A 108,714-nucleotide genomic window follows, 5' to 3' on the forward strand; every position below is an offset into this window, starting at 1 on the left:
GCCCGCGGCCCGGCGCCGCGCAGCGAGCGGCCGCCTGCGACCGTGCGCCGCCAGACCCGCGGTCGCGCGGTGCTGAAGGAACTGACCGACGAGGAGAAGGCGCAGCGCATCAAGGCGCTGGACAATTCCCGCAAGCGCGCCGTCGAGGCGCGTGCCCGCGCCGAGGAGGAGGCCAAGCGCCGCGCGGAGGCCGACGCCCGCGCCGCCAAGGAGCGCGAGGCGGCGGAGGCGCGTGCCCGCGAGGAAGAGGAGCGCAAGCGCGCCGACGCGGAGATGCGCAAGCGCGCCGAGGAGGAGGCCGAGCGCCGCCTGCGCGAGCAGGAGAAGGCGCGCCAGCCTGAAGGCGAGGCCGCGCAGCCGGCGGCCGAGGGTGCCGAGGAGTCCCGGGCGCGTCCCGCGGCGGGCGCACCGAAGGAGCGGACCCCCACCGCCGAGGAGGAAGAGGAACGCGGGCGGCGCAGCCGCGGCAAGACGCCCGCGCCGGCACGCCCCGGACCGACCCGCAGCCGGGGCGGCGAACGCCGCCGCGGCGGCAAGCTGACCATCAACCAGGCACTCGACGACAACGAGCGGCAGCGTTCGCTCGCGGCGATGCGCCGCCAGCGCGAGCGTGATCGCCGCGCGCATCAGGGCGGTGGCCAGCGCGATGCCTCGCAGCGGATCGTGCGCGACGTCATCGTGCCGGAAACGATCACAGTGCAGGAACTCGCCAACCGCATGGCGGCCCGCGGCGTGGATGTGGTCAAGAGCTTGATGAAGATGGGCGTAATGGCCACCATCAACCAGGTGATCGACGCGGACACCGCCGAACTGGTGGTGTCGGAGTTCGGCCACAACGTGCGGCGGGTGGCGGAATCGGACGTCGAGATCGGCCTTGCCGGCGCGGACGACGAGGATACGGACCTGACGTCCCGGCCGCCGGTGGTCACGATCATGGGCCATGTCGACCACGGCAAGACATCGCTGCTGGATGCCCTGCGCAAGACCGACGTCGTGTCGGGCGAGGCCGGCGGCATCACGCAGCATATCGGCGCCTACCAGGTGACCACGAAGTCGCACAACCGGATCACCTTCATCGATACGCCGGGCCATGCGGCGTTCACCCAGATGCGGGCCCGCGGCGCGCAGGTGACCGATATCGTCATCCTGGTGGTGGCGGCCGACGACAGCATCATGCCGCAGACGATCGAGGCGATCCGCCATGCCAAGGCGGCCGAGGTGCCGATGATCGTCGCGATCAACAAGTGCGACCTGCCCAACGCCAATCCGGAGAAGGTGCGGCAGGAGCTGCTGCAGCACGAGATCGTCGTGGAATCGATGGGCGGCGACGTGCAGGCGGTGGAGGTCTCCGCCAAGTCCGGCGCCGGCCTCGACGAGCTGGAAGAGGCGATCTCGCTGCAGGCGGAAGTGCTGGAGCTGAAGGCCAATCCGGCCCGCCCGGCCGAGGGCGTGGTGGTGGAAGCGAAGCTGGAGCGCGGCCGCGGTCCGGTCGCCACCGTCCTTGTGCAGCGCGGCACCCTGCGGGTCGGCGACATCTTCGTCGTCGGCAGCCAGTGGGGCCGTGTCCGGGCCCTGGTGGACGATCGCGCCGAGAACGTGACCGAGGCGGAGCCCGCCTTCCCGGTGGAGGTGCTGGGCCTGCAGGGCACGCCCGAGGCCGGCGACACCTTCCACGTGGTGGAGAACGAGGCCCGCGCCCGCGAGATCTCGGACTATCGCCAGAAGAAGGACCGCGACGCGCGGGCGGCCGAAGGCAGCCGCGGGACGCTGGAGCAGATGTTCGCCTCCATCAAGGCGGGCGAGGCGAAGGACCTGCCGGTCGTGGTCAAGGCCGACGTGCAGGGCTCGGTCGAGGCGATCGTCGGCGCCGCGCAGCAACTCTCCAACGAGGAAGTGCAGGTCCGCCTGCTTCACGCGGCGGTCGGCGGCATCAACGAGTCCGACATCACCCTGGCGGCGGCGTCCAAGGGCATCGTGCTGGGCTTCAACGTCCGCGCCAACAAGCAGGCGCGCGACCTGTCGGCCCGCGACGGCGTCGATATCCGCTACTACAGCGTGATCTACGACATCATCGACGACCTGCGCTCGCTGCTGACCGGCCTGCTGGCACCGAAGATGCGCGAGGATTTCCTCGGCAATGCGGAGATCCTGCAGGTCTTCAACATCACAAAGGTCGGCAAGGTGGCCGGCTGCCGGGTCACGGAAGGCATGGTCCGCCGCGGCTCGCATGTCCGCCTGCTGCGCGACGACGTGGTGATCCACGAGGGCAAGCTGTCGACCCTGAAGCGCTTCAAGGACGAGGTGCGCGAGGTGCGCCAGGGCATGGAATGCGGCATGGCGTTCGAGAACTACCAGGACCTCCAGCCTGGCGACGTCATCGAATGCTTCGATCTGGTCGAGGAGCAGCGGCAGCTTTCTGCCGCCAGCTGACCGGGCAGGAAGGCGGCATCCCGGGGTCGGTCCGCCGAGGGTCGGCCCCGCGTATTGCACCCCGCGAATCCCGCCTGGAGGCCCGATGCCGACCCCGACGGGGCGGGCGACGCGCCCTTATGGCCGGGCTGCGCCGTGGCGGGCTGTCCATATGACGGGACGGCCCCGGGCCGGCGACGAACGAACGGACAGGAAAGATGTCACGAGGCCGAACGCGCTCCGCGCGCGGGCAGGCCGCCGCCCCGTCGCAGCGGCAGCTGCGGGTGGGCGAGGCCCTGCGTCACGAACTGGCGGGTCTGCTGAACCGCGGCGACCTGCACGATCCGGAACTTGCCGGGCGGTCGATCACGGTGACCGAGGTCCGGACCAGTCCGGACCTGCGCAATGCGACCGCCTTCGTCATGCCGCTTGGCGGCAGCGACGCCGGCGCCATCGTGGCCGCGCTGAACCGGGCGGCACCGCATCTGCAGGGCCAGCTCGGCCGCCAGCTGCGGCTGAAATTCTCCCCTCAGCTGCGGTTCGCCATGGACGACACGTTCGAGCATGTCGCCCGGATGGAGCGGCTTCTCTCCGCCCTGCCGGAACATGAAAAGGCGGATGGGGCGGATGACGACGACGATGGCGGGAAGAGCCGCTGATGGCACGCCGGCGCAAGGGCGAGCCCGTGCATGGCTGGCTCGCGGTCGACAAGCCGCAGGGCATGACCTCCGCGGCGGTGGTCGGCCGGCTGAAGCGCTGGACCCGGGCCGCCAAGGTCGGTCATGCCGGCACCCTCGACCCGCTGGCCACCGGGGTGCTGCCGCTGGCCTTCGGCGAGGCGACGAAGACCGTGTCCCACGCGCAGGAGGGTCGCAAGCGCTACCGCTTCGAGGTGCGCTTCGGCGAGGGCCGGGAGACCGATGACAGCGAAGGGGCGGTCACCGCGCGCAGCGACGCACGGCCGGCACGTCCTGCGCTGGAGGACGCCCTTGCCGGCTTCCGCGGCCTGATCTGGCAGCGGCCGCCGGCCTATTCGGCGATCAAGAGCGGCGGCCAGCGTGCCTACGACCTGGCCCGTGCCGGCAGCCCGCCGGACCTTCCGCCGCGACAGGTGCGGATCGACGCGCTGGCGCTGCTGGACGTCGAGATGCCCGCGGGGCCGGCGGAGCTTGTCGACGTGGCGGTTCTTGAGGCGGAGGTGGGCAAGGGCTTCTATGTGCGGGCATTGGCACGGGACCTGGGCGAGGCGCTTGGTGTGCCGGCCCATGTCGGGGCCCTGCGGCGGCTTCAGGTCGGCGCCTTCACCGAGGACCTGGCATTGCCCCTGGATAAACTTGAAGAGATGTGCGAGAAGGGCGCCCTTGTTCCGAACCTGCTCCCGGTAGAGACCGCGCTGGACGACATCCCGGCCCTGGCCCTGACCGGAGAACAGGCGAACCGGCTGCGTGCCGGTCAGTCGGTACGGGTGCTTCGTACGCCCGGCCTGCCCGAAGGAGAGGGCGACTGCTACGCGGTCGCCGACGGCAAGCCGGTCGCGCTGGCCCAGGTCCGGGCCGGGGAGATGCACCCCTTGCGCGTTTTCAATCTTTGAGCCGGCCGGTACGGCTGGGCTGACAGCGAAGGAATATCCACGATGTCGATCACGTCGGAGCGCAAGTTGGCGCTCGTCAAGGAATTTGCCCGTGCGGATGTGGACACGGGTTCCCCTGAGGTCCAGGTCGCGATCCTCACCGAGCGGATCAACAACCTCACCGAGCATTTCCGGACCCACAAGAAGGACGTCCATTCCCGTCGCGGCCTGCTGAAGATGGTGAGCCGTCGCCGCCGTCTGCTGGACTATGTCCGTGGCAAGGACCAGGCGCGCTATCTGGAACTGATCCAGCGGCTCGGGCTCAGGAAATAGCGGCCCGGAAGGGTCCGAAGGAACGGAGCGGCGGGATGGGCGCGTGCCGGACAGGCCAGCGCGCCCCGTGCCGCATGCGGTCTGCGCCAGGCGCGCGGCCGGCGCAGGCCGCCGGTCGCGGCCGCAGCGGCATGCGTATCGCCGCCCAGCAGCAGGAAGAAAGATAAAGGCATGTTCAACGTCCAGAAGATCGAACTCGACTGGGGCGGAAAGCCGCTGTCCATCGAGACCGGGCGGGTCGCCCGCCAGGCCGATGGCGCCGTGATCGTCCGCTACGGCGAGACCGTGGTGCTCTGCACGGCGGTGGCCGAGAAGACACCGCGACCGGGCATCGATTTCCTGCCCATGACGGTCAACTACCAGGAGAAGACCTTTGCGGCGGGCAAGATCCCCGGCGGCTTCTTCAAGCGCGAAGGTCGTCCGTCGGAGAAGGAGACCCTGACCTCCCGCCTGATCGACCGGCCGATCCGGCCGCTCTTTGCCGACGGCTATCACAACGATACCCAGATCATCGCCACCGTGCTGAGCCACGATCTGGAAAACGATCCCGACATCGTCGCGATGATCGGTGCTTCTGCGGCGCTGACCCTCTCCGGGGCGCCCTTCATGGGGCCGATCGGTGCCGCGCGGGTCGGCTATATCGATGGCGAGTATGTGCTGAACCCGACCATGGCGCAGATGGCGGAGAGCCAGCTGGACCTGGTGGTCGCCGGCACGGTCGATGCGGTGCTGATGGTGGAATCGGAGGCCGAGGAGCTCTCCGAGGAGGTGATGCTCGGCGCCGTGATGTTCGGCCACAAGGGCTATCAGGCCGTGATCGACGGCATCATCGACCTGGCGGAGCGCGCGGCGAAGGAGCCGATGGCGCTGGAGGAGCGGCCGCAGCGGGCCGAGCTGCGGCAGAAGTTCGAGGCCGCCGGCGTACCGGCCAAGCTGGTGGAGGCCTATGCCGAGCCGGTGAAGCAGGAGCGCCAGGCAAAGGTCTCCGCGGTGAAGGACGCGGCCAAGGCCGCCCTGGGCGAGGACCATGGCTATGACCCGGTCGATGTCGGCACCGTCCTGAAATCGCTGGAGAAGGACGTCGTCCGCGGCCAGATCCTGGACACCGGCAAGCGCATCGACGGTCGCACCACCACCGACATCCGCCCGATCGTGGCGGAGGTCGGCGTGCTGCCGCGCAGCCATGGCTCGGCCCTGTTCACCCGCGGCGAGACCCAGGCCCTGGTGGTGACCACCCTGGGCACCGGTTCGGACGAGCAGATCATCGACGCGCTGGCGGGCGAGTACCGCGAGCATTTCATGCTGCACTACAATTTCCCGCCCTATTCGGTCGGCGAGACCGGCCGCGTCGGCGCACCGGGCCGGCGCGAGATCGGCCATGGCAAGCTCGCCTGGCGGGCGATCCGGCCGCTGCTGCCGACGAAGGAGCAGTTCCCCTACACGATCCGCGTCGTCTCGGAGATCACGGAGTCCAACGGCTCCTCCTCGATGGCCACGGTCTGCGGCACCTCGCTGGCGCTGATGGATGCCGGCGTGCCGGTGGCACGGCCGATCGCCGGCATCGCCATGGGCCTGATCCTGGAGGATCGCGGCTATGCAGTGCTGTCCGACATCCTCGGCGACGAGGACCATCTGGGCGACATGGACTTCAAGGTGGCCGGCACCGAGGGCGGCGTGACCTCGCTGCAGATGGACATCAAGATCGCCGGCATCACCGAGGAGATCATGCACACCGCCCTGGGCCAGGCCCGGGACGGACGCCTGCATATCCTGAAGGCGATGGGCGCGGCGCTGACCGGCAGCCGCGGCGAGGTGCGGGAGACCGCGCCGCGCATCACCGTGATCGAGATCCCGAAGGACAAGATCCGGGAGGTGATCGGCACCGGCGGCAAGGTGATCCGCGAGATCACCGAGCAGACCGGCACCAAGATCGACATTGAGGATGACGGCACGATCAAGGTGGCCGCCACCGACGGCGAGGCGGCGCAGCGCGCCATCGACTGGATCAAGTCGATCGCCTCGGAGCCGGAGATCGGCGTCACCTATACCGGCAAGGTCGTGAAGATCGTCGATTTCGGCGCCTTCGTGAACTTCTTCGGCAACCGCGACGGTCTGGTCCATATCTCGGAACTGGCCCCGAAGCGGGTCGCCAAGGTGACCGACGTGATCAAGGAAGGTGAAGAAGTCCGCGTGAAGGTCCTCGACATCGACGATCGCGGCAAGGTCCGCCTCTCGATCAAGGCCGTGCTGGCCGACGAGGGCAAGGACGGCGACGAGGCCGCGGCCGACGCCGAGCAGCCGGCCGAGTAACGATCCGCGTCGCGGCCGGTCGTTCCTGCGACCGGCCGCGGCCGGATCCCCCGGAAAGCGAAAACGGAAAACCCCGCCCGGGACTCTCCCGCGGCGGGGTTTTTCGTCTCTATGCGCGACGTCGGTCGGGTGGCCCGCGCGGCTATTCCTGCGGCAGGTCGCCGCCGTTTCGCGCCGGCACCGCTGCCGGGTCGCTTTCCGGCATGCCGACGATATTGAAGCCGGAATCGACGTGATGGACCTCGCCCGTCACCCCGCCGGAAAGATCGCTGAGGAAATAGAGGCCCGCGCCGCCGACATCGGCAAGCTGCACGTTGCGGCGCAGCGGGGCATGGTCCCGGCTGTAGCGGTAGACGTAGCGGGCGGCGCCGACCGCGGACCCCGCCAGGGTCCGCATCGGCCCGGCGGAGATCGCATTCACCCGGATCGCACGCGGACCCAGATCGGCGGCCAGATAGCGGACGCTGGCCTCAAGCGCCGCCTTGGCCACCCCCATCACGTTGTAGCGCGGCATCACACGATAGGAGCCCGCATAGGTCAGGGTCAGCATCGAGCCGCCCTGGTCCATCAGCCCGGCGGCATGCCGTGCCGCATCGGTGAAGGAATAGCAGGAGATGTCGAGGGTGCGCAGGAAGTTGGCCCGGCTGGTCTCGATATAGGGGCCCTTCAGCTCGCCCTTGTCGGAGAAGGCGATGGCATGGACCAGGAAGTCCAGCCGCCCCCATTTCCGGCCGATCTCGGCGAAGGCCTCGGCCATGCTGTCCGGCTCGGCCACGTCGCAGGGCAGGATCAGGTTGCTGCCCAGGGCTTCCGCCAGCGGCCGCACGCGGCGTTCGAAGGCGGTGCCCTGGTAGGTCACGGCCAGTTCGGCGCCATGGGCGCGCAGTGCCGCGGCAATGCCGTAGGCGATCGAATGGTCGTTGGCGATTCCCATCACGACGCCGCGCTTGCCGGCCATGAGGCCGAACCGCGGGTCCGGCAGGCCGCCGGCCGCCTGCTCCGGCGCTGTCTGGTCTTCAGTCATGAACCCTGTCGTTCCCCCCGTGCCGGGCGCTGCATCGGCTCGGCCCGTCCCCGTTCTCGTGCTGTCGAACAGCGTTCTGTCGTCCTGCAGCCGCCCGGTTCAGGCGTGGGCGGTCAGGCATGATGGCGCTGGAAGACCAGGCAGGCGTTGGTTCCTCCGAACCCGAAGGAGTTGGACATGACGGTGTTCAGGCCGGCATTGTCGATCCGCTTGCGCACGATCGGCACGTCGGCGAAGGCCTCGTCCAGGTTCTCGATGTTGATCGACTCGCCGACGAAGTCGTTCTGCAGCATCAGCAGGCAGTAGATCGCCTCCTGTGCGCCGGCGGCGCCCAGCGAATGGCCGGTCTGCGACTTCGTCGAGGCGATATGCGGCAGCCGGCCGCCGAACACCTGGCGGATGGCGTCGATCTCCACCGTGTCGCCGATCGGCGTGGATGTCCCGTGGGTGTTCAGATAGTCGACCGGCCCCTCGATCCCTTCGAGGGCCATCTGCATGCAGCGCACGCCGCCCTCGCCGGAGGGCTGCACCATGTCGTGGCCGTCCGAGGTCGCGCCATAGCCGACCAGTTCGGCATAGATGTGGGCGCCGCGGGCGAGCGCGCGCTCGCGTTCTTCCAGCACCAGCACGCCGCCGCCGCCGGCGATCACGAAGCCGTCGCGGTCGCGGTCATAGGCGCGCGAGGCCTTTTCCGGCGCCTCGTTGAAGCCGGTGGACATGGCCGGCATGGCATCGAACAGGACCGACAGGGTCCAGTCCAGCTCTTCGCCGCCGCCGGCGAACATGATGTCCTGCTTGCCCCACTGGATCAGCTCCGCCGCGTTGCCGATGCAATGCGCCGAGGTCGCGCAGGCGGACGAGATCGAATAGCTGAGGCCCTTGATCTTGAAGGCGGTCGACAGGGTCGCCGAATTGGTCGAGGACATGGCGCGGGGCACCATGAACGGCCCCACCTTGCGGGGACCCTTGTCCCGCGTGATGTCGGCGGCCAGCAGCAGGTTGCGCGTGGACGGACCGCCCGAGCCCATGATCAGCCCGGTCCGGGGATGCGAGATCTCGTCCTCCTCGAGCCCCGAATCGGTAATGGCCTGCTTCATCGCCAGATAGTTGTAGGCCGCACCATCGCCCATGAAGCGGCGCTGCCGCCGCTCGACCGTGCTTTCCAGGTCGATCTTGACGTCGCCATAGACCTGGCTGCGGAAGCCCAGGTCCTTGTACTCCTGCGCGAAGGAGATTCCGGACCTGCCCTCGCGCAGGGCGGCGATCACCTCCTGCGCATTGTTTCCGATGCTGGAGACGACGCCGAGACCGGTTACCACCACTCGACGCATGGCGTATCTGTCCCTTGCTTCAGCTCTCGCCGGCGCCGAAGACGCCGACACGCATATCCTTGACCTGATAGACGGGTTCGCCGTCGGCCTTCATCACGCCGTCGGCAATGCCCAGCTTCAGCTTGCGCAGGATGACGCGCTTGATATCGACCTGGTAGGTGACTTTCTTCACCGACGGCACCACGGTGCCGGAGAACTTCGCCTCGCCCACGCCCAGCGCGCGGCCGCGTCCCGGCGCCTTGATCCAGCCCAGGAAGAAGCCGCAGAGCTGCCACATCGCATCCAGACCGAGGCAGCCGGGCATGACCGGGTCCCCCTCGAAATGACAGCCGAAGAACCAGAGGTCGGGTTTGATGTCCAGTTCCGCAACCACCTCGCCCTTGTCGTAGGCGCCGCCGGTGTCGGAGATCTTCGTGATACGGTCGAACATCAGCATCGGCGGCAGCGGCAGCTGGGCATTGCCCTCGCCAAACAGCTTGCCATGAGCGCAGGCGATCAGGTCGTCATAGCTGAAACTGGTCTGTTGCGCGACGTTCGACATGCAGCTTCCCGACTTGCTCTTCCCACATCCAGGGCGTTGTTTGTGCATCCGGCCGGGGCCGGCTGCCGCGCCGCCCGGGCGCATGATCTGCCGGGCGGAAAACCTGTTCGGGCAGCGTTCCGTAAGCCCGATCCGCGCGACTGCGGCGGTCCGGGTCTCGGCAACGGGCCCGAGAATGATAGTGTTGTCGACACCGGCCGGCGCCGCAACCTGGGTGCGGCACCGCAGATGCAGAATCGCGACTGGCACGGCCGATCTGACCAGCGGTGTTGCAATGCCGCTGCAATCCGATCCGCCGCACTATAGGCGGTGCGTCGGCGGCACTGTCAAGCGACGCGGCGGTGCCGGGAAGGTCCGGCAGGGTCGCGGCCGGGGCCCGTCGACGGCGGCATGCGGCCATGCCGGGCGCGGCACATTGGCGGTACCGGGTGCCGCCGTAGCCGCATTGCCCCGGGCGCGGCGCCGGCACCTCTTCAAGCCAAGGCTTTCCGCCCTATATTGTCGGAAATGGAGACGCATTTGCAGGATCATGTACTGACGACGAGGCTGCGGCGTGTCGGCCTGCGACCGACCCGCCAGCGGGTCGCACTTGCACGCCTGCTGCTGGACCAGGGCCCGCGCCACGTCACGGCGGAGGCGCTGCATGCGGAAGCCGATGCGATCGGCATCCCCGTCTCGCTCGCGACCGTCTACAACACCCTCCATCAGTTCACGGAGGCAGGGCTGCTGCGCCAGGTCGTGGTGTCTCAGGGGCGGAGCTATTTCGACACCAACACGGCCGACCATCACCATTTCTATTTCGAGGATAGCGGTCGCCTGCAGGACATCGACGCCGGTCATGTCGCCTTCGACCGCCTGCCACAGGCGCCGGACGGCACCGAACTGCACAGGATCGATGTCGTCATCCGGGTGCGCGAGCCGTCCGCGAAATAGCCGGGCCTCCGCACCCGAGGGTGTGCCGCGCTTTTTTTGATTAGAACCTTTCCAGACTATTGACCCCCTAAGCGGCTGTCGCCATATGCTGGGGCAGAAGGGCGGGACATTGCCATCCGTACCTCCTGTCCAACCCGCCTTCCCGGCCGCCATCCTGGTCCGCCGGGAGATGGGCTGGCCAGCCGGTGCCGCTGGCACCCATCGGTCGCGGACGGCATGCCGCGGCCGCGCCCCTTCGCCGCCGACGGGCGACGGCCCGCCGGTCAATGCGTCGGTGGGGCATAGACCTCCTGCCGACGCGTTCGGATCAATGGAGGAGAATCATGGCACTTGCGGGCACCAAGACCCACGACAACCTGAAGGAAGCCTTTGCGGGCGAAAGCCAGGCCAATCGCCGCTATCTCTATTTCGCCCAGAAGGCGGATGTGGAGGGCTTCAACGACGTCGCCGCGGTGTTCCGCTCGACCGCCGAGGGCGAGACCGGCCATGCGCACGGCCATCTGGAGTTTCTGGCCGAGGTCGGCGACCCCGCAACCGGTGAGCCGATCGGCGACACCTCCGCCAACCTGAAGGCGGCGATCGCGGGCGAGACCCACGAATATACCGACATGTATCCCGGCATGGCCCGGACCGCGCGCGAGGAAGGCTTCGACGAGATCGCCGACTGGTTCGAGACCCTGGCCAAGGCCGAGAAGAGCCATGCCGGTCGCTTCCAGAAGGCGCTCGACACGATGGGCTGACCTTCGGGTCCGGTCCTGAAAGGCCCGGGACCCCGCTACCCATCGGGATTCGTCCTGAAGGCACCGCTGCGCCGGCTCCGGCCGGCGCGGCGGAAGCGGGTCCGGGCCTTCCCTTTCCGGCAGTCGCACGGACGGCGCGTCGGCCCGGCCAAAGCCGGCGGGTCGAAGGCAGGATCGTCATCCCGCGCCCTGGCCGCGTCGGCGGTGCAAGGTGCGGCGGGAGCGGCTAGTCTGTCCGGAAAGGAAGAAGAACATCGGATCAGCTGAGGAGATCGCGTCATGACCGAGGGCAGCCTGGACGCGCCGGTCCGCCATCCGCTTGCCTGGGACGACCCCGACTTCACCGATCCGGACAAGATCGATGCCGAACTGCGGCGGGTCTTCGACATCTGTCACGGCTGCCGGCGCTGTTTCAACCTCTGCGACAGCTTCCCGCGCCTGTTCGACCTGATCGACGAATCCGAGAGCGGCGAGCTCGACAGCGTCGAGTCCAAGGACTTCAAGCCGGTGGTCGACGCCTGCACGCTGTGCGACCTCTGCTTCATGACCAAGTGCCCCTACGTGCCGCCGCACGAGTTCGACCTGGATTTCCCGCACCTGATGCTTCGCTACCGCTATGCGGAGTTCAAGAAGCAGGGCGCCGCCTTCGCCGACAGGCAGCTGACCGAGACCGACCGCAACGGCCGGCTCGCCGGCATGATGCCGGGCCTGGCCAACTGGGCGAACAGGGAGGGCAACAGCCTGACCCGCCCGCTGCTGGAAAAGACCCTCGACGTCCACCACGAGGCCGCGCTGCCGAAATTCCACGGCCGGACCTTCAAGGCCCGCGCCGCCGCCGCGCCGCCGCAGGTGAACCGCGAGGCGCCGGCCTTCGGGCGCAAGGCGGTGCTCTATGCCACCTGTTTCGCGAACTACAACAACCCGTCGATCGGCACCGCCACCCAGGCGGTGCTGGCCCGCAACGGGGTCGAGACCCGGGTCGAATATCCGCGCTGCTGCGGCATGCCGCATCTGGAGCAGGGCGATATCGAGCGGGTCGCCGAACATGCCCGCGAGGTCAGCCGGGCGTTGGTCCCGCTGGTCGACGAGGGCTATCACATCGTCGCGCTGGTGCCGTCCTGCGCCCTGATGCTGAAGTTTGAATGGCCGTTGATCCTGCCCGAGGACGAGAACATCAAGAAGCTGTCGGCGGCGACCCGGGACGTCACCGAATATGTCGTCGAGATTGCCAAGAACGAGGGGCTGGCCGACGGGCTGAAGCCGCTCGACGGCAAGGTCGCCCTTCACCTGGCCTGCCATGCCCGCGCCCAGAACATGGGCGCCAAGGCGGCAGAGATGCTTCGGCTGATCCCCGACGCCAAGCTCGACGTGATCGAGCGCTGCTCCGGCCATGGCGGCTCCTGGGGGGTGAAGAAGGAGTTCTTCGACATCGCCCTGAAGGTCGGCAAGCCGGTCGCCCGGCAGGCGAAGAAGGCGGAACCCACCTACCTCTCCTCGGAATGCCCGCTGGCGGGCATGCATATCGTGCAGGGCATGGAGCGGCTGGGCGACGGGCCGGCGCCGGTGCAGGAGTCCCGCCATCCGATCGAGCTGTTCGCGATGGCCTACGGCCTGGCCTGAGCTGGGCCCCTGAGCAGGAGCCCCCTGAACCGGAACCCGGTACCGAGAGCGCCGGCGGACGGGCCCGTCCCGGGCCCTGCGGCGCTGGCGCGGAAAGGAACGGAGGATGAAACACGAGATCACCCGCGCGGACATCCTGTCCCTCGATGAATTCGAGACGGTGCGGAAGGAGCGCCGCTCAGGCCTGATCGCGCAGAAGCGGCTGCGGCGGCTGGAAGTCGGCCCCTATGCCACCTTCTATTTCGAGAATTACGACACGATGTGGTGGCAGATCCACGAGATGCTGCGGATCGAGAAGGGCGGCGAGGCGCAGATCGAGGACGAACTGCGGGCCTATTCGCCGCTGGTACCGCAGGGCCGCGAACTGGTCGCGACGATGATGCTGGAGGTCGACGACCCGGTGCGGCGCGACCGCCTGCTGCGCCAGCTCGGCGGCATCGAGGAGAAGATCGCGATCCGCATCGGCGATGACGAGGCCCGCGCGGTGGCGGAGGACGATGTCGAACGCACCACGGCCGACGGCAAGACCTCCTCGGTGCACTTCCTGCGCTTTCCCTTCACTGAGGCGCAGGTGGCCGCGTTCCGCGACGGGCAGGTTCCGGCCATGCTTGCGATCGACCATCCGAACTACGGCCATATGGCGATCATCTCGCCCGAGGTCCGGCAGGCCCTGGCGGGCGATTTCGACGCCTGACGCGGCCCGACCTGCCTATTCGTCCGGCGCGACGCCCCAGACCTGCCCGCGCGGCAGGTAGCCGCGGCGATCGGCCAGGACGACGCGGCACCAGCTGTCGTCGCAGCCCTCCAGTTCCCCCATCACGCCTGGCTCCGCCCGCAGCAGGGCGGCCGCGCTGCGATGCGGTTCCTCCAGCAGGGTCGCGATGCGGCCGGCGACGAGGAAGGTCCGCCGGCCGGACAGCAGGGCATGATGGACCCAGGCCTCGTCGCCCTCCTGGTCGCGGATCTTCCGCCAGTTCTGCGACTCCGCGACGATCAGGACCGGCAGGTGCTGGCGGTGATATTCCCAGCGGATCGGATATTCGACGCCGGGACCGGCGCGCGCATTGACCCGTGCCGAGGCCAGGCTGGCGAAGCGGGGCAGCGGCCGGCCGGTGACCGGTCCGACCGACTGGTCCTGCGCCGCCGCGGCCGGCACGCCGTCCGGCGCCGCAAGCAGGGACAGCAGCAGCACCAGCAGCAGCGCCGCCAGCAGGCTGCCCGCGGGCCGGCGCCATGCGCGGTCATCACGGACAGGCCATGCCATCCGACGATGCCGCCAATACGCTGCCCCGGTCATTCCCGCATCGATCCTTTCCGCCTGGCTCCCGCTGGCTGGTATCCTGCGCCCCGGATGTGGTCAAGCGCCGCATCGCCCCGGCGGCCGGGATGGCCTGCGCGGATCAATTGTCCGTCCCGCATTGATCTGCTAGGAGAACGATACCCCTTCCGGGACGGTCGCCGCGGCATGTTGCGGCCGGCCGGACCAGCGGATCCGGGCAGCTCATCCAGGCGCATGGCTTCATGTTTCGGACGGCTGCGGCGCCGGTCCGCCGCCAACGCGGCGGCTTCCCGGCGACACGCGCCGTGACAGGAGGCGGCGCCGGATCCGTCCGGCGAACGGACGGTCCAGCCGGTGGGCGGGTGGGAACGACAAGACGCGGCCGAAGGATTTCAAGAGCATGGCATCTTCCAAGAAGCCCCTGGTGATCGTCACCCGGAAGCTGCCCGACTCCATCGAGACCCGGATGATGGAGCTGTTCGACACCCGGCTGAACGTGGAAGACCGCCCGTTAACCCAGGCGGAGCTGGCGGAAGCCGTGAAGGCAGCCGATGTCCTGGTGCCGACCGTCACCGACCGCATCGATACCGGCGTCCTGGCCCAGGCCAATCCGAACCTGCGGCTGATCGCCAGCTTCGGCACCGGTGTCGACCATATCGATCTGGCGGCGGCCCGCGCGCGGGGCATCACGGTCACCAACACCCCCGGCGTGCTGACCGAGGACACCGCCGACATGACCATGGCGCTGATCCTGGCGGTGCCGCGGCGCCTGCTGGAAGGCGCCAATGCCCTGCGCGAGAACGAATGGGCCGGCTGGTCGCCGACCTGGATGCTGGGCAAGCGGATCTGGGGCAAGCGGCTCGGCATCATCGGCATGGGACGGATCGGCCAGGCGGTCGCGCGCCGGGCGAAGGCGTTCGGCCTGTCGATCCACTACCACAACCGCAACCGGGTGGCGCCGCAGGTGGAAGAGGAACTGGAGGCGACCTACTGGGAAAGCCTGGACCAGATGCTCGCGCGGATGGACATCATCTCCATCAACTGCCCGCACACCCCGGCAACCTATCACCTGCTGTCGGCGCGGCGCCTCGACCTGATCAATCCCGGCGCCTACATCGTGAACACCTCGCGCGGCGAGGTGATCGACGAGAATGCGCTGACCCGGAAGCTCCGCAAGAAGGAGCTTGCCGGGGCCGGCCTGGACGTGTTCGAGCATGAGCCGGCGGTCAACCCGAAGCTGCTGGAACTGCAGAACGTGGTGCTGCTGCCGCATATGGGCTCAGCGACCCTGGAGGGCCGCATCGACATGGGCGAGAAGGTGCTGATCAACATCAAGACCTTCGTCGACGGCCATGCCCCGCCCGACCGGGTGATCGCCAACCTGCTCTGACGGCGTCCTCCAGCGGCGGCCGCTCTCCCGTCAGCTGGCCGCGCAGAGCGGACAGGCCGGGTTCCGTCGCAGGCGGATGGTGCGGAATTCCGCGTTCATCGCGTCGTAGAGCATCAGCCGGCCGGCCAGGCCGGTGCCGATCTCCAGGATCTCCTTCAGCACCTCGGTGGCCTGCAGGCTGCCCATCACCCCGGCCAGGGCGCCCAGGACCCCCGCTTCCACGCAGGCGGCGTCCAGCTCTTCCGGCGGCGCTTCCGGGTGCAGGCAGCGATAGCAGGGCTGGTCGGGCCCGGCATGTGGCTTGAACGTGGCGAGCTGCCCGTCGAACTGCTGGATGGCCGCACTGACCAGGGTCCGCCGGGCCCGGAAACAGGCATCGTTCAGCAGGAAACGGGTGGCGAAATTGTCCGATCCGTCCGCGACGATGTCGTAACCGCCGACCAGTTCGTCGACATTGTCCGGGCCCAGCCGCAGGGCATGCGCGACAACCTTCGTGTCGGGGTTCAGGGCCGCCAGCCGGGCGACGGCACTGTCGGTCTTCGGCCGGCCGACGCCTTCCGTGTCGTGCAGGATCTGGCGCTGCAGGTTCGACAGCGACACCGCATCGTCGTCGACAATGCCAATCGTGCCGATTCCGGCGGCGGCGAGGTAGAGCGCCAGCGGCGAACCCAGGCCGCCGGCGCCCACCACCAGGACCCTTGCCGCGAGCAGTCGCGCCTGGCCCTGCCCGCCGACTTCCTTCAGCAGGATATGGCGGGCATAGCGCTCCAGCTGCTCGCGGCCGAGCACCGCCTACAGGCCTTCGAACAGGGCGGTCGAGAGATAGCGCTCGGCAAAGGACGGGATCACGGTGACCACCACCTTGCCCTTCATCTCCGGCCGGGTGCCGACCTCCAGCGCGGCGGCGATGGCGGCGCCGGACGAGATGCCGACCGGCAGCCCCTCCATGCGGGCCGCCTTCCGCGCGGTCTCGAAGGCGGTCTCGTTGCCGATCGTCAGAACCTCATCGATCAGGCTGCGATCCAGGATCCCCGGCACGAAGCCGGCGCCGATACCCTGGATCTTGTGCGGTCCGGGATTGCCGCCGGACAGGATCGGGCTGTCCTCCGGCTCGATGGCGATCATCTTCAGGCCCGGCTTGCGCGCCTTCAGCACCTGGCCGACCCCGGTCAGGGTGCCGCCGGTGCCGACGCCGCTGATCACCACGTCCACCCGGCCATCGGTATCGGCCCAGATCTCCTCCGCCGTGGTCACCTTGTGGATCGCCGGGTTGGCCGGATTCTCGAACTGCTGCGGCATCACCGCGCCCGGCGTCTGCTCGATCATCTCCTGGGCGCGGGCGACCGCCCCCTTCATGCCCTTCGCCGGGTCCGTCAGCTCCAGCTCCGCGCCGAGCAGCTTCAGCATCTTGCGGCGCTCGATCGACATGCTTTCCGGCATCACCAGGATCAGCCGGTAGCCCTTCGCGGCCGCGACGAAGGCGAGCGCAATGCCGGTATTGCCCGAGGTCGGCTCGATCAGCACCGTGCCCTCTTTGATCCTGCCGTCGCGCTCCAGCGCCTCGATCATCGACACGCCGATGCGGTCCTTGACGGACGCCAGCGGATTGAAGAACTCCAGCTTGGCCAGGATCTCCGCGCCGGCGCCGGCATCCTCTGCCAGGCGCCGCAGGCGCACCAGTGGGGTGCCCCCGATGGTATCGATGATGGAATCGAAAATCCGCCCGCGCGGGGCGGTGAAGCGATTGTCCATGGCCGCTCTCCTCCGTTCCGATGCTTCGGGCCGGCCCTTCGGCGGCCGGCTGTCACGACAGGTCTGGCGGTGGGCGGCCGCTGCGGGCCGCCCGGGCCGTCAGATCGAGAAATCGCCCGGCTCGTCGCCCTGCGCCCGGATACCGATGTCGCGGGCGCGGGCGCAAAGTTCCTCCAGGCTGATGCCGGCAAGCCGGTCGACAAGTTCGGCCTCCACCTCGTCCCAGAGCGGGCGCACCACCTTCTGGCCCAGGGCGGAACGGCTCTCGCCGATATCGTCGCCGCCGTCGCGCTCCAGTGCCTGGATCGCCGTGACGATGTCGGCCACCGAGATCCGGCGTCGTTCCCGCGCCAGCACATAGCCGCCGCGCGGCCCCCGTACCCCTTTCAGGACGCCGGCATGAACCAGCTGCTGCATTACCTGCTCGAGGTAGCGCGGCGGGATCCCCTGCCGACGGGTGATCTCCTTGGCCTGGACGGGATCGGGCCGTGCGTTGAAGGCGATGTCCACCACCGCCTCGAGGGCATATAGCGCTTTTCTGGGAAGTCGCAGCATGGCGGTCAGTCCGGCCCGGCGCCGCGCAGGCCGGTGGAGCCGAAGCCGCCGCCGCCGCGCGCCGTGTCCGGCAATGCGTCCTGCTCCGACCAGGTGGCGCGGGTCACCGGCGCGACGACAAGCTGGGCGATCCGGTCGCCGGGCTGCAGCTCCACCGCCGCCTCGCCCAGATTGACCAGCAGCACCTTGATCTCGCCGCGATAATCCGCATCGATCGTGCCCGGGGCATTCAGGACGGTCACGCCATGCCGGGCGGCCAGGCCGGATCGCGGCCGGACCTGCGCCTCGAAACCGTCCGGCAGCGCGATCGCCAGGCCGGTCGGCACCATTGCCCTGCCCCCGGCGGGCAGGGACAGCGGGCCGTCGATGGCCGCCATCAGGTCCATCCCGGCCGCACCGGCGGTGGCATAGGCCGGCAGCGGCAGGTCGGCGCCATGTGGCAGCCGGGTAACCGGCACGACAATGGTTGGCGCCACACCGCTCATGGTGCCACCTGCGGTGCCGCCGGCGGTTGCAGGGCCGCGGCGATCCGCGCCGCAAGTCGCGCGGCGATCGCCGCCTTGTCGGCCTTCGGCCAATGCTCGTCGCCCGCGTCGCTGATCAGGTGTACCTCGTTCTGGCCGCCGCCGAAGGTTCCAGTCGCCGGGCTCACGTCGTTTGCCACGATCCAGTCGCACCCTTTCCGCTGTCGTTTCGCCCGCGCGGCCTCCACGACATTCTCGGTTTCCGCCGCGAAACCCACGACCAGTCGCGGCCGCTGCGCGTGGTGGCTGATGGTGGCCAGGATGTCGGGATTTTCCGCCAGGGCCAGGACCGGCGGTGCGCCGGACTTCTTGATCTTCTGCCCGGCCGCGCTCTCCACCCGCCAGTCGGCGACCGCGGCGGTGAACACCGCGGCATCCACCGGCAGGGCGGCTTCGCAGGCGGCCAGCATGTCGCGGGCGCTCTCCACCGGGATCACGCGCACGCCGGGCGGATCGGCCTCCTGCACGGGGCCGGAGACCAGCACCACCTCCGCCCCGCGGGCGGCGAGCGCTGCCGCCACGGCATGGCCCTGCTTGCCGGAGGACCGGTTGGCGATATAGCGCACCGGGTCGATCGGCTCGTGCGTCGGGCCGGAGGTGACCAGGATCCGCCGGCCGGCAAGGTCGCGCGGGACCGGGGCGGCCAGGGCCTGCAGCCGCGCCTCGACCGCGGCGACGATCTCCAGCGGTTCCGCCATGCGGCCGGCGCCGAACTCGCCGCAGGCCATCGCGCCCTCGTTCGGCCCGACGAAGGCGACGCCGTCCCCGGCAAGGGTCGCCATGTTCCGCCGGGTTGCCGGATGCTCGTACATCCGCACGTTCATCGCCGGCGCCGCCAGCACCGGCGTGTCGGTGGCCAGCAGCACGGTGCTCGCCAGGTCGTCGGCCAGGCCGGCGGCCATCTTCGCCATCAGGTCCGCGGTCGCCGGCGCGACCACCAGCAGGTCGGCGTCGCGGGACAGCTGGATATGCCCCATCTCGGACTCGTCGGTCAGGTCGAACAGGTCGCGATAGACCCTGTCCTCGCTCAGCGCCGACAGCGACAACGGGGTGACGAATTCGGCGCCGGCGCCGGTCAGCACGCAGCGCACCCGGGCACCCCGCTCGCGCAGGCGCCGGACCAGGTCCAGGCTCTTGTAGGCGGCGATCCCGCCGCCGACGATGAGCAAAATGCGCCTGCCTGTGAGCATCCCCCCTCCTGCACCGGTCGCGGCCCGCCGTTATAGACCCGCTGTCCCCCAGCAACAATCGAATGGGGGCAACAATCGAAGGGGCAACAATCGAAGGGGGCGGCAATGGAAGGCGGCTTCCTGTCGGACAGCCGTCGTCAGGCGAAGATGACCAGCAGCAGCAGGGCGAGCGCGGCGGTCCAGCCGGCATAGGCCGCCATCATCCAGCCCGGGCCGGGCCCCGGCGTGCCCTCCACCAGCCGCCGCAGGGTGTCGGGATGCAGCCGCAGGCCCTGCGCGCCGGCCTGTTCGGCCAGCCCCTCCAGGGCCTGCAGGGTCTGCGGCAGCCTGGGCAGGGCTTCCGCCAGTCGTGCCGCGGTCTCCCGCATCCGGGCCTCCGGCCCCAGATGGCTGCGCAGCCAGGCCTCGACCACCGGCTGCGCGGTGGCCCACATGTTCATCTCCGGGTCCAGCGACCGCGCGATGCCCTCGGCGCTGACCATGGTCTTCTGCAGCAGGAGCAGCTGCGGCTGCGTCTGCATGCCGAACAGCTCCGTGATCTGGAACATCTGCTCCAGCAGCCGGCCCATGGAAATGCCGGCTGCGGTGCGGTCGCGGATCGGCTCGCCGATCGAGCGCAGGGCCATCGCGAACTCGTCCAGGGACTGACCGGCGGGCACATATCCCGCTTCCAGATGGGCGCGGGCGGCGCGCCGGTAGTCGCGGCTGATGAAGCCGACCAGGATCTCCGCCAGGGTCCGGCGGGTCGGCCAGTCCAGGCGCCCGACAATGCCGAAATCCACCGCCGTCAGGGTGCCGTCGGGTGCCACGAACAGGTTGCCCTGGTGCAGGTCGCCGTGGAAGAAGCCGATCTCCAGCGCCTGGTGGAGGAAGCCCTGGATCACCTCCTGCGCCAGCCGCCGGCGGTCATGGCCCGCCGCGTCGATCGCCTCCAGGTCGTCGACCGGGATCCCTTCCACCCAGCCCAGGGTGAGGACGCGGTCGGAGCAATGGCTCCAGACCACCTCCGGCACGCGGAAGCTGACCGGGCTGCGGTCCAGCGCCCCGAACTCGGAGGCGGCGGCCGCCTCGAAGCGGAAGTCGGTCTCCATCCGCACGGTGCGGGCGAAGGTCTCCACCACCGCCACGGGACGCAGCCGGCGCAGCACCGGCCGGGTCCGCTCCGCCAGCACCGCCAGCCAGTGCAGCAGCGCGATGTCGCGCGCGAAGGCGCGCTCCAGGCCCGGCCGCAGGATCTTGACCGCCACCTGCCGCGGCGGTCCGCTGGCCGGATCGGCGATCTGCGCCCGATGCACCTGGGCGATCGAGGCCGCGGCGACCGGCGTCTCGCCGAATTCGAGGAACAGCGCCTCCAGGCTGCCGTCCAGCGCCGCCTCGACGGTGGCGCGGGCCTCCGCCGTGGCGAAGGGCGGCAGCTTGTCCCGCAGCCGGCCGAGGTCGCGCGCCAGTTCGTCGCCGATCAGGTCGGGGCGGACCGACAGGGCCTGGCCCAGCTTGATGAAGCAGGGGCCCAGGGCGGTGAAGGCCTCCGCCAGCCGTTCCCCCGGCTGGGTGCCGCGCCATTTCCGGCGTTCGCGCGGGCGCGCCAGAAGCCTGGCAGCGAGGCGCAGGCCATGCCGCAGCAGCCGCGGCAGGGGCGCCAGGTCGAAGACGAACATGGCGTCGTGCCGCGCCAGGGTGCGCATGATCACGAACAACCGGCCGAGATGCAGGGCGCTGGCGGCGGCGATCCCGCCGCCGGGCGGCAGGAAGCGGGCCGCGCGCACGGTGCCGGCGAAGGGGGATGGCCCGAACGGCTGCGGGTCGAATGGCTGGCCCGACACGGCGCGCCCCGCTCCTAGATCGCCCAGCCGGAATGCAGCGCGACGATGCCGCCGCTCATGTTGCGATAGCGCACCTGCCCGAAGCCTGCCTCCCGCATCATCGCGGCCAGGCGCTCCTGCGGCGGGAAGCGGGCGATGCTCTCCGCCAGGTAGCGGTAGGACTCGGCATCGCGGGTGACGACCGCGCCCATCGCGGGCAGCAGATGGGTCGAATAGCGCGCATAGAGCCGGTCGAGCACCGGCAGCACGACGCGGGAGAATTCCAGGCAGACGAAGCGCCCGCCCGGCTTCAGGACGCGCCGCGCTTCGCGCAGGGCGCCGGGAATGTCTGTGGCATTGCGGATGCCGAAGGCCAGGGTGACCGCATCCATTCCGGCGATGGGCAGGGGCAGGGCCTCCATCATGGCGCAGACCCATTGCAGCTGCCCGGCATAGCCGCGGTCGATCGCGCGGTCGCGGCCCACGGCCATCATCTGGGCATTGGCATCGGCCACCACGATCTGCGGCGCCGGCCCGGCACGTCCCGGGCGGGCGGCATCCGCAACGGCATCGAACCGGTCCAGGATGGTGAAGGCGATGTCGCCCGTGCCGCCGGCCAGGTCGGCGATCCGCCAGCCGGGCCGCGGCGCCAGCCAGTCGATCATCCGGGCCTTCCACAGGCGATGCACGCCGAACGACATCAGGTCGTTCATGAGGTCGTAGCGGGCGGCCACGGAATCGAACACCTCCCGGACGAGCTGCGGCTTCTCCGCCGCCGCCACGTCTCGAAAGCCGAAGGGCACCGTGGCGGGACGCGTGCCGGGGCCGGGGATATCCTTGGGATCGCTCATTGTGCCGCTTTCGGGGCGAAGGCCAGGGAGGCCAGCAGCGGGAAATGGTCGGAGCCGATGCTCGGCAGCACCTCCACTGCGGCCGTCCGGAAGCCGGGATTGGCCAGCACATGGTCGATCGGCAGGCCCAGGAACGGGAAGCGGCTGAACCAGGTGGGGTGAATGCCGCGGCCTTCCGACACGTCGGTCAGGCTGCCCGACCGCAACATCCGGCCGAAAGCGCTCGACCAGGGCGTCACGTTGAGGTCGCCGGCAACCAGCACCGGTCGCTGCCGGTCGCGCGCGGCGATACCGGCCGCGGCGGCGATCTGGCGGTTGCGCAGGCCCAGATTGCCTTCTCCCAGCGGCCGCGCGGCATGCAGCGCGACGACGCTGTAGCAGGGCGGCCCGTCGGTCTCCGTGGTGACCACGGCCTGGGTGGCGCAGAGCCGCGCATCGAGCACCGGCAGGTATCCGGTGGTCGGGTAGACGAACTGATAGGCCAGGATGCGGTGCCGGCTCAGCAGCAGGACATTGTAGGGACTGTTGCGCAGTTCCGCCGCCCGGAACGGATAGAGCGCGTCGAGTTCGCGGAGCGCCGCCTCGGCCGTGCCGGAGATCTCGGTCAGCACGATCAGGTCGGGCATCCGCGTGCGCGCGATCTCCACCAGCGCCGCGGCGGCGGTCGGCCGGCCCTCCAGGTTGACCACCAGGACCGAGACGTCGCCGCCGGCGGCGACCGGCTCCGCCGGCGGATAGTAGTAGGGAAGCAAGGGCCAGCCGTTGGCGAGGCAGGCCAGGACCGCCAGGATCAATGTCCAGCGGCTCCAGCACAGCAGGCCGATCGCCACAAGCAGCACGGCCGCCACCAGCAGCTGCGGGCGGAAATTGGCCATCAGCTCGGCCACGTCGATCGCCTGGCCCAGGAAGCTGAAAGCGGTGACCGCCAGCAGCACCACGGCGACGATCGTGAAGAAGAACCTGAGCCAGCGCATTGTCGTCCAGTCGCCTCGCAAATGCCGCGCAGGGCCGGTGGCCGACGCGGTCCCGCCGGCGCCTGTAGGATGCCCGCCCGGGTTCGTTCCGGAAGGTCCTCCAGGCAGCGAGGCCCGGGCCCTCCGGGCAGGCAATCCCGGCGCGTCCGGCCGGGGCATGATCCCCGGGCAGGGCGCGTTGACAGCCCCATGCGGCGCGCGCACCATGCCGTTGTTTTGCGCACCGCCGCAAGTGGGCCGCGTGGTCGCGGCCGCGGAAGCGGGCGCCGCTCCCGCCATCCCGCATGCCGCCGCCGCCTCGCCCGACCGGGTCGGCCCCTCGGGTCGCCTGATCGGTGCGGTTGCGCGGCCCTGCCAGAGCGACCGAATGCCCGAACTGCCCGAGGTTGAGACCGTGCGCCGCGGCCTGGAAAGGCGTGTCCTGGGCCGCCGCCTCGCGCGGGTCGAGACCCGTCGCGGCGACCTGCGCTGGCCGCTGCCCGCCGGCTTTGCCACCGCCCTGCAGGGCCGGCGGATCCTGACCCTGCGGCGCCGGGGCAAGTACATCCTCGTCGACCTGGATGCCGGGCCGCATGACGATGCCGGCCGGGTCATGCTGCTGCATCTGGGCATGTCCGGGCGCATCGTGATCGGCGGCGAGGAGACGGAGCTGCCGCAGCACGAGCATGTCGTGTTCACGATGGACGACGGGCTGCGCGTGCGTTTCCGCGATCATCGCCGCTTCGGCGCCATGGACCTGTTCGGGGTTGCGGAGGAGGCGCGGCACTGGCTGCTGGCCGGCCTCGGCCCGGAGCCGCTGGAGCCCGGTTTCACCGCGTCCGTCCTGCATGCCCGCCTGGCGGGCCGCCGCACGCCGCTGAAGGCCGCGCTGCTTGACCAGAAGGTCGTTGCCGGACTGGGCAATATCTATGTCTCCGAGGCGCTGTTCCGCGCCGGCCTGTCACCGCGACGCCTGGCGCGTTCGGTCGGGCCGCATCGGGCGGAACGGCTGGTGGCGGCGATCCGGGCGGTACTGGAGGAGGCGATCGCCGCCGGCGGCTCCAGCCTGCGCGACTATGTCGATGCCAGCGGCGAGCTGGGCTATTTCCAGACGCGCTTCCGGGTCTACGATCGGGCCGGCCGGCCCTGCTCCAGCTGCGCCGCGCCGGTGCGGCGGATCGTCCAGTCCGCCCGCTCGACCTTCTATTGTCCGGCCTGCCAGCGCTGAGCCGCCGGACCGCGGGAGCGGAGCCGGCGTTGGGGACCGGGCTTGACGCGGCGGCCGGATTGGCGTTTCTCGCGGCGCATTCCGCGGACATGCCAATCGGCAGGCGACAGCCCAATCGGCAGGCGAAAGCAAGGAGAGGAACCCATGGCGTACGAGAACATCCTGGTCGACCAGAAAGGCGCGGTCGGGATCATCACGCTGAACCGGCCGAATGCGCTGAACGCCCTGAACGGCGCCCTGATCGAGGAGCTGAACGACGCCCTTGACCGCTTCGAGGCGGATCCGGAGGTCGGTGCCATGGTGCTGACCGGCTCGCAGAAGGCCTTTGCCGCCGGTGCCGACATCAAGGAGATGCAGCCCAAGCACTACATGGACGTCTATTTCGAGGACTTCATCTCCCGCTGGGAGCGCATCTCGCGCTGCCGCAAGCCGGTGGTGGCGGCGGTTGCCGGCTATGCGCTGGGCGGCGGCTGCGAGCTGGCGATGATGTGCGACATCATCCTGGCCGCCGATACGGCGAAATTCGGCCAGCCGGAGATCAATCTCGGCACCTTTCCCGGATCCGGTGGCACGCAGCGCCTGACCCGCGCGGTCGGCAAGGCCAAGGCGATGGACATGATCCTGACCGCCCGCATGATGGATGCCGCCGAGGCGGAGCGGGTGGGCCTGGTCAGCCGGGTGTTCCCCGCCGACGAGCTGCTGGACGAGGCGGTGAAGACGGCGGAGAAGATCGCCGAGAAGTCTCTGCCGGCCGTCATGATGGCGAAGGAGTCGGTGAACCGCGCGTTCGAGACCACCCTCGCCGAAGGCGTCCGCTTCGAGCGGCGGCTGTTCCATTCAACCTTTGCCCTGGAAGACCAGAAGGAAGGGATGGCCGCCTTCGCGGAGAAGCGCGAGCCCCAATTCAAGGACCGCTGATCAAGGACCGCTGATCAAGGACCGCTGATCAAGGTCCGCTGGGCGGCGGCTGCAGGTCGCCGGCGGCGGTATGAAATGCCGCGGCTGCCGATTGCATGTTGACGGCCGGGCTCAACGCCGCTAAAAGCCGCGGCCTGTTTTTCTTTCAAGGCTAGAGTGTCCTCTCATGGCAAACCACAAGCAGGCGGAGAAGCGCAACCGCCAGCGCATTCGGCGCACCGCCGTCAATCGCGCACGCAAGTCGCGCATCCGTTCGGCCGTGAAGAGCGTGGAACTCGCCGTGGCGGCCGGTGACCAGAATGCGGCGCTGGCAGCGCTGCAGCAGGCCCAGCCGGAACTGGATCGGGGCGTCAACAAGGGCGTCCTGCATCGCAACACGGCCTCCCGCAAGCTGTCGCGGCTGACGGCACGCGTACGGTCGCTCGGCGGCTGAACGACCGGGCCCGAACTTTCGGCATCCGGTCGCACCGGCATGCCGACGGATTTCGAAGGGGAGCCATCGGCTCCCCTTTTTCGTGTTCGCAGCTGTCGACCCGTTCTTTCCCGCAATCCCGGACCGTTCCGGCAGTCCCGGGCCTGTTCCGCAGCGCCGGCTGCCCCTGCGCCGGCCCGGCCTGAAGGCGCGAAGGTAATATAATACCTTTTTTGCGGTCCCCTTCCCGAACATGGGCAGATCTAGTGGGTGTCGCTCGCGGTGTCGATTTGCAATCGATCGGTCACAAACGCAGGACTGTGGTCCGGTGAAAAAAATCGGCGGCCGATTTTGTTCGCCCGCCATGGGCAGGCCCGACGCAAGGGCGTCGGCAGGACGATCCGGAATCGCGGATTCAGCCGCTGGCCGGCCCGCACATTGTTCGGTCCAGGCCGCCGCGACAGCAACGAAGCGCAGATGACAAGCGGTTTTTCGGCCATCGCGCGGCCCCCGGCGCGGTTGCGGCTCGCGGGTGAGTCCGACTAATCTACCTACCTCGCACGGGCACGGGCCATGGGCCGCCCAGTCCTGAAAATGAGCCTCTTTCCGGTGGGGGAACAGCCTTCCCGCGCACGGGAAAGTCGTGTCGCTCATGACCGGGAATGCGCGTGCATGCACCGGCTTGGGGTGGCCGGTGGTGGGATGCGTATTTGATCGAGGGCTGCAGGTTCCGGAGCGTCGACAGGGTCGACGCCGGCCGCCGTGGTTTTGTGTGACAGACAGGAATTGAGGGCAAGTTCATGACGACATCCGCGACAGGAAGCGGGGCCGCCGGTTCGGCGGGCGCCGCCGGGAGCTACGCAGGCGATGTGACGCCCCGCGAGGCCTGGGAGGTCCTGTCGTCGAACCCCGATGCCGTTCTCGTCGACGTGCGCAGCGCCGCCGAATGGACCTTCGTCGGACTGCCCGACCTGCGGGGACTCCAGAAGCAGCCGCTGCTTGTCGCCTGGCAGGACTTTCCCGGCATGACGCCCAATGCGGGGTTCCTGCAGAGCCTGCAGGACGAGATTCCCGGCCGGGACGCCCCCGTCTTTTTCCTCTGCCGTTCGGGGGGCCGTTCGCGGTCGGCGGCGATCGCCGCCACCGCGGCGGGCTTTGCGGCCTGCTTCAACGTCGCCGGCGGCTTCGAAGGCAATCTCGACGAAGCCGCGCACCGTGGACAGCGCGATGGCTGGAAGGCGCAGGGCCTGCCGTGGGTCCAAAGCTGATCATGGATATGCGACGCGACCACCGCTCCGATCCGGCACCCCTGGACGACGAGGTGTCGGATGCCGACGCACCTCCCCAGCGGGAGCCTGTTGCCGACAGGATGAATGGCGATCGCCGGGTCGCCGTGGAAGGCGGCGCCGGCGATGGCGGCCGGGGCGACAGCGGCCAGCCTGCGGAGCGGGCGCCGTCCGATGCCGTCCATGCGGCCTGGCAGCGGGTGCGCAGCCGGCTTCGCCGGGAATATGGCGAGGAGGCCTTTGCCTCCTGGCTGAGCCCGATGGTCCTTCTTTCCGCCGAGGCGGGGGAGATCGAGATCGGCCTGCCCAGCCGTTTCATGCGGGATTGGGTGATCAGTCACTACAGCGAGCGCGTGAAGGCGCTCTGGCAGGTCGAATGGCCTGCCACCCGGACCCTGTCTTTGCGGGTGCAGCCCCTGGCGACCGCGATGGGGCGCGAGAGCGCCGGCGGACCGGCACGGCCGCAGGCCGGATCCGTCCGGCCGTTGCGTGCTCCGGCCACCTCTGGTCGTACGGCGACGGGCCGGGCTGCAGCCGTTCGGTCCGCAGCTGCAGACAATGCTGCTGCGACTGTGGCCGCGGGCGCGACAGGACGGACGCTGGGCCAGGTGGCACCGATGGTGATGGCCATGGCGCGCAAGCCCGTGCCGACGGCCTCGGCCGGGTTCGGGGCAGGGCGGGGCGGCAACGACGTTCCCCGTTCCGCGACCCCGGCCGGCCAGGAGGTCGCGGGCCAGGAGGTCGCAGGTCGGGACTCGACCGGCCACGATGCGGCCGGCGATGGCATGGCCCCCGGCTGGTCGTCCGGCTGGTCGCCGAGCCGCGGCAGCGACCGTCCCGAGGGGCGGGATCCTTCCGCCGCGAGCCGCGGCCCGTCGGCGGCCGGCACATGGCCCGGCATGGTGGGCGGGGGTGCGCTGGACCAGCGCAATACCTTCGACAGTTTCATCGTCGGGCGGTCGAACGAGCTGGCTCATGCGGCTGCCCGCCGGGTGGCGGAGGCGGCCTGGGGCAAGGTGCCGTTCAACCCGCTGTTCCTGTACGGCGGCGTGGGCCTGGGCAAAACCCACCTGATGCACGCCATCGCCTGGCATATCCGCCTGCGCGATCCCAGCCGGAAGGTGATCTACCTGTCCGCCGAAAGCTTCATGTACCAGTTCATCACGGCGGTTCGGTACAAGGACACGATGGCGTTCAAGCAGCAGTTCCGTTCCGTGGACGTGCTGATGATCGACGATATCCAGTTCATCGCCGGAAAGGACTCCACCCAGGAGGAGTTCTTTCACACCTTCAACGCGCTGTGTGACCAGAACCGGCAGATCGTGATCTCCGGCGACCGCTCGCCGGCCGACCTGGAGGGGATGGAGGAGCGGATGCGCTCCCGGCTCGGCTGGGGCCTGGTGGCGGATATCCATCCGACCGACTACGAGCTGCGGCTGTCGATCCTGCAGTCCAAGGTGGAGCAGCTGGAGATCGACGTGCCGCGGCACGTCCTGGAATTCCTGGCGCACCGGATCACGGCCAATGTGCGGGAGCTGGAGGGGGCGCTGAACCGGGTCGCCGCCTTCGCCAGCCTGGTCGGCCGGCCGGTGGAGATGGACATGGCGCAGGAGGTGCTGCGCGACCTGCTGCGGGCGAGCGACCGGCGGATCACCATCGAGGAGATCCAGAAGCGGGTGGCGGAGCACTACAACATCAAGCAGTCGGAGATGCATTCCGCGCGCCGCGCCATCGCCGTGGCCCGCCCCCGGCAGATCGCCATGTACCTGGCGAAGCATCTCACCACCCGGAGCCTGCCGGAGATCGGCCGGAAGTTCGGCAACCGCGACCATACGACGGTGATGCATGCGGTGAAGCGGATCGAGGAGCTGCAGGGCCGCGACCCCGATCTGGCGGAGGATATCGTCCTCCTGAAGCGCACCCTGGAGAGCTGACCGCCCTCTGTCCGGCCGGTCCGGCGCGCCCGGCGCCGGCCGGCCCCCGCGGGCGGCGCTGACCCTTGGAATCGTTTAGAATTCTCGCCTCTGCGGAACGGATCTGCTACATTCCATTTCCCCCGCAAGCCGGGGGGTGATCCTTCCCGGCGTCGGGCAGCGGCAGGTGCCAGGCCGGCGCGATTCGGCGGGTGGCACCCCGATGCCCGGCCTGAGGATCCGGCGGGACAAGGCCGGTGCGGATCTCAGGCTTCGCATGGCGTTCCAGGCAATCCGCTCTTCCGATCGCCGGGGCCGACAGGTCGGCAGCCAGGACGGGGAAGGAGTCTTCCCGGGGCCGTTTTCCCGGGATGCGGGGGCGGGGTTTGGCCGTCCGGACCGCCGGCAGCGACGGGCAGTCGTCCCGCGGCCCGGCTGCACGGACGAGAACGAGGTTGGGCGTAACAGATGGAAGTCGTGATCGAGCGCGCCGCGCTGCTGAATTCCCTGAACCATGTCCAGAGTGTCGTGGAACGGCGGAACACCATCCCGATCCTCGCCAATGTCCAGATCGAGGCGGTCGAAGGGGCCGTCGCGCTGACCGCGACGGATCTCGACATCGCCGTGGTGGAGCGCCAGAACGCCACCATCGTGCAGGACGGCGCCACGACGGTCTCCGCCCATACCCTCTACGACATCGTCCGCAAGCTGCCGGACGGATCCGAGATCCGGCTGGCGATGAAGGGCGGCGAGGGGCGGCTGGCGCTTTCGGCGGGGTCCTCCGCCTTCAAGCTGCCCTGCCTGCCGAAGGAAGACTTTCCGGTGATGGCGGAAGGCGATCTGGCCACCCGCTTCTCGGTGACCGCCGCCGACCTGAAGCGCCTGATTGAGAAGGCGCGCTTCGCCATCTCGATGGAGGAGACCCGCTATTATCTGAACGGCATCTACCTGCACGCGGCGGAGAACGAGGGCGTCGCCGTCCTGCGCGCGGTGGCGACCGACGGCCACCGGCTGGCCAGGGTCGAGATGCCGCTGCCGGACGGGGCCGGCGGCATGCCCGGGGTGATCATCCCGCGCAAGACGGTGGGCGAGCTGGTGCGGCTCCTGCCCGACGGCAGCGAGACGGTGGAGATCGCACTGTCGGACACCAAGATCCGCTTCGAGTTCGGCGATGTCGTCCTGCTGTCGAAGCTGATCGACGGCACCTTCCCCGATTACGAGCGGGTCATTCCCAGCGGCAACGACAAGGTGATGGAGGTCGATGCGGCGCTGTTCTCCAAGGCGGTCGACCGGGTCTCCACCATCTCCAGCGAGAAGTCGCGGGCGGTGAAGCTGGCGCTGGAGCCGAACAAGCTGGTGCTCAGCGCCACCTCGGCCGAACAGGGCAGCGCGACCGAGGACCTGCCGACGGTCTATGACGCGGATCCCATCGAAATCGGCTTCAACGCGCGCTATCTGATAGACATCACGGACCAGATCGACGGGGAGAGCGCCCGCTTCCAGATCGCCGACGGTGCGGCGCCCGCCCTGGTGCGCGACGGCGGCGACGAGTCCGCATTGTACGTGCTGATGCCGATGCGGGTCTGATCGCCTGCGGGCGCGGCATGGGCGTGGCGCTGCCGGCGATCGCGAACGGCCCCCCGGTGTCACCGGAGCTGGGGCCTCCGGAGCAGGTGTCTTCGGAGCAAGGCACGCCGGCTGCACAGTCCGGCGGGGCCGGCCGTCCGGCGCCGGGGTCTGCGGGGGCGCATCCCCTGGGGATCGTCGATCTGCGGCTCACGGCCTTCCGCAACTACGCCGCCGCGCATCTGCGGGTGAAGGCCGGCCGGGTCGTGCTGGTGGGACCGAACGGGGCCGGCAAGACGAACCTGCTGGAGGCGGTTTCGCTGCTCTCCCCCGGGCGCGGGCTGCGCGGCGCGGCGCTGGGCGAGATCCTGCCCGGGGCGCATCTGCCGGAATCCGCCGGCGACAGGGATGGGGCGCCGTCGGGCTGGGCGGTGAGCGCGCGGGTCGCGATGCCGCCACCGCCGCCGCCCGGCGGTGCCGCTGTCGCGGCGCCGCCACTGGAGGCCCAGCTGGGGATCGGCCTGCGGCGCATGCCGGATGGCAGCGAACGGCGGGAGACGCGCATCGACGGGGTGGCCGGCCGGCCGATGGCGGAATTCGCCGACCGCCTGCCGATGCTCTGGCTGACCCCGGCGATGGACCGGCTGTTCGTCGAGGGGGCATCGGCGCGCCGGCGCTTCCTGGACCGGCTGGTCTATGGCTTCGACCCGGCCCATGCGCGGCGGGTCGTCGCCTTCGAGCAGTCGATGCGCGAACGCAACAGGCTGCTGAAGGCCGGCCGCGGGGATGCCCGCTGGTTCGCCGCGCTGGAGGCGCGGATGGCGGAACAGGCGGTGGCCGTCGCCGCCGCCCGGCGCGACGGCATCGACCGCCTGGGGCTCGCGCTCGCAGAGGCCGAGGGCCCTTTCCCGCGCGCCCTGGTGGCGCTGGACGGCGAGGTCGAGAGCTGGCTGGACGAAGCCCCGGCGGTGGCGGTGGAGGATCGCTACCGCGCGCATCTGGCGCGATCGCGGCCGGTGGATGGCGAGGCGGGGCTGACCCGGTCGGGTCCGCACCGCACCGACCTGCTGGTGCACCAGGCGGAGAGCGGCGCGCCGGCGGCCGGCTGTTCGACCGGCCAGCAGAAGGCGCTGCTGATCGCCATCGTGCTGGCCAATGCGCGCATGGTGCGGCAGGCCCGTGGCTGGGGCCCGGTCCTGCTGCTGGACGAGATTGCCGCGCACCTTGACCGGGTGCGCCGTGCAGCCCTGTTCGCCGTCCTGGCCGAACCGGGCATGCAGACCTGGATGACAGGCACCGACGCCGCCCTGTTCGAGGAGCTCGCGGGCGATGTGCAGGTGCTGCAGGTCCAGGATGGACAGATCGCGGCCGCCGGTACCGGCGGCGATGCGGTGAGTTAGGGAAGTGCTAGGCCATGAATGAATCCGCGCGTCCGACGGACCAGGGTGAGAACTACGATTCCAGTGCCATTTCGGTCCTGAAGGGTCTGGAGCCGGTCCGCAAGCGGCCGGGCATGTATATCGGCGACACCGACGACGGCTCCGGCCTGCATCACATGGTGTACGAGGTGGTGGACAATGCCATCGACGAGGCGCTGGCCGGCTATTGCGATTCGATCCAGGTGGTGCTGAACGCCGACGGCTCCTGCACCGTCCGCGACAATGGCCGCGGCATCCCGGTGGACATCCACCCGGAAGAAGGCGTCTCCGCCGCCGAGGTGATCATGACCCGGCTGCATGCCGGCGGTAAGTTCGACCAGAATTCCTACAAGGTGTCCGGCGGGCTGCACGGCGTCGGCGTGTCGGTGGTCAACGCGCTCTCGACCACCCTCGACCTGACGATCTGGCGCGCCGGCAAGACCTGGAGCATGCGGTTCCACGACGGCGAGCCCGAGGGGCCGCTGCAGGAACTGGGACCGGCAGAGGGCAAGCGCGGGACCGAGGTGCGCTTCCTGCCTTCGCCGAAGATCTTCACCATGACGGAGTTCGACTACGAGACCCTGGGCCATCGCCTGCGGGAACTCGCCTTCCTGAACGACGGCGTGTCGATCACCCTGCGGGACGAACGCGGCATCGAGCCGCAGGAGATGCAGCTGCGCTACGAAGGCGGCGTCTCCGCCTTCGTCCAGTATCTGGATCGCAACCGGTCGCCCCTTCATGCAGGGCCGATTGCCATTGGCGGCAGTCGCGACGGCATCGAGGTGGATGCCGCGCTGCAATGGAACGACGGCTTCCACGAGAACGTCCTCTGCTTCACCAACAATATCCCGCAGCGCGACGGCGGCACCCATTCCGCCGGCTTCCGCGCGGCGCTGACCCGCTGCATCAACAGCTATGCCCAGTCGTCGGGCATCCTGAAGAAGTACAAGGTGGCGCTGTCGGGCGAGGATGCGCGGGAGGGCCTGACCTGCGTCCTGTCGGTGAAGGTGCAGGATCCGAAATTCTCCAGCCAGACCAAGGACAAGCTGGTCTCCAGCGAGGTGCGGCCGGCGGTGGAATCGCTGATCGCGGAGCGGCTGGCGATCTGGTTCGAGGAGCATCCGAAGGAAGCGCAGGCGGTGATCGGCAAGGTGGCCGAGGCCGCCGCCGCGCGCGAGGCCGCCCGAAAGGCGCGCGAGCTGTCGCGGCGGAAGACCGCGCTGGACGTGGCCAACCTGCCCGGCAAGCTGGCCGAATGCCAGGAGCGCGACCCGTCGAAGGCCGAGCTGTTCCTGGTGGAGGGCGATTCCGCCGGCGGCTCGGCGAAAACCGGCCGCGACCGCGGCTTCCAGGCCGTGCTGCCGCTGCGCGGCAAGATCCTGAACGTGGAGCGGGCGCGGGTCGACCGGATGCTGTCCTCGCAGGAGATCGGCACCCTGATCACGGCGCTGGGCACCGGCTTCGGCGAGAACGAGCTGGATCTCGACAAGCTGCGCTACCACAAGATCATCATCATGACGGACGCCGATGTCGACGGCGCCCATATCCGTACCCTGCTGCTGACCTTCTTCTACCGGCACATGCGGCCGATCATCGAGGCGGGGCACCTCTATATCGCCCAGCCGCCCCTGTTCAAGGCCCGTCGCGGCCAGTCCGAGACCTACCTGAAGGGCGAGCGCGAGCTGGAGGATTTCCTGATCGGCGACGGGCTGAACGGCGCGATCCTGACCCTGGACGGCGGCGCCCAGCGGGCCGGCGCGGACCTGCGCGAGGTGGTGGAGCAGGCGCGCGGCGTGCAGCGGATCCTGGACAGCATCGCGATGCGCTACAACACCCGGATGGTGGAGCAGGCGGCGGTGATGGGACTGCTGGACCCGGAGGGCCCGCTCGCCACTGCGACCGGGGCGGAGGACGAGGCAGCGGGTGCGTCGATGCAGGCCCTGGCGGCCCGCATGGACGAACTGGCTGATCCGCTGGACCGCGGCTGGCAGGGGCGCCCGCGGGAGGATGGCGCGGTGCAGATCTCCCGCACCCTGCGCGGCTATACCGAGACCTACATCCTGGATCGCGCCTTCCTGAACAGCGCCGAGGCACGGCGGCTCAACAATCTGTCGCGCGAATTCGAGGGCCTGTTCGAAAAGCCTTCCGTGCTGGAGCGGAAAGAGGACCGGCGCAGGGTCGACGGACCGGTCGGCCTGCTGGACGCGGTGATCGCGGCCGGCCGCAAGGGGCTCAGCCTGCAGCGCTACAAGGGGCTGGGCGAGATGAATCCGGGCCAGCTGTGGGAGACCACCCTGGACCCGGAGGCGCGGCGTCTGCTGCAGGTCAAGGTCGAGCACGACGATACCGCCGACAACATCTTCGAAACCCTGATGGGCGATGTCGTGGAGCCGCGCCGCGACTTCATCCAGAAATACGCACTGACCGTCGAGAACCTGGACATCTGAGCGTCCGGAACCTGTCGTCCGCCGGGCCTTATCGGCTACCCTGGCGGGCGATGGGGACGTCGGGCGAAACGGGGCGATCGGGCAGGATCGGGCAGCGGGACCGCGGCCGGCACGCGTGCCGCCGGGTCGGCGCGGGCGCGGCCGTCATCCTGGGCCGGGCGGGGGCCTTCCTGCCGGTCCTGGCCTGCGTTGCGGCGCTCGGTGCCGGCCTGCCCGCGGCACTGGCCCAGCAGGCATCCGGGCCGCAATCATCCGGGCCGCAATCCTCCGGGACGGCCGCGACCGGGGCGATTCCGCCCTGGGCGCTGGACGGGGGCGCGGCCTCGAACCGCAGCGATGCCGGTCCGGCCGATCGCCGCGTGGTCAGCATGTCGCTCGCCGATGCGGTCCTGCTGCTGCTGCGCAACAACCGCAGCATCCGCAGCGCCTACCTGAACCGGATCACGGCGAAGTACAGCCTGATCCTGCAGGAAGACCGCTTCGTGCCCACAGGCTCGATCACGGTCGGCCCGCAGTTCAGCCGCAACCGCGACACCAGCGACACGATCAGCAACACCACCACCTGGCAGGTGAACCCGTCGGTCACCTGGAACACCCCCCTGGGCGGCAGCTTCACCTTCAACTGGAGCAATACCGGGACCAGCGCCAATGGCGTCAACAGCTATGCCAGCAATCCGAGCTTCAGCCTGACCCTGCCCCTGCTGCAGGGCGGCGGCATCGACGTCAACCGGATCCCGATCCTGCAGGCCCGGATCACCAACCGGAATGCGACCTGGGGCCTGCGCAGCACCCTGATCAGCCAGATCACCTCGGTGATCCAGAACTACCGCAGCCTGATCCAGCAGAGCGAGAACGTGAAGATCCAGCAGCAGGCGCTGGAACGCGCCCGCCAGCAGGTGGCGGTGAACCAGGCGCTGATCGATGCCGGCCGCATGGCGGCGCAGGATATCGTGCAGTCGAACTTCAGCCTGGCGCAGAACGAGATCTCGCTGTCCCAGGCGCGCAACAGCCTGGACAATGCGCGGCTCACCCTGCTGAACCAGCTCGATCTGCCGGAAGATGTCGAGATCGTGCCGACGGAGAGCCTGGATACGCCGGCGGTGACCCTGGACGTGGACCGGCTGTTCCAGATCGCGCTGGACAGCAATCCCGGCTACCGGCAGGCCCAGCTCAGCCTGGAGAATGCGCGGCTGAGCCTGGAATCGGCGGAGAACAACTATCTCTGGTCGCTGAACATCACGGCCTCCGGGAGCTATACCGGCACGGCGGACAGCACCTTCGTTCCCCGTGGCGCCGGCTACCAGACCCAGGACAACGAGACGATCGGCCTGACCCTCACCATCCCGCTGAACGACCAGCAGCGCGACCAGACCCTGGTTTCCGCCCGGGTCGGCATGCGCCAGCAGCAGCTGGCGCTGGAGGACAACCGGCAGAGCCTGCGCACCGACATCCTGAACGCCGTCCGCAACGTGGAGATCCTGTATCGCCAGCTCCAGCAGTCGCGGGTGGCGCTCGAACTCGCCCGCCAGCAGCTGGAGACGGAGCGGGTCAAGCTGCTGAACGGCCGCTCGACCAACTTCCAGGTCCTGACCTACGAGAATTCCTATGTGCAGGCGCAGGTCAGCGAGCTGCAGGCGCGGATCAGCTACCTGAACGCGCTGACCACCCTGGACCAGTCCCTGGGCCAGACCCTGGATACCTGGCGGGTGGAGGTGCCGTTCCAGACCGGGCCGCTGGACCTCGACCGGCCGTAGCCGCGCCGCCGGCGATGGCCCCCGTCGGTTCCGGGGCACGTCGGCGCGCTGCCGTCAGTTCGCGGCCGTGACGGTGGCCCGGGAGGCATTGGTCACCACGCTCTGCCCCGCCTTCAGGCCGGAGGTGATCTCGATCCCGCTGGCGGTGCGCTGGCCGAGCTTGACGTCGACCGGCTTCGGATCGCTGCCCGTGCCGCCCTCGACCACCAGCACCCGGGCATTGCCGGGGCCGCCGAGCACGGCATTGACCGGCACCACCAGGGCAGAGGGATTGCGGTAGATGATCACCTGCAGGTTGGCGGACATGCCGACCCGGATCTTCTGACGCGCCTCGTCGGTCATCGACTTCACGGTGATCGTGGTGCCGAAGGTCGGCACGGAGCCGGAGCCGGAGGAGGCCTGTGAGGAAACCGAGGTCACCTCGCCATGAAGGGTGGTGCCGGGCAGGGCGTCGCTGGTGACATCCACCTTCAGCCCGGTCTTCATCGAGCCGATATTGTATTCCGAGACCTGCGCGGAGATCGACAGGGTCTCCAGGTCGCCGACCGACAGCAGGATCTGGTTGGCGGTCACCGGCGCGCCGACCGCCAGGATGCCGGAGCCCTCGTTGCTGCCGGCGCCGCCGCTCCGTCCCGCCTGGACGGGGCGGAGCACGATGCCGCTGACCGGTGCCTTGACCTCCGCCTCCGACACCTTCTTCTTCAGGCTGTCATACTTGAACTTCGCATTCTCGAAGGCGAGCCGGGCGACTTCCAGGGCCTCCTTGTTGCCCTGCTTCCTGGCGGCGTCCAGGGCCTCCTTCGCGCCGCTGACCGAGACCCGGGCATTCTGGAAGGTGCTGTTGGCCGAGGTCAGTTCCTGCTGCGAGACGATGCCCTTCTCGTACAGGGCCTTGGTCTGCTGGTAGTTCTGCTGCGACTGGGAGAGCGACATCTGCGCCTGTTCCAGCGACCGCTGAGCGGAGGTGACGCTGCTGCTGGTCTGCCAGTTGCGAACCTCGTCCAGCTTCTGCCGGGCCTGGATCAGCGCCGTCTCCGCATCGCGCAGCTGGACCTCGACATCGTCGGTGTCCAGGGACAGCAGGACCTTGCCCTTCTCCACCCGTTCGCCATAGGTGAAGCTCATCTCCCGGATCTGCCCGGCGAAGGGGGCCACCAGGTTCACCACCCGGCCCGGCTCCAGGGTGCCGGTCAGATTGACGGCGTTGGTCAGCGGCTGGGCCGTGACCTGCATCACCTGCAGCCGCGTGCTGGCGCCGCCGCCATCCAGGCCCAGGACCTGATCCAGATCCTGCACGTTGAGCTGCGTGGCCATCCACGACCAGCCGCCGACGAACAGGAAGATGCCGATCACCGCGGCCGTGGCCATGATGCGGGAGCGGTTGCCCAGGGTGGCGGCCGTGCGCAGCTCGGCATTCTCCGCCACCGACCGGCGATAGGCCTCGGCGATCTGGCGGTTCTGGGAATCGGCCTCGGCCGCGATGGCCTCCCCGCCGGCGGTCCCCGCCGCGGCAGCGCCGGCCGGCGCCGGGCGGAAACGCACCGCCGTCAGCCCGCCTTCGGTCGCCACCCGGTCGACATCGAGGGCGCCGCGCGGCAGTTCGACCCTTCGTGTCTCCCCCGGCGGCGGCGCCTGCGGGCCATAGGCCGCTGCCGCAAAACGGGCGAAATTGCCGGCAACGCCGGTGAGCCGATGGCCGGCGAGGCGGTCGGCCGGCAGCCCCATCAGCGCCGCCGCGCGGGCATTGCAGCGCTCGATCAGCCCGTCAGCGTCGCGCACCAGCAGGATGCCGACATCCTCGCGGGAGAGCAGGGCTTCCGGATCGGCGGCACCGTCGGCGGCGCCGTCGCCTGCCGCGCCGGCCGTCATGGCCGTTGCCCGCCGAGCTGCGGGGTGGCCGGCCCGGCGGCATGGCTACCGCCCAGTGCGGGCGCGCGGCCCGGTCCGGCGGTGGAATCCTCTTCCCCGCCATCGGCCTGCCCGCCCGCCCGCAGGCCGCGGATCGCGCGACCGCTGCGGATGTAGCGCTCGATATGCTCCAGCGATTGCCGGCGGGGATCCGGCACGACACGCCAGAGCAGGGCGAGGCCGATCAGTGTAGCGATGCCATAGGCCAGGAACAGCGGTGCGGAGCCCAGGGAATCGGCGGCGACCTGGTAGCTGAACACGATCGGCAGGTCGAACAGGAAGTTCAGCGACAGGATGATCGGGATGCCCATGGTGCGGACATGCAGCGGCATCAGTTCGCAGGTCAGCAGGACCGGGATCGGGCCCAGGCTGAGGGTCACCGCGCAGACGGCGATCGCCACGATCACCCCCTGGATCAGCGGCGAGGTCACGTACATAAGGGCGCCGGCCATCACCAGCATCGCCACGGCGGCGGCGGCGAGGCCGATCAGCAGCAGGATCCGGCGGCCCACCGTGTCGATCAGCGCGAAGACGATCAGGGTGGTCAGCAGGTTCCCGGCCGCCACAAGCAGCTGGTACTGCTCCACGTTCAGGCCGTCGACCAGGGAGCTGTTGAACAGGACGTTGGAACTGCCGGTGACCTGGTCCATCAGCATCAGTGCGCCGGTCAGGAAAAGCACCGGCCGCACCATCGGCGAGAGCAGCCGCAGGCGTTCCCCGGCACGGACATTGGCGACGATCTTGTCGGCCTTCGGCTCCGCCATGCCTGCCGGCCAGCCCAGCCGGCCGAGCACCGCGCGGCCGGCGTCATGGTCGCCGCGCAGGAACAGCCAGTAGGGCGAGGGCGGGCTGAACCACGCCGCGACCAACGATGCGACCGACAGGCCGCAGACGATCCAGAAGGCCAGCCGCCAGGTCGCGGCATAGTCGGCAAAGATCTGCAGCACGGCCATCGCCAGGATGCCGGTGCCGAAGCCGACGAAGAACAGGGTCACCATGCGGCCGCGGTTTTCCGCGCGCGAGGCTTCCGACAGGATCATCGGCGCGGCGACCCAGGCCAGGCCGATCCCGGCGCCCAGCACCATGCGGCCGAAGGCAAGGTCGCTGACCGTGCCGGCCAGCGCCGACAAGAGGCTGCCGAGGATGAGCAGGCAGGCGGCGCCGAGCAGCGCCCAGCGCCGTCCGACGATCTCCGCCAGGGGGCCGCAGAGCAGGGCACCGCCGAACGCCGCCACCGGGACGGAGGTCGCCAGCACGCCGATGACGAAGCCGGAGGTGCCCGCCGCCTGCCGGGCCAGGTCGATCAGCTGCGTTGTGGCCGCGAACGCGAAACCGGCCGCCAGACCGACCAGCAGGCAGGCGATGACGACCCGGTTCATCGACGCCGGCTCCGGATGACCATGGGCGCAGGCTGCCTCATTTCAAAAGGGGGTCCTGCATCGCGACCCAGCCGTGCCGCTCCATGCAATAGGCCATGGCATCGTCGGCGGCGTCCGGCCGCTCCGCCGCCGCCGCGCAGTCCGCCTTTGCCACCTCCAGCGCCGTCGGGTTCGGGCGCACATCGACCCAGACGGTCGACCAGCGGGTGATGACATTGCCGCCGCAGGCGGACAGGCCCAGGGCCATCGCCAGGACGCTGGCGGTCATGCCAGTCGCCACGACGACCGACCGGGAGCGCCGGCCTTGCCGGCCGGCCGCCATGTTCGTGCTCGCAACCGTCACGCCCTGCCTTCGTCATCGCCCCTCGCCGCACGGGGCGATGATAGTCGCGCCGTGCAGGCGCAGCAAAGGGGGCGGCCGGCCCACCCCGCCCGGACCGCCCCGCCCGGGTCACTCTGGCCAAGTGCCGGGCGGATGCAGATAATCGCGCCATGGCGCTGCTGGAGCTCGAGGATATCCGCAAGACCTACTTCACCGGCGACATCGCGCTGGAGGTGCTTAAGGGCATCTCCTTCACGGTGGAGAAGGGGGAGATGGTGTCGATCATGGGCCAGTCCGGGTCCGGCAAGTCGACCCTGATGAACATTGTCGGCCTGCTCGACAAGCCGACGGCGGGCACCTACCGGATCCAGGGACGTTCCGTCGACAGCCTCGGCGCCAACGACATGGCGCGGATCCGCAACCGGTCGATCGGCTTCGTCTTCCAGTCCTATCACCTGCTGAAGAAGGTCACGGCGGTGGAGAATGTCGGCCTGCCGCTGTTCTACCGCCAGGTGCCGCGGCGTGAGATGCTGGCCCGCGCGGAGGCGGCGCTGGCAAAGGTCGACATGGCGGAGCGGGCGAACCACAAGCCTTCGGAAATGTCCGGCGGCCAGGCCCAGCGGGTGGCGATCGCCCGGGCGATCGTCGGTCAGCCGGAGCTGCTGCTGGCGGACGAACCGACCGGCGCGCTGGACACAAGGGTAGGGGACGAGATCCTGGCCCTGTTCAAGCAGCTGAACCGGGAGCAGGGGATCACCGTCGTGATCATCACCCACGACCCGTCGGTCGCGGAGGCCTGCGACCGCCGGCTGGTGGTGCGCGACGGCCTGCTGATCGACGACGAGGGCGAGTTCCGCCATCGCACGGCCGTTGCGGCGGCCGGCTGAGCACCGGCAGGCCGGATCCGGGATGGCGCAATGAACATGACCGTGCTCCTGCAGCTCCTGGCCGAGGCGCTGCGCAACTTCGCCGCCTCCAAGCAGCGCACCGTGCTGGCCCTGATCGGGCTGGTGATCGGCACCAGTTCGGTGATCGCGATGATGAATGTCGGCAAGATCGTCGCGGTCGAGGCGCTGCGCTCCTTCGAGAAGATGGGCACCGACATCGTGACGGTCAGCGTCGGCCGCAGTTCCGGCCAGAATGCCGGGCCGTTCGGCTTTGCCGATTTCGACGCCTTCCAGAAGCAGGTGCCGCACCTGACCATCGCTGCGCCGGTGGTGCAGTCCGGCGGCACCACCCGCTACAAGGATGTCGACCTGCAGGGGATCGTCACCGGCGCCAGCGACACTTTTGCCGACGTCGCGAAGCTGCGGCTCACCCAGGGACGCTTCATCTCGCCGTTCGACGGCAACCTGCCGTTCGCGGTGCTCGGCGCCAATGTCTACCAGCGGACCCTGCAGCGCAGCGGCAGCGGCCCGCCGGTCGCGCCGCCCAAGCCCGGCGACACCATCCTGATCGGCTCCCTGCCCTTCACGGTGGTCGGCATCCTGGAAAGCTACGACCAGAACCCGATGATCCCGGTCTATGTGAACGGCTCGATCTTCATCCCGATCCAGGCCACGCCGCGGCTGGGCAATTTCGAGGGCATCACGAACATCATCGGGCGGATGTCCTCCACCAATGTCCGTCAGGAGGTGTCCGATTCGATCAACAGTTTCTTTCAGGGCATGCAGCCGCCGCGCAGTGCGCAGGTGCAGACGGCGCAGCAGCTGATCGCGCAGATGGAGGCCCAGGCGCAGATGTTCACCCTGCTGCTGGGCGCGATCGGCAGCATCTCGCTGATCGTGGGCGGCATCGGCGTCATGAACATCATGATCGTGTCGGTCAGCGAACGCCGGCACGAAATCGGCCTGCGCATGGCGATCGGCGCCCGTCCGCTGGACATCCAGCTGCTGTTCCTGGTGGAGTCGATCGTCCTGTCCTTCTTCGGCGGGGTGATCGGCTGCGTGCTGGGGATGGCCGCGTCCTACGGCTTCGCCGCCTCGCAGGGCTATGGCTTCATCGTGTCGGAGACGGCGGTCCTGCTGGGGCTTGTGGTTTCCGTCATCGTGGGCATCTTCTTCGGATACTATCCGGCGCTTCAGGCCTCGCGGCTGGACCCGATCGAAGCGCTGCGGTCCTGACCCTCCCGCCTGGCGAGCTGCCGATGCCCGACTTCGACCTTCTTCTCACCGACGGCGAGATCGTCACGCCGTCCGGCCGCGGCCCGGCGGCGATCGGTATCCGCGACGGCCGCATCGCCGCCATCGGCGACCTGGGCGGCGCCGCCGCGGCGGAGCGGATCTCGGTCTCCGGGCTGACGGTGCTTCCCGGCGTGATCGACAGCCAGGTGCATTTCCGCGAGCCTGGCGCCACCCACAAGGAGGATCTGGAGAGCGGCACCCGCGCTGCCGCGATGGGCGGCGTGACGGCCGTGTTCGAGATGCCGAACACCGCGCCGCAGACCGTCGACGCCGCCGCCATCCAGGACAAACTGGACCGCGCGGCCGGCCGCGCCCATGTCGACCATGCCTTCTTCGTCGGCGCCACCGGCGGCAATGCGGACCTGCTGGGCGCGCTGGAGCGCCTGCCCGGCGTCTGCGGCGTGAAGATCTTCATGGGCTCCTCCACCGGCGGCCTGCTGCTGCCCGACGATGGCGGCCTGGCGCGGGCGCTGCGCAGCGGCGTCCGCCGGATCGCCATCCATGCGGAAGACGATCTGCGGCTGACCGCCCGCAAGGACCTGGCGGAAGCCGGCCGGCCGGAAACGCATCCGGTCTGGCGGGACGAGGAAACGGCGATCCGCGCCACCCGGCGGATCCTGCATCTGGCCTCCGCGGCCGGCCGCCGGATCCATGTCCTGCACATCACGACGGCGCAGGAGATGGCGCTGCTTGCCGAGTTCAAGGACCTGGCGACGGTGGAGGTGACGCCGCAACATCTGACCCTGGCCGCGCCGGACTGCTATGCCGAACTGGGCACCCACGCCCAGATGAACCCGCCGATCCGCGACGCGCATCATCGCGCAGCGCTCTGGCAGGCGGTGGCGGACGGGGTGGTGGACGTGATCGGCTCCGACCATGCCCCCCACACGGCCGAAGAGAAGGCGAAGGACTATCCCGCCACGCCGTCGGGCATGCCCGGCGTGCAGACCCTCGTGCCCTTGATGCTGAACCATGTCGCCGCGGGACGGTTAAGCCTGGAACGGTTCGTCGACCTGACATCGGCCGGGCCGCAGCGGATCTACGGCATCGCCGGAAAGGGCCGTATCGCGGTCGGCTATGACGCGGACTTCACCATCGTCGACCTGGGCGCCAAACGCCGAATCGAGCAAGACTGGCTGGCATCCCGCTGCGGCTGGTCGCCCTTCGCGGGCATGAATGTGTCCGGCTGGCCGGTCATGACCGTGATCCGCGGCCAGGTCGTCATGCGTGACGACGAACTGCTGGCGCCGGGGCTGGGCAGGCCCTGCCGCTTCGTGGAGACATTGCCGACGCGGCCGCTCTGACGATCCTTGCCGGAGCGGCAGGACAATCCGCAGGACCATTCACGGCGGACGGAGGCCGGATGATGAGCGAAGCGCAAGTCCGAGAGGCCGGGAGCATGGCGATCGAACGGATCGGCGCCGGCAGCGAGGGGGTGCCGCTGGCGGAGCGGTTCGATGCCGTCCGGCGGCGCAGCCTGCAGCTGGTGGCGCCGCTTTCGGCGGAGGACATGGTGGTGCAGAGCATGACCGATGCCAGCCCCGCGAAATGGCACCTGGCGCACACCACCTGGTTCTTCGAGACCTTCCTGCTGCAGCCTTCGCTGGCGGGCTACGACCCGTTCGACCCGTCCTTCGGCTATCTCTTCAATTCCTACTATGAGACGGTGGGCGCGCGGCATCCGCGGCCGGCGCGGGGCATGCTGACCCGGCCGTCGGTGGACCGCGTATTCGCCTATCGCGACCACGTCGATGCGGCGATGCGCGACCTGATCGACGCACGGACCGCCGGCCATGCGGAACTGCGGGCGCTGGTGGAACTTGGCCTGCATCACGAGGAGCAGCACCAGGAACTGCTGCTGACCGACCTGCTGCACGCCTTCTCGTGCAACCCGACCGACCCGGCCTATCTCGACACGGCCCTGCCGGTGGCGGAGGGCGGGCCGCAGGGCGATGGCGGATGGGCCGATTTCGAGGGCGGCATCGTCCGCGTCGGCCATGACGGCAACGGCTTCGCCTTCGACTGCGAAGGGCCGCTGCATGAGGTTCTGCTGCGCCCCTTCCAGCTGGCGCGCCGGCCGGTCAGCAATGCGCAGTGGCGCGCCTTCATGGAGGATGGCGGCTATCGCCGGCCGGAATTCTGGCTCTCCGACGGCTGGGCGCGGGCCCAGGAGGAGGGCTGGCAGGCGCCGCTCTACTGGCGCGACGAGGGTCAGGGCGAATGGAGCGCCCTGACCCTGCGCGGCCGCGGACCGGTCGATCCGTCGGCGCCGGTGGCCCATGTCAGCTATTACGAGGCGGATGCCTTCGCCCGCTGGGCTGGCGCCCGCCTGCCGACCGAGGCGGAGTGGGAGCATGCGGCGCAGCATGCCACCCGCAGCGCCAGCCGCGGCCGCGCGGCGGAGGGCAATACCCTGGGCAGCGGCGCCCTGCAGCCGCGCGCCGTCGGCAGCGCGGCCGAGGGCCCGCTGCAGCAGATGTTCGGCGATGTCTGGGAATGGACCCAGACCGCCTATGCCGCCTATCCGGGATTCCGACCGGCGACCGGTGCGGTGGGCGAATATAACGGCAAGTTCATGTGCAACCAGATGACCCTGCGGGGCGGCTCCTGCGTCACCCCGGACGATCATGTCCGGCCCAGCTACCGCAACTTCTTCTATCCCCACCAGCGCTGGCAGGTGATGGGCCTGCGCCTCGCCGGCGACGCATGAGGGGCCGGTCGGACATGCCCGTCCTGTCCGGCTGAGCGATGGCTGCAGGGGGCAGGCGCCGCGGCGGCCCGCCCGACGGTTCCGGTCCGTCCGGCACTTCCGGCCGGCCGAAGCGCGGCCGCGGTACAGCGGGAGCCGGCCGGGCCGCCGGGCCGCCGGCATCGCGGCGCACAGCGACACCATCCAAGGACAAGTCGGCGACAGGCGGAACCGCGAAGCGACCGGCGCCAGCGGCGCCGCGAAAGGCGGACGGGCCGAAGGCGGGCGGGCGGAAACCGACTGGGCAGAAGACGGGCGAACGGGGCGGCGGCGCAGGCGGCCGTCGCCGGGCCGCCGGGACCGCGCCGCGCGACAGGCGCCGTCGCGGCTTCGGCCGGCTGCTGCTGAAATGGGGCATCGTCGCCAGTGTCTGGCTGGCGGTCGCGGCGCTGGCGCTGCTCGCCTGGTTCGCCTACGACCTGCCCCGCACCTCGGAACTGCTGGCCGCCGCCAGCCCGTCCGACGGGCCGGCGGTCGTCGTCACCGGCGATGACGGCACCGTCCTCGCACGCTATGGGGCCCTCTATGGCGCCCATACACCGCTGGACGCGATGGCGCCCCGCTTCGTGGAGGCGGTGCTGGCAACAGAGGACCGGCGCTTCTTCCAGCATCCGGGCATCGATCCGGTCGGCGTGGCGCGCGCCCTGGCCGTGAATATCTGGGCCGGTCGCATCGTGCAGGGCGGCTCGACCATCACCCAGCAGCTGGCCAAGAACCTGTTCCTGGAGCCGGACCGGACCCTGCGCCGCAAGGTGCAGGAGGCGATGCTGGCGGTCTGGCTGGAACTGCAGTTCGACAAGCGGCAGATCCTGGATCTCTACCTGAACCGGGTCTATTTCGGCGCCGGCGCCTACGGTGTCGGCGCGGCCGCGGCCCGCTATTTCGGCAAGCTGCCGGCCGACCTCGACCTGGCGGAGAGCGCGATGCTCGCCGGGCTCCTGAAGGCACCCTCGCGCTGGGCGCCGACCGGCAATCTCGCCGGCGCGCAGGCGCGGGCCGACGCGGTGCTGGAGAACATGGTGGAGGCCGGCTTCATCGACCGGGCCGCGGCCCGGGCAGCGGCGGCGGATCCGGCCCGACCGATCGCCGCCCTGGGGGAGACACGCGGGGTCCGCTACTTCACCGACTGGGTCCTGGAGGAGCTGCAGCAGTTCGTCGGCCGCCATGGCGACGACCTGATCGTCCGGACCAGCCTGGACCCGCGCCTGCAGGCCGCGGCGGAGCGCGCCGTGCGCGAGGGTGTGGCGGCGGCCGCGAACCGCGATGTGGGTCAGGCCGCCCTGGTGGCGATGCGCCCCGACGGGGCGGTGCTGGCGATGGTCGGCGGGACCGACCATGCCCGCTCCGCCTACAACCGGGCGACCCAGGCGCTGCGGCAGCCGGGATCGGTGTTCAAGCCCTTCGTCTACCTGGCCGCGCTGGAGGCGGGCTATGCGCCGGACGACCTGGTGGCCGATGCGCCCCTGACGGTCGGGGGCTGGCAGCCGGAGAACTATGATGGCCGCTACCGCGGCGAGATCACCCTGACCGAGGCGCTGGCCGGCTCCGTCAACGCCGCCACCGTCGCCCTGTCGGAGGCGGTGGGCCGGGACAAGGTGGTGGAGGCGGCGCAGCGCCTGGGCATCTCTGCGGCCATGCAGCCGCTGCCGGCGATCGCACTGGGCGCGGCGGAGGCCACCCTTCTGGAGCTGACCACCGCCTACGCCGTGTTCGCCAGCGGCGGACAGGCGGTGCTGCCCTACGCGATCGCCGAGGTGCGCCGGCGCGACGGCAGCCTGGTCTATGAACGGTCCGGTTCCGGCCTCGGCCGGCTGGTCGCCGGGGAGGATGCGGCCGAGATGACCGCCATGCTGCGGGCGGTGGTCGACAGGGGCACCGGGCGGGCCGCCCGCCTGGACCGGCCGGTGGCGGGCAAGACCGGCACCAGCTCCGACTATCGCGACGCCTGGTTCATCGGCTATACGGCCGCGCTGGTCGCCGGCGTCTGGACCGGCAACGACGACGGCCGGCCGATGGAGGGCGTGACCGGCGGCAGCGTGCCGGCCGGCATCTGGCAGGACTTCATGTCACGCGCCGGTTCGTGACCCGTCGCGGCGGCCGGCTGGCCGCGAGCTTCAGGCCGCCTCGGCACCATAGGCGAACAGCCGCGACCCGTTCTCCCGCAGCCAGCGCCGCGCGACGTCCGTTGCCGGCATCATCTCCCGCACCAGGGCCCAGAAGGCAGGGCCATGATTGGCATGGCGCAGATGGGCGACCTCGTGCGCGGCGACATAGGTCAGTACCTCCGGCGGGGCCAGGATCAGACGCCAGGCGAAGCTCAGATTGCCGTTCGGTGCGCAGCTGCCCCAACGGCTGTGGAGTTCGCGGACAGCGACACGGCGCGGGCGCCGGTCGATGCCGGCCGCCAGGTCCATGGCGATCCGCGACAGTTCCGCCCGCGCCTGGCCGCGCAGCCAGTCCGACAGGCGGCGGGGCACGAACTCCGCGGCGCCGCCGACAACCAGCTCACCATCGCCCAGCAGGACCGTGCCGCGCAGTGCGGGATCGTGGCGGATCCGGACGGGTTCGCCGCGATAGGCCAGTTCCACCCCGTCGCGGAACGGGCGGGCGGGCGGCAGGGCGGCGATCTGGCTGGCCAGCCAGCCGGCATGGCGCTGCAGGAAGATCTCCGCCTGCGCCTGCCGGAAGCCGGGCGGCAGGGTCAGGGCGACATGCCGGCGCGCGCTGTCGACCCGCAGCTGGGCCCGCCGGGCCCGCGGGTTGCGCCGGCATACCAGCGGCAGGCGCATGGCGGTGCCGCACGGCAGGGTCACCGCGACCCTGTCGTTCACCAACTCTGCGCGGATCGGCGCGATATGGCCCATGAGCCGCAGTCTACCGCGATTCGCGGGCCGGCCAGAGGGTCCCTGCCAGAGGGTCCATGGCGGTCGACGATGCGGCGCCTGCGCGGCTTAATGTCCTCTTTGCCGGTGGCTGCGGGGCCGCTAAGGGCTGCCGTTCCCAGCAACAGTGAAAACGTTGGCGACAGTGAAAAGGTTGGCAACGGCGAAGACGTTTTCACCACGACCCGTCCCGGGAGCGCCATCGCGATGCCGGTCACCCTGGCGAGCTACAACATGCATTTCGGCATCGGCACCGACGGCCGCTACGACATGGCGCGCCTGGCCGATGCCGTTGCCGCGGCGGACATCGTCTGCCTGCAGGAGGTCACCCAGGGCTGGCCGCAGACCGGCCACGAGGACCAGCTGGCCACCCTGGCGACGCGGCTCGACCGGCATGCGGTGTTCGGGCCGATGCTCAGCCTGGATGCTTCCACCCGGGATTCCGAAGGTGGGATCGTGCAGCGCCGCTCCACCTTCGGCAACGCGATCCTCAGCCGCTGGCCGATCCGCCATGCCCGCACCGTGCCGCTGCCCAAGGCCACGCCGCCGGATAGCTTCGACCTGCAGCGCGTGGCGCTGGAAGGCGTGATCGAGGTGCCGGGGCTGCCGCTGCGGGTCTACAGCGTCCATCTCAGCGATATTGCGCCCGGACAGCGCCGCCTGCAGGTCGATACCCTGCGCGACATCGTCGCCGGTGCCGCGGCCGCCGGCCGGCCCTGGGATGGCACCTCGCCGCTCATGGAGTTCCTCGGCTACGGCCCGTTCGAGGTGCCGCAGTCGGTCGCGGTGCTGGGCGATTTCAATTTCACCCCGCAGGAGGCGAACTACCCCCGGCTGCTGGCGCCCGCGGCGACGGCCGGCCATGACGCGGCGCCGGACGGGTCGTTCCTGGTGGACGCCTGGGACATCGCCCGCGCCCGCGGTGTGGCGCAGGGGGCGGACCGCACCTATGCCCTGGGCCCGGAAGCCGAGGCGCGCATCGACTATTGCTTCCTGGATGCCGGCCTGGCCGGCCGGGTCGAACGCGCCTGGATCGACAGCGCCGCGCAGGGAAGCGATCATTACCCGCTGTTCGTCACCCTTGAAAGCCGATCCCAGCCATGACCGCCGCGACCCCGCTGTTCCATCTCGCCTTCCCGGTCGACGATCTTGCCCGCGCCCGCGCCTTCTATGGCGGTCTGCTGGGCTGCCCGGAGGGCCGCTCCTCCGACGAATGGGTCGATTTCGACTTCTACGGCCACCAGATCGTCGCCCATCTGGCCCCCGGCGAGGTGCGGCCGGCGGCGCGCAACGCCGTCGACGACGACCAGGTGCCGGTGCGGCATTTCGGCGTGATCCTGGACATGGCCAGCTGGCAGGATCTGGCGGATCGCCTGCAGGCTGCCGGCACCGCCTTCATCATCGAGCCGCATATCCGGTTCAAGGGCGAGGTGGGCGAACAGGCCACGATGTTCTTCTGCGACCCGGCCGGCAATGCGCTGGAGATCAAGGCCTTCGCCGACATGAGCCAGGTGTTCGCGCACTGAGCCGCCCTGCCGCGGCCGGCATCAGTCGATCCGGTAGTGGATCGGCTTGAAGGCGAAGTTGTTCGATTGTTCCGCGGAACAGGCGGTCAGGCCGATCAGCAGGTCGGTTTCCGCGCGGAACACGATCCGGTCCCCGGCGCGGCTTTTCGGCGGCAGGACCTTCAGCGCGCCGCTGGTCCCGTCGATATCGACATGCATGAAGATGTTGAAGGCGACGGGGATCCGGTCCTCGCCGATGCCCCAGGGGGCGAGCGCCTCGGCCAGGTTGCCCAGGCAGCCGCGATGGGGCCGGTCATGGCCGTAGATGATGCGGAAGGTGTCGGCGCTGCAGGGTGTCAGGAGGAAGTCGTGGCGTCCGACATCGTCCCGCTCGATCTGCAGCATCACCCGGCTGCGGTTGGAATAGAGCGGATCGCCGGCGGTCAGGAACAGCCGGCTGGCATAGTCCAGGGTCCGGCCGGAGGAGATCGCCTCGTCCTGATCCTCCAGGGCGAAGGCCACCATGTCGGAGACCTGCTCGCCCTCCGGGTCGATCACCGTCAGCCGCTGACCGCGCTGCAGGACGAAGGCGGTGCCAGACCGCGGCGGGATCACCTGGGCCGTCATGCGGAGGCCCCCCGTCCGGCGGCGTGGAACGGACAGCGCCAGTCGGCGCCGACCCGCCGGCCGCTGTACTGCAGCGCCTCGCTGGCCTCGCCGTAGGAGGTGGCCATCGGGTTGGGGCCGCCCTGCAGGCCGGTATCGCGGCGGCGGATCGCCAGCCGCAGCGGGTCGAATCTCTGCGCCTGCCGCAGCATCTCGAACTGGTCGTGCGGGTTGAAGACCAGGGTCGGGTGGGGAAAGCGCCGCGCCAGCCGGCTGGCGGCGCCATGCAGGCCGACGACGAAGAACCCCTCCGACCGCAGGCTGAAGCTGAAATGGGGCGAGGAGGGATCGTCGGACACCCGCGGATCCCAGGGATTGTTCCGGCTGTCCAGCCGGTGCATCGATGCCAGGCGCTGCCAGAGGGCGCGCTCGAACGCCGCCTCGCCGGACAGGCGCGGGCCTTCGAAGATCGCGACGAACGACCGGAACGGCGTCGGTGCGCGGCGATAGCGCTCGACGAAGCGGTACAGGGCCAGCAGCAGGGCACCGTCGTCGCGCCGGTCGGTGAGCGAGCGGCCGACATAGAACTCCATGCCGTCGCGGCCCAGCGCCGCCTTGGCGCCGACGCAGGGGAAGCTCCGTTCTTCCACGAAGCGCCGGAAGCGGGCGGTCATGTCCGTCCCGCGCCCGGTCGACGACAGGTCTACTGTCAGGGTCATCCCTTCCTCCTTGCTGGATCCGCACCGGCGTTGCCAGGCGCGGCGCGGAGGTGAACGGCAAGGGCGGGGCGTTGGTTCCAGCGGCGGGCTTGGCTGCGGCGGCGCCTATTGCCGGCGGGCGATCATCACCGGCTGGAAGAAGCCGCTCTCCTCCGGCATCATCCAGCTGCATTGGCTGAAGCCTGCTGACCGGGCCATGCGGGCCAGCTCCGCGCGGCGCAGGGCGCGGTAGCGGGTGACGCCGTGATGTACCTTCCAGCTGCCGGGACCGTCGCGGGGTCCGTCGGCGCGGTCCCCGCCGGCCTGGTCCCCGTTGGCCTGCTCATCGCGCCAGGTGATGTAGAGATGGGCGTCGTAGAGGCGCTCGTCCTGCCAGTCCCAGACCTGGTAGAGGATGCGGCGCGGCGGGCCCTCGTGGATGAATGGACCCTCGCCGAAGGGACGCTCGCCCTCGTCCAGGCAACGGTCGAAGTCGCGCATGCTGAGCAGCAGCAGACCGCCCGGGCGCAGCACGGCGGCCAGGGCCCGCAGGGCCACGATGATCTGGTGTTCGGACAGCAGGTGCGGGATCGCATTGTCGATCGCCAGCACCGCATCGCGCGGATTGCGGATCATCGCACCCAGCGCACGGATGTCGCTGGCCCGCGCCTGGAGCGGCAAGTGCAGGAGCCGCGCCTCAGCCGCCAGCCGCTGCAGCGCGGCGGGGCTGATGTCGGTTGCCGTCACCCGGTAGCCCGCCGCCGCCAGCCCCAGCGCCTGGGTGCCGATGCCGGCGGCGCAGTCCAGGATCTCCGCGCCCGGCGCGATCCCTTCGCCTTCCAGCAATGCGGCGAAGACTTCGCCCTGGTGCCGGCGGGCAAGCGGCCAGTCCGGATAGATCAGGTGGTAGACAGCGGCCAGCCCGTCATAGAAGCCCTCCGGCGGCGGCGAGGGGCGATCCGCATCGGCACTCCGCACCGGCGGGGCCAGTCGCCCGGCCGGCGGTCGCCGCACCGCCTCCGGCCGGCTTTCGCTGCCGCGCGGCGGCGGCGGGTGCGGCGGCTGCGGCGGCGACATCCGGCTCACTCGATCCAGTCGACGATATGGTCTTCCAGGTCGCCGGCCTCGTCTTCCGACAGGGTCAGGCCGCGCACCCCGATTCCGGCCCGATGCACCGCCTCCCGGTCGCCGCAGACCAGGTGATGCCAGGCGGGCAGGTCCTGGCCCTCGGACACCAGCCGGTAGGCGCAGGTGGAGGGCATCCAGTGGAGGCTGTCGATCACGGCCGGGGTCAGCACGACGCAGTCGGGGACCTTGGCCTTGCGGTTCGGATAGTCGGTGCAGCGGCAGCTGCCGCTGTCGAACAGCCGGCAGGCGACATTGGTGTATTCGATCTCGCGCGTGTCGGCCCATTCGATCTTGTGCAGGCAGCACTTGCCGCAGCCGTCGCAGAGGCTTTCCCATTCCGCGGCCGACATCTGCGCCAGGGTCTTGCGGCGCCAGAACGGCGCGTCGGCGACATCCGCCGGGACGGGGCCATCCGATGCGGCAGGGCCGGTCAACGGGCCGCCTGCACGTCGCGGATGAAGGCGGCGATCCGCGGCGCGATCTCGGTGCGCCAGCGGCGGCCATTGAACACGCCGTAATGCCCGACCCCCTGCTGCACATAGTGCAGCCGCCGGCCGTCGGGGATCGCGGAACAGAGGTCCTGCGCCGCCTCGGTCTGGCCCAGGCCGGAAATGTCGTCCTTCTCGCCTTCCACCGTCATCAGTGCCGTACGGCGGATCCGCGACGGATCGACCGGGCGACCGCGGCTGGTCATCACGCCGCGGGGCAGCTGGTGTTCCTGGAACACCTTCTGGATGGTCTGCAGGTAGAATTCCGCCGGCAGGTCCATCACCGAGAGATATTCGTCGTAGAAGTCCCGGTGGGCCTGGGCGCTGTCGCCGTCGCCCTGGACCAGGTGCCGATAGTGCTTCATCTGCGCGCCGACATGGCGGTCCAGGTTCATGGTCATGAAGCCGGTCAGTTGCAGGAAACCCGGATAGACCCGCCGCATGAAGCCCAGATAGGGCAGCGGGACCCGGGTAATCACCGTGTTCTCGAACCAGGCAAGGCTGCGCGACTGGGCCAGGTCGTTGGGCGCCGTCGGGTTGCGCCTGGTGTCGATCGGCCCGCCCATCAGGACCATCGCCGCGGGGCTGCAGGGATGCTCCTGCGCCGCCATCAGGCTGACCGCGGCGAGCACCGGCACCGACGGCTGGCAGACCGCCATGACCGTGGTGCGCGGGCCCAGGAACTCCATGAACGAGATCAGGTAGTCGATATAGTCGTCCAGGTCGAAGGCACCCTCCGACAGCGGCACGTCGCGTGCGTCGCGCCAGTCGGTGATGAAGACGCGGTGGTTCGGCAGCAGGGCCTCCACCGTGCCGCGCAGCAGGGTGGCGTAGTGGCCGCTCATCGGCGCCACCAGAAGGATCTTCGGATCGTGCCGGAACGCGCTGCCGAAGCGCTTGAAGTATTTCAGGTGGCAGAACGGCCTGCGCAGCACGTCGCGTTCCCGCACGGCGACGACGCGGCCGTCGACCTCTGTCTCCGTCAGGTCGAACACCGGCTTGCCGTAGGGGCGGGTGGCGCGCTCGAAGATCGCGCTTCCCGCCGCGATTGCCCGGCCGACCGGGGTGAAGCTGACCGGGTTGTAGGGATTGCGGAACGCATAGGTATTCGCTTCGGCGGCCCATCGCCACGGTGTCATCGACGCGTTCTGCAGTTCGTGCAGGTGGTAGAGCATTGGTTCTGCCTTTTCGTCGCCGCGCCGGCCCGTCCGGACGGGGCTGCCACGCGGCGCCGCGCAATCTATGCCGATCCGCTGCCGTCTGAAAGCCGGGCTGCCCGGATCCGTCCGGTCATGCGGTCAGATCACCTCGCGCACCCGGTCCGCGATCTCCTGCGGGTCGGTGTTGGGGCGGAAATGGCTCAGGTAGCGGCCGTCCGGTCCCAGCAGGTAGACGAAACCGGAATGGTCCATCAGGTAGCCGACATCGCTGTCCGGCTGTTCCACCTTTGCGTAGTAGACCTTCGCCGCCTTGGCCGCCGCGGCGATCTGCTCCGGCGTGCCGGTCAGCCCGACGAAGCCGTCGTCGAAATGACCCAGATAGGCCTTCATCACCTCGGTCGTGTCGCGCTCGGGGTCCACGGTGATGAAGACCGGCTGCACCGCCTCGGCGTCAGAACCGAGGATATCCATCGCCTGGCTGATGTTCGCCAGTTCGGTGGGGCAGACATCCGGGCAGTAGGTGTAGCCGAAATAGAGCAGCATCGGCCTGCCGGCCAGGTCCTGCGCGGTGACGGTGCGCCCGTCCTGGTCGGTCAGGGTGAATTCCGCATGGATGGTGGCGGCGGGGTCCTGCATCATCTCCGCGCTGGTCAGCCAGCGGACCGCCAGCACCGCCGCTGCCGCGGCGATGATCACGACGACCAGCAGCAGACCGCGCCGCAGGCCGCGCGCCATGGGGCTGCGTAGGGTGTCGCCCTGCTTGCCGCTGCCGGATGCCGGCGGGCCGCCTTTCGCCTTGCTCACGTCCTGTCCTTCCATGCGTCTTGCGAGAAGCGGCCGGGGACTGTCAGGCGCCCTGCCAGCTGCTGGCCAGAACCAGGGCCGCGGCGGTCCCGGCCAGAAGGGGGCCGATGCCGGGCCGCGCGAGCCAGCGCAACGGCTGCCGGCGCGGCCGATGCCCTGTGAGATAGATGAAGCAGGCGATCGCGCCGATCAACCAGAGCGCCAGAATGCCGCGCTCCGCCAGGGCGGCATCGTCGCGCCACAGGTTCGGCGCGGCCAGCACGATCACGGCGCTGCCGCCCATCACCGCGGCAGCGAGCAGGCGCCCGGCGCCGGCGCCCGGCGAATGACGTCGCCCGCCGGTCATTCGCCCTGCTGCAGCAGCAGGCCGTCCCGCCGCGCGATGCGGAAACAGCGCAGGAAGGCAAAGGTGCCCAGCGCCAGGTAGACCAGGTTCAGGCCGTAGCCGATGGCCATCAGGTCCAGCCGCACCGTGCCGTCCAGCAGGATCGTGCGCATGCCCTCGAAACTGTAAGCCGCCGGCATCAGCCAGGCGACCCAGGCGATCCAGTCCGGCAGGGCGGTGACCGGGTAGTAGACCGCGCTGAACGGCATGATGCCGAAGATCGCCGCCCAGGCCAGCGACTCGGCCCCCTGCCCCCAGAGCAGCACCAGGCCGGACACCGCCAGCCCGATCGCCCAGGCGAAGATCAGCAGGCTGAGGAAGAAGCCCACCAGCGGCAGGCCCAGGTCGTAGATCGAGAAGCCGAAGAAGAAGATGGCCAGGATGGAGGCCGGCACCACCCCGATCAGGGTGCGGATCAGGCTCATCGTCACCAGGGCCGCCACCAGTTCCAGCGGCCGCAGCGGGCTGACGAACAGATGGCCCAGGTTGCGCGACCACATCTCTTCCATGAACGAGATCGCCAGACCGATCTGGCCGCGGAACAGGATGTCCCACAGCAGCACGCCGGAGATCAGCACGCCGAAGGCCTGGCCGATATAGGAGGAGTTCTCGGCCAGGAACATCGTCATGAAGCCCCACATCAGCATCTGGACGGTGGGCCAGTAGGCGAGTTCCAGGATGCGCGGCCAGGACGACAGCAGCAGGTAGGTGTAGCGCCGCACCATCGCCGTCACCCGGCGGATGCTCCAGGCGGGCACCGCGACCGGCCGGCCTTCCGCACCGGGCATGGAGGCGATGCCGTCGCGCCGCGCGGGATCCGCCAGGCCGTCGCTCATGCCGCGTCCCCGCCGGCCCCGTCGCCCCCGGATTCGGCCGCCCGGCCCTGCCGGCGCGCAATGTCCAGGAAGACCTCCTCCATGGTCTGCCGGCCGTATTTGGCGATCAGGCCCTGCGGCGCGCCTTCGTCGACGATGCGGCCCTGCCGCATCATCAGCACATGGTCGCAGATCCGTTCGACCTCCGTCATGTTGTGAGAGGCGAGCAGGATCGTCGCGCCGGTCTCGCGGCGATAGCGGAGCAGCCAGTCGCGCACCCATTCCGCGGTGTCGGGGTCGAGAGAGGCGGTCGGCTCGTCCAGCAGCAGCGCCATCGGCCGGTTGATCAATGCCTTGGCCAGCGACACCCGAGTCTTCTGGCCGGCCGACAGCTTGCCGAACGGCCGGCCCAGCAGGGCGGCGAAGTCCAGTTCCCGCGCCAGGTCGTCGATCCGGGCCCGCGGCTTCGGCACGCTGTAGAGTTCGGCATAGATCGTCAGGTTCTGGCGGACCGTCAGGCGATGCGGCAGGTCCACATAGGGGGAGGAGAAGTTCATCCAGGGCAGGACGCGGTGCCGGTCGCGCAGCATGTCCGTGCCCAGGATCTCGATCCGGCCGGCGCTGGGCAGCAGCAGGCCCAGCATCATGGACAGGGTCGTCGTCTTCCCCGCACCATTGCCGCCCAGAAGCCCGGTGACGCTGCCGCGCGGCACCGCGAAGCTGACCTCGTCCACGGCGACCACGGTGCCGAAACGCTTGCCCAGGCCGGCCACCAGGATGGCCGGGTCGGCCGCCAGGTCGGGGCTGTGGCCGTCGCGCAGGCGCGAAGCGGGGCCGCTGCGGCTGGCCGACGGGCCGGCCGCCCGGGTATGAGGGATGGCGTCCATGCGGCCTATATGCGCCGCCTGGCGTCGCTTGACCATAGGGAGCATGCAGCGGTGCAGCAGGGGCCGGCGGAGATGCAGGTGGCGGAAGCGTCGGAGGCGGCGGCGTCCCTGGCGGGGGGGCGGAACGGCGACGAGAGGTTCGGCCCGATCGAGGACCCCGAATCGGTCGTCGTGACGGCAGCAGGCGGCACCTCGGTCCGCCTGCGCACCCTTGGCGTCATCCGCTGGGTTGCCATCGTCGGGCAGGCGCTGGCGGTCCTGTTCATCCACTACGGCCTGGGCATGCGGCTGCCGATCGACGCGGCCCTGGGCGTGGTCGCGATCTCCGTCGCGGTGAACCTCGCCAGCTTCCTGATCTATCCCGCGGCGACCCGCCTGAACCACCGGCAGGCCGCGGCCCACCTGGCCTTCGACCTGGTGCAGCTGGCCGCCTTGCTCTACCTCACCGGCGGGCTGGAGAACCCCTTCTCGCTGCTGATCCTGGTGCCGGTGACGATCTCCGCCACCATCCTGCCGCTGCGGGCGACCCTGGCGCTGGGCCTGCTGGCGGTGGTGCTGCAGAGCTTCCTTCTGTTCGTGCACCTGCCGCTGCCCTGGGCGGCGCCCGGCTTCGGGCTGCCGGTGCTCTACATGATCGGCATCTGGGTCAGCCTGGTTCTGGGGCTGGCCTTCCTGTGCATCTATTCATGGCGGGTGGCGGAGGAGGCGCGCCGCATGTCGGCCGGCCTTGCGGCCACGCAGCTGGCCCTGGCGCGCGAACACCGCCTGGCGGCGCTCGGCGGGCTGGCGGCGGCGGCGGCGCACGAACTGGGCACCCCGCTGGGCACCATCGTCGTCGCCGCGGCGGAACTGCGTCGCGAGGCGGCGAGCGCCGCGCCCGACATGGAGGCGATCCGCGAGGATGCCGCCCTGCTGCACGCCCAGGCGACCCGCTGCCGGGGGATCCTGGCGCAGTTCTCCGCCCGGCCCGGCGCCGATCACGGCGCCGACCATATGCGCAGCCTGACGGTCGGCGCTCTGGTGGAGGCGGCCGCGGAGCCGCATCTGGGGCCGGACAAGGGGTTCGAGCTGACGATCCTCAACAGCGGCCCGCAGCTCGTCGTGCGCCGCCGGCCGGAAATCATGCACGCCCTGGGCAACCTGATCGAGAACGCGATGGATTTCGCGGCGGGCCTGGTCACCGTGACCGTCTCCTGGACCGACAGCGAACTGCAGATCACCGTCGCCGACGACGGACCCGGCTTCAACATCGACATCCTTTCCGCGCTCGGCGAACCCTACACGACCAGCCGGCCGGATGAGGGCGGCATGGGGCTGGGCGTGTTCATCGCCAAGACCCTTTTGGAGCGGACCGCGGCGCGGGTACGGTTCGCGAACATGTCTGTCCGCGGCGGCGCCATGGTGACGATCCAGTGGCCGCGGGACGCGATCGAGGACGCGGCCGGGCGCGACGGCGATCCCGCCCGGTCCTGAGAGCCCGGTGCCGAACGCCAGTGCCAAACGCCACTGCCGAACGCGCGTGTGGGCGGGCCGCGACACTTGTGCGCAGAGCGACTTGGCCATATGTCCCGGAATGGTCCATATTCCACCGGTCCAGGCGGTGAAAAGGACAGAACAGGCGGGTTCGGCCGATCCGGGGCCGCCGCCGGTTGGGGGAGATGATGCCAAGCGACATAGCCGAGGAAGGCCGCGGCGCCGGCCCGGACGAGGCGGCTCTCGGCCGCAGCCTGCTCATCGTCGATGACGACGAACCGTTCCGGACGCGTCTGGCGCGGGCGATGGAGAAGCGCGACTTCCTGGTCCAGGCCGCCGGCGGCGTGGAAGAGGCGATCCGGATGGCCCGCAGCGAGCCACCCGCCTTTGCGGTGGTCGACCTGAAGCTTGCCGATGGCAGCGGCCTGGATATCGTCGAATCGCTGCGGCGCCTGCGCCCCGACATGCGCATCGTCATGCTGACCGGCTTTGGCAATATCGCCACGGCGGTGGCCGCGGTGAAGGCCGGTGCGATCGACTATCTGGCGAAGCCGGCGGAGCCGGACGATATCGAGGCGGCGCTGCTGGCCGCGCCGGAAGGCAAGCCGGAGCCGCCGGAACATCCGATGTCGGCGGCCCGCGTCCGCTGGGAGCATATCCAGCGCGTCTATGAACTCTGCGACCGGAACGTGTCGGAGACCGCCCGGCGCCTGAACATGCATCGACGCACCCTGCAGCGCATTCTCGCGAAGCGCTCGCCGCAATAACGCCGGCACGGCTATAACCTGGGCGGGCGGAACGGCGCGCGGGGCGGGCGCGGCGGCGGCACGATCCTTGCGCGACGCCCCGGAAACCAGGTCGCCGATCCGGGTCGCGGATCCGGGCCGCGGGTCCAAGGTCGAAACCTGCCGGGGGGCAAGGCTGCATGCGCGTTCTTTTCCTGCACAACAACTTTCCTGCGCAGTATCGTCACGTCGCGCCGGCGCTGGCGGCGTCGGGGCACGACGTGGTCTTCGTCACCCAGCGCCAGGGCGGCACCCTGCCCGGCGTCCGGACCCGGGTCTACAAGCCCAGCCGGCAGGCGGCGAAGGAAACCCACCACTATCTGCGGGGCACGGAAAGCGCGGTGCTGAACGGCCAGGCCGTCTGGCGGGTCTGTCGCGACCTCGCCCGCGAGGGCTTCGTGCCCGACATCGTCTGCAGCCATTCCGGCTGGGGCAATGCGCTCTACGTCCAGGACGTCTTTCCGCAGGTGCGCAGCCTCGTGTACTACGAATGGTACTATCGCGGGCGGGGTTCCGATGCCGACTTCCTGCAGGATCCGCCGCTCGGGGCGGACGACCTCTGCCGCCTGCGCACGCGCAACGCCTCGATCCTGCTGGACCTCGCGGCCTGCGACTGGGGCATCTCGCCCACCCGCTTCCAGATGTCCCGCTTTCCCGGCCTGTTCCGGCAGAAGATGACCGTCCTGCACGACGGCATCGACGTGACCTTCTTCGCCCCTGCGGCAGATGCCCGCGCCAGGCTGGCGGCGCTCGCGATCCCCGGCCTGGAGCTGAAGCCGGAGACGGAGATCGTGACCTATGCCACCCGCGGCATGGAGCCCTATCGCGGCTTTCCGCAGTTCATGCGCGCGGCGGCGCAGGTCCTGAAGGAGCGGCCGCAGGCGCAGGCCATCGTGGTCGGCGAGGACCGGGTCGCCTATGGCCGGCAGCTGCCGCCGGGGGAAAGCTGGCGGCAGCGGATGATGGACGAGCTGAAGATCGACCCGTCGCGCATCCATTTCACCGGTTTGCTACCCTATCCCGACTATCTGACCGTTCTGCAGGCCTCCGACTGCCATATCTACATGACGGTGCCCTTCGTGCTGTCCTGGTCGCTGCTGGAGGCGATGTCGACCGGTTGCCTGATCGTCGGCTCCGATACCGCGCCGATCCGGGAACTGATCGACGACGGGGCGGAGGGCCTGCTGGCCGACTTCTTCGACACCGATGCGCTGGCCGGACGGATGCATGCCGCACTCGACCTGCCGGACGGCGGGCGGGTCCTGCGGCAGGCGGCGCGGCGGCGGATTGTCGACGGCTATGCCTTGCAGGACCTGCTGCCGCGGCATCTGCGGCTGATCCGGGATGTCGCGGCGGGAACGCTGCCGCCGCTTCGCGACGAGCCGGCCCTGCGCCGGGCGCCGGATGCCGGTCCCGCCGATCCGGAGCCCGACGCCGGCGCGGCGCCGGGCGCGGCAGGGGATGCCGGCGGCCAGGAGGCAGATCCCGAAGGCGGTTCCGGGGCGAAGCCAGGCGGCAAGTCCGGCGGACGCCGCCGCAAGTCGGGCCGCAAAGCGGTCGCGTGACCGGGCTTTGCCTCGCCGCACCGGACGGGGGCCCGCCGGTCCTGCTGCAGGCAGCCGCCGGCACCGGGCCGGTCCTGGCGCATCTGCGGATGGTGGCGGCCGGCTGGCCGGAGGCGCAGGCAGGTCCCGAGGCGGTGGCTGCCGGCGCCATACTGTCTGAGGGAGCGGGCTACTGGCGGCTCGATTCGCCCGCCCTCGAGGACGGCACCGCCCTGTTCGACAATGCCCTCGCCGCCGCCAACGCCGCCGCCGGCGTGATGGTTTCGGCACTCCTGCAACAGCGGCCCGACTGGCTGTGCCTGCATGCCGCCGCCATCCGGCCGGCCGGCGGTGGGGAGGCCTGGCTGTTTCCCGGCGCCCACAAGGCGGGCAAGAGCCTGTTCGCTGCCGTGGCGGCGGCTGGCGGCGCATCCCTGCTGTCCGACGACCGGGCGGTGCTGGACCTGTCGGGTGCCGGCCCGGCCGGCGCGCTGATCGCGCTCGGCATCCAGCCGAAGCTGCGCCTGCCGCTCCCGGCCGACCTGCCGGCGCCGCTGGCCGCCTTCATCGCAGGCCGGCTGGGGCCGCAGGAAGGCGAGATGCATTTCCTGGCCCTGCCCGCCGGGACGGGCGGCGGTATGCTGATGCCGTTCGGCGCCCGCGCCCGGCTGGCGCGGATCTGGTTCCTGAACCGGGATCCCGATGCCGCGGCGCCAGCCATCGCGGGGCTGCGACAGGCGGAAGCGGCTGCGCGCCTGATACCCTATATATATGCACCGGGGCGCGATGCTGCCGGACGGATCGCAGCAGCGGCCCGGCTTGCCGGGGCGATTCCGGTGCAGGAACTGCGGTATCGCGACAGCTGGGACGCCGTGGCGATGCTGAACGCGCCACCACCGGGCATCGTTTAGGGCAAGGGGAAGGGGCAGCGCGATGATGACCGCCGACACCTATGCACGCCGGCCCGACCTGGCGGCGACCGAGGTCGAGCAGGAGCTGTTCCTGATCGTTCCGGAAGGGCAGGAGATCGTGCATCTCGACCGCATGGCCGCGGCCCTGTGGCGCCTCCTGTCCGAGCCGATGACCCTGAACGGCATCGTCGACACCTTCGCCGCCGCCTTTCCGGAGACGCCGGTGGCGCAACTGCGCGCCGACGTCCTGACCGCGCTGGGGGAACTGGAGGAACAGCGCGTGATCGCGGTGGAGCGCATCGGCCGCGGCGGGCCGCTCTGAAGCATGGCCGCCCCGGCGGGCGCCGGGGCGGGGCCGGATCAGTTCTCGGTAAAGGCGGTGTCGGTGGTCGACAGGATGCGGTCCGTCAGATAGGCGAGGATCGACTTCTCGCCGGTCTGCAGTTCCACGTCGACCAGCATGCCCGGCGTCACCGGCTGCTGGCCCTCCGCCGCGCCCAGATAGTCGCGCTCGGTGCGGACCTCAGTCTCATAGTAGATCTGGCCGGTCTTCTGGTCCGTGGTGGCGTCGGCATCGATCCGCGCGACCTCGCCCGTCAGCACGCCGTATTTCAGGAAGTCGTAGGTCCGCACCTTGACCCGCGCCTTCTGGCCGACATGGATCTGGCCGATATCGTCGTTCGGCACCCGGGCCTCGATGATCAGCCGGTCGCTGACGGGCACGATGTTCATCAGCGGTTCCAGCGGACTGAGCGACTGGCCGATATTCACCACGTTCAGGTCCTGCACGATGCCCGCCGACGGGGCGGTCAGGGTCAGGTCGCGCAGCCGCGCGGCCAGCTGCTGGCGCTGCTCGGCCAGGCTCTCCCGCTCCGACCGCGCCGCGGTGAGCTCGTCGAAGACGGTGTTGGTGAAGTCCTGGTCGACGAGCTCAAGCTGGGCGCGGGTCTCCTCCAGCGCCGCCCGGTTCGCGTTGAGGCTCTGCATCAGCCGGGCGATCTCGCCCTGGCGGTCGCTGATGTCGCGCTCGATGCTCTGATAGCGCAGCCAGGGGAAATAGCCCTTGCCCGCCAGCTCCTTCAGGCTCGTGCCCTGGGCCTGCAGGATCTTCAGCCCGGACCGCTGCGACGACAGCAGCTGCTCCGTCGAGGCGATCTCCGCCTGGCGTTGCAGGATCGCGTTCTCCGCCTGCAGCCGGCGGTTCTGCAGCGCGTCGGCACGGCTCTGGAACTGGTTGCGCTGCAGGGCGACCAGGTCGGGCCGGTCGCGCAGGATCTCCTTCGGGAAGGGGATGGTCGGCTCGCCCAGGGCCTCCGCCTCCAGGCGGGCCGCCCGGGCGGCCACCTCTTGCCAGGCGCCGGTGACCCGGTCCAGTTCGGACTGCAGCAGTTCCGGGTTCAGGCGCAGCAGCGGCTGGCCCTCGGTCACCCGCTCGCCCTCGCGGACCATGATCTCCGCCACCCGGCCGCCCTCGGCATGGTTGACCACTTTCACCCGGCCGCCCGGGCGGACCTGGCCCGGTGCATGGACCGACTGCTCCACCTCGGTGAGGGCCGACCAGATCAGGAAGATCAGGAAAAAGGCGGCGATGACGATGACCAGCAGGGTGGCGACCGGGGAGTGACGCCGGCCGCTGATCGCCTCGTGCTCGGGCAGGAAGTCGGTGTACTGGCCGCGCAGCTGCTTCCACGCCATCGCGCTGCCGCGCTGCATCATGGTGGGCCGCTGCGGCTTCGCGCCGGCCCCCTTCTTGCTGCCGCCCGGCGTTCCGGCCAGGCGCAGCTCCGCCGGCCGGGTCACCGCGCCTCCCGGTGCGCTATCGGCATCGCCGCCGGTTCGGCCGGATCCCCTGCCGGGCGGCCCGGCATCCCGGTCGGGGGGGCCTGGCGCCTGCTCCGCCATCAGGTGCGCGTCCCGGCGCGCTCGCCGTCCTGTCCCGGGCTGGGCGCCGAATCCAGCCGCCGCGGCCGGCCGTCATTGTCCCAGTCGCCGCCACCGGCATCGCCGCCGGGACTGCGTTCGCCGGCGGCTTCCGCGGCGCGCTCCGCCATTCGCGTGCGGGCGAAGGCGATCACCTCCTGCGGCGGCCCGGCGCGCTCGATCCGGCCGTCGATCACCAGCGCGGCGCGGTCGGCCACGACCACCGGCGCCATGCGGTGGGAGATCAGGATGATCGTCCGGCCCCGCGCGGCACGGCGCAGGTTGCGCATCAGCCGTTCCTCGGTGACCGCGTCCAGGGCGCTGGTCGCCTCGTCCAGCACCAGGATCCGGGGGTTGCGCATCAGCGCCCGCGCGATCGACAGCATCTGGCGCTGGCCGGCGCTGAGCCCGAAGCCGCGTTCGGTCAGGACCGTGTCATAGCCCTTCGGCAGGTGCTGGATGAAGTCGTGTGCGCCGACGAAGCGCGCAACCTGGACGACGCGGGCGGGGTCCTTGTCGCCGACCCCGAAGGCGATGTTCTCGCGCACCGTGCCGGCGAACAGCTGGATGTCCTGGGGCACCACGCCGATCTGGCGGCGCAGGGAGGAGGGCGACATGTGCTGCACGTCGGTGCCGTCGATCAGCACCCGGCCATGACTGGGGGCATAGAGCCCCTGGACGAGCTTGGCGATGGTCGACTTGCCGGAGCCGCTGGGACCGATGATGCCGATCACCTGCCCGGGCTCGATCTCCATGCTGACATCCTGCAGCACTTCCGGCCCGTCCTCGTCATAGCCGAAGGAGACGTTCTCCAGCCGGATATGGCCGCGCAGGGTGAGGCCGGGCCCGACCTCCCCCGGCTTCAGCTCCACCGGCTCGTCCATGATCTGGTTGATCCGGGTGAAGGCGGCGCGAACCTCCTGCAGCTGGTACCAGGCGGACACCACCTGCCGCATCGGCGCGATCGCCCGGCTGGCCAGGATGTTGGCGGCGATCAGCTCGCCGATGTTCATGTCGCCGGCGATGATCGCGCGCGCGCCGATGACGATGATCGCCAGCCCGGCGACCTGCTGCAGCAGCTGGCCGATGGTGGCGATGGCACCGGACAGGTTGCTGACCCGGAAGCCGGTCCAGGCCGCCAGGCCGAGCCGTTCGTGGAAGCGGCGCTCGACCTCCGATTCCAGGGCCAGCGACTTCACCGTCAGGGCATTGGTGATCGTCTCGTTCAAGGCGGAGGACCGGGCCGCCTGGCCCATGAAGCTCTGCTCGGCCAGCTTGCGCTGGGTGGCGTGGAAGGCGATCGACAGCAGCACGAAGACCGGCATCACGGCGAGGGTGACGAAGCCGAGCATCGAGTTGATCATGAACAGCACGAGCAGGAACACGCCGACGAAGGCGAGGTCGACGATCGTCAGCGGCATCTGGCCGGTGAAGAACGCGCGGATCGTGTCGAGCTGGCGCAGCCGCTCGCCGATCATGCCGGAGGCGGTGTTCTCGAAATGGCGGTAGGGCAGGTGCAGCAGGTGGTGGAACACCTCGCCGCCGATCAGCGCTTCCAGCCGCGCGCCGGTATGGCTTGAGATGTAGCTGCGCACCACCCGCAGCAGGGCGTCGAAGACGTAGAGGGAGATCATCCCGATGGCCAGCACGGTCAGGGTGTCGACCGCCTGGTTGCCGATGACCTTGTTGTAGACGGTCATCACGAAGAGCGGCCCGGCCAGGGCGAAGATATTGATGACCAGGGAGGCAATGCCCAGTTCCCAGATCACGCCGCGGACCCGCGCCATGATCAGCTGGCGCCAATGCTGGTTCTCCTGGTCCGCGGCGGAGAACGGCTTCAGCAGCAGGATGGCGCCGCCTGCCGCCTCGATCTCGCCGATCAGTTCGTCGCGGGAGACGGTCAGGTTTGCCGAGGCGCGCGGGTCGTAGATCGAATAGTTCGGCCCGTCCTGTTCCAGGATCACCCGCGCCGTGGCCGTGCCATGCTCGCCTTCGCCCAGTTCCTCGCCATCGTCCGGCTGCGGGTCGCGCAGCAGCACGAACGGCGCCGGGAAGGTGTCCAGGCTTTCCCGGTTCAGGGGCGCCACGGCGACCTTGTAGCCGAGCCGGCTGCCGGCCAGATGCAGGGCTTCGAGGGTCAGCTCGTCCGGGCTGACCGCCCCCGCGGCCAGGACATCCGTCTCTCCCACCGGCCGGCCGTAGAACTGCGTGACCCGCATCACCGCACGCATCAGGTCGCGCGCGCGGCGGTGTTTCGCCCGGGCGGCACTGGCTTTCGCGGCCGCCTTGGCCACCGCCGGATCCTCTTCCGCCTCTGCCGCCGCCGGGGCGGGCAGGCCGCTGCTTCCGGCGGCTCCGTCCGGCGCCGCTTCCGCCGCGACTGCCATCCCATCGCCGGCGGATCCGGCGCGCGACCGAGGTGGCAGCGGGGTCACGTTGCTGCCGTCCGGCGCCGGGGCTTGCGGACCGCGGGCGGGCGGTCTGGCCGGGTCGCCGGGTCCGGCCGGCCCGTCCGCGACAGACGGCCGGGGTGCCGCCGCGTCACCTCCCGCCGCGTCGCCTCCCGCCGCGTCACCTCCCGTTGCGCCGGGTGCCGGAGCAGAGGGTGTCGGAGCCGCGTGTGTCGGTCCGGCGGGTGCCGATGCGGCGGGGCCTGGGGCTTCGGCCGAGGGCGCGTCCTGTTCCGGCACCGCGCTGGCCGCAGTGCCGGGGGTGCTGGCTTCCTCCGCACCCGGTGCGGCTGCGACGGGTGGTTCCTGCGGGATGCCACGCTCGCGCCGGCGCTTCACCCGCACGACCCTTCGGGCTGGCTGCCTGCCGTCTCCGTCGGAGTTCCGGTCCCCGTCGGGCCGCTCGGAATTCTGCTGTACTCGGTCTGAAGCCACTGCCGTTGCCTTGCCCCGTCCCGGATCCGTTCCGGCGGGCCTGCCCATGCGCGATTCATGCCGCCTTCGCGACCCGGACGACCAGGTCCCCGACCCCCGGACCCCGTCGCCCCGGACCCTCGGACCTTGGACCCCCGGACCTCGGACTGCCGGTACACCAGCCTGTCTCCGGGCAGGAAGACAGCGCTGCCTGTCCGCGTGTCGGGGTGCGGTACGGCCGATGCCCGCCATACCGCACGCATCCGACGATGGTGTCGCACACCCGCCCTGCTCCGGCAGGCTGGGCGGTCCGGCGCCCTCTGCCGGGGCGGGCGCGGCAATGCCCCGCCCGGGCGGTTGTTCCGCAGCCACCCCTTCGGACAGATTACCGGGTTCTGGCAGTGGCCGCCACGGACAAACGGCCGGCGCCGGCTATTGCAGGTCGGCGAGCATGCCGCGATTGGGACGCGCCAGTCCGGACAGGCGCGTGATGTTGCGCCACAGGACTGTGCGAAGGGAGGCAGACAGCAGAACCTCCCGCAGCAGCTTGTGTCCGAGGCCATGGTCCAGTTCGGGATCGCCGAACCGGCCTGAGCCCAGCTCGGCGGCGATCGACCGCAGCAGCCAGGCACCGGGATCCGATGTCCCTGACCGCAGCCGGGCCGGGACATCGGACAGGTCAAAGCCGAGCAGCCCCATCAACGACAGGTAGGACCGCAGCCCGCGCAGGCCGTCGCCGTCGGTGGCGCGGCGCTCGACCTCCTGCCAGTCCAGTGCGGTGCCGCTGCCGTCCTGCCGCATGAGGATGAAGGCGCCGTCGATCAGCAGCTTCAGGCTGGGCGGATCGAACAGGTCCCGTGCAGCATTGCTTGCGGCGATCAGCAGCTGATGCTCGCGGCAGGGCACCCGTATCTCCCCTTCCATCGTGCTGCAGACCTGGCTGGCCGCCATCACCGCCTCGGTCGACAGGCCCTTGTGCAGGGGCCAGGCGTCGGGGTGCCGGTGCAGGTCGATATTGCTGCCTTCCGGACTGATCAGGGGCTCCGCGCTGGCATCGCCGATGAAGCCCCAGCTGTGGCGGGTCGGTTCCTGACCCACCGCGAAGCCCTGCGACAGGAAGAACTGCAGGGCCGGGCCCAGATCCCGGCCGCGCAGCAGCAGGTCGGCATCCGCCATCGCCCGCAGGCCGCTTTCGGGATAGATCGTTGCCGCGGCGGCAAGGCCCTTGATGCACACCGTCTCTATGCCCGCTTCCCGCAGGCGGACGGCCCATCGCCAACCGCTGGCGATGCGGTAGCGGTTGTAGAGACGGCTGCGCCGCACGTCCGCGCGGTCGTTCGGCAGCTGCATGGCCCAGCCGACCAGCGCCATGCCGAGGATGCCGGCATAGGCCGCGGTCTCCGGCGCTACCGGCAGGTCCGGCGCCGTCCCTCCGGCCCCTTCCGACAGGCTGTCCGGTGCGACGATCCGTTGCCGGAGGCCCTGCCAGAAGGGCGCCAGGTCGGCCGCAGCCGCGGCGGCGGGCTGGACGGGCAAAGTCACGGCCTTGGCGACGGAAGTGGTGGCCGACCGGCACCCGAACCGCGACGCCGGCGGAGGAGGGACGATGCCGAAGTCCCGGAATGGAGCAGAATGGAAATCGCGTGTCCCATATCAGGACAATCCTTCCGGCGGCGGTGCTTGCGGCTCAGAGCTTAACGTTCAGTTGAGCAGTATTGGATCAAGCAATTGATTTTGCGACAGAATAATGATAGAAGTTCCATTCTGGAACGCTGGGTCTTATATGGGTGCTGGCCCTGTCTGATCCAACCTGGGTCGGCATGATTCTTGCTCGACCGTATTCTAATGTCCGGTCCGCGAATTTGGGGGCCGGTGACAAGGCAGGTTGATGCTATGTCGCGCAAACATCTGCAATCGCCAGGATCGGGAGCCATCTTGGGCGAGGATGCGGGCCAGGGGAAGGCCGGTAGCGCCCGGACTCACTCTTTGACCAGCGCGTCCCGACACCGCAACAGAGTTGCGATCGGCACCGTCCTGCGGCTTGCCGCGGCGGCCTCTGCCATGGCCCTCGTCCTGCCGGCAGCCGATGCCGGCATTGCTCAGGCACAGACCCTTGCGCCGGATGGTGTCGCCGCCGCGCCGGCGGACGGTCAGGGCGGCAGCCCGGGTGCAGGCCTCGACATAGGTAATGTCGGCGTCAGCGGCACGGGCGGGGCATTCGGCCCGACGGCCGATGACGGCCAGGGGGCGTTCGGTCCCGGCAGCGCGGCAGGCGAGGTCGGCGGCAGCCTGCAGCAGGTGGTGGCCGCCCTGCAGGGCAGCGCCGAGGGCACCGAGGCCCTGATCGGTGCACTCACCGGTTCCACGGACGGGCTGGAGCGGCTGTCCGATTATCTCAACTCGGCGGATGCCGACCCGGACGAGGTTGCCCAGCGGGCGGAAAACCTGATGACCGCCCTGATGGGGGGCAATCTGGTCGACGATCCGGTGGCGCTGCAGCAGGCCATCGCCCGGATCGAGCAGAGCGCCAGCACCGCCCTGGTGGCGGCGCCGGTGATGAAGACGGTGGTGACGCCGGACTTCCAGCTGGACGAACGCCGGATCGGCTACGACTTCGGGCCGCCGGACAGCTCGGTGATGACCGGGTTCCGCCGGGTCGATATCACCGAGGACGCCTTCCTGACCGAGGACGGCACGCCGCAGGATCTGCAGACCGTGCGCCGCCCGAACGGCGATCCGCTGCTTGTCGACGGCGTCGCCAATGTACGCGAGGTCACCCTGCCGGCACCGAACGGACGCTATCGGGTGGTGATCCTCAGCAACGATTTCGGCGACAGCGCCCAGTTCGGCCGCCCCTTCGGCGATGAGCTGGAGGTGAACGGCGTCGCCACCCGGATTGCCAACACGGCGCCGGACGAGTGGATGGACAGCATCGCGCTGACCAATGCCCGCGGCACGGACGTGCAGGCCGGCAATTTTCAGTTCATCGACCCCAACCAGCGCGGCGGTGCGATCGTCATCGATACGGTGGTTAGCGGCGGCCAGCTGCGGATCAAGTTCAAGGCGCGGCCGGGCCGTCCGACCCTGCTCTCCGGCATCGTCCTGGAACCGTCGGACGATGCCGACAGCATCCTGCAGCCGCAGTCCGAGGAATCGCGCCGGTTCCTGTCACGGAACCAGCAGAACCAGAACCAGGCGCGGGAACGCCGCCGCCAGGCGGAGAGCCGGATCCAGGACTCTGCCGCACGGGTGCTTGCCAATCTGGCCACCGCAGCCGGCCAGCGCCAGCAGCAGCAGCAGACTGTTGCCGCCCTCCTCGGCCCGCCGGATCCGGTTGTCGACAGGGGCACCACCATCAGCGCGAACTGATCTTTGGGCCCGCTCCCGTCAGGGCCGAGCGGGCGGAGTCCCTCCCTGCCCCCGGGAGAACCGTCGCCGGACTGCGTCCATGCGGCCGGAGCAGGCGGCCGATGGCGCGACGGGCGGTCGGCGGCCGGCCTGGATCCCCAGCCTCGGTCCAGGCGCCGGCATCCCCTTCTTTCTCTGTGCCTGGCGGCAATGCTGGGCGTTGCGCCCTTCTGGCCCTGGCGGACCGCAGCCGCGCAGGATGTCGGCGTGATCAAGGAGCCGTCGGCGGACCGGGAATCGGTGCGCAACCGCTCTCGACCCGAATACGATGCCCAGGGCATGAATCTCGGCCAGGCCCTGTTCGGCGCCGATCGCCGGGTGGATCCGGAAACCGGGCTGCGGCTGCACACGCGGGTGGCAGACAGCTTCATCCTGAAGCCCAAGCTGGAGGTCGAGACCGAGTACAACGACAACATCGTCAATTCGTCGATCGTCCAGCTGTCCGATGTCATCCTTCGCCTGAAGCCGCGTCTGGACCTGACCAGCGACTGGGACAACCACCAGTTCCGCACCAGCGTCGCCGCGACCATCCAGCGCTATCGCGAGAACGATTTCGAGGATGCCAATCTGTGGGATGCCTCGGTGGGCGGGCGGCTGGATGTCACCGAATTCCACGAGGTTAATCTCAACGCCCGCCTCGCCCGGACGCAGGAGCGGCTCACCTCCCAGGACCTGCTGACTAGCGGCGCGCGGACCCTGACCGTCACCTCCTTCTACCCGATCCCGGTCACGACCCTGTACCTGGATGCCGACTGGAACTACCAGCGCGATGCCTTCCTGTCGGAACTCAAGGCGCGCGGCCGGCGCTTCGACTATGACAATGTGCCGCAGGCTGCCAATCCGTTCGATCGCAACCAGCAGGACCGCGACCGCTGGGAATATTCGCTGACATGGCGTGCGGGCTATGAGGCCTTCGAGGATACGATCCTGTATGTCGAACCGCAGGCCAATATGCGGCGCTACAAGATCGTTCCCGACGATGCCGGCTTCCGGCGCGATTCCCAGGGCTGGCGGGTCCTGGCGGGACTGCAGTACAACGCCTCCGCCGTCAGCTACCTGGATGCCGCCATCGGCTACCAGGAACAGACCTACGAGGATGCCCGGCTGTCCACCCTCTCCGGCCCGACGGCGCGGCTGGGCGTGGTCTGGAATGCGACCGAGCTGCTGACCATCCGCAGCAGCCTGGAGCGCCAGCTGACCGAGCAGATCCTCAACAATGCGGGCGGGCAGACACGCACCATCTTCACCCTCGAGGGCGAACAGGAGATCTACTATCGGACAATCGCCAGCGGGGGCTATCGGATGCAGCATGACGTGACCGCCAGCAATGGCCAGGTCGCAGGCTATACCCAGACCACCCACAGGTTCGATGCGAGGCTGAAGCGCTTCTTCAACGAGTACCTGATCGGCGAGGCCTTCATCCGGCATTCGCGGGCCGTCTCGCCCACCAGCAGCCTGGAATATACCGGAACCATCCTGGGCCTGAACCTGGACCTGCATATCTGATCGTCATGGAAGACTTGAGAATGGACCCTTGCGCAGCGCGACCGGCAGCTTTGTCGACCTCCCGGCTGGCCCTGTCCCGCCGACCCCCGGCGGAGGGCGGGTGGCGCGGCCGGATGCCTGTTCTGACGCTGCTGCTTGCGCTTCTGGGCGCTGTTGTCCTGTCGGCCTGCCAGAGCAGGGAGATCCCGCCGCCGCCGGTCAGCAAGGCGGGCCAGGGCGAGCAGGTCTATCGGTATCGCCTGGGCGCGGGTGACAAGCTGGCGGTCAAGGTCTTCGGCCAGGACGACCTGTCGGGCGAATTCGAGATCAGTGGCGACGGCCAGCTGGCAATGCCGCTGATCGGCCAGGTCGACGCCGCCGGGCTGACCCTGGCGGAGCTGCGCCAGGAATTGGTGGACCTCCTGAACAAGAACTACCTGGTCGATCCGCAGGTGACGGTCGAGGTCGCCAACTACCGGCCGTTTTTCATTCTGGGACAGGTCAGGAACCCAGGCAGCTTTCCCTACCAGTCCGGGCTGAACATGCGGCAGGCGGTGGCCCTGGCGGGCGGCTACACGAACCGCGCCCTGCAGGAGCCGATGATCGTCATTCGCCAGAACGAAGAGAATGTGCCGACCCGCTACTCGGTCACCCAGGATTATCCGGTCCTTCCCGGCGACACGATCGAGGTTCAGCGGCGGCTATTCTGATCAATTGAGGAACAATGACGCCGGCGACCACCGACTCCGCACCGCGAACGGGCCGGATCAGGGCATCCGGGACATGATGGGGACCGTGACGGATCGCCGGCGGGACCGCCGGGCAATAAGGCCGCGGGCGCCGGCGCTGCCATTGGGCGGCCGGGCTGCCCTATTAATGCCACAGTGTTGGCACGATCTGTGCCAGGATGACCGGAACCGAGGTGAACCGGGGATCTTCCCCTGAGATCAATGGCATGGCGACCGTAACCTACATCGCGCCGCAAGGTCAGGAGCCGGAACCGCACGACGCTCCGTCCTATGGGTCGATCGAGCGGCCGCAAGACGCGGAAGCACCGCTCCGCCACCTGATCGCCACGATCTGGCGGCGGAAATGGATCATCATTGCCACCGTGATCGTGGCCGTGACCCTCGCCACCCTGTTCGTCTTCCAGATCACCCCCCGCTACACCGCCAGCGCCCAGGTCCTGGTCGAGACGCGGCAGATGAACGTGCTGAACATCCAGGCCGTGGTTCCCGGCCTGGGCGCCGACTACCAGACCAACGAGACCGAGGCCGCCGTGCTGCGGTCGCGGGAACTGGCCAAGAAGGTCGTCGACCTTCTCAATCTCACCGCCAATCCGGCATTCAACCCGGAGCTCCGGCCGCCATCGCCGGGCCTGATGACCCGCCTTTTCGGCGAGTTCAGCCTGACCGACATCTTCATGGGGGTGATGCCGGAGTTCGTCACCGCGCCGATCGAGGAGGCGCGGGAGCGGCGGCGCCTGGCCGAGAACCGCCTGACGCCGGAGCGCCGCGCCGAACTGACCCGCGAATGGGTGGTCGACTATTTCCTGGCAAGCCTGAGCGTCACCGCCAGCGAGCGCAGCCGCGCCATCCGGCTCGACTTCACCGCCGAGGATCCGGAGCTTGCCGCCGAGGTGGTCAACGCACTGGCGGATACCTACGTGCTGCAGACCGCGGAGAACAAGCGCAGCGCCACCAACCGGGCCTCCGACTGGCTGGAACGCCGGGCGGAGGAGGTGCGCAGCCGGATGGTGGAGGCCGAGAGCCGGCTTGCCGCCTTCCGGCGCGATATCGGTCTGATCGACATCGGCCAGCAGGTCACCCTGATGACCCAGCAGCTGGTGGAGCTGAACCGGGAGCTGATCGACGCCCGCAGCAAGCTGAACGAGGCGGAGGCGCGCTATCAGCAGGTGCAGCAGCTGATCGCTTCGGATGCCGGGCTGGAGACGGCGGCCGCGGTCCTGCAGTCGCCGCTGATCCAGCGACTGCGGGAGCAGGAGAGTGAGGTCGCCAGGCAGCTGGCGGAGCTCAAGACGCAGCTGCGCGAGGGCCATCCCCGGTATGAGCTGAAGCTCAGCGAACTCCGCGACGTGCGCGAGAAGATCAGCACCGAGATCGACAAGATCGGCATCAACCTGCGCAACGAGGTGGAGATCGCCCGGGTCCGGGTCCAGAACCTGGAACGCGCGGTGAACCAACTCGACCAGACCTTGCGCGGGCAGTCCGAGGCGCAGGTCAAGCTGAAGCAGATGGAGAGCGATGCGCGCTCGGAGCGCGAACTCTACGAGCGGCTGCGCGACCGGTTCCGGGAAACCGGGGTGCAGGAGGACGGCGAACTGACCCTGCCGGATGCCCGCGTGATCTCCTATGCCGTGCCGCCGGATTATCCCAGTTATCCGAACAAGAAGGTCATGATCGCCTTCGCCTTCGTGGTTTCCGCCGCGCTGGGTGTCATGCTGGTGTTCGTGGCCGAGCATCTGGATGCCGGCTTCCGGTCGGTCAAGCAGCTGGAGGCCCAGACCGGGATCCCGACGATCGCCGTGCTGCCGCGGGTCGGCGGCGGCCATGGCGGTCCGCAGGAACTGGTCCTGTCGCGACCGGGATCGGTGTTCGCGGAGGCGGTGCGAAGTCTGCGCACGGCGCTGCTGCTCTCCGATGTCGACCATCCGCCCCGCACGGTGCTCTTCACCTCCTCGGTGCCGGGCGAGGGCAAGACCACCACCGCTCTGGCGGTGGCGCGGGCCTCCGCGCGGGCCGGGCAGCGGGTGATCCTGGTCGATACCGACCTGCGCCATCCCTCGCTGCACTATGCCGTCGGGGTGCCGAACAATGCCGGCCTGGTCTCCGTTCTTTCCGGCGAGGCACGCCTGGAGGACGTGATCGAGATCGATCCGCGATCGGGCATGCATTTCCTGACCGCCGGCCCGCCGGCGCCGAACCCGCCCGACCTGCTCGGCTCGGCGCGGATGCAGCAGGTCCTGATGCGCCTGAAGGATGCCTACGACCTTGTCGTGGTGGATACGCCGCCGGTGCTCGCGGTGGCTGACGTCCTCGTGCTGCTGCGCCAGATCGACAAGAGCGTCTTCGTGGTCCGCTGGGGGCGCACCCATCGGGAGGCGGCCTACAGTGCCCTGAAGCAGCTGCTGGAGAGCGGAGCCGACCTGGTGGGTACGGTTCTCAGCCAGGTCGACCTGAAGAGACACGCCCAGTACCATTACGGGACATCCAGCGGCTATTATCAGGGCTACTACAAGGAATATTATGGCGGCGGGTGATCCGACGGCGGTCCGCGCCTCGGGATTGCGGCCGGGTTTCTATGCCCTGGCCGTCTTCGTCGCCGGGGCACTGCTGGCGGCGCTTTCTTTCCCGCAGTTCGTCGCCGCCCTGGCCCGGGTTGCCGGCGATCCCGTCGTGGCCGCCATCGGTGCCGGCGATCAGGTCGACGACCGCCGGGCGGCACGTGCCCTGCGCAGCCGTGTCGGTGCCGCGAAATGGTGGGCGACGCCGCAGGACAAGGCGGACCTGGCGCTGCTGCAGCTGTGGCAGGCCCGGCAGATGGACCTGGACCGTCAGAGCGGGCAACGCCGGCTGATGCTCGACCGGGCGGTTGAGTCGGCGCGCGAGGCGATCGCCCTCGACGCAGGCAACCCCTATCTCTGGATGCGGCTGGCGGAAGGACTGTTTCTGCGCGACGGCCTGAGCCCGGCTATGGCTGCCGCCGTGACCCGATCCATGGCACTGGGGCCGACGGCGCAACCGATGATCCTGCCCCGCCTGGAAATGGCATTCATGCTGGATGCCCGCCTGACCGACGACCAGCGGGCGGTGGTTGCGGAACAGATCAGGCTGGCCGCGCTCTGGCATCCCGACTGGCTGGTCGCCTATGCCCGGCAACGCTATGCCCTGGGCATCGTGCGCCGTGCCCTCGCCGCGACGCCGGATCGCCTGGCGACCTTCGACAGCCTCTGGGACGAGACCCGGCCGGGCAGCTAGAGCGGGCCGTCGGGCTGGTTGGCCGGCTTTGACTGTCGCACGAACACCATCGCGGAGACGCCCGGCGGCAGGGTTTGCGCATAGCCGCATCCCAGCAGGCTGATCCAGACCAGGGCGATGGCGGGGATCTGGGCGCTGAAATCCACCGCGCTGTGGGCGCCGATCGTCACGCTCGCGCCGATGGCGGTGATGCCGTAGCGGCCGCCGACCCGGTTCAACACCCCCCGCAGCACCTGCCAGCAGAGCCATGCCGGGATCGCCAGCAACAGCAGGCCGAAGGGCAGGCCCAGTTCCACAAGGACCTCCAGATAGGTGTTGTGGGCCTTGTCCACCTGGTAGGCGAAGACATGCGGCTCGTCCTGGTAGGCGAAGAAGATGGATTCGTAGGTGCCCAGGCCATGGCCGCGCAGCGGCGCATCGGCCAGTGCCACCAGGCTGCGTTCCCAGATCTCGCTCCGCCCGGTCTGGCCGCGTCCGTCGTCCAGCCGGTCCATGACCGCGCCGCCGCTGATCAGCAGGACGACCAGCATCCCCGCCCCGACGGCGAGCGGCCAGAGGCGGGCGCCGGCCGACGGGCCGAGAAGGTCGTCCCCGGCACGGCCGCCGCCGGCACGATAGTGCAGTCCTGCCACCACGGCGGTGCCGATCAGGGTGGCGGCGAGGCCGGCGCGCGAACCCGTCAGCAGCAGGGCGGTAAACAGCACCAGCAGGGTCGTCAGCAGCAGGGCAAGCTTGGCGAACCTGCGGTCTCTGGTCGCAACGTCGTGGTCAGGCCCGTCCCGCCGGTCGCGGCCCTCCGACAGGAGGGAGGAGACCAGCGCCACGATGCCGATGCCGCAATAGGTGGCAAAGCTGTTCCGGTTCACGAAGGTCGAGGTGAGGGAATCCGGGTAGGCCCATTTCTCGTACCACAGGATCGTCGCGTTGCCGGAGAAGTCGACGAACAGGCCATAGGCGGCATAGGCCAGCACACTGGCGATGACGGTATTGGAAAGCCGGCGCGCGTTCGATCGTTCCCGGCAATACTGCATCGCCAGGAAGAAGGCGGCAGCGTAGGCGGCGAGCCGGGTGATGCCGGTCAGGGTCTCGCGCGGGACGGCGCTGATCGCTCCTGTCGCCTCGGCGCCGAGGGCGTCTGCCGCGCCGCTCCACATCCAGTGGTGCAGGAAGGCCGGTGTCCAGGGAAAGGCCTGGATCAATGCCCAGACGAGCACGGCCCCGAAGGCGCAGGCCGGCCATTTCCAGAACGGCAGCCGGACATGAAGCTGGGTCCAGTCCCGCCACATGACGATACCCCAGCCCATCAGCATCAGGCCCATCCAGAGCGCCAGCAGGCTCCACGGTCCCGGGCGATTGCTCCCCAGGGGCAGCGGCGCCAGCGCGATGGCGATCAGCAGGCCGATGAATGGCAGAAGACGCATGGAAGGCGGCCGTTCAGCGGACTGTTTCCCTGACCTGGGAGGAGAATTCCTGCCACAGCCCCAGCGACATGCCGGGGAACAGGTCGATGCCGATCCAGGATTTCAGGGTGTAGAGGATGCCCAGCAGGGCCAGCAGCAGCATGCCGAAGAAGAACAGGCCGAAGACGATGTTGCCGGCCGTGACCAGGGGCTGGCTCCGCCGGTCGTAGGAGCGGCGGTTCCTGGAACGCTTCTCGCCGCCGATCAGCAGCACCATGTACATGCGGCGGAAGGGGATCGGCAGCGAGACGCGAAGATCGACCATATGCGCACCGCGATAGCGCGCACCGAATGCGCGCTTGATCGCGAACAACTGGTCCTCGGTGAAGGTCGGCCAGGTTTCCTTCGGGATGCGGCCGAAGAAATCGTGGAAGAAGGGATCCTGCCGGATCTCACGTCGGTGCATGCACATCTCCCCGCCGCCGGTGCGGCGGGGTCAGGCCCGCCGCAGAGGATTCCGGCCCCTGTACTGTCCCGATCCGGGCGTCATGCCGCCGGAGTGCCGGTCAGTAGGCGTTCTCGTTCACGAAGCCGACGAAAAGGGTGCGGAAAAGAATACGCATGTCCAGCCATATCGACCAGTTCTCGATATAGTACAGGTCGGCCTGCACCCGTCGCTCCATCTTTTCCGGCGTATCGGTCTCGCCGCGCAGGCCATTGATCTGCGCCCAGCCGGTGATTCCCGGCTTCACGCGATGGCGGCCCATGTACTGGTCGATGATCTTGGCGAATTCCTCGTTATGGGCGATCGCATGGGGGCGCGGTCCCACCATCGACATCTCGCCGCGCAGCACGTTGAAGATCTGCGGCAGCTCGTCAAGGCTCGTGCGGCGCAGGAAGCGGCCGATTCGCGTCACCCGCGGGTCCTCGCGGGTCGCCTGTGCCAGGCCGCCGATGCCGGCCCGTTCTGCAACCGCCGACCCTTCGGGCAGCGGCGCGGCCAGTCCCGGCGGCGGTCCCTGGTACATCGTCCTGAACTTGTAGACGTTGAAGATGTTGTTGTTGAAGCCGTAGCGCGGCTGCCGGAACAGCGCCGGGCCGGGGCTGTCCAGCCGGATCAGCAGCGAGATCACGAGCATCGCCGGCAGGAACAGGATCATGGCGATGACCGCCAGCACCCGGTCCTCGATCGCCTTCACGAAATAGCTCCAGCCGCCCAGCGGCCGCTCGGCGACGGTGATCATCGGCAGGCCGGCGAACTGGTGGACGCGGCGGTCGATCAGCCGGTAGGCGACATGGTCCGGCGCCAGGGTGATGTCAGTGGGTGCTGTGCGCAGCTTGGCCATCAGGTTCATCAGCCGCTCCTCGGCATGCCAGGGCAGGGTGATGATGATCTGATCCACGTTGTGCCGCCGCAGGTACTGCATCAGGTCGTCCACCGTGCCCAGCAGCGGGACATGCTCGATGCCGCGCGGCACCCGTGTGACCCTGTCGTCGAACATGCCCAGAACCTTCAGGCCGTGGTCCTGCGTCCGCTCCAGATGGGTGATCAGTCGCCGGGCATTGTCGTTGGCGCCGACGATGACGGTGGTGCGGGCCAGGTAGCCGCGGCGGCGCCAGACATAGAACAGCACGGCCACCGGGATGCGGATCAGGAAGAAACCCGCATAGGTGCCCAGGAACCAGGTGCCGGCCCATAGCCGCGAGAAGTCCTCCGAGGTCTTTGAGAAGAAGGCCGCCGACGCCAGGCCGACGCCGACCGCGACCCACAGGGGCGCCAGGCGCGCCATGTTCCGCATCAGATGGCGGAAATTGTCGTAGCGATAGATCCCGCCGAAATGGAATATCTGGGCGGTCAGAATGCAGGCCAGCGCGATGCCGACCCAGTACTGCGTCGGCATGGCCCATTCGTCGTGGCGGAACTCATAGGCGGCGATACCGACCAGCAGGATCACGATCAGGTCGGCCGCGCGCAGCAGGCCGAGCAGGATGCTCGGGTCCTTCGCCAGAACGAGAATGCCTTGCCGCATAATACTGTATTCACCGACCCGCAGCGGTCACGGCGTCCGGGTTCCCGCCGGCAGGTGAGTCCATGACCGGGGTTGGACGCTGTTTTTCGGCGGGATTTGAGCCCCCTCGACCGACCGTGCCAATTCTCCCTTCGGATGATGGCAGGCGAAGGGGCAGCAAACCGCATCTCAACGATGCAACCACCATGCCGATTCGTTCAGGGAATAGATCGGCTTGTAGTGCCGGATCGCCGACTGGTCGACCACCTGCTTGATCTGGTTGTCGAGGATCAGGTAGCGCCCGGCGAAGCGCACGATCAGGATCGCATGGGGAATGCGCAGATTCAGGTCCTGAAGAACCACCAGTCGCAGATCCTCCGGCGGCCAGCCCAGGGCGCGCAGCGACAGGTATTTCGCGATCGCATAATCCTCGCAATCGCCGTCCTTGGTCAGGAACTGGCCGGGGGCGGCCCAATAGTCCTCGATCCCCCAGTTTATGGGGTCGGTGATATAGGGGCGATCGTTGAAGAACGCGTTGACGGCGCGCAGCTGCTTGAGATCCTTCTTGCCTTTCAGGTCTGCCAGCATCTTCTGCCATTCTTCCCAGTGGCAGCGGTTGAAGGTCTTGTCCGTGCAGCTGCCGTCGGTGCGGCCGCGTTCCTTGAAATAACGCTCCAGCGCGGAAGTCCATTTCGGGAACGGCTTCAGGTTCTCGCGCCGGAACTCCCAGGTCTGGAAGAAGCTCTTCGTGCCCTGCGTCGCCGCCATTGCGCTGCCGCCGAGGCCCGTCACCGCGGGTGTGCCGGTCCAGATCAGGCCGGAGAGCAGCACGAAAGTGATGATTCGCAGGGAGGCGATGATGCGCAGGGGCAGTATGGGATGCATGGTGCGGGGCATCTGTGGCGCGTTCAGCTGTTCGGTACCAGAATGGGACAATCAGTGCTTCAGGGCCAATCACATTGCGGTCGGCCGCGCCGGTCGGTGACCGAAGTCACAACTGGCCCGAATCTGGCACGGTGGGGCCTGGATCGTTAATCTGCCGCCGGTGATCGGACGATAGGGGCAAATCCTTGCCGATCGGTGACCAGGATCGCCGCCTGGGGTGAGGGCTGGCGGGTGATGAGGGGGCGATGACCGGGGAAGACGTGTCGAAGGGGGACGCCAATGCCGGGTCCGCACCTGGCCTGGCGGAAGATCAGGACGATGCCGCGCAAGGGCGGAAGAGCCGCCTCTACATGCTTGGCGCTGCCGTGGTGCTCGCCTTGCTCGGCATTGTCGGCGTGCTGCTTGCGGTCGGCTTCGTCGATGCGGAGCGCAGCCGCGACCTGCGCGCCTGGCAGACCCGTCTCGGGATCATTGCCGACACCCGTGCCGCCGCTGTGCGCGACTGGGTGATGGACCAGGCCCGCGCGCTGCGGGACGTAGCCGACAACGATTCCGTCCGGCTGCTGATGACGGAGCTGTCGTTCGCCGGGTGGCAGCTCGACCAGGTTCCCGATGGCGAGGGCCAGCGCGAATATGTCCGCATCTTCCTGATCTCCACCGCGAACCTCACCGGGTTCAGTGCTCCGGCGCGGGGGCCGGCGGTCAATGCGAACGTCACCCGGGTGGGCACGGCGGGCCTGGCGATCATCACCCCCGACAATGAACTGGTCGTCGCCACGCCGGACATGCCGCCGCTGGACAGCCGGCTGAAGGCCTTCCTGGAGAACCGTCCGCGGGGCGAAGCGGCCATGCTCGACATGTACCGAGCGCCGTCGGGGGAGGTCAGCATGGCCTTCGTGCAGCCGATCTTCGCGATCCAGTCCGACCCGTCGGCGGAAGCGGAGCTCGGTGCGGTCATCGGGATCCGGCCGGTCCAGGCGGAGATCGAGCGGCGGCTTGTGCAGCCGGGCGATACCAGCCAGACCTCCGAGAGCCTGCTGGTCCGGGCACAGGACGGCCAGGTCCAGTACCTGACGACCCTGGCGGACGGGGCGCAGCCGCTCGAGCGGCTGCTGTCGCGATCGGATCCTGAACTGGCGGCGAACCTGGCTCTGGACCAGCCCGGCGCCTTCGGCCAGCAGGTCGACTACGGCAACCAGCCGGTGGTGATGACCTCCCGCGCCATCGAGGGGACGCCCTGGGTGCTGGTCCGGAAGATCGACGAGGCGGAGGCGCTGGAGGAGACCGAGTACCGGGCCCGGGTCCTGCTGGCGACCCTGATCGGTGCGATCCTGCTGGTGGCGATCGTGGTCGTCGCGGTCTGGCGCCACGGCACCTCGATGCGGGCGGCACAATCCGCCGCGCGCTACCGGCGGGTCGCCGAGCGGCTGGATTCCCTCTCCGGCTTTCTGCGGGTGGTCACCGACAGCCAGCCGACCGCAATCACCGCGGTGGACGATGGCAACCGGATTTCCTTCGTCAACCGGCAGGCCGCTGCCGCTGTGCGCCAGGATCCTGCGGACCTTGTCGGCAAGGAACTCGGCGCCGCCTTCGGCCCGGCCCTGGGCGAGGAACTGGGCAACCTGAACAGGCAGGCCCGCAAGGCCGGCGCCACCGTGACGGAAATCCGTCGCCGCCACCTGGCCGGCAACGGGACCGGTGTCGGCGAGGACCGGATCCTGAAGTCCGATCACATTCCGCTGCCCGGCGGCGCAGGCGGCAGTGTCGGCACCGGCGCGGTGCTGATGGTGGAGACTGACATCACCGAGGTCGAGCGCGAGCGGGTGCGTCGCGAGCAGTCGATGCGGCAGCTGGTGGAGACCCTGGTCGCGCTGATCGACCGGCGCGATCCCTATGCCGCGAACCATTCCAAGCGGGTCGCGCAGGTCGCGGCCGCCACTGCCCGGGAGATGGACCTCACCGACGTCGACGTTATGACGGTGGAGATTGCGGCGGCGATGACCAATCTGGGGAAGATCGCGGTGCCGGAGCATATCCTGGCGAAGACCGACAAGCTGTCGGAGGACGAGCTCAAACTGGTGCGCGATTCGATCCAGATGTCCGCCGATCTGCTGGAGGGGGTGGAGTTCGACGGGCCGGTGGTGGAGACCCTGCGCCAGATGCAGGAGCATTGGGACGGCACCGGCCGGCCCCACGGCCTGTCCGGCGATGCCATCCTGCCCACCGCCCGGGTGGTCGCGGTGGCCAACGACTTCGTGGCGATGGCCAGTCCGCGCGCCTGGCGGGCGGGGCTTGATTTCGACACCATCACGGTCGAATTGATGAAGAACGCCGGGACCCGGTACGAGCGCAAGGTGGTGATCGCGCTGGTCAATGTCCTGGACAATCGCGGCGGTCGCGAACGGTGGGCCCATTTCGGCGAGGCGGAGCAGCAGCACGGCGATGCTGCCGGCCCCGCATGAACCGGCAAAGCGGAAAGTCCTCAGTCTGATGTTCAAGAGGTTGCGCAGGCAGGCGTCGCGCCAGGGCCATGACGGGGCGCGGAGCGCGGCGCCTGCCGCCGCCGGCGCCCGCGGCCGCGTGCCGGACGGCTGCCGGATCTATGCCATCGGCGACATCCACGGCCGTTCGGACCTGCTCGACCGGCTGCACGAGATGATCCGCGAGGATGCCCGGCAGGCGGGCGAGCCGGACAAGGTCATCGTCTATCTCGGCGATCTCGTCGACCGCGGCATGGACAGCCGGGGCGTGATCGAACAGCTGCTCGAAGGTCCGCCGGACGGCTTCTCGGCCGTCCACATCCTGGGCAACCACGAAGCGGCGATGCTCGATTTCCTGGAGGATTCCTCGATCGGCCCGCACTGGATGGTCAATGGCGGCGACATGACCCTCTACTCGTACGGCGTGCCGGTGCCGCGCAACGCCGTCGGCGGCGGGCCGGAATTCGTGGATGCCCGCAAGGCGCTGATCGAGAAGCTGCCGGAGGCGCATCTGCGCTTCCTGAAGGACATGGTGCTGGCCCATGAGGCCGGCGACTATCTGTTCGTCCATGCCGGGATCCGTCCCGGCGTGCCGGTGGCCCGGCAGGACCCGCAGGACCTGCTCTGGATCCGCGAGCCGTTCCTGTCCGCCACCGCGGATCTGGGGCGGATCGTCGTGCACGGGCACACCATCACCCCGGAGGTGGAGGAGCGGCCCAACAGGATCGGCATCGACACCGGCGCCTATCACACCGGCCGCCTGACCGCGCTCGTTTTGTCCGGCGACCGGCGCAGCTACCTGCATACCTGATCCGGCCCTGCCGCAGCGGCCGCCGGCTCTCCGGCGGTCGGGCGCTCAGCGATCGGTGGGGGGATTCAGGATCGCCCCGCCTGCGCCGATCGCCACCGCGTTGTTGCCGATCTCCAGCCGGAAGCCGCCGTCCGGAAGCGGCGCCAGGTCGCGGACCGGCACGGCCCTGCAGTTCAGGCGCAGCAGGGCCAGGAACTCCGTCTGCCGCAGCCTGTCCCTGGTGGCGAAGCGGGCATGCCATTGCCGCGGCAGGTCGGCCCGGTCCGGCGGACGGTCGGGATCGCCGAATCGGTTGGTCTGCGTGAAGTCGAGGGTCTGCGGCGCAAGCATCTCCACGCACAGGGAGGTGTTGTCCTGGGCGATGCCTGCCGCATTGGCGGCATAGCGCACCATTTCGACATAGCTGTGCAGGTTCCATTCGAAACTGCGCGGCGTGGCGCTTGCCACCCGGTCGTAGACCAGGACGATGTCCGGGCGCAGCAGCGCAATGGTCCGCACCGCCGTTTCGAGCGCGCCGTCATAGGCGGCGGTGGCGTCGCCGGTCACGCTGGCCAGGCGCCCGTCATCGGCAAATGCGGTGATCCGGCCCGCCAGGTCGGCCCGCTTGATCGGCTGTCCCTGGCCGCCGTCGAAGGTGATCGCGTTATGGGCCTGGGTCTGCCGGGTCCATCCCAGCATGTGCGGCGAGTCGTAGGTGACGTAGTAGCCGCTGTCGATCGCCATGCGGCGGCGGTTCAGGTCGATGATGAAGCTGTTCTGGTCGGCGTCGTTGTGGCTGACGGAGCCGAACGGGCCGGAGCGGAAGTAGATCGAGGCGCGGTCGCGGCTCTGGATGTCGGAATGCAGCGCCGCCCAGCCGATCGACGGCAGCACGGCGGCATCCGGCAGGGCCGCCGGATCCGGCCCCTCCGTTGCCAGCGGGCCGGCCGGCGGCGCCGTCAGCTCCATCATGTGGGGGATGGGATAGCTCTGCGGCACCTGCAGGCTGTACCAGCGTGCCAGGCGGCTGCCGGTCCGGGCATAGAGGCTGCGCATGACCGTCCCGGTCAGGCCGGCATCGCCATGGCCGGCGCCGTCGCCGAACGCGAAGCGGCTGCCCGGCCCCTGGAAATAGCTGGCATAGAGCGGGAAATGGCGGGCCCAGGCACTGTCCGCCGGGTCGATGCCGATGCCGTTGCGCAGGGCGTCCCAGCGCGGGATCAGGTCGACCATGTAGTAGAAGGCGTAGTTGCCGCCATTCCCGGAACCGCCATCGTCGCCGCCCCAGGGATGCGGCATCGCGAGCAGCAGCGGCACCGCCGCCTCGAACCAGCTCTCCGCCTGCGGCAGCTCACCGGCAAAGATCACCGACAGCGCCGCCAGGTTGGCAAGATGGCCGTAGCCGTGGCTGTTCTGCGGCCGGGCCTGCATCCGCGCCTGCGGCCGGTCGGAATTGTCGAAGAACCAGCGATAGGCCGGAACCGCGCTGGCCGCGACGGCGGCGGCGGCCCGGGTGCGCTCCGACGGCGACAGCTGGTCGTAGAGCAGGTCGTAGGCCACCGCGATCCCCCAGGCATGGTCCATCGCCAGCTGGTCGTTGCGATGCAGCGCGACGGCGCCGTCCGCCGGCCAGGACAGGACGTTCTGCAGCCGCGCGCGGGCGTCGTCGAGGATCGCGGGATCGCCGGTCACCTTCCAGACCATGGCCGCCCGCTCCAGCGCCTCGAGTTCGCCGCGGTAGCGCTCCTCCCCGGCCTGCGGCCACCAGCCCGGTTCCATATCGCCCGCGGGCAGCGCCCGCCGGTCCTCCGGCGGCGGCTGGAAAAGCCGGCCGGACCGGGCCGTCACCGCGTCCTGGACGCGGGCGAACAGTGCCGCGCGCCGGCCCTGAAGCAGGTCGGCGCGATGCCGCATCCAAGCCTCGCCCTGCGGCAGAAGCCGCGGATGCGGCGCTGCGCGTGCCCGCTGCCACAGGGTGGCGATATCCGGAACCGGAAAGGGCACGGCGCCCTCCGGAACCTCGAAACGGCGTTTCGCGCTCCAGTCCGGCCCGGGCTGCCCGGCCACCGCCACCTGCCAGTCGTAGCTGCCGGCCGGCAGGACCCGGTCGAGGAGGAGGGAATTGCGCGGGCTGTCCCGCTCGACCGTCAGGCCGTCCGGGCCGGACAGACGGAAGCGGTAGCCTGCGGCCGGCGCGACATCCGGCCAGGTGAAGCCGGGCGGCGATTGCAGGACGGTGCTGCCATGGGCAGGCCGGACCGGCATTTCGGTCGGGTCGCCGGGGGTCAGCCAGTCCTGCACCGGGACGAGGGTCGGCAGGCGGGTGATCCGGTCCAGCACCGGCTGGCGGTCCTGCGCCGCAGCGGTACCGCCGGCGGTCAGCAGCGCAATCGGCAGGAGGAGGCAGGCCGCGAGGCGGCGTAGCGGGGCAAGGCGGTGCGGCATCAACTGGTCCCGGACATGCGAGGCGGCCTATTCTGCGGCGATGTCCGGCGCCTGCAAGGGCGGGCGCCGCGCAACCGGGCTGAACCAGGGAGGCAGGAGCCTGCATGTCGCCACCGCGGGAACGGGCGCAACCGGCCGGACGGACCCGCCTGCGCGACCTGCTGCGACCGGACCGCTTTTCCGGCGCCGCGGGCTGGACGATGGCCCTGCGGCTGGTCGGACTGCCGTTTCAGCTGCTGCTCTTCCTGCTGGTTGCGCGCCTGCATCCGGTCGCCGATGTGGGCCTGTTCGCGGTCGTCCTCGGTCTCTGGCTGGCGGCGCGCTCCCTCGGCCCGCTGGGTTTCGACCAGGCGGCGATGCGCTTCATCCCCGCGTTCCGGGCGGACGGGCGCAGCTGGGCGGCCGCTGCCTTCGTCCGGATCGCGCTGCTCTGGATCGGCCTGCCTGCGGTCCTGGCCGGCGCGTTCCTGGTGGCCGGCGCCCTTCTCCAGGGCTGGAGCCTGCCCTCCCTGGCCGCCTTCGGCATGGGTGAGGGGCAGGATCCCGCGACCGGCAGTGCCTTCGTCCTGCTCTGTGGCCTGGGCCTTCCCGGCTATGTCCTGATCGGCTTCCTGGTCGGGGTCGTCCGGGCCCGCCGGCAGGTGATCGCCGCCCAGCTGCCGGAACTCGTGGCACAGCCGCTTCTGGGCCTGGCGGCGGTCGGGGGGGTGGCCCTGGCGATGCCGGAGAGCGGCGTACTCGGCTCCCTCGCCGCGGTGGCCGCCGCGGCCTGGGCGGTGGCGCTTGCCTATCTCTGGCTGGCGCGGGGCGTGCTGTGCCGCGGGCCGTCGCTGCCTGCGGCGGAGCGCCGCGCCATCGTCCGGACCTGCCTGAGCATCGGCCTATCGAAGGCGGTCACGATCGTGACCCTGCGGGCGCCGCTCTTCATCCTGTTCCTGCTGGCCGGTGCGGCGGCAGCGGCGCTGTTCGAAACGGCGCAGCGCCTGGCCCTGCTGGGCACCCTGGGGACCTGGGCGATCATTGCCGCGGCCTCGCCCATGATCGCGGAGGCCCATGCCGCAGGACAAAGCGAACGGCTGCGCCGCCTCGTCGCGGGCAGCATCGTGATCGCGGCGGCGCAGACCCTGGCCGTGCTGCTGGCGCTCCTGGTGCTGGGGGACTGGCTGCTCGGGCTGTTCGGGCCTGCCTATACGGCGGCCCGCTGGACCGCGGTCATCCTGTCCCTGGCCTTCCTGGCGAATGCCGTCGGCGGTCCGGTCGGCAACGCCTTCTACATGATCGGCCGGGAGCGTCTGCCGCTGGGCTTCAACATCGCCGGCCTTGCCGTGATGGCGCTCGCCGTCCCGGCCGGCACCCTGCTGGCCGGGCCGGCCGGCGCGGCGGCCGGCTTTGCGCTGGCGCTGCTGGTTCGCGACGGCGGCATGGCTGCAATGGCTCCCGGCATGCTCGGGCTGCGCCCTGGCGACCTGCATCCCGGACGGATGGCAACGGCCCTGCTGGCCCGGCGGGGCGGGGCGCCGGACGTGACGGGGCCGGCCGGTGCGCCGGTCAGGTCCGGTCCGAAGCCGCCCTGACCGCAATCAGCGACTTGACGAAGCCGAACCGGTACTCGCGCAGGATCTCCGCATCCGGAAACAGGGTCGCCAGCTCCGCCGCCGTCAGCAGGTGCCAGTCGGGCAGGGAGCGCTTCGGCCAGAAGCGGCCGAAAAAGGCCATCACCCGCTTCTGCACCGGGCGCGGCAGGAGGACGATCAGGACCGGCAGCCAGGTATGCGATTCCACCGGGAAGTATCGGTACGGGGTCTGCACGAAATAGCTGCCGCCGATGCGCCGGATCTCCGCCGCGAACTGCGCCTGGTGGCGGCGGGCGACGGCACGGAACTCGGCATCCGTCTCGATCGCAAGCACGGTGGCCTTTGGCCCCGTGACATGCTCCAGCACCGAGGAGCAGAAGACGATGTCGAAGGCGCCATCCTCGAACGGCAGCCGTTCCGCACCGTCGATCCGCTGGGTCCGGAAGCCGTGATGCGCGGCGGCGCGGGCCAGGTCCGCGGCCGACAGGTCGGCGATGGTGACATTGTCACGGAACGGGAAGACGGAGGCGAAATGATCGCCGGTGCCGCCGCCCAGGTCCACGATCCTGTCTTCCGGGCGGGGCCGCAGGCGGTCGATGAAGACAGCGGCCCGCCGCGCGCGGGAACTGCGCGACATCCAGTGCGCCAGGCGCTTCAACATGACGGCGATGGCCCTTTCAGGGCGGGCATGCCCGCCGGCAGACCTGTCGCTTGCCCTACCATCCGCGCGGGCCGATCGTGCCGGGCCGGCCGCGCAGGGCCGGCCGGTGGCGTTGCGTCGTCTGCCTGGCGGCCCGGGCCTGCCGGTCGGCGGCCGCCTGCGCGAAGCCGCGCGGATAGCAGGCGGCGATCGCCACGGCGAGGCCGATCAGCGGGACATAGAGGTCGGAGGTCAGGGTCGGGGCGGCAATGGTCTTCACCAGGGCGGTCACCAGGACAAAGCTTGCGAACAGGTTCTCCACAGCAGGAAATTTCAGTGCGGCCCGCGTGACCCGCACGGCGAGGTAGAGCAGCAGGCCCAGATAGGCGGCGAGGCCGATCCAGCCGCTTTCGCCCAGCACCTTCGGCCAGAACACGTCCTGCAGGTAGTAGGGATGCAGGCGCGATGCGCCATAGATCAGCGACAGCCCGGTCTGGTCGTAGATCGGACTGAAGAAGGTGGTGAACGAGGCGAGGCTGCCGAAGGTCCCGATCCCCGCGCCGAGCGGGAAGTTGTCGACCGCCAGGTCGAACGAGATCAGGTACATCAGGGTCCGGACGGCGCTCTCGCCATCCTGGACATAGTCGGTCACCTGGCCCTGGATCACCGGCAGCGCCAGGTCTGCGAACGGGACGGCGAGCAGCAGGCCCAGGGTGACGGCCGCGGCGCGGATCAGGAACTGCGTGTCCTTGCTGCGGAACCGCATCGCCATGACTGCGATGCCCAGCACAAGGACCACCGCCACGATCTCCTTGGCGACGATGTGGAGCATCGTCAGGAGGGCCAGCAGGGCGGTGAGGCCGGCCCACACGGCATTCTTCCGGATGCCCCAGAGCGCCGCGGCGGCCATCGTCGCCATCAGGTGGATATCGACGCTCGCCGTGGCGTGGTGGTACAGGCCCTGTGGCCGGTACATGCCGGCACGGCGGTCCATCGGCTCGCCGTAAATGTTGATCCCGCTGTTCAGTGCCAGGTCCCGCAGCAGGAACGGCAGGTTCACCAGTGCCACCCCGATCAGCGCGTAGAGGAACGGGGTCATCACGTCGGAATCCCTGGCCTGCGAGAGGCAATAGGCGAAGGCCAGGGCCAGGATGATCGGCTTGGAATCGAGGGCGATGGTCAGGCCCGTCACGGTCGCGAACGGGTAGCCCCCGATCGGACTGAACAGGCCCGATATGGTTCCCATCGCGATGTAGATGCCGAAGCACAACGGCACCGGCCAAAGGCCGTGCGGCATGCGGAACAGCGCGGCGGCGGCGAACGGGGCGGCGAACAGGACCGTGATCTCGTCCAGATAGCCCGACAGCTTCTCGGCGGTGCGGATCAGGACATTGTCCACCAGCAGCAGCACGTAGTAGATGCCGGCCGCCCACATCGCCAGCCCGGGCAGTTCCAGCGGCCGGCGGCGCGCCGGCGGCCGGCCGATTCGCTGCGCCCGCATCCGGTTCGTCGCCATCCTGTCGCCGCGGCGCGGCAGCGGGGCGTTGGGTGGCTTCGGAGTCACGCGGCCTGGGGTCCCTGTCCTCATCGATCCTGCGACTTCCGGGCCGGCGCCGGCCCATGCTGCCGGCCCCGACTACCGGGGCTGGCCCACAATGTCCCCATGAACCATCGGCAAATGTGTTACACGATACGTGCCAATGCAGCGATTGGCCGCGAAGTGCTCCGGACCCGACAGCATGGCGAGCGCAACTGTATCGTATTCGGACAGGTCAGAGCATTGCCTTATGCGTTATCTGGTCAGCAGCGGCCGGGCCGCAGGACTTGGGGCGCTGCTGGTGACCATGCCGCTGGCCGCCCTTGCACAGGAGCGGCAGGCGGATCCGGCGCCGGACCAGAGCCTGGGCGCGGCGGTACTCGAATGCGCAGAAATCAAGCCGCTGTTCGACAGGCTCCGCTGCTACGACCGCCTGGCCCGCGACGTCGACACCTTCGATGCGGTGGTGCGGGAGACCTGCGGCACCTCGGCCACCGGCCGGCTGGAGGATCCGGCGCTGGAGGAAGCGCGCCTCCAGCAGTCCGTGCAGGGCGCGGTTGCCGCCCTGCGCCAGGGGCAGCTCGGCGCCGCGCCGCCGCAGCAGCTGGAGGTGCGGCGCAACGTCAAGGTCGAAGGGATCGACTTGACTCCGAACTGGACCGTCGATGAAGTCCGCGACGGTCAGGGCGTCCTGGTCGAGGTGCGCCTGTCCACGGTGGCGTCCAATGCGCTGACCGAGGGCGGGGCGAAGCCGAGCTTCAACATCCTGTGCCGGCAGCGGAACACCTTGGCCTGGTTCGAGACCGGTCTTTCCGGCGGCGGCGGCACGACACCGGTCAGCCTGGTGTTCGGCGGCGATGCCGAGCCGATGGCGGTGACCCTGGACAATACCCAGAACGGCAAGGCGATCGGTGTCTGGAACAAGGCGGAGACCATCCTGCAGCCGCTGCTGGACAAGAAGGCGATGAGCGTGCGTTTCACTCCCGAAGGTGCCGACAAGCCGGTCGCCGCGGATTTCAACCTGAACGGCTTCGAGAACGCGATCGAGGTCATCCGCCTGCAATGCGGGTGGTAGCCGCCATGACGGCCGCAGCGGATCCGGGGGCACCGCCCTCCCCTGTCGAGATCGCCCGGGCGCTGGCGCGCATCGGGTCGGTTCACGTCATGGTCGTCGGCGACGTGATGCTGGACCGCTTCGTCTATGGCGATGTCTCCCGGGTCAGCTACGAGGCGCCGATCCCCGTGCTGAACGTGGCGCGGGAGAGCGCCATGCCCGGCGGCGCCGGCAATGCCGCGCGCAATGCGGCGGCGCTGGGCGCAAGGGTCAGTCTGGTCGGCGTGGTGGGCGACGATGCCGCCGGGACGGAGCTGCGCGAGATCGTCGCCGGCATTGCCGGCCTCAGCGACCGCCTGATCGTGGAGGCCGGGCGCCCGACCACCCGGAAGACCCGCTTCGTCGCGCAGGGGCAGCAGCTGCTGCGCACCGACCGGGAGACCCGGGCGGAGCTGCCGGACCGGGTGGCCGAGGCGCTTCTGCGCACGGTGGTCGAGGGCCTGGCGGATTGCCAGGTGATGATCCTGTCGGACTATGCCAAGGGAGTGCTGGGCGAGACTGTCCTGCGACCGCTGCTGGACGCTGCTGCAGATGCCGGCGTGCCTGTCGTGGTCGACCCGAAATCGACTGACTTCGCCCGCTATCGCGGCGCGGCGCTGATCAAGCCGAACCGCCAGGAAATGGCTGCGGCGTGCCGCATGCCCTGCGACAGCGATGCGGAGGTGGAGGCGGCGGCGCGCCAGCTGCTGGCCGCGACCGGAATCGGCGCCTTCGCCGTCAGCCGGGCGGAAAAGGGGCTGAGCCTTGTGCGCCGGGACGGTCCGCCGATGCACCTGCAGGCGCTGGCGCGGGAGGTGTTCGACGTTTCCGGCGCCGGCGACACCCTGGTGGCGGCGCTGGCGCTGGGCCTCGGCGCCGGACTGGACCCGGCCGTGGCCGCCTGGCTGGCGAACATGGCCTCAGGCCTGGTGGTGGAGAAGGTGGGGACAGCCGTCGTCCATCCCGACGAGATCCTCGCCCGCGCCCATGAGCAGGAGGTGCTGGACACCGATTCGAAGGTGATGCCCCGCGCGACCGCCCTGCAGAGGATCGCCCGCTGGCGCGGCGAGGGCGCGCGGATCGGCTTCACCAACGGCTGTTTCGACCTGGTGCATCCCGGCCATGTGTCGCTGCTGCGCCAGGCGCGGGCCGCCTGCGACCGCCTGGTGGTGGGCCTGAACACCGATGCCTCCGTGCAGCGGCTGAAGGGGCCGGAGCGCCCGGTGCAGCCGGAGACGGCGCGCGCGATCGTGCTTTCCTCCTTCGCGGCGGTGGACATGGTGGTGCTGTTCGACGAGGACACGCCGATCGAACTGATCCGGGCGGTGCGCCCCGACGTGCTGGTCAAGGGCGCCGACTACCGGCCGGAGCAGGTGGTGGGCGGCAGCTTCGTGGAGAGCTATGGCGGGCGGGTGCTGCTGGCCGACCTGATCGACGGGCAGTCCACCTCCAGCATGATCGCCCGCGCCGGGCATCTGCGGGCATGATCCTGGTCACCGGCGGTGCCGGCTTCATCGGCTCCAACATTGTGGCCGCCCTCGCCGCGGCGGGCGAGGAGGTCGCCGTCTGCGACTGGTTCGGCAGCGACGACAAGTGGCGGAACCTGGCGAAGCATGACGTGGTGTCGTTCGTCGCGCCGGAGGATCTTCCGGACTGGCTGACCCGCGCGCCCCGGCTGACCGCCGTCGTGCATATGGGGGCGATCAGCGCCACCACGGAACGCGACGTCGACCTGATCGTCGCGACCAACATCCGGCTCTCATGGAGCCTGTGGGAATGGTGCGCCGCTGCCGAGGTGCCGTTCATCTACGCCTCCTCCGCGGCGACCTATGGCGACGGCCTGGCCGGCTTCGACGACGACAATGACGCGCAGGCGATGGGGCGGCTGCGGCCGCTCAATCCCTATGGCTGGAGCAAGCTGGCCTTCGATCGCCGGGTGATCCGGGCGGTCCAGGGCCGGGAGCCGCGCCCCCCGCAATGGGTCGGCCTGCGCTTCTTCAACGTCTACGGCCCGAACGAGTATCACAAGGGCCGCATGCAGAGCGTGATCAGCCAGAACTATTCCCGCATCGCCGCCGGCGAGGAGATGCGCCTGTTCCGCTCCTACCGCAGCGACTATGCCGATGGCGGACAGCTGCGCGACTTCATCTATGTCCGCGACTGCGTCGATGTGGTCCTCTGGCTTCTGTCCCAGACGGAGACGAGCGGCATCTTCAATGTCGGCACGGGACGTGCAAGGTCGTGGAACGATCTGGCACAAGCGCTGTTCGCCGCGGCCGGACGCGAGCCACGGATCAGCTACATCCCGATGCCCGAGGATCTGCAGGAGCGCTATCAGTATTTCACGGAGGCGCGGATGGACCGGCTGCGCGCCGCCGGCTATCCGCATGCCTTCACGTCGCTCGAGGACGGCGTCGCTGCCTATGTGCAGGGCTTCCTGGCCAGCGATGATCCCTATCGCTGAGCGCATCATGGCCAATGGCGGCACCTGACCCTGCGCGCCCGCCGGACCGGGCCACCCCTGCAACCGGTGCCTCGGGTCTTGCGGAACGGCTGTTCTGGTACCTGCACCGTCTGCGCGCGATGTCCCTCCAGGAAGTCGCGCACCGGCTGCGCGAGCAGCAGCGGCGTCATCTGTCGCGACGCCTGCGACCGGCACCCGCGCGATGGCTGCTGCCGGAGGCGGAGGACCGCCTGCCGGACCACCCGCCCCTGCGGCGCGGCCTGGTCGCACTGGCTGCCGCCGCCCCGGTCGCCGACCGGCTGGCCCAGGCGGCCGAGGCGGTGGCGCGGGGCGAGATCGAAGTCTATGGCCGTAGGTGGCACTGTCGCGAGGGTGCCCTCCCGGATTGGCCCCTTCCGGACTGGCATTGGGATCCCGGCTCCGGCACGCGCTGGCCGGCCGACCGCTACTGTTTCGACATTCCGTTCCGCCATGTGCGGCTCGACGATGCCGAGTCCGCCGCGGGCCGAGGGCCGGGCGAGGCACGGTTCGTCTGGGAGCTGAACCGCCTGGCCTATCTGCAGCCGGTCGCCGCCCATGCCTGCCTGAGCGGGGATCCGGCGGCCCGCCAGCTCTGCCTGCGGCACCTGGAGGACTGGCTGGACGCGAACCCGCCCTTCCTCGGCATCAACTGGGCCTCGGGGATCGAGCTCGGCACCCGCGTGATCAGCCTGGTGGTGATCCTCTCCTTCCTGGAGGCCGGGACATTGCCGCAGGCTCTGCGCCGCCGGCTGGCGGAGAGCCTGGCGGCCCACGGCTACTGGCTGCATCGCTTTCCGTCGCGCTTCTCCTCGGCCAACAATCATGTGATTGCCGAGGTGGCGGGGCTGTTCCTCCTGGGCAGCCTGTTCGGCGGGCTGCGCGACGCCGCCGCCTGGGAGCGCGAGGGGCGGCGCGGCCTGGAGCGGGAGGCCGGGCTGCAGATCCTCGATGACGGTGCGGGGGCCGAGCAGTCGCCGGCATATGCCGCCCTGAACCTGGAGATGTTCGGCATCTGCGCCCAGGTCGCGGCCGATCTCGGCCGGCCGTTCGACGCCGCCTTTCTCGACCGGCTGGCGCGCGGCGCGGAATGGCTGCAGGGGATCGGCGATCGCGACGGCCATGTGCCGGACCTCGGCGATGCCGACGGCGCGAGCATGTTCGCGCGCGAAGGGCCGCAGGACCGTTATCCGGCCGCCATCCGCGGCTGCATCGCGCAGCTCGTCGGGCGTCCGGGCATCGCACCGCCGCGGCCGGAACCGGCCCTGCGCCATGCCCTGTTCGGCCTGCCGCCGCCCGGCATGCCGGGCCCGGACGGGATGCGGACTTTTGCCGCCGGCGGCATGACGGTGCTGCGCTGGGACCCGGCCGGCGCCGCCGACGGGCGTGAGGCGCTGCTGGTCTTCGATCACGGCCCGCTGGGCTACCTTTCGATTGCCGCGCATGGCCATGCCGATGCGCTTTCGGTCTGGCTGCATCTGGACGGGCGGCCCGTGCTGGTGGATGCAGGGACCTGGATGTATCTGGGCGCCGGCAGCTGGCGCAGCCATTTCCGCGGCACCGCGGCCCACAACACGCTTTGCATCGACGGTGCCAGTTCCAGCGCGATGTCCGGCCCTTTCAACTGGCGCAGCAGGGCCGTCACGGCCCTGCTGGAAAGCGGCGAGGACGATGACGGCTGGTATGCGGTAGCGGAGCATGACGGCTATGCCGCCGATTTCGGCGTGCGCCATCGCCGGCACCTGCATCGGCAGGGCGACCGCCGGATCGTGATCGAGGACATGCTGGTCGCTGCCGGCGGCGACACTGCTGCGCAGGCGGCCGCCGCCGCACTGCCTGTCGAGATCGGCTTCCAGTTCGCCCCCGACCTTGAGCTGGCGGAGCGCAGTGACGGCTGGCAGGTCATGCGCGGCGGCGCGGCCGTGCTGCATCTTTCGGGCGCGGCGGGCATGACATGCTGTCTTGCGGCAGGCCGGACCGATCCGCCCGCCGGCTGGGTATCGACGGCTTTCGGCGAACGTCAGGCAGCGCCGCGACTGGAGTATCGCGGCCGGCTGCGGCCGGGCGAAAGCTGCCGCATTACCCTGACGATAGAGTGACGGCTCCCTCGGAATCTGCCAAAGCCTGACGGATCGCGGTCAGGAGGACCAATGAAACTCAGTATTTTCGGCCTGGGCTATGTGGGATCGGTGTCAGCCGCGCTGTTCGCCGATGCCGGCCACAGCGTTCTGGGCGTCGACCCCAATCGCGACAAGGTCGACCTGATCAACGAGGGGCGGCCGCCCGTCGTCGAGGCGGGCCTGTCGGAACTGGTGGCCAAGGCCGCGGCATCCGGCCGCCTGAGCGCCATGCAGGAAGGCCGCCAGGCGGTGCACGAGACGGAGCTGAGCATCATCTGCGTCGGCACGCCCAGCAACCACAACGGCTCGCTCGACCTGACCTATCTGCGCCGCGTCTGCCAGGAGATCGGCGCGGCGCTGGCGGACAAGGCCGACTACCACGTCGTCGTGATCCGCTCGACCATGCTGCCGGGCACCATGGAAAGCGTGGTCGTGCCGACCCTGCAGGAGCATTCCGGCAAGTCGGCGGGGGATGATTTCGGCGTCTGCGTGAACCCGGAATTCCTGCGCGAAGGCTCCGCCGTGCACGACTTCCTGCACCCGCCGAAGACGGTGATCGGCGAGATCGATCCGCGTGCGGGCGAGCTGCTGGCGCGACTCTATGCCGGGATCGACGCGCCGCTGATCCGCTGTCCGGTGCCGGTGGCGGAGATGGTGAAATATGCCGACAACGCCTGGCATGCGGTGAAGGTGGCCTTCGCCAACGAGATCGGCGTGATGTGCAAGGCGGTCGGCATCGACAGCCACAAGGTGATGGAGATCTTCTGCCGCGACACCAAGCTGAACCTGTCGCCCTACTACCTGAAGCCGGGCTTCGCCTTCGGCGGATCCTGCCTGCCGAAGGACCTGCGCGCGCTGACCTACCGGGCCCGCCAGCTCGACATCGACCTGCCGCTGCTGCGCTCGGTCCTGCCTTCCAACGACGCCCATCTGCAGCGCGGGCTCGAACTGATCCTGTCACGGGGCCGCCGGCGCATCGGCATCCTGGGCTTCAGCTTCAAGGCCGGCACCGACGATTTGCGGGAGAGCCCGCTGGTCGAGGTGATCGAGCAGCTGCTGGGCAAGGGCATGGATGTCAGGATCTTCGACCGCAACGTCCAGCTGGCCGCCCTGACCGGCGCGAACCGGGACTTCATCCTGAAGGTGATCCCGCATATCGCCCGGCTGATGGTCGACGACATCAACGACGTGGTGGAGCATGCCGAGGTGCTGGTCATCGGCAATGGCGATCCGGCCTTCCGCCGGGTGCTCGACATGATGCGTCCCGACCAGGAGCTGATCGACTTCGTCCGCCTGACCGAGCCGCCGCCGGAGCGGGACGGCTACCAGGGAATCTGCTGGTAGCGATGTCGGGACAAACGATACCGGGGGAAAGCATCGGGGGTGCGACTGCCGCCGATCCGGCGGAGCCGCCGCGCAGCGACCGGGGTCGCGGGCGGCGCGTGCTGATCATCGTTGAGAACCTGCCCGTGCCCTTCGACCGGCGCGTCTGGCAGGAGGCCACCGCCCTGGCCCGGCACGGCTACACCGTCTCGATCATCTGCCCGACGGGCAAGGGCTACGAGGCACGGCACGAGGTGCTGGAGGGAATCGAGATCTTCCGCCACACCCTGCCGCTGGATGCGAAGGGCGCCGCCGGCTACCTGCTGGAATACGGCGCCGCCCTGTTCTGGGAATTCTGGCTGGCGTGGCGGGTGATGTTCCGGCGCGGCTTCGACGTGATCCATGCCTGCAACCCGCCGGACAACATCTTCCTGATCGGCGGCTTCTTCAAGCTGTTCTTCCGCAAGAAGTTCCTGTTCGACCATCACGACATCAACCCCGAACTCTACGAGGCGAAGTTCGGGCGGCGCGATTTCTTCTACAAGGTCATGCTGGCCTGGGAGCGCTGGACGTTCCGGACCGCCAATGTCTCGATCGCCACCAACGAGAGCTACAAGCGGATCGCGGTCGAGCGCGGCGGCATGGACCCCGACCGGGTCTATGTCGTGCGCTCCGGGCCCAGCCTGGCGCGTCTGAAGATCATCCCGCCGGTACCCGAACGCCGCTGCGGCCGCCGCTTCCTGGTCGGCTATGTCGGCGTGATGGGCCAGCAGGAGGGGCTGGACTATCTGCTGGAGGCGGCGCGCCTGATCGTCCGCGAGCATGGCCGCGAGGACGTGCATTTCGGCCTGGTGGGCGGCGGTCCGGACCTGGAGCGGCTGCGCGAACGGGCGGTGGAGCTGGGGGTCGCGGACTATGTGACCTTCACCGGCCGGGTGCCCGACCAGGACCTGCTGGAGATGATCAACACCGCCGATGTCTGCGTGAACTCCGACGAGTTCAACGAGATGAACGACAAGTCGACCATGAACAAGATCATGGAGTACATGGCGCTCGGCAAGCCGATCGTGCAGTTCGACCTGACGGAGGGCCGCTTCTCCGCGCAGGAAGCGTCGGTCTATGCCCGCCCCAACGATGCCGCCGACATGGCGGAGAAGATCCTGGAACTGCTCGACGATCCGGAGCGCCGCCGGCAGATGGGCGAATATGGCCGCCGGCGGGTGGAGACGGAGCTGGCCTGGCCCTACGAGGAACCGAAGCTGCTGGCCGCCTACGACCGGCTCTGGGACTGAGCGGCGATGCCTGGGCGCGGCGGTGCGGCGCCCGGACTGCCGGCCCTGACGGTCCGGCTGCCGGCCCGCGGCCTGCTGCTGCGCGCGCTTGCGGCCGTCCTGCTGGCGGCCGTCACCCTGCTGCTCTATCTCGGCATCGGCCGCTTCGTGGAAAGCGGTGCGGAGCTTCTGCCGCCGCTGGACGCGTCCGGTTCCGGCGGTTGGCAGCGCAGCGGCCAGGTGCTGGCGAACGGTCCCGGCGGTGCGGCGCTGCGGAATGCGGATCCGGCCGGTGCCGCGACCCTGTCGGCGTTGCTGCCGGTGCCGCCGGATGCCCGTTTCCTGCGCCTCTCCGCAGAGATCCGCATGGCCGACGTGGCCGGTGGCCGCCAGCTGTGGGAGAGCGGGCGGCTGATTCTCCTGTCGCGCGACGCGCCCGGCGGCGACTGGCACTACGACTGGCCGCATACCGTGATCCGGGATACCGGAACCCTGCCCTGGCAGACGGTCGGCCGGGCCTTCCTGGTGCCGGCGGGCGGCGAGGTGCGGGTCGCCGCGCAGCTGCTGCGGGCCACCGGGAGTCTCTGGGTCCGCAACCTGTCGCTGCGCCGCGCCGACGAGCGCCACTGGTTTCCGCCGGCACGGCAGCTGCTGATCGCGCTTTGGGTCGTGGGCATGGCCTGGATCCTCTGGCCGCTCGCGCGGCCTGTCGGCCAGGTTCTGCGCGGCAGGCGGCCGACCTGGCGGCAGGCGGGCAGGCTGGCTGTGCTGGCCCTGGTCCTTGCCATCGCCGCCGCGGTGCTGGTGCCGCCGGCGGGCAAGCAGGCCTTTCGCGACCTGGCGGATGCCGGCTGGTCGCTGGCCAGGGACTGGACGGGTCATGCCGCCCCGCCGGCCGGCGATGGCGCGGCGCCGGCGTCATGCGGCCCCGTTGAAGATGGCGCGGCAGACGGCGTGGCCGGGAGGCGTCCCCTTCAGCCGGGATCGCCAGGCACGGCCGGCGCCGCGCCTGCCCCGGACGGACGGACGGACTTCGTGGCGCCGCAGCAGTTCCGCTGGCTGGTCGCCGACAAGCTCGGGCATTTCGCCGGCTTTGCCCTGCTGGCCTTCCTGTCACTGGCGACGGTTCCCCGGGATGGCGACCGGCGCCGCTGGCTGCTCCCGATCCTGGCGCTGCCGGGCTTCGCCGCATTGACCGAGGTCTGGCAGGTGATGGCCACCACCCGCGGCGCGAGCCTGGCCGATGTCGCGATCGATTGCGCGGGCCTGCTGGCAGGCGCCCTGGCCTGGCTCGGCATGCGGTTGCTGCTGTGGCGGCTGCGCCCGCCCCCCCGCCGCGCTGCCTGAGGACATGGCCGTCCGGCGCTCACGCCGGGCCCGCTACGGCGCCAGCGGCAGGATCTGTCTTGCCGCCCGCTCGGCGGCGGTGCGGGCCAGCCGCAGGGTCACCGCACGGCGCCGGGCGGGCGGCATCCGCCGCGGCTCCGCCGCCCGCAGGATCGCCGCGCCATAGCTGTCGGCGACCATCAGGCCGCAGCTGTCCGGAATCAGGGCAGTCGGGAAGTCCCGGTCGACCGCGAAATAGAACAGGTCGCAATGGTCCAGGTAGTCCGGCCATTTGCGGTCGCTCTGGAAGTCGGCGACAGAGCTCTTCACCTCCACGATGGCCAGCTGTCCCTTGCGGTCGACCGCCAGGACATCCGCCCGCCGGCCATTGTCGAGCGTGATCTCGAGCGCGGGGCTGAACCCCAGGTCGAGCAGCAGCCGAAGCACGCCCCGGGCGATCGCCTCCGCACCACGAACCTCCGCATCGGCCTCGCGAATTGCATGTCCTGAATCGGGGCACATGGAGCGCCTGTGTGTCAAATTGAAACGGTGCGGGCGGGGGCATCCCGGCGGTTTGTGCGCCCCGTCACAGGAATCCCGCCATGGCACGCGGGAATCCGCGGATCCTGGATTGCGTCAGAAGGCATAGCTCTTGCAGCCATGACTTGGCTTGTCACGCCCATATTGTGTCCGGGCGTGTGCAGGCAGGGCAAACGGCAATCTGCCGAGCCGTTTCCCCGAGACCGTCGCGGCAGACAGGCTGATGCAGGATCGTCGTCATGGGCAAGTACGGAAACAAGGGCGGAAACGGCAATGGCCGCTGGTCCCGGGACGACGACTGGGATGATGACGACTGGAACGGCCGCGACTGGGACGACGACAACGACGACGAGGAAGACGGCGGGTCCGAAAGCCAGACCTTTTCCGGCGGCAGCGGCGGCGATTTCCATTCCGGCGATGACGAAGACGAGGAGATCCGCGGCGAAGGCGGCAACGACACCCTCTACGGCAATGATGGCGACGACCTGATCGAGGGCGGCTCGGGCACCGACTACATCCAGGGTGGCGACGGCGACGACACCATCGACGGCGGCGACCACAACGACACGCTGTACGGCAACGACGACGACGATTCCATGTCGGGGGGCGAAGGCACCAACTACATGGAAGGCGGCGACGGCGACGACACGATGACCGCCGGGTCGCAGAACGACACCCTGTACGGCAATGACGGCGACGATGTCCTGGACGCGGGCGGCGGCTACAACGCCGTCTATGGCGGTGACGGCGACGATACGCTGTACGTGACCGACGGTCGCTCCACCCTGCAGGGCAACGACGACGACGACAGCTTCATCGTCCGCGGCGGCGACACCATCGACGACAATCTGGACGGCGGTTCGGGCCGCGACACCCTGTTCTCCGACGGGGACATCACCTTCGACGGCAATGCCCGCCTCTCCAGCATCGAGGCGATCGAGATCGACGGCGGCGGCCGCATCCTGGGCACCGGCGACAGCCAGGGCTTCGACTTCGACGACATGACCCTGACCGGGGTCACGGAGATCGACGGCGGCGCCGGCAACGACACCATCACCGGCCCGGACGGCGTCTCCCTGAGCTATGTCGGCGGCAGCGGCACCGACCGGATCGAGGCCGGCGACGGCGACGACACGATCGACGGCGGCGACCACAACGATACGCTGTACGGCAATGACGGCGACGATTCCATGTCGGGTGGCGAAGGCACCAACTACATGGAAGGCGGCGACGGCGACGACACGATGACCGCCGGGTCGCAGAACGACACCCTGCATGGCGGCCGCGGCGACGACATGCTGGACGCCGGCGCCGGCTACAACGCCGTCTATGGCGGTGACGGCGACGATACCCTGTACGTGACCGACGGCCGGTCGACCCTGCAGGGCAATGACGACGACGACCTGTTCATCGCCCGCGGCGGCGACACCATCGACGACAATCTGGACGGCGGCTCGGGCACCGACACCCTGTTCTCCGACGGGGATATCGTCTTCGACGGCAATGCCCGGATGTCGAACATCGAGCATGTCGAGATCGAGGGCGGCGGCCGGATCCGCGGCACCGGCGACAGCCAGCGCATCGACCTGGGCAATGTCTCCGTCCATGGCGTGACGGAGATCGACGGCGGTGCCGGCAACGACACGATCACCGGCCCGGACGGCGTCTCGCTCAGCTATGTCGGCGGCAGCGGCTATGACTGGATCCGTGCCGGCGACGGCGACGACACGATCGATGCCGGCAGCGAGAACGACACCGTCTATGGCGGCGACGGCGACGATTCCATCGACCTCGGCGACGGCTACAACTACGGCGAAGGCGATGACGGCAACGACACCATCACCGGCGGCGCGCAGAACGACACCCTGAAGGGCGAGAGCGGCGACGACGTCCTGGCCGGTGGCGGCGGCTACGACTATATCGACGGCAGCTCCGGCAGCGACACGGCCAGCTATGCCGGGGCCACCGGCGGGGTCACCGTCGATCTCGGCAATGGCAACTGGCAGAACATCGGTGCCGACCAGGGCGCCGACCAGTTGGTCAGCATCGAGAACGTCATCGGCTCCAGCCACAACGACACCCTGACCGGCAGCAATGCGGACAACCGGGTCGAGGCCGGCGCCGGCAACGATCTCGGCATCGTCGACTATGACGAATCCGACGGCGACATGTTCGACGGCGGCTCCGGCAATGACACCCTGCGGATCAACCTGACCAACGGCCAGTTCAACGCCAACGGCGTCTACGAGATCCTGCAGAGCCTGAAAGCCTTCATCGCCGAGCATGGCGATGCCGGCAGCGCCGACGGCCCCAGCTTCACCGCCGCGAACGGCCTGACGATCGCGAACTGGGAAAACCTGGAGGTCTATGTCAACGGCCAGCTGACGCAGATCGAGCTGCCGGAGGCGGACCCCGACCCGCTATTCTCCAACCAGGACGATTCCGTCGACTTCAACGCGCTGGCCGCCGGCGATTATGAGGATGGCAGCCAGTACGACGCCGGCGCGGGCGATGACGATGTCACCCTGGCGGCCGATGCGGCCGCTGCGGCCGATGCCGGCTATGCCCAGGGCAGGGCCTTCGATGCCGGCCAGGGCGACGACACGGTCGCTGGCGGCGGCCTTGACGATGCGGTCGAAGGCGGTTCCGGCGACGACAGCCTGACCGGCGCCGGCGGCGACGACAGCCTGGAAGGCGGCTCGCAGGACGACACGATCGACGGCGGTGCGGGCGATGACAGCCTGTCCGGCGATTCCGGCGACGACCTGCTGGTGGCCGGCGGCGGCAGCGACACGGTGTCGGGCGGCTCCGGTCGGGACACCGGCGTGGTGTACGGCAGTTCCACCAGCCAGGCGGTGTTCGACGGCGGCTCCGGCCAGGACGTTCTGCAGGTCCGCCTGACTGCGGCGCAGTTCGCCGATGCCGGTGTGGTGCAGGTGCTGCGGGCGCTGCAGGACCATATCGCGGCGCACGGCAATGACAGCTCCTCCAATGGTCCGACCCATTTCGCGTCCGGCTTCGGCACCTTCTCCAACTGGGAGAGCCTGGAGCTCTATGTCGACGGCCAGCTGACGGCGATTCCCGAGCCCGACCTCTTCTCCGATTCCGCCGATACCGTCGACTTCAATGCGGTCGAGGCCGGCGACTATGCCGAGGGCTCGCAATATGCCGCCGGCGGTGGCGACGACGATGTGACCCTGGCCGCCGATGCCGGTGCGGCGGCCGATGCCGGCTATGCCGATGGCACGGCCTTCGACGCCGGCGCGGGCGACGACACGGTGACCGGCGGCGGGCTGGACGATTCGGTCGCGGGCGGCACCGGCAACGACATCCTGACGGGTGCCGGCGGCGACGACACCCTGGCCGGCGGCGATGGTGCCGATGCGATCTCCGGCGATGACGGCAGCGACAGGGTCGATGGTGGCGATGGCAATGACGTTCTGACCGGCGGTGCCGGCGACGACACCGTCACCGGCAGTGCCGGCGATGACCTGCTGTTCGACGGCGAAGGCGATGACAGCCTGGCCGGCGGCGCAGGCAATGACACCGTCTACGGCTTTGGCGGGGCCGATACGATCGATGGCGGCACGGGCGACGATGTGGGTGTCGTCGGCGGCACGGTCACCTCCGGCGCCAGCTATGACGGCGGTGCCGGCACCGACACGCTGGTCATTTCGCTGACCGGGGCGCAGTACGGTTCGGCTGGGGTCGTCGAGGTTCTGCAGGCCCTCGAGCAGTTCATTTCCGACAATGCCGATGCCGGCACCGATTCCGGTCCCAGCCTGGAAGTCGGCGGCATCACCTTCACCAACTGGGAAGGCCTGCAGCTCTACGTCGACGGCGTCCTGACGGCGATCCCGAAGCGGGACCTGTTCTCCGCCGCTGACGACAGTGTCGACTTCAATGCGGTCGCGGCCGGCGACTATGCCGAGGGCTCGCAGTACGCCGCTGGCGACGGCGACGACGATGTGACCCTGGCCGCGGATGCCGCCGCGGCGGATGACGCCGGCTATGCCGAAGGCACGGCCTTCGATGCCGGCGCGGGCGCCGACACGGTGGCCGGCGGTGGCCTCGACGATGCGGTTGCTGGCGGCGCCGGCAACGACAGCCTGGCGGGCGCGGGCGGCAACGACACCCTGGCCGGCGATGCCGGCGGTGACGACCTTTCCGGCGGCGCGGGCGATGACAGCCTCTCCGGCGGGGCCGACGACGATACCCTGGCCGGCGGCAGCGGGCGGGACACCATTTCCGGCGGCAGCGGCGACGACCGCGCCATCGTGACCGGTGACAGCGGCGCGGGCAGCAGCTTCGACGGCGGCGCCGGCACCGACACCCTGGAGATCCGACTGACGGGCGCGGAATTCGCCAACGCCGCGACCCTCTCCTTCCTGCGGGCCCTGCAGGACTTCATCGCGGAGAATTCGGATGCCGGCACGGCCGCCGGCCCCGCTTTCACCGCCGACGACGGCAGCAGCTTCGCCAATTGGGAAGGGCTGCAGGTCTATGTCGATGGCGAACTGACCGACATCCCGGCCCCGGACCTGTTCTCCAACCAGGACGATTCCGTCGACTTCAACGCGATCGCCGCTGGCGACTACGCGGATGGCAGCCAGTACGATGCCGGCGCGGGCGACGATGATGTCACCCTGGCCGCCGATGCCGGCGCCGCTTCCGATGCCGGCTATGCGCAGGGCACGGCCTTCGATGCCGGGCAGGGCGATGACACGGTGACTGGCGGCGGGCTGGACGATGCCGTCGAGGGCGGCTCCGGCGACGACAGTCTGGCGGGCGCCGGTGGTGACGACAGCCTGGAAGGCGGCTCCCAGGACGACACGATCGACGGCGGCGCGGGCGATGACAGCCTGTCCGGCGACGCCGGCGACGACCTGCTGGTGGCCGGCGGCGGCAGTGACACGGTATCGGGCGGCGCCGGCCGGGACACCGGCGTGGTCGACGGCAGTTCGACCGGCCAGGCGGTGTTCGACGGCGGCTCCGGCCAGGACGTGCTGCAGGTGCGCCTGACCGCGGCCGAGTTCGCCGATGCGGGGATCGTGCAGGTGCTGCGGGCGCTGCAGGACCATATCGCGGCGCACGGCAATGACAGCTCCTCCAGCGGCCCGACCCATTTCGCGTCCGGCTTCGGTACCTTCTCCAACTGGGAGAACCTGGAGCTCTATGTCGACGGCCAGCTGACGGCGATCCCGGCGGCTGACCTGTTCTCCGAGTCCGATGATGCCGTCGACTTCAACGCCATCGAGGCCGGCGACTATGCCGAGGGTTCGCAGTACGCCGCCGGCGGTGGCGACGACGATGTGACCCTGGCCGCAGATTCCGATGCAGCCGCCGATGCCGGCTATGCCGAGGGCACGGCCTTCGACGCCGGCGCGGGTGACGACACGGTTACCGGCGGCGGGCTTGATGATTCGGTTGCAGGCGGTTCCGGCGACGACAGCCTGACCGGCGCCGGCGGCGGCGACACCCTGGCCGGCGATGCCGGCAATGACGACCTGTCCGGCGGTGCCGGCGATGACAGCCTCTCCGGCGGCAGCGGCGACGATACCCTGGCCGGCGGCAGCGGCACCGATACGGTCAGCGGCGGCGATGGCGACGATACCGCGGTCGTGGCGCCGGGTAACGATGCAGCCATCTATGACGGCGGTCGCGGCAGCGACGTCCTGCAGCTGCAGCTGACCCAGGACCAGTTCGACGATCCCGACACCCTGGAGGTGCTGCAGGCGCTGAAGCAGTTCATCGCCGACAATGCGGATGCCGGCAGCGACAGCGGCCCGAGCCACGAGGCCGAGGGCTTCGGCAGCTTCGCCGACTGGGAGGGGATAGAGGTCTACGTCGATGGCGCGCTGACCGAGATTCCGGATCCGCTCCCCGACCTGTTTACCGACCAGAACGATACCGTCGACTTCAGCCAGGTGCGTCGCGGCGATTATGTCGACGGCACCCAGTACAATGCAGGCGGTGGCGACGACCATGTCACCCTCGCCGACGACCCGCGTGCGGCCGCGCAGGCCGGCTACAGCACCCGGCAGGGCTTCGATGCCGGCGATGGCGACGACACGGTCCAGGGCGGCGCTTTCGCCGATACCGTTGCCGGCGGCAGCGGCGCCGACAGCCTGGCGGGCAACGCCGCCAGCGATTCCCTGTCCGGCGATGCCGGCGACGACACCATCGACGGCGGTTCCGGCCGCGACACCGTTCGCGGCGGTGCAGGCGACGACCGCATTTCGGTGACCGATGACGAGGCCGAGTCCGACCTGATGGATGGCGGCGCTGGCACCGACACCCTGTTTTCCGATGGCGATTTCAGCCTCTCCAGCAGCGCCACCCTGACCGGTATCGAGGCGATCGAGATCGAAGGCGGCGGCACCGTCTATGGCACGGCATCGGGCGACCGGCTCGACTTCAGCGATATCGAGAGCCTGCAGGGGGTCGAGGCCTTCGACGGCGGCTGGGGCAACGACACCCTGACCGGTCCCGAGACCGTGGCCGCCACCCTGCGCGGCGGTGCCGGCGGCGACAGCCTGACCGGCGGCCAGCAGGGCGATTCCCTGGACGGCGGCGACGGCAATGACAGCCTGACCGGCAATGCCGGTGCGGACAGCCTGAGCGGCGGCGCCGGCGCCGATGCCATGGATGGCGGCACCGGCGACGATTCACTCGACGGCGGCGCCGATAACGACACGATCACCGGTGGCGCCGGCGACGACCAGGCGGCGGGCGGCACCGGCAGCGACGTCGTCAGCGGCGGCGACGGCGCCGACACCCTGGACGGCGGCGCGGGCCGCGACACGGTCTCCGGCGGCGCCGGCAACGACCGGATCCTGGTGTCCGGCGACGAGGCGGTGACCGACGTCATCGACGGCGGCGACGGCACCGACACGCTCTATTCCGACGACAGCTTCAGCATCGGCCGCGGCTCCGTTTCCGGCATCGAGAAGGTGGAGATCGGCGGCGACGGCGGCACGATCTCCGGGACCGGCGAGGGCGACCTGATCGACCTTTCCGGCGCGGAGCTGGAAGGGGTGGATGCGGTCGAGGGCGGTGCCGGCAACGACACCCTGGTTGGCTCCCGCACCGATGCGACGACCCTGCGCGGCGGCGCCGGCAACGATGTCGTCACCGGCGGCGACAATAATGACGTGCTGGAAGGCGGCGACGGCATCGACACCCTGAGCGGTGGCGCCGGCGCGGATTCCATGTCCGGCGGCGCGGACAGCGACGTTCTGTCCGGCGGCGACGGCGCCGATACCCTGGACGGCGGCGCGGGCCGCGACACGGTCTCCGGCGGCGCCGGCAACGACCGGATCCTGGTGTCCGGCGACGAGGCGGTAACCGACGTCATCGACGGCGGCGACGGCACCGACACGCTCTATTCCGACGACAGCTTCAGCATCGGCCGCGGCTCCGTTTCCGGCATCGAGAAGGTGGAGATCGGCGGCGACGGCGGCACGATCTCCGGGACCGGCGAGGGCGACCTGATCGACCTTTCCGGCGCGGAGCTGGAAGGGATCGAGGCGATCGACGGCGGTGCCGGGAACGATACGATCCGCGGTGGTGGCAATGACGCCAATACCCTGCGCGGCGGTGCCGGCAACGATGTCGTCACCGGCGGCACGCAGGCTGACCTGATCGACGGCGGCAGCGGCGACGACACGGTCGACGGCGGCGCCGGCGACGACACCCTGACCGGCAGTGCCGGCCGCGACGTGATGACGGGCGGCGCCGGCACCGACACCGCCGATTACAGCGCCAGCAGCGACGGGGTCACCGTCAGCCTGGCGCAGTCCGGCTTCCAGACCGTCTCTGCCTCGCAGGGGCAGGACCAGCTGTCGGGCATCGAGAACCTGGTCGGTTCCGGCCATGACGACCGGCTGCAGGGCAATGCCGCCGCCAACATGATCTCCGCCGGGGCCGGCGACGACGTGGTTGCCGCCGTGCAGGGCGCCTGGAACGGCGACCGCATGGACGGCGGCAGCGGCAACGACACCCTGCGGCTGGACCTGACCGCCGGACAGTTCGGGGCGGAAGGGACCCTGGAGGGGCTGCAGGCGCTGCGCCGCTTCATCATCGAGAATGCCGATGCCGGCGCCACCGACGGGCCGGAAGGCAGCTATCAGGGCTTTACCTTCAGCAATTTCGAGGCGCTGGAGGTCTATGTCGACGGCGTCCTGACGGAGATCCCGCTGCCGCTGTTCACGGAGAACGCGGATACGGTCGATTTCAACACCGTCGATGCCGAGCTCTACGACGCGGGCACCCAGTACGACGCCCTGGACGGAGACGACGCGGTCATCCTTGCGGAGGACGAGGCGGCGGCCCTCAATGCCGGCTTCGATCCGGCGGAGACATTCGATGCCGGCGCGGGCGACGACACGGTGACCGGCGGCGGCCTGGACGACCGGATTTCCGGCGGCGACGGTGACGATTCCCTGGCCGGCAATGCCGGCGATGACCTGATCCATGGCGACGGCCTGTCCGGCGACGGCCGGGCGGTGGCCGGTGTCGATGGCCTCTACGATGTGGCCGGCCTGCCGGAAGTCACCGTCTCGGTCGACTTCCATTCCAGCAATGCCGGCTACAACAACAGCTATGGCTGGTTCCTGGCCGACGCGAACGGGGCGCCGGTCTCCGGCGCAGTCATCTGGGCGAACGTGAAGGGCCAGGACAGCGCGACCCTGACCCTGGATTCCGGGCAGCTCAACGGCGCGGCGAAGCTCGGCTTCTTCATCATTCCCGACGGCGACAGCTTCAATCCGGACCTGGCCGATGGCACGGCCGTCACCTTCCAGCAGGTCGACGGCGTCTGGACCGCCTTCGCCGACGGCAGCCCGCTGGCCGGGCAGTCGGTGGCCGCGCTGTTCTCCGACCCGGCGCTGAACCCCGCCGGCCGGGACTACGACCTCGATACCGGCGCCCCGGGCACCTCCAACTGGGAGGATATCTTCGGCGGCGGCGACAACGATTATGACGACGTCAATGTCACCGTGACGGTGGAGACCCCAGTCGCGGCCAGCGGCCACGACACCGTCTCCGGCGGTGCCGGCGACGACAGCCTCTACGGCGATGCCGGCGACGACGTCCTGACCGGCGGCGCCGGCGCCGATGCGGTCGAGGGCGGCGAAGGTGCCGACCTGATCCGCGGCGATCTGCCGGCCGATGGCGGGTCCGTCGGGCCGTCCGATTTCTCTGGCACCATTACGGCCGCCAATGTCCAGTCCACCGGTTCCGGCTTCACCGTCACCGCGCAGCGGCTCGACGGCAACGGCCAGCCGATGGAACCCGATGCCGGCGACATCTCACTGGATGGCGGCGGCTTCGGCGTGTCCGGCGGCAATACCGGCCCGTCGGCCCAGATCGGCCGGAACACCACGACCGGCGAGTCCGAGGCGCTGATCGTCGACTTCGACCAGCTGGTCGGCAGTTCCGAGGTCTCCGTCCGCCGCCTCTACGAGAACGAGGGCCAGGGCGGCGAGGTCGGGCACTGGTACGCCTATCGCAACGGCGCCCTGGTGGCCGACGGCACCTTCCAGGCCGCGGCAGGCCAGAACCAGGCCGGCTTCGAGATCGATCTCGCGGCAGAGGGCGGCTTCGATCGCCTGGTCTTCAAGGCCGACCCCTATGCAAATGCCGGCGCCACCGATGGCGGCAATGACAGCTCCGACTACCTGATCGACGAGATCAGCTTCGCCGGCCTGCCCGGCACCGGTTCGGCTGAAGGCGGCGAGGCGGGCGACGACATCCTCTCCGGCGGTGCGGGTGACGACACAATCTTCGGCGATGCCGGTGATGACACCATCGACGGCGGCAGCGGCGCCGACAGCCTGGACGGCGGCGAAGGCGCGGATGCCATCGCCGGCGGCGAAGGCGCGGACACGATCGCCGGCGGCGAAGGCGGCGACAGCCTGAGCGGCGATGCCGGTGGCGATTCCATCGACGGCGGTGCGGGTGCCGATACGCTCGCCGGCGGCGCCGATGGCGACAGCCTGGCCGGCGGCGATGGCGACGACCTTCTGGACGGCGGCAGCGGGGTGGATTCTGTCCACGGCGGTGCGGGCGACGACACGGCGGTGTTCACCGGCGGGGAGACCTCCGGTGCCGGTGACGTCTATGATGGCGGCACCGGCAGCGACACCCTGCGGATCAACCTGACCTCGGATGCCTATGCCGGGGAGGCGATGCGCCTGGAGCTCTGGGCGCTGAAGCAGTTCATCGCCGCCAACAGCGATGCGGGCACGGATGAAGGCGCCTCGTTCCAGGCGCTGAACCTGAACCTGACGGTCGAGGATTTCGAGGACGTCGTCCTCTACGTGGACGGTGTCGAGACGGACATCATGCCGCCGCCGCTGTTCACGGAAGGCGACGATACCGTCGACCTGAACGACGTGGTCGACGGCACCTATCGCGGCTCGCCGCACATCGCGCTGGACGGCGACGACCATGTGATCCTG

General features: G+C 69.6%; 82 protein-coding genes and 1 pseudogene. 47 read left to right on the plus strand and 36 right to left on the minus strand.

Features of this window, described 5'->3' with window-relative positions; translation table 11 throughout:
* The 5 genes from infB to pnp all read left to right on the plus strand — a co-directional run.
* Window positions 1–2,430: translation initiation factor IF-2 (gene infB, locus ACFOGJ_RS26575; protein WP_379906296.1), on the plus strand; the 2,430-nt coding region annotated here is incomplete at its 5' end.
* A 197-nt stretch (window positions 2,431–2,627) separates the two neighbouring features.
* A complete protein-coding gene (gene rbfA / locus ACFOGJ_RS26580) occupies window positions 2,628–3,068 on the plus strand; it encodes a 30S ribosome-binding factor RbfA (protein WP_379906298.1) in 441 nt (146 codons plus the stop codon).
* Complete coding sequence (gene truB, locus ACFOGJ_RS26585) at window positions 3,068–4,000, plus strand: tRNA pseudouridine(55) synthase TruB (RefSeq protein WP_379906299.1); 933 nt, start codon at window positions 3,068–3,070, stop codon at window positions 3,998–4,000. The genes rbfA and truB overlap by 1 nt, the downstream gene beginning before the upstream one ends.
* A gap of 42 nt (window positions 4,001–4,042) precedes the next feature.
* Window positions 4,043–4,312: a 30S ribosomal protein S15 gene (gene rpsO, locus ACFOGJ_RS26590; RefSeq protein WP_379906300.1), complete on the plus strand. Its 270-nt coding sequence runs from the start codon at window positions 4,043–4,045 to the stop codon at window positions 4,310–4,312.
* 171 nt (window positions 4,313–4,483) lie between these two features.
* Window positions 4,484–6,622: a polyribonucleotide nucleotidyltransferase gene (pnp, locus tag ACFOGJ_RS26595; RefSeq protein WP_379906301.1), complete on the plus strand. Its 2,139-nt coding sequence runs from the start codon at window positions 4,484–4,486 to the stop codon at window positions 6,620–6,622.
* A gap of 142 nt (window positions 6,623–6,764) precedes the next feature.
* On the opposite strand, the gene ACFOGJ_RS26600 is transcribed toward pnp, so the two are convergent.
* From ACFOGJ_RS26600 to fabA, 3 genes are all read right to left on the minus strand, one after another.
* Window positions 6,765–7,580 carry an enoyl-ACP reductase FabI gene (locus ACFOGJ_RS26600; RefSeq protein WP_449288612.1) on the minus strand — a complete coding sequence of 272 codons (816 nt, stop codon included), beginning with the start codon at window positions 7,578–7,580 and terminating at the stop codon, window positions 6,765–6,767.
* 179 nt (window positions 7,581–7,759) lie between these two features.
* The gene (fabB, locus tag ACFOGJ_RS26605) at window positions 7,760–8,977 is read right to left on the minus strand and encodes a beta-ketoacyl-ACP synthase I (RefSeq protein WP_379906303.1); all 1,218 of its coding nucleotides are present in this window, start codon (window positions 8,975–8,977) and stop codon (window positions 7,760–7,762) included.
* 19 nt (window positions 8,978–8,996) lie between these two features.
* Entirely contained in the window at window positions 8,997–9,518 is a 522-nt protein-coding gene (gene fabA / locus ACFOGJ_RS26610; protein WP_379906304.1) for a 3-hydroxyacyl-[acyl-carrier-protein] dehydratase FabA, read from the minus strand.
* A gap of 507 nt (window positions 9,519–10,025) precedes the next feature.
* On the opposite strand from fabA, the gene irrA reads away from it, so the two are divergent.
* The 4 genes from irrA (at window position 10,026) to ACFOGJ_RS26630 (ending at window position 13,505) form a co-directional block, all read left to right on the plus strand.
* Window positions 10,026–10,451 (plus strand): iron response transcriptional regulator IrrA, encoded by a 426-nt coding sequence (gene irrA, locus ACFOGJ_RS26615; protein ID WP_379906305.1) that lies wholly within the window; start codon window positions 10,026–10,028, stop codon window positions 10,449–10,451.
* Between the two features lie 323 nt (window positions 10,452–10,774).
* Complete coding sequence (locus tag ACFOGJ_RS26620) at window positions 10,775–11,191, plus strand: rubrerythrin family protein (protein ID WP_379906306.1); 417 nt, start codon at window positions 10,775–10,777, stop codon at window positions 11,189–11,191.
* A gap of 279 nt (window positions 11,192–11,470) precedes the next feature.
* A complete protein-coding gene (locus ACFOGJ_RS26625) occupies window positions 11,471–12,811 on the plus strand; it encodes a heterodisulfide reductase-related iron-sulfur binding cluster (RefSeq protein WP_379906307.1) in 1,341 nt (446 codons plus the stop codon).
* A 106-nt stretch (window positions 12,812–12,917) separates the two neighbouring features.
* Window positions 12,918–13,505 (plus strand): DUF3501 family protein, encoded by a 588-nt coding sequence (locus ACFOGJ_RS26630; protein ID WP_379906308.1) that lies wholly within the window; start codon window positions 12,918–12,920, stop codon window positions 13,503–13,505.
* A gap of 15 nt (window positions 13,506–13,520) precedes the next feature.
* Here ACFOGJ_RS26630 and ACFOGJ_RS26635 read toward each other — a convergent pair whose 3' ends face one another.
* Window positions 13,521–14,075, minus strand: coding sequence for an SH3 domain-containing protein (locus tag ACFOGJ_RS26635; protein ID WP_379906309.1), 555 nt, complete (start codon window positions 14,073–14,075; stop codon window positions 13,521–13,523).
* Between the two features lie 415 nt (window positions 14,076–14,490).
* On the opposite strand from ACFOGJ_RS26635, the gene ACFOGJ_RS26640 reads away from it, so the two are divergent.
* A complete protein-coding gene (locus ACFOGJ_RS26640) occupies window positions 14,491–15,480 on the plus strand; it encodes a 2-hydroxyacid dehydrogenase (RefSeq protein ID WP_379906310.1) in 990 nt (329 codons plus the stop codon).
* Window positions 15,481–15,510: 30 nt separating this feature from the next.
* Here the strand turns inward: ACFOGJ_RS26640 and ACFOGJ_RS26645 are convergent, their stop codons facing one another.
* From ACFOGJ_RS26645 to ACFOGJ_RS26680, 8 genes are all read right to left on the minus strand, one after another.
* A complete protein-coding gene (locus ACFOGJ_RS26645) occupies window positions 15,511–16,269 on the minus strand; it encodes a HesA/MoeB/ThiF family protein (protein ID WP_379906311.1) in 759 nt (252 codons plus the stop codon).
* Window positions 16,270–16,272: 3 nt separating this feature from the next.
* Window positions 16,273–17,232: a cysteine synthase A gene (cysK, locus tag ACFOGJ_RS26650; RefSeq protein ID WP_379906312.1), complete on the minus strand. Its 960-nt coding sequence runs from the start codon at window positions 17,230–17,232 to the stop codon at window positions 16,273–16,275.
* 99 nt (window positions 17,233–17,331) lie between these two features.
* Window positions 17,332–17,787 (minus strand): RrF2 family transcriptional regulator, encoded by a 456-nt coding sequence (locus ACFOGJ_RS26655; protein ID WP_379906313.1) that lies wholly within the window; start codon window positions 17,785–17,787, stop codon window positions 17,332–17,334.
* 5 nt (window positions 17,788–17,792) lie between these two features.
* Window positions 17,793–18,272: a dUTP diphosphatase gene (gene dut / locus ACFOGJ_RS26660; protein WP_379906314.1), complete on the minus strand. Its 480-nt coding sequence runs from the start codon at window positions 18,270–18,272 to the stop codon at window positions 17,793–17,795.
* Entirely contained in the window at window positions 18,269–19,501 is a 1,233-nt protein-coding gene (gene coaBC, locus ACFOGJ_RS26665) for a bifunctional phosphopantothenoylcysteine decarboxylase/phosphopantothenate--cysteine ligase CoaBC (protein ID WP_379906316.1), read from the minus strand. The genes dut and coaBC overlap by 4 nt, the downstream gene beginning before the upstream one ends.
* 137 nt (window positions 19,502–19,638) lie before the next feature.
* Entirely contained in the window at window positions 19,639–21,324 is a 1,686-nt protein-coding gene (gene ubiB, locus ACFOGJ_RS26670) for a 2-polyprenylphenol 6-hydroxylase (protein WP_379906318.1), read from the minus strand.
* A 14-nt stretch (window positions 21,325–21,338) separates the two neighbouring features.
* Window positions 21,339–22,154 (minus strand): class I SAM-dependent methyltransferase, encoded by an 816-nt coding sequence (locus tag ACFOGJ_RS26675; protein ID WP_379906319.1) that lies wholly within the window; start codon window positions 22,152–22,154, stop codon window positions 21,339–21,341.
* Window positions 22,151–23,128, minus strand: a complete 978-nt coding sequence (locus ACFOGJ_RS26680; RefSeq protein ID WP_379906320.1) for an endonuclease/exonuclease/phosphatase family protein — start codon at window positions 23,126–23,128, stop codon at window positions 22,151–22,153. Before ACFOGJ_RS26680 ends, ACFOGJ_RS26675 begins: the two co-directional genes overlap by 4 nt.
* 367 nt (window positions 23,129–23,495) lie before the next feature.
* On the opposite strand from ACFOGJ_RS26680, the gene mutM reads away from it, so the two are divergent.
* The 9 genes from mutM (at window position 23,496) to ACFOGJ_RS26725 (ending at window position 36,049) form a co-directional block, all read left to right on the plus strand.
* Entirely contained in the window at window positions 23,496–24,335 is an 840-nt protein-coding gene (gene mutM, locus ACFOGJ_RS26685; protein WP_379906321.1) for a bifunctional DNA-formamidopyrimidine glycosylase/DNA-(apurinic or apyrimidinic site) lyase, read from the plus strand.
* 144 nt (window positions 24,336–24,479) lie between these two features.
* Entirely contained in the window at window positions 24,480–25,253 is a 774-nt protein-coding gene (locus ACFOGJ_RS26690; RefSeq protein ID WP_379906322.1) for an enoyl-CoA hydratase, read from the plus strand.
* Between the two features lie 166 nt (window positions 25,254–25,419).
* A complete protein-coding gene (gene rpsT, locus ACFOGJ_RS26695; RefSeq protein WP_379906324.1) occupies window positions 25,420–25,686 on the plus strand; it encodes a 30S ribosomal protein S20 in 267 nt (88 codons plus the stop codon).
* 779 nt (window positions 25,687–26,465) lie between these two features.
* Entirely contained in the window at window positions 26,466–26,933 is a 468-nt protein-coding gene (locus ACFOGJ_RS26700; RefSeq protein ID WP_379906325.1) for a rhodanese-like domain-containing protein, read from the plus strand.
* Window positions 26,934–27,034: 101 nt separating this feature from the next.
* Complete coding sequence (gene dnaA / locus ACFOGJ_RS26705) at window positions 27,035–28,885, plus strand: chromosomal replication initiator protein DnaA (RefSeq protein ID WP_379906389.1); 1,851 nt, start codon at window positions 27,035–27,037, stop codon at window positions 28,883–28,885.
* 447 nt (window positions 28,886–29,332) lie between these two features.
* A complete protein-coding gene (dnaN, locus tag ACFOGJ_RS26710) occupies window positions 29,333–30,451 on the plus strand; it encodes a DNA polymerase III subunit beta (protein ID WP_379906326.1) in 1,119 nt (372 codons plus the stop codon).
* 86 nt (window positions 30,452–30,537) lie between these two features.
* Entirely contained in the window at window positions 30,538–31,830 is a 1,293-nt protein-coding gene (locus tag ACFOGJ_RS26715) for a DNA replication/repair protein RecF (RefSeq protein ID WP_379906328.1), read from the plus strand.
* Between the two features lie 14 nt (window positions 31,831–31,844).
* The gene (gene gyrB / locus ACFOGJ_RS26720; protein ID WP_379906329.1) at window positions 31,845–34,295 is read left to right on the plus strand and encodes a DNA topoisomerase (ATP-hydrolyzing) subunit B; all 2,451 of its coding nucleotides are present in this window, start codon (window positions 31,845–31,847) and stop codon (window positions 34,293–34,295) included.
* A gap of 368 nt (window positions 34,296–34,663) precedes the next feature.
* The gene (locus tag ACFOGJ_RS26725) at window positions 34,664–36,049 is read left to right on the plus strand and encodes a TolC family protein (RefSeq protein ID WP_379906390.1); all 1,386 of its coding nucleotides are present in this window, start codon (window positions 34,664–34,666) and stop codon (window positions 36,047–36,049) included.
* A gap of 54 nt (window positions 36,050–36,103) precedes the next feature.
* Here the strand turns inward: ACFOGJ_RS26725 and ACFOGJ_RS26730 are convergent, their stop codons facing one another.
* Genes ACFOGJ_RS26730 through ACFOGJ_RS26740 form a run of 3 tightly spaced genes read right to left on the minus strand, consistent with a single transcriptional unit; the run spans window position 36,104 to window position 39,604 of the window.
* A complete protein-coding gene (locus ACFOGJ_RS26730) occupies window positions 36,104–37,918 on the minus strand; it encodes an efflux RND transporter periplasmic adaptor subunit (protein ID WP_379906330.1) in 1,815 nt (604 codons plus the stop codon).
* Entirely contained in the window at window positions 37,915–39,336 is a 1,422-nt protein-coding gene (locus ACFOGJ_RS26735) for an MFS transporter (protein ID WP_379906331.1), read from the minus strand. Before ACFOGJ_RS26735 ends, ACFOGJ_RS26730 begins: the two co-directional genes overlap by 4 nt.
* Window positions 39,337–39,373: 37 nt before the next feature.
* Window positions 39,374–39,604, minus strand: coding sequence for a hypothetical protein (locus ACFOGJ_RS26740; RefSeq protein WP_379906332.1), 231 nt, complete (start codon window positions 39,602–39,604; stop codon window positions 39,374–39,376).
* A gap of 224 nt (window positions 39,605–39,828) precedes the next feature.
* On the opposite strand from ACFOGJ_RS26740, the gene ACFOGJ_RS26745 reads away from it, so the two are divergent.
* The 5 genes from ACFOGJ_RS26745 (at window position 39,829) to ACFOGJ_RS26765 (ending at window position 46,674) form a co-directional block, all read left to right on the plus strand.
* A complete protein-coding gene (locus tag ACFOGJ_RS26745) occupies window positions 39,829–40,545 on the plus strand; it encodes an ABC transporter ATP-binding protein (RefSeq protein ID WP_379906333.1) in 717 nt (238 codons plus the stop codon).
* Between the two features lie 30 nt (window positions 40,546–40,575).
* Entirely contained in the window at window positions 40,576–41,781 is a 1,206-nt protein-coding gene (locus tag ACFOGJ_RS26750; protein ID WP_379906334.1) for an ABC transporter permease, read from the plus strand.
* 23 nt (window positions 41,782–41,804) lie between these two features.
* Window positions 41,805–43,145 carry a dihydroorotase gene (locus tag ACFOGJ_RS26755; RefSeq protein WP_379906335.1) on the plus strand — a complete coding sequence of 447 codons (1,341 nt, stop codon included), beginning with the start codon at window positions 41,805–41,807 and terminating at the stop codon, window positions 43,143–43,145.
* A gap of 62 nt (window positions 43,146–43,207) precedes the next feature.
* Window positions 43,208–44,551, plus strand: coding sequence for an ergothioneine biosynthesis protein EgtB (egtB, locus tag ACFOGJ_RS26760; RefSeq protein ID WP_379906336.1), 1,344 nt, complete (start codon window positions 43,208–43,210; stop codon window positions 44,549–44,551).
* A 38-nt stretch (window positions 44,552–44,589) separates the two neighbouring features.
* On the plus strand, window positions 44,590–46,674 hold the full coding sequence (locus ACFOGJ_RS26765) for a transglycosylase domain-containing protein (RefSeq protein ID WP_379906338.1): 2,085 nt from the start codon (window positions 44,590–44,592) through the stop codon (window positions 46,672–46,674).
* A gap of 30 nt (window positions 46,675–46,704) precedes the next feature.
* On the opposite strand, the gene ACFOGJ_RS26770 is transcribed toward ACFOGJ_RS26765, so the two are convergent.
* Window positions 46,705–47,421, minus strand: coding sequence for a M48 family metallopeptidase (locus ACFOGJ_RS26770; protein ID WP_379906339.1), 717 nt, complete (start codon window positions 47,419–47,421; stop codon window positions 46,705–46,707).
* A 258-nt stretch (window positions 47,422–47,679) separates the two neighbouring features.
* On the opposite strand from ACFOGJ_RS26770, the gene ACFOGJ_RS26775 reads away from it, so the two are divergent.
* A complete protein-coding gene (locus ACFOGJ_RS26775; RefSeq protein ID WP_379906340.1) occupies window positions 47,680–48,576 on the plus strand; it encodes an endonuclease/exonuclease/phosphatase family protein in 897 nt (298 codons plus the stop codon).
* Window positions 48,573–48,998, plus strand: coding sequence for a VOC family protein (locus ACFOGJ_RS26780; RefSeq protein WP_379906341.1), 426 nt, complete (start codon window positions 48,573–48,575; stop codon window positions 48,996–48,998). The genes ACFOGJ_RS26775 and ACFOGJ_RS26780 overlap by 4 nt, the downstream gene beginning before the upstream one ends.
* Window positions 48,999–49,019: 21 nt before the next feature.
* On the opposite strand, the gene ACFOGJ_RS26785 is transcribed toward ACFOGJ_RS26780, so the two are convergent.
* The 9 genes from ACFOGJ_RS26785 to ACFOGJ_RS26825 all read right to left on the minus strand — a co-directional run bounded on the left by ACFOGJ_RS26785 (window position 49,020) and on the right by ACFOGJ_RS26825 (window position 55,948).
* Window positions 49,020–49,604 (minus strand): DUF1989 domain-containing protein, encoded by a 585-nt coding sequence (locus ACFOGJ_RS26785; protein ID WP_379906342.1) that lies wholly within the window; start codon window positions 49,602–49,604, stop codon window positions 49,020–49,022.
* The gene (gene gntA, locus ACFOGJ_RS26790; RefSeq protein WP_379906343.1) at window positions 49,601–50,302 is read right to left on the minus strand and encodes a guanitoxin biosynthesis heme-dependent pre-guanitoxin N-hydroxylase GntA; all 702 of its coding nucleotides are present in this window, start codon (window positions 50,300–50,302) and stop codon (window positions 49,601–49,603) included. The genes ACFOGJ_RS26785 and gntA overlap by 4 nt, the downstream gene beginning before the upstream one ends.
* A 105-nt stretch (window positions 50,303–50,407) precedes the next feature.
* On the minus strand, window positions 50,408–51,358 hold the full coding sequence (locus ACFOGJ_RS26795) for a class I SAM-dependent methyltransferase (protein ID WP_379906344.1): 951 nt from the start codon (window positions 51,356–51,358) through the stop codon (window positions 50,408–50,410).
* A gap of 5 nt (window positions 51,359–51,363) precedes the next feature.
* Window positions 51,364–51,843: a YcgN family cysteine cluster protein gene (locus ACFOGJ_RS26800; RefSeq protein WP_379906345.1), complete on the minus strand. Its 480-nt coding sequence runs from the start codon at window positions 51,841–51,843 to the stop codon at window positions 51,364–51,366.
* The gene (locus ACFOGJ_RS26805) at window positions 51,840–53,072 is read right to left on the minus strand and encodes a polyhydroxyalkanoate depolymerase (RefSeq protein ID WP_379906346.1); all 1,233 of its coding nucleotides are present in this window, start codon (window positions 53,070–53,072) and stop codon (window positions 51,840–51,842) included. Before ACFOGJ_RS26805 ends, ACFOGJ_RS26800 begins: the two co-directional genes overlap by 4 nt.
* A gap of 123 nt (window positions 53,073–53,195) precedes the next feature.
* Window positions 53,196–53,861 carry an SCO family protein gene (locus ACFOGJ_RS26810; protein ID WP_379906347.1) on the minus strand — a complete coding sequence of 222 codons (666 nt, stop codon included), beginning with the start codon at window positions 53,859–53,861 and terminating at the stop codon, window positions 53,196–53,198.
* A gap of 43 nt (window positions 53,862–53,904) precedes the next feature.
* On the minus strand, window positions 53,905–54,207 hold the full coding sequence (locus ACFOGJ_RS26815; RefSeq protein WP_379906349.1) for a hypothetical protein: 303 nt from the start codon (window positions 54,205–54,207) through the stop codon (window positions 53,905–53,907).
* Window positions 54,204–55,082 carry an ABC transporter permease gene (locus ACFOGJ_RS26820; protein ID WP_379906350.1) on the minus strand — a complete coding sequence of 293 codons (879 nt, stop codon included), beginning with the start codon at window positions 55,080–55,082 and terminating at the stop codon, window positions 54,204–54,206. The genes ACFOGJ_RS26815 and ACFOGJ_RS26820 overlap by 4 nt, the downstream gene beginning before the upstream one ends.
* Window positions 55,079–55,948, minus strand: a complete 870-nt coding sequence (locus tag ACFOGJ_RS26825) for an ABC transporter ATP-binding protein (protein WP_379906351.1) — start codon at window positions 55,946–55,948, stop codon at window positions 55,079–55,081. Before ACFOGJ_RS26825 ends, ACFOGJ_RS26820 begins: the two co-directional genes overlap by 4 nt.
* Window positions 55,949–55,999: 51 nt before the next feature.
* Here ACFOGJ_RS26825 and ACFOGJ_RS26830 point away from each other — a divergent pair, with 51 nt between their 5' ends.
* From ACFOGJ_RS26830 to ACFOGJ_RS26850, 5 genes are all read left to right on the plus strand, one after another.
* The gene (locus ACFOGJ_RS26830; protein WP_379906353.1) at window positions 56,000–57,421 is read left to right on the plus strand and encodes an ActS/PrrB/RegB family redox-sensitive histidine kinase; all 1,422 of its coding nucleotides are present in this window, start codon (window positions 56,000–56,002) and stop codon (window positions 57,419–57,421) included.
* A 185-nt stretch (window positions 57,422–57,606) separates the two neighbouring features.
* A complete protein-coding gene (locus tag ACFOGJ_RS26835) occupies window positions 57,607–58,188 on the plus strand; it encodes an ActR/PrrA/RegA family redox response regulator transcription factor (protein ID WP_449288611.1) in 582 nt (193 codons plus the stop codon).
* Window positions 58,189–58,346: 158 nt separating this feature from the next.
* Window positions 58,347–59,771, plus strand: a complete 1,425-nt coding sequence (locus tag ACFOGJ_RS26840; protein WP_379906354.1) for a glycosyltransferase family 4 protein — start codon at window positions 58,347–58,349, stop codon at window positions 59,769–59,771.
* Window positions 59,768–60,661, plus strand: coding sequence for a hypothetical protein (locus ACFOGJ_RS26845; protein WP_379906355.1), 894 nt, complete (start codon window positions 59,768–59,770; stop codon window positions 60,659–60,661). The genes ACFOGJ_RS26840 and ACFOGJ_RS26845 overlap by 4 nt, the downstream gene beginning before the upstream one ends.
* 22 nt (window positions 60,662–60,683) lie before the next feature.
* Entirely contained in the window at window positions 60,684–60,983 is a 300-nt protein-coding gene (locus ACFOGJ_RS26850) for a PqqD family protein (RefSeq protein WP_379906356.1), read from the plus strand.
* Window positions 60,984–61,021: 38 nt separating this feature from the next.
* On the opposite strand, the gene ACFOGJ_RS26855 is transcribed toward ACFOGJ_RS26850, so the two are convergent.
* The 3 genes from ACFOGJ_RS26855 to ACFOGJ_RS26865 form a co-directional block, all read right to left on the minus strand.
* Window positions 61,022–62,461, minus strand: a complete 1,440-nt coding sequence (locus tag ACFOGJ_RS26855; protein ID WP_379906357.1) for an HlyD family type I secretion periplasmic adaptor subunit — start codon at window positions 62,459–62,461, stop codon at window positions 61,022–61,024.
* Window positions 62,462–62,562: 101 nt separating this feature from the next.
* Complete coding sequence (locus ACFOGJ_RS26860) at window positions 62,563–64,968, minus strand: peptidase domain-containing ABC transporter (protein ID WP_379906359.1); 2,406 nt, start codon at window positions 64,966–64,968, stop codon at window positions 62,563–62,565.
* Window positions 64,969–65,877: 909 nt separating this feature from the next.
* Window positions 65,878–66,981 carry a nucleotidyltransferase family protein gene (locus tag ACFOGJ_RS26865; protein ID WP_379906360.1) on the minus strand — a complete coding sequence of 368 codons (1,104 nt, stop codon included), beginning with the start codon at window positions 66,979–66,981 and terminating at the stop codon, window positions 65,878–65,880.
* 525 nt (window positions 66,982–67,506) lie between these two features.
* On the opposite strand from ACFOGJ_RS26865, the gene ACFOGJ_RS26870 reads away from it, so the two are divergent.
* From ACFOGJ_RS26870 to ACFOGJ_RS26890, 5 genes are all read left to right on the plus strand, one after another.
* The gene (locus ACFOGJ_RS26870; RefSeq protein ID WP_379906362.1) at window positions 67,507–68,814 is read left to right on the plus strand and encodes a hypothetical protein; all 1,308 of its coding nucleotides are present in this window, start codon (window positions 67,507–67,509) and stop codon (window positions 68,812–68,814) included.
* 246 nt (window positions 68,815–69,060) lie between these two features.
* A complete protein-coding gene (locus tag ACFOGJ_RS26875; RefSeq protein ID WP_379906363.1) occupies window positions 69,061–70,359 on the plus strand; it encodes an outer membrane beta-barrel protein in 1,299 nt (432 codons plus the stop codon).
* A gap of 113 nt (window positions 70,360–70,472) precedes the next feature.
* A complete protein-coding gene (locus ACFOGJ_RS26880) occupies window positions 70,473–71,048 on the plus strand; it encodes a polysaccharide biosynthesis/export family protein (RefSeq protein ID WP_379906364.1) in 576 nt (191 codons plus the stop codon).
* Between the two features lie 197 nt (window positions 71,049–71,245).
* Window positions 71,246–73,618: a GumC family protein gene (locus ACFOGJ_RS26885; protein WP_379906365.1), complete on the plus strand. Its 2,373-nt coding sequence runs from the start codon at window positions 71,246–71,248 to the stop codon at window positions 73,616–73,618.
* Window positions 73,605–74,336, plus strand: coding sequence for a hypothetical protein (locus ACFOGJ_RS26890; RefSeq protein WP_379906366.1), 732 nt, complete (start codon window positions 73,605–73,607; stop codon window positions 74,334–74,336). Before ACFOGJ_RS26885 ends, ACFOGJ_RS26890 begins: the two co-directional genes overlap by 14 nt.
* Here ACFOGJ_RS26890 and ACFOGJ_RS26895 read toward each other — a convergent pair.
* The 4 genes from ACFOGJ_RS26895 to ACFOGJ_RS26910 all read right to left on the minus strand — a co-directional run bounded on the left by ACFOGJ_RS26895 (window position 74,333) and on the right by ACFOGJ_RS26910 (window position 78,630).
* Window positions 74,333–75,757: an O-antigen ligase family protein gene (locus ACFOGJ_RS26895; RefSeq protein ID WP_379906367.1), complete on the minus strand. Its 1,425-nt coding sequence runs from the start codon at window positions 75,755–75,757 to the stop codon at window positions 74,333–74,335. The genes ACFOGJ_RS26890 and ACFOGJ_RS26895 overlap by 4 nt on opposite strands.
* Before the next feature lie 13 nt (window positions 75,758–75,770).
* Complete coding sequence (locus ACFOGJ_RS26900) at window positions 75,771–76,202, minus strand: hypothetical protein (RefSeq protein WP_379906368.1); 432 nt, start codon at window positions 76,200–76,202, stop codon at window positions 75,771–75,773.
* Between the two features lie 100 nt (window positions 76,203–76,302).
* Window positions 76,303–77,766: an undecaprenyl-phosphate glucose phosphotransferase gene (locus ACFOGJ_RS26905; RefSeq protein WP_379906369.1), complete on the minus strand. Its 1,464-nt coding sequence runs from the start codon at window positions 77,764–77,766 to the stop codon at window positions 76,303–76,305.
* 168 nt (window positions 77,767–77,934) lie between these two features.
* Entirely contained in the window at window positions 77,935–78,630 is a 696-nt protein-coding gene (locus ACFOGJ_RS26910) for a transglutaminase-like cysteine peptidase (protein WP_379906370.1), read from the minus strand.
* Window positions 78,631–78,875: 245 nt separating this feature from the next.
* Between ACFOGJ_RS26910 and ACFOGJ_RS26915 the strand changes: the two genes are divergently transcribed.
* Complete coding sequence (locus ACFOGJ_RS26915; RefSeq protein ID WP_379906371.1) at window positions 78,876–81,092, plus strand: HD domain-containing phosphohydrolase; 2,217 nt, start codon at window positions 78,876–78,878, stop codon at window positions 81,090–81,092.
* A gap of 28 nt (window positions 81,093–81,120) precedes the next feature.
* The gene (locus ACFOGJ_RS26920; RefSeq protein WP_379906373.1) at window positions 81,121–81,921 is read left to right on the plus strand and encodes a metallophosphoesterase family protein; all 801 of its coding nucleotides are present in this window, start codon (window positions 81,121–81,123) and stop codon (window positions 81,919–81,921) included.
* A gap of 45 nt (window positions 81,922–81,966) precedes the next feature.
* Here the strand turns inward: ACFOGJ_RS26920 and ACFOGJ_RS26925 are convergent, their stop codons facing one another.
* Window positions 81,967–84,345, minus strand: coding sequence for a heparinase II/III domain-containing protein (locus tag ACFOGJ_RS26925; protein WP_379906374.1), 2,379 nt, complete (start codon window positions 84,343–84,345; stop codon window positions 81,967–81,969).
* Between the two features lie 104 nt (window positions 84,346–84,449).
* Between ACFOGJ_RS26925 and ACFOGJ_RS26930 the strand changes: the two genes are divergently transcribed.
* The gene (locus tag ACFOGJ_RS26930) at window positions 84,450–85,919 is read left to right on the plus strand and encodes a lipopolysaccharide biosynthesis protein (RefSeq protein WP_379906375.1); all 1,470 of its coding nucleotides are present in this window, start codon (window positions 84,450–84,452) and stop codon (window positions 85,917–85,919) included.
* On the opposite strand, the gene ACFOGJ_RS26935 is transcribed toward ACFOGJ_RS26930, so the two are convergent.
* The gene (locus tag ACFOGJ_RS26935; RefSeq protein ID WP_379906377.1) at window positions 85,894–86,580 is read right to left on the minus strand and encodes a class I SAM-dependent methyltransferase; all 687 of its coding nucleotides are present in this window, start codon (window positions 86,578–86,580) and stop codon (window positions 85,894–85,896) included. The two genes, ACFOGJ_RS26930 and ACFOGJ_RS26935, sit on opposite strands and share 26 nt — an antisense overlap.
* Before the next feature lie 55 nt (window positions 86,581–86,635).
* Window positions 86,636–88,075 carry a hypothetical protein gene (locus ACFOGJ_RS26940; RefSeq protein ID WP_379906378.1) on the minus strand — a complete coding sequence of 480 codons (1,440 nt, stop codon included), beginning with the start codon at window positions 88,073–88,075 and terminating at the stop codon, window positions 86,636–86,638.
* A 271-nt stretch (window positions 88,076–88,346) separates the two neighbouring features.
* On the opposite strand from ACFOGJ_RS26940, the gene ACFOGJ_RS26945 reads away from it, so the two are divergent.
* The 7 genes from ACFOGJ_RS26945 to ACFOGJ_RS26975 all read left to right on the plus strand — a co-directional run bounded on the left by ACFOGJ_RS26945 (window position 88,347) and on the right by ACFOGJ_RS26975 (window position 97,732).
* A complete protein-coding gene (locus ACFOGJ_RS26945) occupies window positions 88,347–89,171 on the plus strand; it encodes a hypothetical protein (RefSeq protein ID WP_379906379.1) in 825 nt (274 codons plus the stop codon).
* Window positions 89,172–89,176: 5 nt separating this feature from the next.
* Complete coding sequence (gene rfaE1 / locus ACFOGJ_RS26950) at window positions 89,177–90,676, plus strand: D-glycero-beta-D-manno-heptose-7-phosphate kinase (protein ID WP_379906380.1); 1,500 nt, start codon at window positions 89,177–89,179, stop codon at window positions 90,674–90,676.
* On the plus strand, window positions 90,673–91,653 hold the full coding sequence (gene rfaD / locus ACFOGJ_RS26955; protein WP_379906381.1) for an ADP-glyceromanno-heptose 6-epimerase: 981 nt from the start codon (window positions 90,673–90,675) through the stop codon (window positions 91,651–91,653). The genes rfaE1 and rfaD overlap by 4 nt, the downstream gene beginning before the upstream one ends.
* 14 nt (window positions 91,654–91,667) lie before the next feature.
* The gene (locus tag ACFOGJ_RS26960; RefSeq protein ID WP_379906382.1) at window positions 91,668–93,770 is read left to right on the plus strand and encodes a heparinase II/III family protein; all 2,103 of its coding nucleotides are present in this window, start codon (window positions 91,668–91,670) and stop codon (window positions 93,768–93,770) included.
* A 51-nt stretch (window positions 93,771–93,821) separates the two neighbouring features.
* A complete protein-coding gene (locus ACFOGJ_RS26965) occupies window positions 93,822–95,135 on the plus strand; it encodes a nucleotide sugar dehydrogenase (RefSeq protein WP_379906383.1) in 1,314 nt (437 codons plus the stop codon).
* A gap of 98 nt (window positions 95,136–95,233) precedes the next feature.
* The gene (locus tag ACFOGJ_RS26970; RefSeq protein ID WP_379906384.1) at window positions 95,234–96,406 is read left to right on the plus strand and encodes a glycosyltransferase family 4 protein; all 1,173 of its coding nucleotides are present in this window, start codon (window positions 95,234–95,236) and stop codon (window positions 96,404–96,406) included.
* A 6-nt stretch (window positions 96,407–96,412) separates the two neighbouring features.
* Window positions 96,413–97,732, plus strand: a complete 1,320-nt coding sequence (locus tag ACFOGJ_RS26975) for a VanZ family protein (RefSeq protein ID WP_379906385.1) — start codon at window positions 96,413–96,415, stop codon at window positions 97,730–97,732.
* A gap of 33 nt (window positions 97,733–97,765) precedes the next feature.
* Here the strand turns inward: ACFOGJ_RS26975 and ACFOGJ_RS26980 are convergent, their stop codons facing one another.
* A complete protein-coding gene (locus ACFOGJ_RS26980; protein ID WP_379906386.1) occupies window positions 97,766–98,233 on the minus strand; it encodes an MmcB family DNA repair protein in 468 nt (155 codons plus the stop codon).
* 257 nt (window positions 98,234–98,490) lie between these two features.
* Between ACFOGJ_RS26980 and ACFOGJ_RS26985 the strand changes: the two are divergent.
* Window positions 98,491–108,714, plus strand: a pseudogene (locus ACFOGJ_RS26985) (hypothetical protein); the annotation flags it as partial.

This window comes from Marinibaculum pumilum (assembly GCF_042646425.1).
In the GTDB taxonomy this organism is placed as follows: Bacteria; Pseudomonadota; Alphaproteobacteria; order Ferrovibrionales; family Ferrovibrionaceae; genus Marinibaculum; species Marinibaculum pumilum.

What these genes read in the sequence shown, in the direction of transcription:
- ACFOGJ_RS26910 (WP_379906370.1), bottom strand. Translation starts at nt 78,630, where the DNA reads ATGCATCCCATACTGCCCCTGCGCATCATCGCCTCCCTGCGAATCATC.
- ACFOGJ_RS26630 (WP_379906308.1), top strand. Translation starts at nt 12,918, where the DNA reads ATGAAACACGAGATCACCCGCGCGGACATCCTGTCCCTCGATGAATTC.
- mutM (WP_379906321.1), top strand. Translation starts at nt 23,496, where the DNA reads ATGCCCGAACTGCCCGAGGTTGAGACCGTGCGCCGCGGCCTGGAAAGG.
- ACFOGJ_RS26785 (WP_379906342.1), bottom strand. Translation starts at nt 49,604, where the DNA reads ATGACGGCCCAGGTGATCCCGCCGCGGTCTGGCACCGCCTTCGTCCTG.
- ACFOGJ_RS26775 (WP_379906340.1), top strand. Translation starts at nt 47,680, where the DNA reads ATGCCGGTCACCCTGGCGAGCTACAACATGCATTTCGGCATCGGCACC.
- ACFOGJ_RS26780 (WP_379906341.1), top strand. Translation starts at nt 48,573, where the DNA reads ATGACCGCCGCGACCCCGCTGTTCCATCTCGCCTTCCCGGTCGACGAT.
- ACFOGJ_RS26820 (WP_379906350.1), bottom strand. Translation starts at nt 55,082, where the DNA reads ATGAGCGACGGCCTGGCGGATCCCGCGCGGCGCGACGGCATCGCCTCC.
- cysK (WP_379906312.1), bottom strand. Translation starts at nt 17,232, where the DNA reads ATGGACAATCGCTTCACCGCCCCGCGCGGGCGGATTTTCGATTCCATC.
- ACFOGJ_RS26680 (WP_379906320.1), bottom strand. Translation starts at nt 23,128, where the DNA reads ATGCGCTGGCTCAGGTTCTTCTTCACGATCGTCGCCGTGGTGCTGCTG.
- gntA (WP_379906343.1), bottom strand. Translation starts at nt 50,302, where the DNA reads ATGACCCTGACAGTAGACCTGTCGTCGACCGGGCGCGGGACGGACATG.
- ACFOGJ_RS26730 (WP_379906330.1), bottom strand. Translation starts at nt 37,918, where the DNA reads ATGACGGCCGGCGCGGCAGGCGACGGCGCCGCCGACGGTGCCGCCGAT.
- ACFOGJ_RS26965 (WP_379906383.1), top strand. Translation starts at nt 93,822, where the DNA reads ATGAAACTCAGTATTTTCGGCCTGGGCTATGTGGGATCGGTGTCAGCC.
- ACFOGJ_RS26975 (WP_379906385.1), top strand. Translation starts at nt 96,413, where the DNA reads ATGCCTGGGCGCGGCGGTGCGGCGCCCGGACTGCCGGCCCTGACGGTC.
- dut (WP_379906314.1), bottom strand. Translation starts at nt 18,272, where the DNA reads ATGAGCGGTGTGGCGCCAACCATTGTCGTGCCGGTTACCCGGCTGCCA.
- fabB (WP_379906303.1), bottom strand. Translation starts at nt 8,977, where the DNA reads ATGCGTCGAGTGGTGGTAACCGGTCTCGGCGTCGTCTCCAGCATCGGA.
- ACFOGJ_RS26635 (WP_379906309.1), bottom strand. Translation starts at nt 14,075, where the DNA reads ATGGCATGGCCTGTCCGTGATGACCGCGCATGGCGCCGGCCCGCGGGC.
- ACFOGJ_RS26960 (WP_379906382.1), top strand. Translation starts at nt 91,668, where the DNA reads ATGGCGGCACCTGACCCTGCGCGCCCGCCGGACCGGGCCACCCCTGCA.
- ACFOGJ_RS26740 (WP_379906332.1), bottom strand. Translation starts at nt 39,604, where the DNA reads ATGACCGCCAGCGTCCTGGCGATGGCCCTGGGCCTGTCCGCCTGCGGC.
- ACFOGJ_RS26805 (WP_379906346.1), bottom strand. Translation starts at nt 53,072, where the DNA reads ATGCTCTACCACCTGCACGAACTGCAGAACGCGTCGATGACACCGTGG.
- ACFOGJ_RS26925 (WP_379906374.1), bottom strand. Translation starts at nt 84,345, where the DNA reads ATGCCGCACCGCCTTGCCCCGCTACGCCGCCTCGCGGCCTGCCTCCTC.
- dnaN (WP_379906326.1), top strand. Translation starts at nt 29,333, where the DNA reads ATGGAAGTCGTGATCGAGCGCGCCGCGCTGCTGAATTCCCTGAACCAT.
- ACFOGJ_RS26745 (WP_379906333.1), top strand. Translation starts at nt 39,829, where the DNA reads ATGGCGCTGCTGGAGCTCGAGGATATCCGCAAGACCTACTTCACCGGC.
- truB (WP_379906299.1), top strand. Translation starts at nt 3,068, where the DNA reads ATGGCACGCCGGCGCAAGGGCGAGCCCGTGCATGGCTGGCTCGCGGTC.
- ACFOGJ_RS26675 (WP_379906319.1), bottom strand. Translation starts at nt 22,154, where the DNA reads ATGAGCGATCCCAAGGATATCCCCGGCCCCGGCACGCGTCCCGCCACG.
- ACFOGJ_RS26885 (WP_379906365.1), top strand. Translation starts at nt 71,246, where the DNA reads ATGACCGGAACCGAGGTGAACCGGGGATCTTCCCCTGAGATCAATGGC.
- ACFOGJ_RS26700 (WP_379906325.1), top strand. Translation starts at nt 26,466, where the DNA reads ATGACGACATCCGCGACAGGAAGCGGGGCCGCCGGTTCGGCGGGCGCC.
- dnaA (WP_379906389.1), top strand. Translation starts at nt 27,035, where the DNA reads ATGAATGGCGATCGCCGGGTCGCCGTGGAAGGCGGCGCCGGCGATGGC.
- ACFOGJ_RS26750 (WP_379906334.1), top strand. Translation starts at nt 40,576, where the DNA reads ATGAACATGACCGTGCTCCTGCAGCTCCTGGCCGAGGCGCTGCGCAAC.
- ACFOGJ_RS26930 (WP_379906375.1), top strand. Translation starts at nt 84,450, where the DNA reads ATGTCGCCACCGCGGGAACGGGCGCAACCGGCCGGACGGACCCGCCTG.
- ACFOGJ_RS26600 (WP_449288612.1), bottom strand. Translation starts at nt 7,580, where the DNA reads ATGGCCGGCAAGCGCGGCGTCGTGATGGGAATCGCCAACGACCATTCG.
- ACFOGJ_RS26640 (WP_379906310.1), top strand. Translation starts at nt 14,491, where the DNA reads ATGGCATCTTCCAAGAAGCCCCTGGTGATCGTCACCCGGAAGCTGCCC.
- gyrB (WP_379906329.1), top strand. Translation starts at nt 31,845, where the DNA reads ATGAATGAATCCGCGCGTCCGACGGACCAGGGTGAGAACTACGATTCC.
- ACFOGJ_RS26860 (WP_379906359.1), bottom strand. Translation starts at nt 64,968, where the DNA reads ATGGCAGTCGCGGCGGAAGCGGCGCCGGACGGAGCCGCCGGAAGCAGC.
- ACFOGJ_RS26890 (WP_379906366.1), top strand. Translation starts at nt 73,605, where the DNA reads ATGGCGGCGGGTGATCCGACGGCGGTCCGCGCCTCGGGATTGCGGCCG.
- ACFOGJ_RS26980 (WP_379906386.1), bottom strand. Translation starts at nt 98,233, where the DNA reads ATGTGCCCCGATTCAGGACATGCAATTCGCGAGGCCGATGCGGAGGTT.
- rbfA (WP_379906298.1), top strand. Translation starts at nt 2,628, where the DNA reads ATGTCACGAGGCCGAACGCGCTCCGCGCGCGGGCAGGCCGCCGCCCCG.
- ACFOGJ_RS26725 (WP_379906390.1), top strand. Translation starts at nt 34,664, where the DNA reads ATGTCGCTCGCCGATGCGGTCCTGCTGCTGCTGCGCAACAACCGCAGC.
- ACFOGJ_RS26880 (WP_379906364.1), top strand. Translation starts at nt 70,473, where the DNA reads ATGCCTGTTCTGACGCTGCTGCTTGCGCTTCTGGGCGCTGTTGTCCTG.
- ACFOGJ_RS26765 (WP_379906338.1), top strand. Translation starts at nt 44,590, where the DNA reads ATGGCTGCAGGGGGCAGGCGCCGCGGCGGCCCGCCCGACGGTTCCGGT.
- ACFOGJ_RS26825 (WP_379906351.1), bottom strand. Translation starts at nt 55,948, where the DNA reads ATGGACGCCATCCCTCATACCCGGGCGGCCGGCCCGTCGGCCAGCCGC.
- pnp (WP_379906301.1), top strand. Translation starts at nt 4,484, where the DNA reads ATGTTCAACGTCCAGAAGATCGAACTCGACTGGGGCGGAAAGCCGCTG.
- ACFOGJ_RS26655 (WP_379906313.1), bottom strand. Translation starts at nt 17,787, where the DNA reads ATGCTGCGACTTCCCAGAAAAGCGCTATATGCCCTCGAGGCGGTGGTG.
- ACFOGJ_RS26815 (WP_379906349.1), bottom strand. Translation starts at nt 54,207, where the DNA reads ATGACCGGCGGGCGACGTCATTCGCCGGGCGCCGGCGCCGGGCGCCTG.
- ACFOGJ_RS26620 (WP_379906306.1), top strand. Translation starts at nt 10,775, where the DNA reads ATGGCACTTGCGGGCACCAAGACCCACGACAACCTGAAGGAAGCCTTT.
- ACFOGJ_RS26735 (WP_379906331.1), bottom strand. Translation starts at nt 39,336, where the DNA reads ATGAACCGGGTCGTCATCGCCTGCCTGCTGGTCGGTCTGGCGGCCGGT.
- ACFOGJ_RS26920 (WP_379906373.1), top strand. Translation starts at nt 81,121, where the DNA reads ATGTTCAAGAGGTTGCGCAGGCAGGCGTCGCGCCAGGGCCATGACGGG.
- fabA (WP_379906304.1), bottom strand. Translation starts at nt 9,518, where the DNA reads ATGTCGAACGTCGCGCAACAGACCAGTTTCAGCTATGACGACCTGATC.
- ACFOGJ_RS26940 (WP_379906378.1), bottom strand. Translation starts at nt 88,075, where the DNA reads ATGGCGACGAACCGGATGCGGGCGCAGCGAATCGGCCGGCCGCCGGCG.
- rpsT (WP_379906324.1), top strand. Translation starts at nt 25,420, where the DNA reads ATGGCAAACCACAAGCAGGCGGAGAAGCGCAACCGCCAGCGCATTCGG.
- ACFOGJ_RS26850 (WP_379906356.1), top strand. Translation starts at nt 60,684, where the DNA reads ATGATGACCGCCGACACCTATGCACGCCGGCCCGACCTGGCGGCGACC.
- ACFOGJ_RS26755 (WP_379906335.1), top strand. Translation starts at nt 41,805, where the DNA reads ATGCCCGACTTCGACCTTCTTCTCACCGACGGCGAGATCGTCACGCCG.
- rfaE1 (WP_379906380.1), top strand. Translation starts at nt 89,177, where the DNA reads ATGACGGCCGCAGCGGATCCGGGGGCACCGCCCTCCCCTGTCGAGATC.
- ACFOGJ_RS26795 (WP_379906344.1), bottom strand. Translation starts at nt 51,358, where the DNA reads ATGTCGCCGCCGCAGCCGCCGCACCCGCCGCCGCCGCGCGGCAGCGAA.
- ACFOGJ_RS26915 (WP_379906371.1), top strand. Translation starts at nt 78,876, where the DNA reads ATGACCGGGGAAGACGTGTCGAAGGGGGACGCCAATGCCGGGTCCGCA.
- rfaD (WP_379906381.1), top strand. Translation starts at nt 90,673, where the DNA reads ATGATCCTGGTCACCGGCGGTGCCGGCTTCATCGGCTCCAACATTGTG.
- ACFOGJ_RS26835 (WP_449288611.1), top strand. Translation starts at nt 57,607, where the DNA reads ATGATGCCAAGCGACATAGCCGAGGAAGGCCGCGGCGCCGGCCCGGAC.
- rpsO (WP_379906300.1), top strand. Translation starts at nt 4,043, where the DNA reads ATGTCGATCACGTCGGAGCGCAAGTTGGCGCTCGTCAAGGAATTTGCC.
- ACFOGJ_RS26625 (WP_379906307.1), top strand. Translation starts at nt 11,471, where the DNA reads ATGACCGAGGGCAGCCTGGACGCGCCGGTCCGCCATCCGCTTGCCTGG.
- ACFOGJ_RS26895 (WP_379906367.1), bottom strand. Translation starts at nt 75,757, where the DNA reads ATGCGTCTTCTGCCATTCATCGGCCTGCTGATCGCCATCGCGCTGGCG.
- ACFOGJ_RS26870 (WP_379906362.1), top strand. Translation starts at nt 67,507, where the DNA reads ATGGCCCTCGTCCTGCCGGCAGCCGATGCCGGCATTGCTCAGGCACAG.
- irrA (WP_379906305.1), top strand. Translation starts at nt 10,026, where the DNA reads ATGGAGACGCATTTGCAGGATCATGTACTGACGACGAGGCTGCGGCGT.
- ACFOGJ_RS26840 (WP_379906354.1), top strand. Translation starts at nt 58,347, where the DNA reads ATGCGCGTTCTTTTCCTGCACAACAACTTTCCTGCGCAGTATCGTCAC.
- ACFOGJ_RS26905 (WP_379906369.1), bottom strand. Translation starts at nt 77,766, where the DNA reads ATGCGGCAAGGCATTCTCGTTCTGGCGAAGGACCCGAGCATCCTGCTC.
- ACFOGJ_RS26900 (WP_379906368.1), bottom strand. Translation starts at nt 76,202, where the DNA reads ATGCACCGACGTGAGATCCGGCAGGATCCCTTCTTCCACGATTTCTTC.
- coaBC (WP_379906316.1), bottom strand. Translation starts at nt 19,501, where the DNA reads ATGCTCACAGGCAGGCGCATTTTGCTCATCGTCGGCGGCGGGATCGCC.
- ACFOGJ_RS26690 (WP_379906322.1), top strand. Translation starts at nt 24,480, where the DNA reads ATGGCGTACGAGAACATCCTGGTCGACCAGAAAGGCGCGGTCGGGATC.
- egtB (WP_379906336.1), top strand. Translation starts at nt 43,208, where the DNA reads ATGAGCGAAGCGCAAGTCCGAGAGGCCGGGAGCATGGCGATCGAACGG.
- ACFOGJ_RS26945 (WP_379906379.1), top strand. Translation starts at nt 88,347, where the DNA reads ATGCGTTATCTGGTCAGCAGCGGCCGGGCCGCAGGACTTGGGGCGCTG.
- ACFOGJ_RS26935 (WP_379906377.1), bottom strand. Translation starts at nt 86,580, where the DNA reads ATGTTGAAGCGCCTGGCGCACTGGATGTCGCGCAGTTCCCGCGCGCGG.